Source organism: Aquimarina sp. MMG016 (assembly GCF_018100805.1).
Classification (GTDB): Bacteria; Bacteroidota; Bacteroidia; order Flavobacteriales; family Flavobacteriaceae; genus Aquimarina.
In genome coordinates this window covers 56,133-171,475 of sequence record NZ_JAGJEA010000003.1, presented here as the reverse complement: position 1 = coordinate 171,475, position 115,343 = coordinate 56,133, and the positions used below count along the sequence as shown (strand labels likewise).

Below are 115,343 nucleotides of genomic sequence, written 5' to 3'. Positions count from 1 at the left end.
TCGATTGGTCAACAGACGCAAATGGGACTCCATCTAGAAATACAGGGCCATCAAGTGCAACTCAGGGAACATATTATTTATATGTTGAAGCTTCAGGAAACGGTACAGGGTACCCTAATAAACAAGCGATAATAAACTCGCCATGTTTTGATTTAAGCGGAAAGACATCTGCTACGTTTTCTTTTTCATATCATATGTTTGGGGCATCTAGTATGGGTAGCATAGCGCTTGAAGCAAGCACAGATGAAGGAACATCCTGGACAAGTTTATGGAGTCAAACAGGTAATCAAGGAAATTCCTGGAATCCTATTAGTATTAACCTTTCCGCATATCTTGGAGGGGGTGTACAGCTTAGGTTTAATAGAATTACAGGTTCTACTTGGCAAGCCGATATTGCAATAGATGATATTGGGTTGACAACCAGTGGTACATCTAGAGTTTCCTCTATAGATAATAAATTAAATGATATTATTATATATCCTAATCCAATTCAGGGTCCTATTCTTAATGTTACTATGAAAAACAAAGAGAATTCTACCTATGAGATTACTAGTATTACAGGACAATTAGTAGGTAAAGGAAACGTTATAAATACAATAGATGTTTCTAATCTGAGATCTGGAATTTATTTTATACAAATAGCAACGGATCAACAGATTTATTCTAGACGTTTTGTAAAAAAATAAAATACAAAAATGAAATATTATAAATGCTTGCTCTTAATTAATGTCTTAAGTGTTACACTACTATGTTTAATCTCTTGTAGTAGTGATAACACTTCCCAATTACCACCAGTAAGTCCTCCTTCAATTGATGGATTTGATGGAGAGGTAGATTGGATAAAAACATTTGGAGGAAGTAATGAAGACAATGCCCTATCGGTAGTAGAAGCCGCCGATGGGGATTATATTATTGCCGGATATACTCAAAGTCTCGATGGAGATATAACTGATAAGACTGCCACAGATAGCGATTTTTGGGTACTTAAGCTTACAAAAGAAGGCGAAATAGTCTGGAGTAAAACCTATGGAGGTACTGGTGATGATAGAGCAGAAAAGATCATATTAACTTCAGATGGAGGCTATGCTTTGGTAGGATATAGTCGTAGTGCTGATGAAGATGTAAGTGTTAATGAGGGATTACAGGATTATTGGATTGTTAAACTTAATTCAGTCGGGGAAATACAGTGGGAAAAGAGTTTTGGTTTTCCTGGAATTGATCGTGCTTTTTCTGTAGTTCAAACTACTGATGAAGGTTTTTTTGTTACGGGCTTTTTGGATGTAACGGCCAGTAATGGGGAAGGAAATGATCCTATTGCTAAAAGTAACATCTCAAAACACGGAGTTGGAGAGTTTTGGGGTATTAAATTAGACGCCCTTGGAGAGATGGAGTGGAGACATTATTTTGGGGGTACCAATAATGACCGTAGTTATGATGTATTACAAACTGAAGATAAAGGATTCTTAATGATTGGCTCTTCAGAAAGCATTGACTTTGATATTACAGATAGTAAAGGAAGTTATGACTTCTGGGCAGTAAAAGTAAATGCAGAAGGCACCTTACTGTGGCAAAAATCTTTTGGAGGTTCTGAGATAGATGTAGGTTACGCCCTAGCTGCGACAGGCGATGGCAAATATATTATCATTGGAGATTCTAGAAGTGCAGATGGTAATGTTTCGGGAGCACGAGGAAATGCAGATCTTTGGATGATACAAATAGATGGTAATGGCAATTTGCTTTGGGAAAAATCTATAGGAGGAACTGCATTTGATACAGGACGAAGCATTTACAAAACACAAAGTGGAAATTTTGCGATTACTGGAAACTCGCGTAGTAGTGATGGAGATATAGCAATCAACATAGGACAAAGTGATCTTCTAAACGTAATTGTTAATAGTAATGGAGATATTCTTTGGAAATCTACATTAGGAGGAAGTGCAGCAGAATTTGGTGAAGGTTGTATGGAAACAACGGACAAAAAGATCATTGTGGTAGGGAATTCAGAAAGTAGTGATTTTAATATACCAACTAACAAAGGATCAAAAGATTTAATAATTGTAAAGTATAAATAACAAAAATGAAAAAAATCATATTAATTATAGCGGCTTTTTTAATAGTATTATCATGTAAAAATGATGATAATAATAATGGAGGAAGTGATAACATTGAAAAATTTGGAACGCTTACACTTGATTTTAGTAACACTATTGAAGATAAAACAATTGATTTAGAAAGAGGATCATATACTAATGGAAGCAATGAAACTTATGCTATAGCAGAACTAAAATATATCATTAGTAATATTGTTTTGATTACATCTACAGGAGAAGAGTTTAAATATCCTGTTGCGGATAGTTATTTTTTAATTAATGAAGCTGAAGAAAGTAGTAAAGAAATTTCTTTGACTGATATTCCTGAAGAAGAGTATACCAAGATTAGATTTGGTTTTGGGGTAGATCAATCAAAATATCCAATTGAGTCAGGAACGGCTAATTTTATTCCAACTGCAGAAGAAAACGGAATGTTATGGGCTTGGGCGGCAGGATATAAATTCCTTAAATTTGAAGGGACTTATAATACTATTGGTAGTACGACATCTAATGATTTTATACTTCATGTAGGTAGCCATGGGGCTAATTTAGATAATTATAAAGAAATGACAATAAATCTGCCAAGTGTTTTATCTATAAAGGAGATGACTACTCCTAATGTTAGTATAAATGCAGATATTGCAAAAATATTTGATAGTATAAATACGCATTCTTTAGAGGTAAAAAGTGATGTACAGGTAGATCCGGTTAATGCGCCGATCATTGCAGAGAATGTAAGTACAATGTTTAGTATTACCAATGTATCAAATTAGATAATATAATATTGAAATTTTTATCATACATAGTAATCTTCCTTTTCGGAACCGCTTGTAGTTCTGAAAAGGATGACTATGTCCCAGTAACTCTAGAAAATCCTAAATTAGAATTTACAGTTCCTGCTAATTTTCCCGAGCCTAGTTATAACGTTTCATTAAATCCCCCAACCGAAAAAGGTTTTGAACTGGGGAAAAAATTATTTTATGAAGGTCGTTTGGCTTCAGATGGAGTAGTGTCCTGTGGTTTTTGTCATATTCAGGATTTTGCTTTTACCCATCACACGCACATTGTGAGTCACGGTGTAGATGGAGCATTAGGAACCCGTAATGCTCAGCCTTTACATAATATGGCTTTTATGAAGGAATTTACCTGGGATGGAGCTGCTATTCATTTAGATCTGCAGCCTATTATACCCATTACTGCAGAAGTAGAAATGAATGAAAGTTTCAGCAGTATCATTAAAAAATTAGAAGAACGACCTGAATATGTAAAGCTGTTTTCTGAAGCGTTTGAGAATCAAAAAATCAATTCTGAAAATATCCTTAAAGCACTTTCTCAATTTATGATTATGATGGTTTCGGCAGATTCTAAGTATGATAAAATTGAGAGAAATGAAGGTTCTGTATTTACCGAGCAGGAAGCTGCAGGTTTTGAACTTTTTAAATCTAAATGTGCTTCGTGTCACGCAGGAACATTATTTACAGATCAGTCGTATCGTAATAATGGTTTGTCTGTTGATCCTCAATATAATGACTTAGGTAGAAAGCGAGTTACCGGATTGGATGAAGATTTACATAAATTCAAAGTTCCAAGTTTACGAAATATTGAACTTACATTTCCTTATATGCATGATGGTAGACTTAAAACTTTGAATGATGTTTTAGATCATTATAGTAATGGAATGGTAGATTCTCCAACATTGGATCCAGTTTTCAAAAACACGGATACTTCCTTAGGAATTTTGATGACTGATCTGGAAAAAGAACAAATCATAGCCTTCCTAAAGACCTTGACAGATGATAATTTTGTAGCAGATAGTCGCTTTTCAGAGTTTTAATCTAAAATTACCTCCAATCCCATTGTATTAAGTGCCAAGTGACTCCATCGGCTTCATAAATAAGTAAATCTTTAAAGCCGACAGCATAATGAGCTTGTAATGAACGTAAATTATCAGCCGCTACTTCTGTAATGAGTAATTGGTATTTATCTTTTAACTCATCTCGCATTTTATAATATAACCCTCTAAAAATTCCTTGTTTACGATAGTTTTTATCTACACATACTTGTCCCATTACAATATAGGAAATAGCTGGACCAAGTTGATTATCAATTTTTTTAAACATTGGTTTTAGAACTTCGATATCATTTTTAAATTCTTTTATCATACTTAAAGTATAACCAACTATATTATTTCCTGCTTTAGCAATAATATGAGGTTCCAGATCATTCATTTTTTTTAGAATGTCAAAATCGTGTTGTACAGTAACAAAACCTTCTTTTTCTTTTTCTTTTTTTGAAATTGCAGTAGGAAGATTATTTTTTTGAAGTTCAATAATTTGCCTTAACTCATTATCAGTTAAGGCAGTTGTGTATTTTATATTATTCTTTAACATACTCTAAAATATCTGAGGGTTGACAATCTAAAGCTTTGCAGATCGCTTCTAGAGTTGAAAAACGTATTGCTTTTGCTTTTCCGGATTTAAGTATAGAAAGATTGGCTGTTGTTATACCGATTTTTTCCGCTAGATCTTTACTTTTCATTTTTCGTTTAGCTAACATTACATCAAGATTTACTACAATTGGCATAATTATATAGTTAATTCGTTTTCAGTTTGAATTTCAACACCTCGTTTGAAGATAAATGCGATAATAAAGATAATTCCAGCCATAAAAAGGAATTCTGAGCTTCCCCAATCTAAATCAAAAATAACTCCTTTTTTTAAGAGCCAGTCACTATATCGTGTTGCAAAATGAGCTAATAAACCTGTACATAATGAAATGTAACTAACGCTAGAAATTAAATTAGCTATAACTATAGTAAATGGTTCGTCGAAATCAATCTTTTTGAAAATTTTGATAACTAAGTAAAATAGATAAGCTTTCATTGCTAATATTGAAACTATTAATGATAAAAGGATCATATAATACTTCATGGAAAAATCATAGAGGTTTGATAAATCCAAATCTAAGTATAGATTTTCTGCAGCATTTTGATCCACAAAAAGACTTATGGCGCTTGAAAAAAGTATGACCCCTAGCTTAATACATAAACCAATGAATATAATCCAGGATATTATTTTCATTAAACTTAAAACTTGTTTCGTTTTCATAATTATTATTGTTTTACGATAACAAATATACAAAAATTACTGTTTTTCAATAATTTTTTATCAAAAAAGAATATTTTATGCTATTTTTCAAATTCAATATTGCTAGTGCATTAGTACCATTTTATCGTATTTTAGCAGTATGGAAGGCCTCCCAAAAAAACTTCAAAAAAAACTTCTGGATAGAGAAGAAAGTAATGCATTACGAAAGCTTCCGAAACAAACTGATTTGGTAGATTTCTCATCAAATGATTATTTGGGTTTTGCCGTCGAAAAGAAGCTTTTTGATAAAGCACATCAGATATTGGTAGAAAAAGAAATACATCAAAACGGTGCTACTGGATCTAGATTATTATCAGGAAACCATCAATTGTATATTGAAACCGAAGCGATGTTGACGAAGTTTCATAATGCAGAGAGCGCATTGATTTTTAATTCAGGATATGATGCCAATATAGGTTTCTTTTCATCAGTTCCTCAGCGTGGGGATATCATATTTTACGATGAATTTATACATGCATCTATTCGAGATGGAATCCAGATGAGTAATGCAAAGTCGTATAAGTTTGCTCACAACGATATAGAAGAATTGAAAACTAAATTACTATCACTTCGATCGGAGTCGAAAAGTCAACAGGAAGTGTTCGTTGTTACTGAATCTGTTTTCTCTATGGATGGTGATTCTCCAGACCTAAAGACATTTGTTGATTTTTGTAATGAATATAAGTGTTATTTAATTGTGGATGAAGCTCATGCTACCGGAGTATTTGGAGATAAAGGAGTTGGTTTATTACAGGAATTAAGACTAGAAGATGAGGTTTTTGCACGGATTAATACTTTTGGTAAAGCTCTAGGATCCCATGGTGCGGTGATTTTTGGGTCAAAAGATTTAAAAAGTTACCTGGTTAATTTTGCAAGAAGCTTTATCTATACTACAGGATTACCGCCACATACTTTGGCGACAATACAATCGATGTATACTGAACTTAAAACCACATCCGAAATTGAAAAACTTCAGGGTAATATTCAATTTTTTAAGCAAAAGCTAAAAACAGTAAATCTAAAACCTCTCTTCATAGATAGCAATTCTGCAATCCACTGTTGTGTAATTCGCGGTAACGAAAATGTAAAATCAATAGCTGCCGAAATTAAGAACAAAGACTTTGATGTAAAGCCCATTCTCTCACCTACTGTTCCTTTAGGAAAAGAACGACTACGCTTTTGCTTACATAGTTATAATTCAGATGAAGAAATAGCAGAAGTTTTAGAGTTGTTAGCTACCTTTGTTTCGAAATAAAAAAGGAAGTCATGTCTAGCAAAGTCGAGACACAATCAAAAAAAATATTTATCACAGGAATAGGAACCGATGTTGGTAAAACTATAGCTTCTGCCATTGTCACTGAAGCATTACAAGCTGATTACTTTAAACCAGTTCAAGCTGGGGATTTAGAGTATTCTGATACCGATAAGGTAAAAGAATTAGTATCGAATTCTACATCAAAATTTCATAGCAATAGCTATGCATTACAAACGCCAATGAGTCCTCATGCGGCTGCCGATATTGATGAGGTTACTATTGATTTAAAAAATATAAAGTTACCCAAAACTAAGAATGATATAGTGATCGAAGGAGCAGGCGGATTACTTGTTCCATTAAATGATACTCAGACTATAGTTGATATTATTAGGCCTGAATATAAAGTGGTGGTAGTTTCCAGGCATTATCTAGGGAGTATTAATCATACTTTGATGACCTTGCAGATTTTACAAGAAAAAGGATTCAGCCCTTCTTTGATTTTTAGTGGAGAAGAACATAAAACTACAGAAGATATTATCGTAAAAATGTCAGGATGTAATGTGATCGGAAGAATTGATAATGAGCCCTATTTTGATAATATGGTAGTTAAGGAATATGCAGAATTATTTAAAGAGAAATTAGAGCAAATTTAGTTTGTCATTCTGGTGTAAGCTGGAATCTAAAAACTTCTCGTTTTAATGAGAATGATATAAATATGACTTTACAAGAGAGAGATAAAAAACACCTTTGGCATCCGTTAACTCAGCATAAAATTCATCCTGAAGCTTTGCCCATAGTTAAAGCAAAAGGCGCATTATTGTATGATGAAAACGGAAAGGAATATATTGACGGAATAGCATCTTGGTATACAGCAATGTATGGGCACTGTAATGATTTTGTTTTGCAAAGAGCACAGGAACAGATGCAGCAATTGGATCAGATAGTGTTTTCAGGGTTTACGCACAAACCGGCCATTGAATTATCAGAGAAGTTAATAGATATTTTACCGGACAATCAGCAAAAAATCTTTTTCTCTGATAATGGTTCTACGGCTAATGAGGTAGGAATTAAAATGGCACTGCAGTATCATTTTAATAAAGGCGAAAAAAGAAATACGATTATTGCTTTCGAAGATGGATTTCACGGAGATACCTTTGGTGCGATGTCAGCTTCGGGATTATCGGTATATAATGGCCCTTTTGAAGATTTCTTTATTGACGTGCAACGTATTCCAACTCCAAATAAAGAGAATTTTGAGTATGTAATGAAAGAGTTGTTCGAGATCATTACGACTTATGATGTTGCAGCTTTTATATATGAGCCTTTAGTGCAAGGTGCCAATGCTATGCATATGTTTGAAGCTGAATATTTGGATCAAATTCTCCAAGTATGCCAAGGGAATGATATTATTACTATTGCCGATGAGGTAATGACAGGTTTTGGAAAAACTGGAAAGAATTTTGCTTCTGAATATATAGAAACAAAACCTGATATTATTTCAATGTCTAAAGCCTTAACTGCAGGATTTGTTCCTATGGCTATCACCAGCTGTACGCAAGAAATTTATGATGCTTTCTTAGATGACTCTGTGGGCAAAGCTTTTTTTCATGCACACACCTATTCTGCAAATCCAATTGCCTGTGCCGTTGCTATTGCAGGAATAGAATTGTTACAATCCAAAGAGATTCAGGAAAATATTCAGAGAATCATAACATCACATCAAGGTTTTAATACTAAAATTAAAGATCACCCTAAAGTAAAAACTACTCGACAAAAAGGAATTATCTATGCTTTAGATCTTAATGTCGAAATGGATCGTTACGGTAAAAAAAGATACGAGATTTTTAATCATTTTATGCAAAAAGGTATTTTTCTAAGACCACTGGGCAATACTATCTATATCCTTGCTCCTTATGTGGTTACAGAAGACCAATTAAATCAAGTTTATGATTCTATTTTGGATTTATTAGATACTTTTTAAAGAGGTTAACTTGCTTTTGATTTCCTCTAGTTGTGTTTTAAACATTTCATGGTTATCAATATAAAAAGCAAGTTGTTTAAATGACTTTTTCATTCCATAAAGTCCTGTAAACGTGTTTTCTTGTTTTAGTGTAATTATAACATTATGGTTTTCCAGATTTCCAAGAGGAGATAGTTTTCTGGTTTCAGCATTAAGTTCTAGATCTTTTGAAGAAAGTTCAATAGATTCAATATTTTTAATAGGAATAGTGGCTTCACTCAGAATTCCGTATCGCAAATACAAGATATTATCTTCAATATAAATTGGTCTTTTGGTAAGTGATTTCAAAAAACCAAGAATCTGAATCCCCGAATACACACTCAATCCGGTAATAATCCAGGCTGCTATAGTGTTCCATTTAAGAAGTAAAATGTGTAATACATATGTTTCGATTCCAATAATTCCAATTAATCCAATCAATAACCCTACGGATCCGCTGTTTCTGTGATAGGTAAATTCATTTTTAGCTATAGTTCTCTTTTTCCAATATACAAATCCATAGTAAAAAACCGCTAATTCCATGGCGAGAAGAATAGCTATTTGTTTAGGTAAAATCTCATTACAAGTTTCTTTTAGAGCTGAAAAGAAATCTGGTTTCAGTTTAGTATGTTGTTTTAATCTTAATAAAGACTTTCTCACTTTATAAATCACAAAAGTAACTACTCCCAATTCCAAGATGGGAAACACCCAATTTTTAGCCCAATCAAGTATGGATTGGTGTTCCTTTGGTATGATATAAGATGCGATAACAATTCCTAAAACAAAGAAAGGAACTATTGTCGTTTTAGGAATGTTCTTTTTTCTGATCAATAATAAATATACTATTGGTATTGTAAAAAGTAGGTCAATTGTTATTGCAATCGATAAAGTATTGGGATTGGCAGAAAATAATTTTGATTTAGTAATCAAAACCATAGATACGATTAGTAGTACTGGTACCCCAAATACTAATATATTACTATTAGTTTTCGATAGTGTTTTCATTTTGCTCATATCCTAATAAATCTATTTGTTCATCAGTCTCTTTAATAATCACATACATTTCAGAATACGTCCATTCATCATTTTGTTTCGTTCCTACAACATAAACTTTGGCTTCGCCATCAGGACCCTTGATAGGTATAGAGATATTAGCATTACCAGTACTATTTTTCATAGAAATTTTTCCTTGCATAATGCCATTGGTCTCAATAGGCTCTCCAAGTATTTCGATTACATAATCATCTTGTTGGGCTTTTGCTAAAGCATCTTGATAAGGATCAGAACCAGAAATAAGACTAGTAACTCCAAATATTACAGATCCTAAAAAAACAAAGAACAAAATGATCAAGGTTAGACATCCTCCTACAGGAACTACCCACGGCCAGTTTCTACTAAACCAACTTTTTTGTTTTATCTGATGCTCCATAATATGATTGATTAAGGTTTACTAACTTATAAGTATAAAATACGTTTGTTAAGTTACATTTTTATAGGAATAAGATGATATAAAAATGTTAATTACTATTGAACTACATTGCGTAAACCAGTACATTTGCCAAAATTTATAGCATTGGTATCACCCATATCCATTACCGGCATTTCGTCAATATCTCCTTTAGGAATTACCGAAGAAGAAATATGGAAAGCTTATAAAAGCTTGGAGCATAATATTTCTTTTGAAGAGTTTGAGACAGAAAAGACACCTGTTGCAAATCTTTCTGCTCCTGGTAAGAAAATAATTGAAAAACTAAAATCAAGTAATGCTCATTATCAAAATTTAGATGATTCTGTATTATTTAGCATATATGCAGCTAGAAATGCGGTTAAAAGTGCTGGTTGGCAAGGAAATCATAATTTTGGGGTGAATATAGGTTCCTCTCGTGGAGCGACCAGTCTTTTTGAGAAGTATCATAAAGAATTTCTGGAAAACGGAAAATCTTCAACTCTAAGTTCGCCAACAACCACTTTAGGAAATATCTCTTCTTGGGTAGCTCATGATTTGCAGACGGAGGGTCCTGAAATTAGCCATTCAATTACTTGTTCTACTGCTTTGCATGCATTGCTCAATGGAGTTGCCTGGTTGCAGTCAGGTTTAGCGGATCGTTTTTTGGTTGGCGGAAGCGAAGCTCCTTTGACACCATTTACAATTGCTCAAATGAAAGCCCTAAAGATTTATGCTTCTGGAGAAGATTCAATATATCCTTGTCAAGCATTGAATTTGGAGAAAAATAGAAATTCAATGTTTCTTGGTGAAGGTGCTGGGGTTATTTGTCTCGAAAACGGAATAAAAGACAATGCTTTGGCTTTGGTAAAAGGAATAGGGTATGCTACAGAACCTTTAAAACATAATATATCAATATCTACTGACGCTGATTGTTTCCAAAAGTCTATGAAAATGGCTTTAGGAAATACAAAACCAGAAGATGTAGACGCCATAGTATTACATGCTCCTGGAACAATAAAAGGAGATTTGGCAGAATACAATGCAATAAAAGCGGTTTTTGAGGATCAGATGCCGGCATTGACTACAAACAAATGGAAGATAGGACATACCTTTGGAGCAAGTGGAATTCTTAGCTTGGAGCTTGCACTTCTGATGCTGAAATATCAAGAATTTATTTCAGTTCCTTTTGTTGAGCATAATGATATTCCTAAGAAATTGAACAAAATTATAGTGAATGCAGTAGGTTTTGGAGGCAATGCAGTTAGTGTCTTACTAGAAAGACCAATTCACAATTAACTTTATTTGTTATTAAAAACATAGAATTAGATGTTTCTTAGTTGTGTTATTTGACGGGAAACAATTATTTTTGAGAATTCACATTTCAACAATATGAGCGATATTAGACACGATTGGACAAAGCAAGAAATTCTTGATATCTATAATAAACCGATGATGGATTTGCTATATGAAGCAGCAACTATTCATCGTCAATATCATGACCCGAATACGGTTCAGGTTTCTACATTACTATCTATTAAAACAGGAGGATGTCCTGAGGATTGTGGATACTGTCCACAGGCAGCGAGATATCACACCGACATAGAAGGTAATGATCTGATGAGCGTGCAGCAAGTCAAGGCTCAGGCATTACGTGCCAAAGCTTCGGGAAGCTCTAGAGTTTGTATGGGTGCGGCTTGGCGTAATGTGAAAGACGGTGAAGAATTTGATAATGTGTTGGAAATGGTTAGAACCATTAACAAATTAGAAATGGAAGTTTGTTGTACTTTGGGAATGATTACAGAGAATCAAGCACAGCGATTAGCTGAAGCAGGATTATATGCATATAATCATAATTTAGATACATCAGAAGAATATTATAAAGAAGTAATTTCTACTCGTGGATATGAAGATCGTTTACAAACAATCGATAATGTTCGTAAAACAAATGTAACAGTTTGTAGTGGTGGAATTATTGGTATGGGAGAAGAAGCAGAAGACCGTGCCGGAATGTTAGTGGCATTGTCAACTCTAGATCCACAACCTGAATCTGTTCCTATTAATGCTTTGGTTGCTGTTGATGGAACACCTATGGAAGACCAAAAACCAGTAGAGATTTGGGAAATGATTAGAATGGTAGCTACAACTAGAATTGTTATGCCACAAACGCAAGTTCGATTATCAGCTGGAAGGACGGAAATGAGTAGAGAAGGACAAGCAATGTGTTTCTTTGCAGGAGCAAATTCAATTTTTGCTGGAGACAAACTGCTGACGACTCCTAACCCGGATGTGAATGAGGATATGAAAATGTTTGAAATGTTAGGGCTTAACCCTCAAAAACCATTTGTCAAAAAGGCACAGCCGGAAACAGTAGAGGCACAGGATTCTAAACACGTTCCATTGGGAGAAAAACCAAAATGGTCTCGCCCTGATCATACTATTGAAAGAAATGAATCTGCTAAACAAAAAGCTAAAGAAGCCGTTTTAAAAAAACAGTAATAAAACACCTGGCATTATCTTTGGGAAATAAATAGTTTTAAAATTAATGCAGAGTTTGTGGGATTGAATTTGGAGCAAATACCTAGGGTAGAAACAATTACAAAGGAAGAGTTTATAAAAAACTATTTTTCTAAGCAAAAACCTGTGGTCATAGAAAGGCTAATAGAGGATTGGCCTGCCTTTGATAAATGGAATCTTGATTATATCAATGAATTGGCAGGAGAAAAAGAGGTTCCTCTATTTGATGATCGACCTATAAACTCTGAATTTAAGTTTAATGAGCCTCATACTAGCATGAAAATGAGTGAGTATATAGACTTGCTCAAAACCAAGCCAACAAACTATCGTATTTTTCTATATAATTTACTTAAAGAAGTTCCTAGACTTCAAGGGGATTTTAAATACCCACAGATAGGATTGAAGTTTTTAAAAAAAATGCCTTTTTTATTTTTTGGTGGTGGCGGTTCCAAAGTGTTTATGCATTATGATATTGATCTTGCCAATATATTTCATTTTCATTTCCATGGAGAAAAACAATGTATCTTATTTCCACCTTCAGAGACTAAATATTTATATAAAGTTCCTCATGCATTAATTGCTCATCAGAATATTGATTTTGCTAATCCAGATCTGGAAAAATGGCCAGCTTTAAAAAAAGCAAAAGGGTATATTACTCATCTTAACCACGGAGAAACTTTATATATGCCAGAAGGATATTGGCACCATATGACATATTTGACTCCAGGGTTTTCTATGAGTATTCGATCAGTTCCAAAAAAATTCAGCAATTTTATCGAAGCTACCTATAATGTCTTTTTCATGCGCCATTTTGATAATTTAATGCGAAAAAGAAAAGGTCAAAAGTGGATGGAGTATAAAAACAAAAAGGCTATTAGTAGAACTAATAAAAAGAATAGTTTATAATTTTGTCTTGTTGCCTTTTGAATAACATGTAGGCCTATACTGCTACCTTCTTAATTTTCTTTTGAACAAATCAAATAAAAGATGATAAATGGAATTTGTAAATCTTATTTTATTGATTAGTGTTTCTCAAGGATTTGTTTTTGGCTTTGCAATCCTTTTTTCTCCTTTTTTTAAAAGTACTATTAACAAGTATTTAGGTTACTCTATACTAATTTTGACGGGATTGTTACTCAATGTATATTTAGACTACGTGGGAGTATTTGAAAAGTATACTAAAATCAAGGTTTTATATGATATTGAATGGATATTTTTATTTCCAGTTTTTTTCTTCCTTTATATTATAAAATCAATTAATCATGATTTAGGAGAAAGCAAAAAGTTACATTGGTTATACTTGCCCTTCCTGTTTTCTGTAGTTATTAATGTGATTTTTAATCTGGAGCAAGTTTATCAATGGTTTTCTTTCTCATGGGAGTATAAGGAGTTAGTGTATGAGTGGATTTTTGGTGTTCAGGAGTTTGCATATTATACATACAATTTTTTACTGACTATCTGGGCTTATATAATTCTGAAAAAAGGAAAATATAAATACTATCCCAATATTTTGTGGTTAAAAAGGTTGTGTATTTGGATATTTTTCTTAGCAACATCTTGGATTATAATAGATATTGTTGATATGATTTTTGATATTGGTTATGAAATCGGTATATCCATTATATGTATAAGTGCATCAGTATTTATTTTCTGGGTGGTGTATTATGGAATTTACACCTTAAAACTTACTAATGATCAGAAAAATAGTATCAGAAATGTTAAAAATGGTTCTTTACTCTTAGATGATAAAGAGCTTTCTGCTAAGAAACAATATAACGAACCAATAGATCAATACACCTCATTTTCCGAGGATAATAGATATTTTCAAAAATTAGAAGTTCTACTAAAAAAAGACTGTATCTATCGTGACCCACATTTGAGTCAAGAAACGATTGCTAAAATATTGAATATAAGCTCTGGTTATCTATCACAAATTGTAAATGATATTACAAAAAAAAATTTCACAGCTTATATCAATTCATACCGAATCAAAGATGTTAAGAGTATGATTCTTAATACAGAATATGATAAGTACAGCTTACTTGCGATTGGGTTAGAAGCTGGTTTCAAGTCTAAAACAACATTCTATACCTCATTTAAAAAAGAGACTGGCCTAACTCCAAGTCAGTTTAAAAGTAAACATAAATAAGTTCGGATTTCTTAACTCTTAATAAAACCGAACATCGTTTCCTTTTGCTCACCCTAGTTTTGATGCAACCATTTACTTTTTTATTGGTCAATGATAATAATTCTTAAAACAAACAAAGTTATGAGTTCACACGAGTATAATGAAACAGCGATAATTAAAAATCTGAAACGATATTTTTTATTCTTTTTGATAGGTTTTTTCATGGCCTGCCAATCAGACGATGATCAACCATCATTAGAACCTTCTATACATGGCTTTTGGTTAGCTGCTGATAAAGGGTATATAATAGAATTTACTGATGGTAAAAATGTGGTGTACAACATAAATAGTGTAGGGTGTTCCGTTTTGGATGATGATTTTAAGCCGGAAGATTTTTTAAACTTACAATTAGATTTAGTAAGCCCTAATGAATTAATAGGTAGTTCTGAATTAATGGCTGCAGATGTTAAGTTTGTTAGATTACCAAATCAGAATGAATTTTGCCTATCAGATCAAATTTCTACGACAGATGATCCAAAGGTTAATTTTGATCATTTTTGGAATATTTTTAATGATTATTATGTTTTTTTTGAAACTAGAAATGTGGATTGGTCACAATATAAGAACTTAAGAGATCAGGTCACAACAGAGAATTTTTACGATACACTGGAAGAGTTAGTTCTTCTTTTAGAGGATGGGCATGTAGGTATTAGTGATGAAGCTAACGGTATCGAAATTAGTTCAGAATTACCTAGTTTATTAGCACGATTAAATTCAGATCTAAGCGGAGATCTAATTATTGAATCCGGAGAGGATTATGACAAGCTTTATAATCAGCGAATACAAACTGTTGTGTCTAAGTACTTAGGAGGTAATTTCGAAATTGATGAAAGTGAAAATATAGCTTGGGGGTTGGTCAATAATGATATTGGATATGTAAATATTTTCGGTATGGCAGGATATGGTTCTAATTTTAAGGATGAGCTTACAGCATTAAATGCCGTATTAGATAGGGTGATGACCGATATTAAGATCTCTGAAGTATCTAAACTAATATTAGATATTAGATTTAATGGAGGGGGGTTGGATATGGTATCTGTTGATATTGCCTCTAGGTTTATGGATCAACAACGTATTGGATTTTCTAAAAAAGCTAGATTGGGAGATGGATTTACAGAAAGTACAACAATATCTGTAACTCCCAAAGGTGATTTTCAATTCACAGGCGATATTGTATTACTAACGAGTCCGATTACCGCTAGTGCTGCCGAGATTTTTACACTATGCCTTAAAGACCTGTCTTACGTAACAATAGTAGGAGAAAATACAAATGGTGCTTTTTCTGATATTCTTGAACATGTATTGCCAAATGGAGCATCAGTAGGATTATCAAATGAAGTATATAGTGATGCGCAGGGGGTGGTTTACGAAACAATAGGTGTTGGTCCCAATGAAGAAAACAGAATACCATTATTTTCTAATAGTGATTATATCGAAGAAAAAGATAGCGGAATTGAAAGAGCAATAGAATTATTGAGTAATAATAATTAAAGATTTAATTGTTCAAATAGGTCTTTAACTTTTTCAAAAACTAATTGGTTTTCCCACCCTCTGTAGAGGAGGTAATCAGTTAGTTTTTTTCGTTTTTTATAAGGATTAGTTTCAGTGATAGAAGCAAACTTTTTCTCTGCCAGTTCGTGAAAGGTTTGTAGATAATTTTGTTCAGATATTTCTTTTAATGCTGTTTTGATATTGTATTCGGAGATTTGTCTGTATTTAAGCTCTCTAACGATACGTTGCTTCCCCCATTTTTTTATCCTGAATTTTCCTCGGGCAAAACTCTTTGCAAAACGCTCTTCATTAATAAAATTATGTTCTAGAAGGTGTAAGATTATCTTTTCTTTAGCCTCTGGTATTAGTTTCATATAACTTAACTTATCCATAATGTCTTTATGACAACGTTCCTGGTATGCGCAATAGCGCTCCATTTTTTTGGTAGCTTCTGTGACTGTAATAGATTGCTGAAGTTTTGAATACATTGAGGTAAAGATACAAAGCCATTCGTGAATTTTGTAAAGCTTTTTTGGAATACGCTCCTCAAATTACAATCAATTATATTTGTTAGATATATGTTCTGAGGTAACATTTAAGTTTTGAAAGACATATACTACTATACATAATAAAGAATAACCTTTTTACAAATCCGGAGTAATCAAATAATGAATTTTAAGATCACATAAATATTTTATTAATGAAAAAGTACATTTTAATAATACTTTCAATTTTTTGTTTTAGTTTGATTAAAGCACAGGTAACACAAAACGTATCTAAAACAGTATTGGTAAAGAATGAAGAACTCTCTGAAGAGGATTTAAAAACCTGGTATCATAAAGATTATCAAGAAGATGCTATTCCGGGAATAAGTTTAGATAAGGCATATAAAGAGCTTTTGACTGATAAAAAAGGCAAAGAAATCATAGTAGCAGTAATAGACACAAAACTAGATATAGCTCATGAAGATCTTAAAGATAGGATATGGGTAAATAAAAAGGAAATCCCAGATAATGGTATAGATGATGATAAAAATGGATATGTAGACGATGTCAATGGTTGGGATTTTTTGGGTAACCCTGAAGGGGAGTATGTAAAATACCAAAACCTTGAATCTATGAGGGTAATCAGAAAATATGACTCTTTATTTAAGGATGTTTCTGAAAAAGATTTGTCTTCAGATAATGTTGATGAGTATAAGCTATATCGCAAGGCGAAAACTGCTTATAAAAAAAGTATAGAAAGGGAGGTTAATTTTGGAAAAAGAGTGAACAATTGGATGGTTAACCATCCAAAGGCAGTCAAAACTTTAAAATCTTTTTTTCCTAAAGAAGATTATAAAAAGTCACAATTAGATAGCTTATTAGTAATATATAAGAAAGATTCATTGATTAGTCGAGATATCGAACAGATGAAGTTTTTTTTAAAGTATAACCTTACTCAAAAGAAGATTAAGGAATATAAAAAAGACTCAGAAGAAAGTCTTGCTAAGATGTTGAATATGGATTTTCAAGAGCGCAAAATTATAGGAGACAATCCTGATGATATCTCTGATGCGTTTTATGGGTATCATCAAGTTTTTGGAGATGTTCCTTTTCCACATTCCACAGGTGTATCAGGTGTTTTGGCTGCAACTCGTGCAAATGGTTTGGGGATAAAAGGTATTTCTGATAATATAAAAATAATGCCGGTGGTTATGGTTGCTACCGGAGATGAGCATGATAAGGATGTGGCACTGGCAATACGATATGCCGTTAATAATGGGGCTAAAGTAATTAATATGAGCTGGGGAAAAAGCTTCTCGCTTCACGAAGATTGGGTTTTAGATGCGATACAATATGCTGCTGACAAAGATGTTCTTTTGGTAACTGCAGGAGGTAATAGTGGAGAGAATATTGATACTCATAAATATTATCCTAATGATCATCAAGGTGGAGTTGAAATAGTGAACAATTTTATTGTAGTTGGAGCGAGTGGTCATACGTTGGACAAAAATCTAAAAGCTTCTTTTTCTAATTATGGTAAAAACGATGTTGACATTTTTGCTCCCGGTAATGAAATGTATACAACTAATGTTGATAATAAGTATATTTTCTCTCGTGGAACTTCTATAGCTAGCCCTATAGTTTCTGGAGTAGCTGCTTTAATCAGATCATATTATCCTATGCTATCTGCAGCGCAAGTAAAAGAGATTATTCTTAAATCCGGAGCTTCTTTTAATGTTGAGGTGGAGATCAATTCTGAAGATGGAGAGTCGAAAAAATTAGTCCCATTTTCAGAGTTATCAAAATCAGGAAAAATTCTTAATGCATATAACGCTTTATTGCTAGCGGAAAAGCTGTCAAAAGGGAAATAATAAATTTAGCAAAACAAAAAACCCCGACTTAATAATTTAAGTCGGGGTTTTTATTTTTATGATTTTATCACTTCTCCGTCTTTATCGTGGAAGTGATATTCTAAATACGTGTAAGCGTCTCTAGGTTTGATCTTTACCCATCGTTTATGGTCAAAAAACCACTTAGATCGGGTAGATGGAAATCCTTTAGTTAAAAAAGCTGCAATAAAAGGATGCGCACTAAGCGTAATCTTTTTGTGATCTTTTTTAATTAATTTTTCTAAATCGACCTTAATTTTTTCTATTATAACTATTGGCGCCTCAATTTCACCGTTTACTCCGTTTGGATCAACCTCACGGGTTTTAATATTCATTTCAGGTCTTACACGCTGTCGCGTGATCTGAATTAAGCCAAATTTACTTGGCGGTAAAATTTTGTGTTTCGCTCTATCGTCTTTCATCTCATCACGTAAATGATTAAAAAGAGTTCTACGGTTATCAGCATTATTCATATCTATAAAATCGACTACGATAATACCTCCCATATCTCTAAGACGTAATTGACGAGCTACTTCTGTTGCACTGATTAGGTTAACTTCGAGTGCGGTGTCTTCTTGGTTTTTGGCTTTATTAGATCGGTTACCACTATTTACATCTATAACATGCATAGCTTCGGTGTGTTCTATAACTAGATAGGCACCCTTACTCATGGAAACCGTCTTTCCAAAACTGGTTTTAATTTGTCTTTCGATACCATGTTTTTCAAAAATAGGTACGTTAGACTTGTGTAGCTTTACAATTGATTCCTTCTTTGGAGCAATTTCTTGCAAATACTCTTTGATTTGATTGCATAGATCTTCATCATCTACTGCGATCGATGTAAAGGTGTCATTAAAAACATCTCTTAATATAGAGGATGCTCTATTCATTTCACCTAATACTTTTGATGGATGGTGCGCTTTGTATAATTTTTTACACATAGACTGCCAACGACCCAACAAGTTTTGCAAATCTTTATCCAGTTCTGCTACTTTTTTGCCTTCTGCTACAGTACGAACAATAATTCCAAAACCTTTTGGCTTAATACTTTTTACAAGTCTTTTAAGACGTTCTTTTTCTTCAGAAGATTCTATTTTTTGAGAAATAGAAACTCGATTAGAAAAAGGTACTAAGACAATATATCTGCCGGCAATAGAAAGCTCAGAGCTTATTCTAGGACCTTTGGTAGAAATAGGTTCTTTTACTATTTGTACTAATAGCGATTGATTTGATTTTAACACATCTGTAATAATACCGTGTTTATCAATATCTTTCTCAAAAGGAAAATCCTTTAGAGAATAATTTTTTAATTTACCTGTGCTTACACGTTTTATGAATTTCAATAAAGAAGATACTTGAGGGCCCAGATCATGATAATGCAAAAAAGCATCTTTTTCATACCCTACATTTACAAATGCAGCGTTTAGACCTGGTACAGCTTTACGAATTTTGGCGATAAAAATATCACCTACCGCAAAATTACTGTCATCTTCTTCTTTATGTAATTCAATTAGTTTTCCATCCTTTAATAAGGCAAAATCTGTAGAGGAACCAGATCTAATGATCAATTCTTTGTTCACTCTGATTAGATTTTTATCCCGATAACTATCGGAAAGGATTAAACAAATTTTTTCACAGGAATTTCTGACAATTCCGTTGAAATAAAGTCTATACAGTTTGGTAGCAATCGTATAGCAACTTTATCTCGATTTCAAAGAACTTTTTTAAACAAAAAAAGTAGTTAGAAAACTACTTTTTCTTGTGGCGATTAGCTCTTCTTCTTTTTTTACGCTTGTGCGTAGCTACCTTGTGTCTTTTACGTTTTTTACCACTTGGCATAGTGAAATGTTATTTTTATTGATTATTAATGTGAGTTGTTACTTAACTTCTACGTTAGTTTTTACACCTTCAACAAATATTTTTGCTGGCTTAAATGCTGGGATGTTATGTGCTGGAATCTTAATAGTAGTATTTTTTGAAATATTACGACCAGTTTTTTCAGCTCTTGTTTTAATAATAAAGCTTCCAAATCCTCTTAAGTAAACATTATCTCCACTTTCTAGAGAACTTTTTACCTCTTCCATAAATGTTTCTACAGTTGCCTGTACATCTCCTTTTTCTATTCCTAATTTTTCCGAAATTTTAGCTACAATATCTGCTTTCGTCATTATAATGTTAATTTAGGGGTTTTTAAATTTTCAAGGGGGCAAATATAATAATTTAAAATCCAAAATATCAATACTTAAGGTGAAATTATCATTTTTAAACGTTTAATTTTGGAAAACTTAAGATTTTGCTATGAAATTTTCTAAAAAACTCATAACGTGGTACTTACAAAATAAAAGAACAATGCCATGGAGAGAAACTACAGATCCATATCGTATTTGGCTTAGTGAAATTATTTTACAACAGACAAGAGTTGCGCAAGGATTACCTTATTATTTGTCTTTTACCGAGACTTTTCCTACCGTTTTTGATTTGGCTAATGCTGAAGAAGAAAAAGTACTTAAATTATGGCAGGGATTGGGTTACTATTCTCGAGCTAGAAATTTACATTTTACGGCAAAATATGTTGCTAATCAACTGAATGGAGTTTTTCCTTCTAATTATAAGGATCTATTAAAGTTAAAAGGTGTTGGAGATTATACAGCTAGTGCAATTGCTTCTATTTGTTATAATGAAGTTGTTCCGGTAGTAGATGGAAATGTATATAGGGTTTTATCTAGATACTTTGATATAGATATTCCTATTAATAGTACCCAGGGTATTAAGAAGTTTAAAGAATTGGCAGTTGAATTAGTAGATCATGATGAACCTGCAACGTATAATCAAGCTATTATGGAGTTTGGAGCGTTACAATGTAAACCCAAAAGTCCATACTGCGTTATTTGTCCATTAAATGATAGCTGCGAAGGATTAAAAAACGGAAAAGTAGATTCGTTACCTATAAAATTGAAGAAACTTAAAGTTAAGAAGCGATATTTTAATTATTTGGTTTTTTCTATTAATGAACAACAAACAATTATTCAGCAACGAACTGGTAAAGGGATTTGGCTGAATTTATATGAATTTCCTTTAATCGAAAGCGATCAGGAAATTAAGTTTAAAGATATTGAGTCTAACCCTATTTTACATAATCTTATAAAAGATGTGAATTACGAAATAACATTGCATCAAGAAGATTTTGTGGTTCATAAATTGTCGCACCAACATTTATATACAAGATTTTATATTATTAAAGTCGATGGAAAACTTAAAGCTGGAAATGGGCATCGAATTGTTAACTCCCAAAAAATTCATGAATATCCTGTTCCTATTCTGTTAGGTAATTTTATAGATTCATTTTTTAGCTGAAAAAATGCTGAAGAATAAAAACGTCAAATTCATTTTCAAAAATATGGATCGATAGCTGTCAAAGGAAGAATATTTATCGTTTTTTTTATTACATTTACTATAATGTAGTTAAGGTGATGATGAGTGAGAAATAAAGAGCACACAGATTCGTTATCTTTTATATATTGCTAACGTTTAAAAAATAAAAACTATAAATGTCAGGAACACTAAATAAAGTAATGCTTATAGGGCATACGGGAGATGAGGTAAAGATGCATTATTTTGAAGGAGGTAATTGCATTGGTAGATTTCCGTTAGCTACTAACGATTCTTATGTCAACAAGAGTACGGGAGAAAGAGTAAACACTACTGAGTGGCATAATATTGTGGTTAGAAATAAAGCAGCTGAGATCTGTGAAAAGTACCTTAATAAAGGAGATAAAATATATATCGAAGGTCGTCTTAAAACCAGAAAATGGCAAGATGATCAAGGTAAAGATAGATATAGTACAGAAATACAATGTACTGATTTTACTTTTTTGACTCCTAAGAACGAGAACCAACCATCTGGACCAGTTGTTCAGAATACGCCACAAGTGAATACCTCTGCGGCTGACCCGCAATCTGTTTCATCCGCATCACCAGATACAGAAGAAGACGATCTTCCGTTCTGATATGTTTAACTAAACCAGTATAATTTGGACCCTGATCCTGAACCCTTATTTATTTCGCTACTTGTATTTGATGTAATGCATACCATTAATTTGGTTTTGTTAATTATACTTTTGATTTTTTCTGCATTAATATCCGGGAGTGAAGTAGCTTTATTTTCTCTGGCTCCGACAGATCTTAAGGATGAAGAAAACGCTTCTAAGAATCTAAAAATTATTTCTAAACTACTTAATAATCCTAAGAAATTGCTAGCGACAATTCTTGTAGCAAACAATTTTATCAATATCGCAATTGTTTTGCTCTTTAGTAATATAGGAGAAAAGTATTTTGGCAGTTTAGATTATGAGTGGTTTGGTTGGCTCAATGTTAGATTTATGGTTGAGGTTGGTATTATCGCTTTTTTGATATTGCTATTTGGAGAGATTCTGCCAAAAATATATGCTAGCAGGAATAACGTAAAGTTTGCGAAGTTTATGGCTCGTCCTTTGAGAGTTTTAGATTGGATAATTACTCCAATTAGTTTACCGATGAGGAGAGTTACCACTAGTATTCATAGTCGATTAGGGAGGCAAAAATCAAATATCAGTGTAGATCAACTCTCGCAGGCATTAGAACTTACGTCTGATAAGGATACGACTATTGAAGAAAAGAAAATATTAGAGGGGATAGTTTCTTTTGGAAATACAGATACTAAGCAGGTGATGAGACCTCGTATAGATATTTTTGCACTTAACAACACTTCTTCTTATCAAGAGATTATTCACGAAATTGTAGAAAATGGATATTCCAGAATTCCAGTATATGAGGAAAGTATTGATAAAGTTGTTGGTATTTTATATGTAAAGGATCTTTTGCCACATGTTAATAAGGAAAAACTTGACTGGACAAGTTTATTAAGGGAACCATATTTTGTTCCTGAGAATAAAAAACTAGATGATTTATTAAATGATTTTAAAGATAAGAAGAATCATCTCGCTATTGTTGTAGATGAGTATGGTGGAACTAGTGGTTTGATTTCTCTTGAAGATATCATCGAAGAAATTGTTGGTGATATTAGTGATGAATTTGATGATGAAGATCTTATTTTTTCAAAATTGGATGATAAAAATTATGTATTCGAGGGCAGAACATCATTAAAGGATTTTTATAAAATAATTAAGCTGGAAGAGAACACAGTTTTTGAACATAAAAAAGGGGATGCAGAAACGATTGCAGGATTCCTACTAGAAATATCCGGAAGTTTTCCGAAACGAGGAGAGATAATAACCGTGGATAGATACTCGTTCAAAGTAGAGTCTCTGGATAACAAACGGATCAAACAAATTAAATTGACGATTAAAGATGAAGAATAGTATAACTATAGCTTTGTTGGTAGTTATTATAATAAACCTGTGCTCTTGTGGAGGAGAGATTTTGCCTAAGCCTAAAGCCATGCTGCGATTGTCATATCCTCCCTCAGAGTATGCAAAATTAGAATTGGATTGCCCATATACTTTTGAGAAAAATAATATATCAGACATTCAGGTACCTTTAAAAGGGAAAAAGTGTTGGTATAATATAGAGTATTCAAGTCTAAAAGCTACAATTTATATCTCCTATTATGCGATAAACAATAACCTCGAATCTTTGTTGAGAGATGCACAAAACCTTACTCAGGAACATGTGGTAAAGGCAGATGCGATACAACCCAAAGATTTTGTTTATCCTGAGAAAAGAATATTTGGAAGGATGTATGAGGTTTCTGGAAATGCAGCTTCACCATACCAGTTTTATTTGACCGATAGTACCAGGCATTTTGTATCTGGTTCTGTATATTTCAAAATAAAACCAAATTATGACTCTATACTACCTGCGGCAAATTATCTTCGTAATGATATAATGCATATTATGGAGACCATCCAATGGAAAGAGTAAATTCCAAAGCTTGTTAAATTTTAGTTTTCGTTAGGGGTTCCTACTGATATTTTTTTAACATTTGCAGCTGTAATTGTAACAGGATGCAAAACGACAAACTAAAATGGATTTACCTGGGGATACTGTCACTGGTCTGGGGGAGCTCATTTATACTTATTAAAAAATCACTACTTGGTATCACACCAATGCAGCTAGGAGCGTTAAGAACATTTTTTGCTGCGATATTTTTGTTTTTAATAGGTTTTAGAAGCATTAAAACCATTCAGGGTGCAGCATGGAAATGGGTGGCCATATCAGCTTTTTCAGGCACTTTTATTCCAGCTTTTTTGTTTGCTTTTGCAGAAACCGAGATTGATAGTGGAGTTACATCTATCCTAAATTCTATGACCCCTTTAATTACATTTGTTCTTGGAGTTTTGGTATTTTCTGTAAGCTTTAGCAAAAATCAACTTATTGGAGTTGTTGTGGGTTTGGTGGGTTGTTTGGCTTTAATATGGGAAGGATCCAATATCAATCCAGATCAGAATTATAGATATGCTTTTTTGGTAATTATCGCTACTTTTGGTTATGGGATCAATGTAAATATTATTAAACGTCATTTACAACACATTTCTCCATTGGCTATCGCTAATGGTAATTTTGTTGTTCTTTTTATTCCGGCATTGATTGTGCTTTATTTCACTGGCTTTTTTAAAGCTAAATTTCTAGTTAATGAGACTGTGCAAACAAGTATTGTATATATGGCAATATTGGCCGTAGTAGGAACGGGGATTGCTAAAATCATGTTTAATAAGCTTATTCAAATAAGCACACCGGTATTTGCAAGTTCTGTGACTTATATTATGCCAATTGTTGCATTACTTTGGGGTGTATTAGATGGCGAGAAATTTACATTTTATCAATTACTAGCATCTTTAATTATCATTTTTGGAGTGTATTTAGCAAATAGAAATAAATAAAGGCTCGTTCTTAATACAGAACGAGCCTTTATTTATTTCTATTTGCTATTAAGTATTACTTAAAATCTTCATCAGTTACACCTTCGTTGATTTTAATTTCTTTTATTGTAAAATCAATTTTTTGCGGACCTAAAGATTGAGAAATCGTATAAGGAAATTTAATTCCATTAACTTCTTTATAGTTGCTATAGAAGATGGTGACTGGGATTTTTTGTCCAGCCTGTTCTTGTATAGTTACTTCTTTTACTTTTAGCCCTGTTTCGGTATCAAAGAAAGCCGTTTTCTTTTCGCTTAATTTTATAGCATAAGCTTTTCCATTATCATAAGGTTGTGCACCTCCGTCTAGAGTAGCAGATGTATTTAAAAGCTCAGAAAAAGGGTGAGCATCCAGTTTAGCATCTTTTACTTGAGCTTCAGTATAATCTAGCTTTTGCCCTTGAGCCATTATATATCCTTGTGTTCCGTCAAAAACAACTTTTTGTGCAGTCATTGCTCCAAATTTAACCTCTACTAGAGATTGGTTTTTTGTCGTCATTTTTGTAATAAGCCCTAATGTGTTACCATTAAAAGGAGCCTCAGCAGTCATAAAGGTAGATTCCACCGTTTTAAGCTTATCTTTTCCTCCAATAGCTTTGAAATAATTGTCAAGTACTGATTGAGCGGTTACTCCTTCTGGTTTAGCAGCATTGTAATCTGGTTTTTCAGTTTTATTACCGTATTTATCAAAATAGAAAACAGGAACTTTTTTTCCATTAAAGTTTACTTTTTCTATATTTTTGATAACATCACTTCCCTTACCGGCTACAACAATACGAGCATTGCTAGAGCTAAAGTACTTTTTAGCTGCTTTTTGTACGTCTTCTACAGTAATAGAATTAATTCGCTCTAAATAAGTTTTATAAAAATCTTTAGGCAATCCTTCTGTTTCAATGTTTAGAGCATATCTTGCTATTGTCTCGGGTTTTTCTAATGCTAAAACGAAATTACCAACATATTTAGCTTTAGTATTTTTTAATTCTTCAGCAGAAACAGGCTCTTTTATAATTCGATCAACTTCTTTTAATATTTCTACTACAGAACTATCAGTTACTGCATTACGAACACTTGCTGTTGCTCTAAATCTGGATGGAGCATACTTATCATCATCTAATCTTGAATAAGAACCGTAAGTGTATCCCTTGTCTTCACGAAGATTAAGAAAAAGACGAGCTTCTCCTCCTCCTCCTAAAATCTGGTTGGCCACTAATGCAGAAAGATAATCAGCATCTTTCATTTTTAGATCAGCAAGATTCTGCACAGCAATTTCGGACTGCACAGCATTAGGCATGTCTACAAAGTTGATTTGGGTATATTGTGCATTTGCTGGTTTTGAAAAACCAAACGAAGGTGGTGTAGCTTTAGTCCAAGGTGTAAAGTTTTTTGTCACTAATTTTTCTACGTCATCAAACTTAACATCACCGATAACAATCATATATGCATTAGCAGGTACAAAGTAATCCGAATAGAATTTTTCTACATCTGTTAGGGCAACGTTATTTACGGTTTTTTCTGTTGTGAACTCTCCATATGGATGCTTTACTCCATATGCTAAAGCTCTTTGTACTCTTGCTGCAATAGATGGAACATCTTTTTCCTGAGTCTTTAGCCCTGTAATCAGCTTAGCTTTTTCTTTTTCAAATTCTTCCTGAGTAAAATTGGGGTTAATAGCAGCATCAGCCATTAGCTCCAATATCCTAGGAAAATATTTAGATAAAGAAGACGCAAAAGCACTTTGGGATCCAAAATTCATTCTTGCTCCTAAGAAGTCTACTTCTTCATTAAAATCATCTTTAGAAATAGATTTGGATCCATTACCTAATAAACTAGAAGTTAAGCTAGATACACCTGCTTTATCTCCTTCTGAAATAGGAGGATTGTCTATTCGTAACTGAATAGAAACTCTAGGGAGCTTGTGGTTTTCTACCACAAGTACTTTAAGTCCGTTGTCTAATTCAAAGCGTTTAGCTTCTTTTAAGTTGATTTCAGGAGAAGGACCAGGTTTTGGCATTTTGCTCCTATCTACTTGTGCTTGTAGGTTTATAGCTGTTAAAGCTAAAACCAATACTATAATTATTTTTTTCATTTTTTGTATTTCTTAGTTTGCAGCTTTTTCTCCTGGTAAATAGTCAATAACGACTCTTTGATTAGGATTTAAATGTTTATTTGCTACTTCCTTGATTTCTTCACGTGTTATTGATCGATAAATTTCGATTTCTTTATTAATCAATGCAGTATCTCCATATAACATATTATATGTAGCCAAAGAACCAGCAATACCTTCTACACTAGAGTTGGAGTTTACAAACTGATTTTCGAACTTATTTTGTAATTTCTGATAATCTTTTTCAGAGATTAATTCCTCTCTAACCTTTGCTACTTCTTCTTCCATTTCGGCAACCAAAACATCTAGACCAGTTGCGCCAACAGGAAGTGCAAATACTAAGTACATCCCATAATCTTCTTGAGGAATACTAAAAGCACCAACCTGTAAAGCTTGCTTTTGTTCATCAACCATTTTTTTGTAAAGCTTAGAGCTTTTTCCATCACTTAAATATGTAGATATCATCTCTAAAACATAAGCATCTCTCTCCTTAAAACCAGGAGTTCTATATGCGATTGCTGCGGCAGGAACTTGTATGTTAGCGTCGTAAGCTTTGGCGTTGATTTGTTTTGTGATTGGTTCTTCTTTTGGATAATTGCGAACAATATCTTTTCCCTTAGGAATAGGCCCAAAATATTCTTTAATCATTTTTTTGGTTTCATCAATATTGATATCTCCAGCAACGACTAAAACTGCATTATTTGGAACATAGTACTTTTTGTTGTAAGCGATCACATCCTCTAATGTTGCGGCATCAAGATCTTTCATATATCCAATGTTAGGATCTTTATAAGGATGTACTTTAAATAGATTTTCTCCCAAAACTGGTAATATTTGACCATAAGGTCTATTATCATAGCTTTGTCTTTTTTCCTCTTTTACAACTTCCTGTTGAGTATCAATACCTTTTTGATCTATAACAGGGTGCAACATACGTTCGGATTCCATCCATAGTCCTAGTTCTAAGTTATTAGATGGAAAAACTTCATAATAATAAGTTCTGTCTTGAGAAGTGTTGGCATTGTTTTTTCCTCCATTAGAAGAAACAATTTCGAACCATTTCCCTCTACCTATATTTTTAGTTCCCTCGAATAATAGATGTTCAAAAAAGTGAGCAAATCCGGTTCGTCCTTCTGTTCGATCTTTTCCTCCTACATGATACATAACAGAAGTGGTTACTACTGGAGCACCATTGTCTTGGTGTAGAATTACGTGAAGACCATTATCTAGGTCATACTCAGTAAATTCTACTTCTTGTGCACTGGCAGATGCAGTTATCATAAGCCCACAAGCGATTGCGTAAAATTTATTTTTCATTAGTAAAATTTTGTTTAACAAATATGTGTATAAAGTTCGTGTTTTGTTACAAAATTATATAAAGAAATCTTAAAAGATCTGTATGACATTGTAAAACAATAAATTAACAAGTCTTTAAGGTTAAAGAGCTCTTAATTTTCATACTTTTAAAAGAAACCAAAATATAATTTAGATATGAAAAAGTCTACAATACCCGTTAAGTATGGAGTTTTAATAGCAATAGGACTTATTGCATATTTCTTAATTCTTTCATTAATAGGAGTGCAAACTAACCCTGTTTTTAGCCTTGGCAATGGTGTTATTGTTGCTTTTGGGTTGTACTATGCCATGAAAAATTATAAACTTGAGAAAGGAGACTCTTTTGATTATCAAAAAGGATTTATGGCTGGTCTTTTTACCGGGTTTAATGCTACGCTTATTTTTACCATTTTCTTTGCTATATATGTAACGAATATCAATACTAATTTTCTTCCGGAAATGCTTGCCAATTGGAGCTCTCATTATCATGTAGGTGTTGGTATCGTTGTTTTTATAGCTGCGATTATGGGTTTTGCAACAACCTTCGTACTCACTTTAGCTTTTATGCAGTTATTTAAAGAAAGCTGGAATCCGAAAAAAAATCATAATTCACACCCTTTGGAGGTCTAAAATATTTGTCAGTTAATTAATTAGCAGTATATTTGCACCCGCCTATTGAAAAATAGGAGATGTTCTTTTTATAAAAAATAATTAATTAAACGTTACGCTATGTACGCAATTGTAGAGATAGCAGGGCAGCAATTTAAAGTTGCAAAAGACCAAAAAGTATTTGTACATCGTTTAGCAGGAGAAGAAGGAGACAAAGTTTCTTTTGATAAAGTTCTTCTTGCGGCAGATGGAGATAAAGTTACTTTAGGCGCCCCGGCTATAGATGGAGCTCAGGTAGGAGCAAAAATCACAAGACACCTAAAGGGTGATAAAGTTGTTGTTTTCAAGAAAAAGAGACGTAAAGGATACCGTGTTAAAAATGGTCACCGTCAATCTCTTACTGAAATCGTTATTGAAAGCATTGTAACTTCTGGAGCTAAGAAAAAAGCTGCTCCTAAAGCTGAAGCTAAAAAGGCAGAGCCAAAAGCTAAAGTTGAAAAAGAAGTAAAAGCAGAAACTAAAACTGCTCCTAAAAAAGAAGCTACTAAGCCAAAAGCTAGTGGTGAAGACTTAAGTACTAAAACAGTGGCTGAGTTAAAGGAGATGGCAAAAGCTAAAGGAATCACAGGAATTTCTTCTATGAAGAAAGCAGAGTTGATTGAAGCTTTACAAGGAAAATAAAAAGACGGCAGGTAACACTGTTTTTATTAACAATATAAAACCGAAAGAAAATGGCTCACAAAAAAGGAGTTGGTAGTTCGAAAAACGGTAGAGAATCAGAATCGAAACGCTTAGGTGTTAAGATATTTGGTGGACAAGCTGCCGTAGCTGGTAACATCATTGTTAGACAAAGAGGTACAGCTCATAAACCAGGAGAGAATGTATACGCTGGTAAAGATCACACCCTACACGCTAAAGTTGATGGTGTAGTAAAATTTACTAAAAAGAAAGACAATAAGTCTTATGTTTCAATAGTTCCTTTTGAAGCATAGTTTATAATCTTTCTATTGTAATATAAAATCCCTTCTCAGTCTCTGAGAAGGGATTCTTATTTTGTAAAACCTTATTGATGAAGGAAGCAAATATTTTCTTTGTTTAGGCTCTGAAGTTTAATTAGTTTATTAAAGGATAATAAAACTTCCGTTATTTTAGAGGAATCGCAAACCACTTTTTTGTTTTTGAAATAATCAGAGAACTCAGAATATTCCTCTTTAATTTTATCGGTTACATCTTCATTTTCATAAGCTTTTACCAGGCATTTAATTGCTTTTTCTTCGTCGAAATATACTCTGAACTCGGATATGCCCCAATCTTCATATGTATCCAATAACTCCCCATTCTTTTCATCACGTATAGGAGTGTCATTATCGATACTCTCTTCTCTATAATAGAAGAAAAGGTTGTCATTATGTAAATAATAACTATCACATGTAGAATAATGTCCTTGATCGAAAGAATGTATGATGAGTTTCAAATTTTGATTTTCGTAGTAAAAAGCTACACTTCCTTCAATGCTTAAGCCTTTACAAGTATATTCTTTTTGTTTTTCTTTCAGCTCTTCATTTTGAAGTAAAGCCTCAATTGTAACATATTTACTCTTGATACTTTTTAAAACATTTGTTTTATTCTGTCCATGACTACACGAAAAAGTAAGAAAGAATAGAATAAGAAGTGATTTTAGTAAACTTTTGATATTCATAACAAGTAAATATCTAAATTTACTGCTCAAGAACCAAAAACTAAATGAAACTATGAAACCTATTGCAATTAAAATCTTATGCTGTGCTTTTCTATTCTTGATAACCATAGAAGCTTCATCTCAGGATATCCCTAAATATGATTTTATAGAGATTATTGTTGTTCAAAAAGCTAATAATAGAGGAAAGGTAAAACGAATAAAGGTTGAGGAGCAGAAATCCTTAGAAGGTAAACAAATAACTATAAAACAAATTGAAGATCTAGAAGGCACTTCAGATCTTATGAATTATATGAATGCTGCCAATTGGGAGTTTGTAGATCGACAATCCATTGTTTCTGAAGAAAACGATCCGGTTTGGATGAGTTATATTTTTAGGAAAAAGAAGTAACCTTTTGAGAAAAAAGCAAAACCCTCACTTTTTGGTGAGGGTTTATTATATATTTCAGAAAAAGTCTGATTTCTAGTATCTATAATGTTCAGGCTTAAATGGTCCTTCTACAGTAACACCAATATACTCGGCTTGATCACTGCGTAGCTCAGTTAACTCTACTCCAATTTTGGCTAAGTGTAATTTTGCTACTTTTTCATCTAAATGTTTTGGTAGCATATATACATCATTATTGTATTTTTCACTGTTTTTCCAAAGTTCAATTTGAGCTAAGGTTTGGTTTGTAAATGAATTACTCATTACAAAACTTGGGTGACCGGTTGCACAACCTAAGTTTACTAAACGACCTTCAGCAAGAATGATGATATCATTTCCGTTTACGTTGTATTTATCAACTTGAGGTTTAATAGTGTCTTTGGTATGTCCGTGATTTTTGTTTAACCATGCCATATCGATTTCGTTATCAAAATGTCCAATATTACATACAATTGCTTTGTCTTTTAAAGCTTCAAAATGACGCCCTTGCACAATATCTTTATTCCCGGTTGTAGTAATAACGATATCGCTATTTCCAATAACAGTTTCTAGTTTCTTTACTTCAAAACCATCCATTGCAGCTTGTAACGCACAAATAGGATCGATTTCAGTTACAGTAACTATACTTCCCGCGCCTTTAAAAGAAGCAGCTGTACCTTTACCAACATCACCATAACCACAAACTGTTACACGTTTTCCTGCTAACATAATATCTGTCGCACGACGAATAGCATCTACTGCACTTTCTTTACATCCATATTTGTTATCAAATTTAGATTTAGTAACAGAATCGTTAACATTAATAGCAGGCATTGGTAAGGTTCCATTTTTTACACGTTCATATAAACGGTGAACACCAGTAGTGGTTTCCTCTGATAAACCTTTGATTCCGGAAGCTAACTCTGGATAACGATCTAAAACCATATTAGTAAGATCACCACCATCATCAAGAATCATATTTAAAGGCTTACGATCTTCTCCAAAGAATAAAGTTTGCTCAATACACCAATCAAATTCCTCTTCATTCATTCCTTTCCATGCATATACTGGTATTCCTGCATCAGCAATTGCTGCAGCAGCTTGATCCTGTGTAGAGAAAATATTACAAGAACTCCAGGTAACTTCTGCTCCAAGAGCCTGTAATGTTTCGATAAGTACAGCTGTTTGAATGGTCATATGAAGACAACCAGCAATACGAGCGCCTTTAAGAGGTTGTTCGTTTTTATATTCTTCACGAAGAGACATAAGTCCAGGCATTTCTGCTTCAGCTAATTCGATTTCTTTTCTTCCCCATGCTGCTAATGAAATGTCTTTTACTTTGTAAGGAACGTAAGGTACTGTTTTGGTACTCATAGTATTTATTTTATGTTTATGAAGTGCATTCTGGTAATTCGCACTAAATTGTTCTAAATTCGTTTTTCTAAAAATTAGAATGAAAACTCCTTTTTTCAGTGTGCAAAGGTACGTAATAACTTTAAGAATATAAATGCCTCTTTACAAAACAATAACAGTGGATGAAAGCACTAATGTGCTGATTTGGAAGATCGAAGAGTCGTACGAATCTCTTTGCGAAGGAATAGAATTAACAGAACATTGTCAGAATAGAGTAGATAATATGAAATCTGAAATGCATCGCAGAGGTTTTATGAGTGTACGTCATTTATTGGCTGGTTTTGGTTATACTGATCACGATCTATTTTATGATGATTTCGGGAAGCCACATCTTAAAGACGGTAAACAGATTTCTATAACACATTCTTATGAATTTGCCGGAGTTATTGTTAGTGACAAATTAGTTGGTATCGATATTGAAAAACAGCGCGAAAAAATCCATAGAATAGCTCATAAATTTGTTGAATCCGAAAGTGAGTTTGTAGAACAACATAATGAAGATAAAACGAGAGTTTTAACCGTTATTTGGGGGGCAAAAGAATCCTTATATAAATTATATGGTACTGCTGGATTAAGTTTTGAGCAAAATATTCATATCAAGCCTTTTGATTTAAAAATGCCATTTACATTAGGAAGTATACATTATAAGAATGATGAAATAAGCCATTATGATATTGCTTTTATGGAATTTGAAGGGTTTACGTGTGTGTATGCAATGCCTTATGTTTAATGCATCATAATGAAAATTAAGATTTATAGTTTATTATTACCTAATAAGACAATATGCAAATATCAGTAGAACTCACTTTAACACCTCTTCAAAATGATTTTGAAGAGCATATTATCAATTTTATCAAACGATTACGAGCATCAGAATTTACAATTTTAGAAAATCCCCTGAGCACTCAGGTTTATGGAGAATATGATAAAGTAATGCTTTTCTTAACTGAAGAAATCAAGAAAGCTTTTGGTGATATGGATCATGTTCTAGTATATATGAAAATGGTAAAAAGCAATAGAAGTGACTATGAACCAGGTTTTTGATTTTTTCTTTGGGCAATATTCAGAATACTCTAATCTTGATATTTCATTAGAAATTATCGCAGTTTTTTTTGGTATTGCAAGTGTGTTTTTTGCTTGGTTGAATAAAGTATGGGTTTATCCAACGGGGATTATTAGTACCGCCATATACGTATATCTTCTGCTAAAATGGTCATTGTTAGGTGATATGATGATTAATGGGTATTACTTCATCATGAGTATTTATGGTTGGTATATCTGGACTCGAAAAATAGATGAGACTCATGTAACACCAATTTCCAGGACAACTTCTGAAGAAAAGATTATCCAGGTAGTGATCTTTGTAAGCACATTGATTTTTGTGTATATAGTTTATATTTCTTTTGATAAATGGAATGATTGGACAGCATATGTGGATACATTAACAACTGCAATCTTTTTTGTTGGTATGTGGCTTATGGCTAGAAGAAAAATTGAAAATTGGATCTTTTGGATTATTGGAGATATTATTTCAGTTCCTTTGTATTTTTATAAAGGATTTACCTTTACCAGTTTTCAATATTTATTGTTTACGATTATGGCAATCTTTGGATATTTAGCATGGAAGAAAAGCTTAGACAAGAAAATAGCGATTGCATAAAAGTAGTGTTGTTTGGGCCAGAATCCACAGGCAAAACTACACTATGTAAACAATTAGCTGATTATTATAAAACTGAATGGGTGCCAGAATATATGCGAGAGTATCTTCAGGAAAAGTGGGATGAATCTAAAGAGGTCTGCACTTATGATGATCTGCTTCCCATCGCAGAAGGACAGATGAATTGGGAAAATGAATCGGCTAAGAAAGTTCAGAACATATTATTTTGTGACACCAATCTTTTAGAGCTCAAAGTATATGCTGAAGTTTATTATCAAGGTAAAGTTCCAGAAGTCTTAAACAAAATTTCATTAGAAAATGTTTATGATTTGTATCTTTTGACCTATATTGACACCCCCTGGACCCCCGACGATTTAAGAGATAAACCCAATGAGCGAGAGGAAATGTTTTTTCGGTTCAGAGCATCTTTGGAAAAATATGATCTTCCTTATATAGTATTGAAAGGAGATCAAAAAACAAGATTACAGAAAGCAATTATTAGTATTGACCAATTAATAAAAAAAGAAAAGTGAATATTAAGGATAAGGATATTAAGCTAATTAAATCTAAAGGATTAACGGTAGATAAAGTACTTTCACAAATAGAAACATTTAAGAATGAAATTCCGTTTGTAGCGTTAAGAAGTGCTGCAACTTTAGATAACGGAATTCTTAAATTCTCAGAACATTATCAATCTGAGTTGATTAAACTTTATAATTCAAGGTCATCAAACCTGGAAACTATAAAATTTGTACCTGCATCTGGTGCAGCAACTCGTATGTTTAAAGATCTTTTTAGATTTTTGGATAATTATGATTTTGAGAAGGAAAGTCTGAATTCATATACTAACCACGAAAAAGCTAATGCAATTCGTTTGTTCTTAATCGGGCTAGAAAAATTTCCTTTTTATGATACTGTAATGCAAAAAGTAAAAACAGTGTATCCTAAATTCGAATCCTTATCCGAAGGAAAACAGCTGTATATTTTTGTGGAAATGATGCTAAAGGAAAAAGGGTTGAATTATGGAGATTTCCCTAAAGGATTATTACCATTTCATAAGTATACAGAAAGTATAGCTACCTCTTTTGAGGAGCACCTGTATGAAGCTGCGGGATACAATACTAATGAAAAAGGAGATTCTAAATTACATTTCACCATTTCCAGAGAACATTTAAATGCGTTTAAAGGTGAATTTGAAAGAATAAAGAAAAAGGTAGAAGAAAAAACAAATACCAATTTTAATATTACCTACTCTTTTCAAAAGCCCGAAACAGATACCATTGCAGTTACCGAAGATAACGAACCTTTCAGAACAGAAGATGGGTCTCTATTATTTAGACCAGGAGGACACGGTGCTTTGATTGAAAACCTAGATGATCTGGATGGGGATATTGTTTATATCAAAAACATTGATAATGTGGTGGTGCGCAAATATCAGGATGAAGTCTCGGGGTATAAAAAAGTATTAGCAGGTAAGCTTATCGAAATACAGGATGAAGTATTTAGGATTCTAAATGCAATAGATCAAAAAAATCCCACCGAAGCTGAATTAAAAGACATTAAAAAGTTTTTGGTTCAACAATTAAATGTGACTTTACCCTTAGATTTTGATAAGTTTTCTGAAAAATATAAGCTTCAATTTTTAAGAGAATCATTAAATCGACCAATTCGTGTATGTGGAATGGTAATTAATGAAGGAGAGCCTGGCGGAGGGCCGTTCTGGATTAAACGAGATAATGGAAGATTGGTGTTACAAATTATTGAAGCCCCACAAATCAATAAAAAAGATCGTAGACAACAGGATATTTTAGGAAGTTCTACTCATTTTAACCCTGTGGATTTAGTTTGTGGTGTAAGAGATTATAAAGGAAATAAGTTTAACCTTTTAGAATTTGTTGATCCGGAATCAGGTTTTATTACTAAAAAAACTATGAACGGTAAAGTCTTGAAGGCATTAGAACTTCCAGGATTATGGAATGGTGCTATGGCTAACTGGATTAGTGTTTTTGTCGAGGTGCCGTTGACAACTTTTAATCCTGTAAAAACTGTGAATGACTTACTTAAATCAGCGCATCAGGTAAAACTTTTTTCGTGAATACCTCGGTAATTATAAAAGAACTTAAGTTCAAAGCTGTTCGAAGCTCAGGAGCGGGAGGACAACACGTAAATAAAGTGTCTTCTAAAGTAGAGTTGAGTTTTGATGTTAATACCTCTGAGGGATTGACCGATGATGAAAAGTTGTTACTTACCCAAAAATTATCTTCGAGATTGACTAAATCAGGTGTTTTAATATTACAATGTGGAGATAGTAGAAGCCAACATAGGAATAAAGAGTTGGTAATTAAAAGGTTATTCGATGTTTTGAAAGCCAATCTTCATATCCATAAAGTAAGAAAACCTTCTAAACCTTCAAAAGCAGCAGTTAAAAAGCGTTTGGAAAGTAAAAAAAGACAATCGCTTAAGAAAACTAACAGAAGAAGTCCACTATTATAGCTTTATCGTCCTCTAAAAGTGTGTAGAATTTCTACACTTAAGTGTAGATTCCCCGTTTTTTAATATTTAAATCTACACATGGCAAAAACTGTAATCTACTGATTATTAGTTAATTGGTGTTTTTAGATGTCAATCTACTCTTTTGGAATAATTATTCCTATACCTATTATGCAGATTAATATTCACAAGTAACCAAAATGAAAAAGTTACCAATGATAGTAGCAATTGTAGTAAGTATCTTTTCAGCTCAGGGAACACTAGCTCAGGATGAGTTAGTAGAAAATGATGGGTTTGAACTTAGGTCTTACGAATATGAGCAGCAGGAATATGCCGAAATCAGAGCATATGAATTGCCAATGAGTGTACAAAACTCTGCAATTAAGGATTTTGAAAACTTACGTACATATAAAGCTTATATCTCTAAGGATAATACCTATAAAATTGTACTTAAAGATAAAGATAACTACACTAAAGTTGTATTTGCAAGCGCTAATGGCGAATGGATTAAGCCAAACGACAAATCTTAAATCTAGGGGTAGAAAAGGATATCGTTTTGCAACCAAAGACGATATAAAGTTGTTTAGTGCTAAAAAGAGACTCAATCCCAAGAGTCTCTTTTTTATTTGCAATACATTATAAAATGGTATTAATGTTTAACTTTATAGCTTAGTATTAATTAACCCAATATGTCTAGAATACTTATAGTAGAGGATGATGTAGCGTTTTGCAAAATGCTTAAAACTTTTTTACAAAAAAAAGATTATGAGGTCGCTACTGCGTTTTCAGGAAACGAAGCTATTATACAGATGCAGGATCATACATTTGATATTGTATTGACGGATGTGAGGTTACCTGATAGAGACGGAATTACATTGTTAGAAGAAATTCAGGGAAAAACTCCTGATACTGCTGTTATAGTAATGACTGGTTATGCAGAGGTAAATATGGCTGTTAGTGCAATCAAACAAGGTGCATTTGATTACGTTTCTAAACCATTTAATCCTGATACTATTTTACAAACAATTGAAAAAGCTTTGAATAAAGCTGAATCTCCTGCTACTGAACTTCAAAAAAAGAAAGTGTCTAAACCTGTTGGGGTAATCCGGTCTAATCATAATTCTTTTGTTAAAGGAGTTAGCGACGCCTCAAAAAAATTAAACGAGTATGTAGCTTTAGTAGCTCCTACACGTATGTCAGTATTAGTAATTGGTGATAGTGGAACAGGAAAAGAATATGTGGCCAGCAGTATCCATAAAGCAAGTAAGAGATCGGATAAACCTTTTGTGGCAGTAGATTGCGGTGCTATACCAAAAGAAATTGCCTCTAGTGAGTTTTTTGGTCATATTAAGGGTTCTTTTACGGGAGCTGTAAATGATAAAGTAGGGCATTTTGAAGCAGCTAATGGAGGGACATTATTTTTAGATGAAATAGGTAATCTTAGTTATGAACTGCAAGTTCAATTGTTAAGAGCTCTTCAGGAAAGGAAAATTAAACCAGTTGGTAGTAATAAAGAAATAGAAGTAGATATCAGAGTAATTGTAGCGACCAATGAAGATCTTAGCCATGCTGTAAAAGAAGGAGAATTTAGGGAGGATTTATATCATAGATTAAATGAATTTTCGATCAAGGTTCCTCCGCTTAAGGATAGAATAGAAGATCTTATGCTTTTTGCAAATCACTTTCTTGAAGAAGCAAATGTAGAACTAGAAAAACATGTAGTAGGTTTCACGGATGAGGTGTTAGAATCTTTTAAGAAATATGATTGGCCTGGAAATCTTAGAGAGCTTAAAAACATAGTAAAACGTTCTGTTTTGCTTTCTCAAAAGGATTTGATTACATTAGATGTATTGCCCAAGGACATTGCTTATGCTACTCCAAGTGATAAACAAACATATGGATTGTTTAAAAATCAAAATGAACAAGAATTAATTTTAGATGCTTTGGAGAGAGCTAATGGTAATAAAGCAAAAGCGGCCAGAATGTTATCTATAGATCGAAAAACATTATATAATAAATTGAAGCAATACGATATCAGTCTTTAATTTTCTACCTTGAGTTTGCCCATTAGACTTTCAATTTTCTGTACACAGTCTTTTGCTATACTAATTATGGAAGTGTTGTTTAGTTTATATTGATCAGGGTGTTCTAATTGTGTTAATAAAGGTGTGACACCCTTGGCTTTGATTTGTTTAAACATTGGTAGCATTCTATGGGCAATCTTTTTAATCTGATCAATCTCTTCATTTTCTATTCTAATTTTTAAATCTTCCAGGTTTTTGATTGTACTTTCATAAAAAGTATCCAGAATTGCATAAAGAGAATCAGAATCTCCCTGAGCAAAAAGCATAAGGTCATTTAGTGAATACTCTTCATTAGAGTCCTCTTCGTTAATATTAATTTTTTGATATTCTATAGGAGTAATTTTAAGAACTTTTGCAATTAAATCAATCAACTCTTTTGGAGCATAAGGTTTACGTAAACTACCAGAGAACCCAGCATTTTTATAGTCTTCAGCGGTAGTGTTTGCCATTCCGGATAAGGCAATAATAGGGAGGTTTGTATATTTCCCTTGCTTTTTTATGGAATTGAGAAGTTCGAAACCATCCATTTTTGGCATTTGAATATCCGTCAATATAAGGTCGTAGATATTATTTTTTAATAAGTTAAGAGCATCTATTGCATTTTCGCAAATATCATAGGACAATCCTGCTAATGAAACTACTTCACTGGTAAGCCCTAATTGACTTAAGTCGTCATCAATAATAAGAACTTTATGATTAGAAAAGTGCTGCATTTCTATACTTTCACTTTCTGTATCTTCTACTACTAAAGAATTTGATAACTTAATAGGAATATAAATTGTAAAGTTACTGCCTTCGTCAATATTGCTTTCCAGAGTAACTTTACCATTCAAAAGTTTGATTATTTTTTTGGTAATGGCAAGACCAAGCCCAAACCCACCATACCTTTTTTCGGTTTCATCATCTCCTTGGGAAAACTCTTCAAAAATATACTGCTGCTGTTCTTCAGTAATTCCAATTCCGGTATCCTTTACAGAAATAACCAACTGTTTTTCTGCTAAACCATTCTCTATAATACTACTTGTTATGGTAATGGAACCTTCATCAGTAAATTTATATGCATTATTAACCAGATTAGTCAATATTTGTTTTATTCTAAAGGGGTCGCTTAGATATTGTTGTTTAAGGCAATCTTCGGTAATTATTCTAACATCAAGTTTTTTCTTATCATTTACCGGAATAATGCTAGAAACCGTATTTGCTATAAGTTTTTTTGGTGAAAAAGGAAGCTCTTCAATAACCATTCTTCCTGCTTCTAATTTTGATAAATCCAAGAGATCATTTACCAAATGAAGAATATAATCTGAAGATTTTTTTAAATGTCCTAAATAATGTTTTTGCCTGTTGCTTAAACCGGTTTTCTCTAATAAATCAGAATACCCAATTACCGTATTTAAGGGTGAACGAAGATCATGTGTTACTGTGTTTATAAGAGATTCTCTAGTTTTTAATAGGGACTCGGTATATGTTTTTTCTCTTTCTAAATCATTACGATATTTCTGGCTCTTCGACACATCTTTGGTAATAAGGTATAAGAAGATTATAGCAATAATCAAACTGATACCGGCTATGACCAAAATAAAGTTAGCAGTTCGATTAAGCACGTCGTTTGATTGTTCTAACCTTGAATAGTATTCAGTTCTTTCATTAAAATCAATTGCTGCCAGCAGGTCTCTTAATTGCTTAGAAATAATCTGATCATTTTTAAGCAATTTGTTTTCTTTATTAGAAATTTCCCTTTTGTAACGTTTATCTTTTTCTTCTAAATCCTCCAGGACTTGCTTAACGGTAGTGGCAACAGAATCAATGGTTTGATTGGTAAGTCTTTTAGCATTATCCTCAGCGGTCATATTCAGAATATTGATAACCCTTTTTTTGAATTCAGGTTTTAGCTTACCAAATCTTTTTTGATAATTTTTATCTCCAAAAGATTGATCAGCTTTCTTCAATTCATCGATAGCTTGAGCATAAATTCCTTTTTGTTTACGTTGACGATAAATCTGAATCAGCTCTTTTAAGTTTTTGTTTTTGCTGTCGATTAGTATTTTGATACTATCAATTTTTTTAGTTTGTAGAGTATCATTAGATATTTCACCAATCTCATTAATATTAATTAAAACACTATCAATTTTAGATTTATATATTTTGTATTTGCGTTCGTCAGAAGTTTGAATAATATTTCTTGTTAAACTTTCCGCCTCATATAAACTTGTTATTACTTCTCCTACTAACGAGAGTTTTTTGTCGTTTTCTGTTTCGATTTTTGTAATCTGAGTGTAGTTTTCTACTTGTTGCTTAATTACCCAAAAAGAAATCAAGGCAAGAAGAGTTGCAAGGAAATATCCAGCAATAATTTTAAACGTAACAGCTCTCTTTGTATTAATCATTGTAGTAATATAACTTCAAAAAGCTAGAAGCATTGTTTTTAAGCCAAATAAAGTTACAATAAATCAATTAAACATAGTATTTTTGCCAAGAAATCTCAAAGGGGTGCTTTTACAGTTTTGAGTTTTAAGTTCAAAGTGTTGGGTTTTATAACTCAAAAATTAAAACTTATAATTTGTAAAGGCTGAGATCATACCCGATGAACCTGGGCAGGTAATGCTGCCAAGGGACGGTCAAGTTTTTTATGTCTATTAGATGTTTTAGTCAGGGAAAACGATTATCAGTATTGGTAGTCAATACAAATTTTTAGTCAAATCATTTTTAACAGTTGAGTAATTGCCCCTTTTATTCGTAATGAGTTTTTACGAATGAAAAACGTATTATTTTATTTTGCAATTTTGTTACTGAGCGTTACGGTTTCAGCTCAAGAAAAACAGACAGATTCTATCTCGGATAAAGCTGAAAAGCTCGACGAGGTTTTAGTAAAATCCGGGCGAGTAGAAGCAGATTCGCCTATTACACATTCTAATCTATCTAAAGAGGAATTAGCAACTCGTAATCTGGGACAAGACATTCCTATTCTATTAAATTATTTGCCAGGTGTTGTAACAGCTAGTGATGCTGGAGCTGGAGTTGGATATACATATATCCGTGTAAGAGGTAGCGATGCATCAAGAGTAAATGTAACCCTTAATGGGATCCCATTTAATGACGCTGAGAGTCAAGGTACATTTTGGGTAAATTTACCTGATTTTGCTTCTTCTGTAGAAAACCTTCAACTTCAACGGGGAGTGGGCACGTCTACCAATGGTTCCGGAGCGTTTGGAGCAAGTTTGAATTTATTAACCGATGCAGTGTCTAAGACTGCTAGTGCTGAGATTGGAAATTCCTTTGGATCATTTGCGACGAGACGTCATAATCTTAAGTTCAGTACCGGATTATTGAATGATAATATAGAAATAGCAGGGCGTTTGTCGGCTATTGCTTCTGATGGTTATATAGATCGAGCATCTTCTGATCTAAAATCATACTTTTTACAAGGTTCTTATGTAGATAATAATACTTTAATTAAGGCAATGACCTTTGGAGGGCATAATATTACGTATCAATCTTGGTTTGGAATTGATGAAGACCTTTTAGCAACAGATCGAACTTTTAATCCGGCTGGTCAATATACTGATGAAGATGGAAATACTCGTTTTTATGATAATGAAGTGGATGATTATAAGCAGGATCACTATCAACTACATTGGAATCAAAAGTATAACAATCACTGGTCTACAAATGTAGGTCTTAATTATACTTATGGAAGGGGTTTCTTTGAGCAATATAAAGAAGATGAAGAATTTTCTGATTACGATTTTACACCAATTGTCATTGGAGGAGAAACTATCAATACTACAGACCTTATCAGACGAAGATGGTTAGATAATGATTTTTATGTAATAAACGCTACGGCAAATTATAAAAATAACAATCTGGATGTTGATTTTGGTGCTTTTTATAGCCTCTATGATGGAGATCATTTTGGGGAAGTGATTTGGGCCCAAAATGCAGGAGGATCAGAAATCAGGGATAATTATTATTTCGGAAATGGGACAAAAAATGAATTTACCGTTTTTGGGAAAACTACATATAGAGTTAATAGCAAATGGAGCGCATTTTTGGACTTACAAGGTCGGTTTGTAGGATATGAAACAACGGGTTTAACATCTGATCGCGTTCCATTAGAAGTAGATGAAAACTATGATTTCTTTAACCCAAAATTAGGAGCTACTTTTCAGATAAATACCTCTAATCAATTATATGCTTCGTATGCTCGTGCTAATAGAGAACCAAGAAGAAGTGATTTTGAAGTTGGAATCGATAAAGCAGAAACACTAAACGACATTGAATTAGGCTGGCGCTTTTCTAAAAAGACTACCACTGTTAATGCTAATCTATATTATATGTGGTATCAAAATCAACTAGTGTTAACAGGTGCATTAGATGATGTAGGAGCGCCCGTTAGAGCAAGTATTGATCAAAGTTATAGATTAGGATTAGAAATTGAGGCAGATATCGATCCGATGAATAAAATAACACTTAGACCTAATATTGCAATCAGTGTTAATAAAAATAAAGATTACATAACTTCTATAGATGGTGTAGAGGTAAATCTAGGGGATACCAACATCTCTTTTTCCCCTAGCCTAGTGGCAGGTAATGCCTTTATTTATAATCCCATAAAATCTTTACAGATTGGATTGCTTTCAAAGTTTGTAGGAGAACAGTACATGGGTAATTTGGACTTACAAGAATCAAAATTAGACAGTTTCTTTGTAAACGACCTTAATATTATCTATGAGATAAAAAATTTACCTGTATTTAAATCTATAGTTTTAACAGGACTTGTAAATAATATCTTTGATGTTGAGTATGTGCCAAATGGATATTTCGGGTCTTTTACATTTGATGATGCAACTAGTCCTACTGGAACCAGAACCGGTTATTTTACTGGTTTTTACCCTCAAGCGGGAATCAATTTCTTAGTTGGGGCAACATTGAAATTTTAATATAAAAAGATGTAGAAAAAATCTGATTTCTTAGTATAGTTTTATGGGTTTTACTACTTTTATAAAATAAACTTTAGGGGTGTATCTGCCTTAGGCGGATTCTGAGAAATACCCTTTGAACCTGATGCGGTTAGTACCGACGAAGGGAAAAGTTAATATCGCATAATTATATATGTGGTTTATCTTCCCTGTCTACCATCAGGTAGATTAAAATTGGTAATGACAACCTAAAGTTTATGGATTTAATCAAAAAAAGATGACCGTAAACGTTAACAATCAATCAAAATCTATTCTCAAAGATAGCACCGTCATAAAATTGTTAGAACAATTAGATATTGTTTCTAAAGGAATTGCTGTGGCTATAAATGATGAAGTTGTTTCTAAAGAAAGTTGGGATCATGTTCTGATACAAAATGATGATCAGATAACAATTATACAAGCTACTCAAGGAGGGTGATTAATGGACAACTATCAAGTTTGAATTAAATAGAATAAAAACTAAGGGCTTTCTGCTAAAAGCTATTGCCAAAACACATAATTATGAAGAAAAAAGATACTGCACCACAAGGAAATGTGATTTCTACAAAACCATTCCCTAATTCTAAAAAAATCTATGTACCAGGAAATATTCATCCACAAATTAATGTGGCAATGCGAGAGATAGCATTGGAGGATACAACTGACAGTTTTAGTGGAAAGAAAACACCTAATCAACCTGTAACAGTGTATGACACTAGTGGTCCGTATACAGATCCTTCTAAAGAAATTAATGTACATAATGGTATTGAGCCTATACGAGAACAATGGGTTTTAGACCGTGGTGATGTAGAAGAATTAGACAGTTTTTCTTCAGAATATTGTAATGAAAGATTAAACGATTCTAGTTTAGATCATTTACGCTTTAATCACTTACGCAAACCAAAGCGAGCTAAAGCAGGAAAGAATGTTTCGCAGATGTATTATGCAAAACAAGGAATCATTACTCCTGAGATGGAATATGTAGCTATTCGCGAAAATCAAAAGTTACAAGAGACAAAACGTTTGTCTACACAACATCCTGGGCAAGATTTTGGAGCCAGTATTCCTGATGTGATTACACCAGAGTTTGTAAGAGAAGAAGTTGCAAGAGGTAGAGCAGTAATTCCTTCTAATATTAATCATCCAGAGAGTGAGCCAATGATTTTGGGGCGTAACTTTTTGGTAAAAATCAATGCTAATATCGGTAATTCTGCGACTACCTCGAGTATTGAAGAAGAAGTAGAAAAAGCGGTTTGGGCATGTCGCTGGGGAGCTGATAATATTATGGATCTTTCTACGGGGAAAAATATTCATGAAACCCGAGAATGGATTATTCGTAACTCACCGGTTCCTATCGGAACAGTTCCTATCTATCAGGCTTTAGAAAAAGTAAATGGCAAAGCCGAAGATCTGACCTGGGAGATCTTTAAAGATACATTAATCGAGCAGGCAGAACAAGGAGTAGATTATTTTACAATCCATGCCGGAGTGCGCTTGGCATATGTGCCGATGACTGCCAAACGAATTACAGGAATCGTTTCTCGAGGAGGATCAATTATGGCAAAATGGTGTCTCGCACATCATAAAGAAAGTTTCTTATATACACATTTCGAAGAGATTTGTGAAATTATGAAAGCTTATGATGTAGCATTCTCTCTCGGGGATGGATTACGTCCAGGTTGTATTGCAGATGCTAATGACGAAGCTCAGTTTGCAGAGTTAGAAACTCTTGGAGAATTAACAAAAATTGCTTGGAAGCATGATGTGCAAACCTTTATAGAGGGGCCTGGTCACGTACCAATGCACATGATTAAAGCCAATATGGATAAGCAATTAGAAGCTTGTGGAGAAGCGCCTTTTTATACATTAGGACCTTTAACAACAGATATTGCACCGGGATATGATCATATTACTTCTGGAATTGGTGCTGCAATGATCGGTTGGTACGGAACTGCAATGTTATGTTATGTAACACCAAAAGAGCATTTAGGCTTACCAAATAAAGAGGATGTACGTACTGGAGTAATTACATATAAGTTAGCAGCACATGCAGCAGACTTGGCTAAAGGGCATCCGGGAGCACAGCATAGAGATGATGCATTAAGTAAAGCACGTTTTGAGTTCCGTTGGGAAGATCAGTTTAATCTGGCATTAGATCCTGAAAGAGCAAGAGAATATCACGATGAAACACTGCCGGCAGAAGGAGCTAAAATTGCTCATTTCTGTAGTATGTGTGGTCCAAAATTCTGTTCTATGAAGATTTCTCAAGAAGTAAGAGATTATGCTGCGAAGAAAGAAATAGATGGTCAAAAAGCATTAGAAGAGGGAATGCAGGAAAAAGCAGAAGAGTTTAAAGAAAAAGGAAGCGAAGTATATCTATAGCAACAGCTATCGACTACCGGGTATCAGAATCACCGAAACCCGATACCCGACAACTGATACCCGATACCAAAAAAAATGATTATAGTACTCACATCAGAGAAACCATTGCCAAACGAAGCACAGCAAATCAACAATTTGTTCGACGCTGGTTTGGAAATATTACACTTGCGTAAACCAAGTTTTACAATTGATGGATATCGTGCATTGTTAGATCAAATTGACACAAAGTATCATAATCGAATTATGACACATCAGTTTCCAGAGTTAACAATAGATTATAGATTACGTGGCATCCATTTACAAGAACAGGCCCGATTAGATCTAGAAGATGCACTTAATGTAACTGTGCAGGTATATAAAAACAAAGGATTTTCAGTAACGAGCTCTTTTCATTCTAAAGAGGATATAGTAGCATGTCAAGCTGATTTTGAATATGTCTTGTTAAGTCCTGTCTTTGGATCTATTTCAAAAAAAGGATATGAAGGTAAAGGTTTTGAAGTTCATGAGCTAGAAGCAAAAGTGATTGGAATGGGGGGAATTAATCAAGACACCTTACAAGCAACTTTTGATCTAGGATTCAAAGGTGTTGGAGTTTTAGGAGGAATATGGAATACAAATGATTCTTTAGAAAGTTTTAAAGCGATTTATAATAAACTAAAAACAATAAAATAGTTTAAGCTAACCCAAAAAAAGGTATAAATGAATCTATTTTGTCAGTCTGAACTTGTCGAAGATATATTGAAAATCAAATGTATAATAACTTCGACAAGCTCAGTTTGACACAGAACAGATAATTTTTCAGAAAGATATATGAAAAACCGTCCTTACATATTAACCATTGCGGGTTTTGATCCATCAGGAGGAGCAGGGCTTACGGCAGATATCAAAACCATTGAGGCGTTAAAAGGATATGGATTAGCAGTTTGTACCGCAAATACAGTTCAGAGTGATGTTGAATTAATAGCTTGTCATTGGATCGATGTTGAAGTAATTAAAAGTCAAATCGAAATTTTGTTTGATCGATTTAGTATAGATTTTGTAAAAATTGGTATTGCACAAAACTGGGAGGGACTAAACGAAATCATAGATTTTTTAGTAGAGAAGAATGCTAAAGTAAAAATCATTTTAGATCCTATACTAAAATCAAGTTCAGATTTTGATTTCCATAATATGTCTCTACGAGCGGAATCAAGAAGCAGATTTGATGAGATTTTAGATAAAATTTATCTATTAACTCCTAATTATGAAGAGATTCATAAGTTGTATAATGATAAAACTATAGAAGAAGCAATCGGATATATCTGTTCTAAAACGAATTTATTTCTAAAAGGAGGACATAGAAAAGAAGCTGTTGGAAAAGATGAATTATTCACTAAAAACGGAAAGTATTTTGTAATAAACCCTAAAAGTCAGAATATTTCAGAAAAACATGGGAGTGGTTGTGTGCTCTCCTCTGCAATTATAACATATTTAGCATTAGGATTCCCATTATTAAAAGCATGCTTTAGAGGGAAACGATATACAGAGAAAGTGTTGAGCTCAAATAAAAGCTTACTAGGATATCATAGAGTGTAGAAGTTATGAAGAAAGAAGTTAAAATTTTTAAATAGAATGGATAAATCAACATCATTTGAGAGTCTAATTGTTTGGCAAAAAGCACATCAATTTGTTCTGAAAGTTTATAAGTTAACAGAGAGCTTTCCTAAATCCGAAACCTATGGCTTATCCAATCAATTTAGAAGGGCTTCAGTATCTATTCCAGCCAATATTGCAGAAGGATATAAAAAGAAAGGAACTAAAGATAAGTTGAGGTTTTTTAATATAGCGCAAGGTTCATTGGAAGAATGTAGGTATTATTTGATTCTTACAAAAGATTTAAATTATTCAGAAGGTATTTCTGAAGAAATAGACTTGATAATTGAAGTAAGCAAATTGTTAAACGGGTATTGTAAAGCGATTCTTAACTCCTTAACTTCTAAAAGCTGATGACTGGACTACAATATATCTCACAAGGAAATACTCCAAAAGAACATCTTCATAATATAGAACAGGTCTGTAAAGCTGGAGGCCGTTGGATACAACTACGCCTCAAGGATGTTGATATGGCAACATACTTAAATACAGCTTTGAAGTGCAGAGAGATTTGTGATCGATACGAAGCGATTATGATTATAAATGACAATGTTGGAGTGGCAAAAGCAGCTCAGGCAGATGGTGTACATTTAGGGTTAGAGGATATGAATCCTATAGAAGCAAGAAAAATATTAGGAGAAAATTATATCATTGGCGGCACAGCAAATACCTTAGAAAATTGTATGCAACATATAAAGGATAAGGTAGATTATGTAGGTCTCGGTCCTTTTAGATATACAAAAACCAAAAAGAAACTAAGTCCAATACTTGGCCTGGAAGGATACAAAAAAATAATATCAGAATTCAGAATTCAGAATTCAGAATTACCTATTGTAGCAATTGGAGGAATTGAAACAAAGGATATTGAAGTACTAATGCGAACAGGGGTATCCGGAATTGCAGTTTCAGGAATGCTGACAGACCAGGAAGACTTAGAACAAAAAATAAAAAATATAAAAATGCTAATAGCTAATCAGCTAGACGCTAATAGTTAAAAAGATGGATAAACTAAAAATTGCTGACAAAGAATTTTCATCACGATTATTTACAGGAACAGGAAAATTCAGTTCTTCTCAATTAATGAGAGATGCTTTATTAGCTTCGGAGAGTGAATTGATTACCGTGGCACTTAAACGTGTAGATGTTAATAGTGAAAGTGATGATATATTAAATCATTTAGATCATCCAAGAATTAATTTATTGCCTAATACTTCTGGTGTCAGAGATGCTAAAGAAGCAATTTTTGCAGCTCAGTTGGCAAGAGAAGCATTAGAAACCAATTGGGTAAAACTAGAGATTCATCCGGATCCCAAATATCTATTACCTGACCCTATTGAAACCTTAAAAGCGGCAGAGAAATTGGTTCAACTTGGTTTCGTGGTGATGCCATATATCCATGCAGATCCTGTGTTATGCAAGCGCTTAGAAGAAGTAGGCGCTCAATGTGTAATGCCATTAGGAGCACCTATAGGAAGTAACAAAGGATTAAAAACATTAGAGTTTTTAGAAATTATCATAGATCAGAGCAATGTTCCAGTGATAGTGGATGCCGGTATCGGAAGCCCTTCACATGCAGCCCATGCTATGGAAATAGGTGCAGATGCAGTCTTGGTCAATACGGCTATTGCAGTATCTCAGCAACCTGTAACGATGGCTGAAGCTTTTAAAATGGCAGTAGAAGCGGGTAGAATGGCTTATAATGCGAAACTAGCTCCTGTAAAACAACACGCAGAAGCAAGTAGCCCACTAACGAGTTTTTTGGCTAAATAGTGAAAGGGTATTGGCTGTCAGGTATCAGGTGTCAGTCTCTTGTGTATAACTATATAATAATCAATTGGCTGATACTCGATGTCCGAAACTTGATATGAGAGATTTTAAAGAATTAAAGGTGTGGAAGAAAAGTCACGAACTTTGCTTGTCAATTTATGATATAACTAAACAGTTCCCTGAAGAAGAAAGATATGGTATTATATCACAAGTAAGGAGAGCTTCGGCTTCAGTGCCAACCAATATATCAGAAGGTTGTGGACGAGATTCGAATAAGGAGTTTGCGAGGTTTTTAAGAATTGTTGGGGGATCAGTTTCGGAAGTTGAATATCTGCTAATCTTATCAAAGGATTTGAATTATATTCAAGAAGAACAAAAAATGGCTTTAATAAATCAAGTAATTTCTATAAGAAAGATGTTGTATAATTTGATTAAAGCAATTATATAATGACTAATTCTAAATACCCGACACCTGAAACCAGATACCTGAAACCTAATAGCAGTTTTAAAACCATATTCGATCAATACGACTGGGATCAAACGCTTTCAGAAATTCTTTCCAAAACAGAAGAGGATGTAACAAGAGCATTGAATAACTCAAAACGAGATCTGGAAGATTTTAAGGCATTGATCTCCCCTGCTGCAAAGCCTTATTTGGAACAAATGGCACAAATGAGTAGCCATATTACTAAAAAACGTTTCGGTAATACCATTCAGATGTATACTCCGATGTATCTGAGTAATGAGTGCCAGAACATCTGTACTTATTGTGGATTTAGTATGACTAATAAAATTCCACGTAGGACATTAACAGATGAGGAAATCATACAAGAAGTAGAATTTCTAAAATCTAAGGGGTACGATCACATTCTTTTGGTTACCGGTGAAGCAAATAAAACTGTTGGAGTAGATTATATCAATACTGCGATAAAACTTATACAATCAAAGTTTGCTAATATTACTATTGAAGTACAACCGCTGGATCAATCAGATTATGAATTATTGATAGGGAATGGTTTATATGCCGTATTAGTATATCAGGAAACCTATCATAAATCAGCATATAAAAAACATCATCCCAAAGGTCGAAAGTCTAATTTTGAGTATAGATTAGAAACTCCGGATCGATTAGGTCGATCTGGAATTCATAAAATAGGGCTGGGAGCACTTTTCGGGTTAGAAGATTGGAGAGCGGATAGTTTTTTTACAGCATTACATTTACAATATTTGCAAAAGACGTATTGGAAAACAAAGTATTCAATATCATTCCCCAGATTGAGACCACATAGTGGAGGATTGGAGCCAAAAGTGGAAATGACGGATGCTGATTTAGTACAATTAATTTGCGCATTTAGATTATTGGATGAAGATGTTGAGTTATCCATGTCTACAAGAGAGAGTGAAGTGTTTAGGGAAAACATTGTCAATTTAGGAGTAACTTCCATTAGCGCAGAATCAAAAACCAACCCAGGCGGATATGTCGTAGAACCACAATCGTTAGAACAATTCGAAATCTCGGATGAAAGACGCACAGAAGAAGTGGTGGAGATGTTAAAATCAAAAGGATTAGAGGTAGTTTGGAAAGACTGGGCCAATAATTGGAAGTAAATTGTAATATCTTTATGGATTATGCTCAATAAAGAAGAAAAAATACAATATAACCGCCATATCATCCTTGATGAGATCGGGTTAGAAGGACAAGAAAAGCTTAAATCAGCTAAAGTATTGGTTATTGGAGCTGGAGGCTTAGGTTGCCCGGTGTTACAATATCTTGCCGCTGCAGGAGTAGGTACTATTGGAATTATTGATGATGATGTAGTAGATCAAACTAATCTCCAGAGACAAATATTGTATACGATTGATGATATTGGTAAATCTAAAGCCAAAACTGTAGCAGAAAGATTATCAAAACTGAATCCTTTTGTGTTTTTTAAAGTATATGATGAAAAATTAAATACTGATAATGCCCTAGATCTTTTTTCTGATTATGATATTATTATAGATGGTAGTGATAATTTCCCGACACGATATTTGGTAAATGATGCTTGTGTACTTGCGGATAAACCGTTGGTGTTTGGTTCTATTTTTAAATTTCAAGGTCAGGTTTCAGTATTAAACTATAAAAATGGCCCTACCTATAGGTGTCTTTTTCCTGATCCTCCGGCTCCAGATGCTGTGCCTAATTGTTCTGATATTGGAGTATTAGGGGTGTTGCCGGGAATTATAGGTAGTCTTCAGGCTAATGAAGTTATTAAAATAATTACAGGAATAGGAGAAGTGCTTAATGGTAAATTATTGTATTTTGATTCACTTACTTTACAACAACAAATCCTCAGTTTCAAAAAAAATGAGGACCTAGAGATCAATCAGTTAGAAGAGAATTATAATTTTTTCTGTGGAATTAATTTAAATGTGATTGAAGAAATTTCAGTTTCAGAATTAAAAGAAAATTCAGGTAATTATCAGATCTTAGATGTTAGAAATAAGACAGAATTTGATCAATTTAATATCGGAGGGATTCATATTCCATTAAATGAAGTTTCTGAACGTATTTCAGAGATTATTTCAGAAAAACCGATTGTTGTTTGCTGTCAATCAGGTATTCGAAGTAAAAAAGCCATTGAGATTATTTCAGGACTTAGAAATGATCTCGAGTTAATTAACCTGAAACAAGGATTGTCCTTATATTAATTTGAAATAAACAAACTACTCCCTTGTAACTGAACTCTATATGGTTTTAAACCATATGGTAAACCTGATAAGGACACGCCAGTATTTAGATCGTATTTATTTTCATCCTCGCAGTTACAGGTTGATACAGAACCACTGAAGGTCTGAGTTGAACAAGAATTAGGAAAATGATTAGGGTCACTTAGTTCAAAAGCTCTAAAACCACCACTAAGTGAATTGTGAAGAATTAACCCCTTTATCCCAACACCTCCGGTTTCTACAATTACAGTATTTCCTTGGAACTCTAATTGACTAAATTGAGGTAAATTAAGATTAGCTTCGAAATTTACTGATACATTAGGTAAAAAAGGATTATCGGCACGATCATCATCCTCACAAGATAATATCATAAACATTGAAAGTACTAAAAACAAGAACCTTTTTGTGTGCATAAAATGTTACTTTATTCGATTGCCAAATTACATAAAAATATGATCTGGTTTATTTTTTTATTATATTTGTTATGTTAAAGTCCCATCTTGGTGGGATTTTTTGTATTTATATAAACGATGAAGTTATGAGCAAAGTATCTTATTACACTGCAGAAGGGCTAAAAAATTTAAGAGAAGAGCTAAATCAGCTTAAAGATATAGAAAGACCAAAGGCATCACAAGCTATTGCAGAAGCCCGAGATAAGGGAGACCTTAGTGAAAATGCTGAGTATGACGCAGCAAAAGAAGCTCAAGGGCTATTAGAAATGAGAATTTCTAAGCTGGAAGAGACACTGGCTAATGCACGATTGATAGATGAATCTCAATTAGATACATCTAAGGTTTTGATACACTCTACTGTGAAGATTAAAAATCAGACTAATGGAGCACAGATGACATACAAGTTAGTAGCTCAGAGTGAGGCTGATCTTAAATCCGGAAAAATATCTGTAGATTCTCCTATCGGAAAAGGTCTTTTAGGTAAAAGTGTAGGTGAAATAGCTGAAATTCAGGTGCCTAATGGGATTATGAAATTTGATGTTGTAGAAATTACTAGAGAATAGAAGAATTTAACATAAATATAAAAAGCCTTTCTTTAATTTTGAAGAAAGGTTTTTTTGTTATTTTTAACATGATAGAATACCCCCTATTTGTAAACCAGCTAAACAATTAATCCATGCCCACCCTGTTCACTAAAATTGTAAACGGCGAGATACCATCTTATAAGGTTGCTGAAGATGATAAATTCTTTGCCTTTTTAGACATTAATCCTAATGCCAAAGGTCATACACTCTGTATTCCGAAAAAGGAAGAGGATAAAATTTTTGACCTTGATGAAGAAACGTATGTAGAATTAATGCGTTTTTCTCGTAAAGTCGCAAAAGCACTTGAAAAAACGATTCCATGCAAACGTGTGGGAATCGCAGTGGTAGGACTCGAAGTTCAACATGTACATGTGCATTTGATTCCACTTAATGATATGAAAGAAATGACCTTTCAACATAAAGTTTCAATGTCGCAGGAAGAATTTGAAACGTTGACAGCTGAAATACAATCTAATTTGTAATGCAAGATTCAGAATTTCGATTATCTCTTCAACTTCGGATCGATTGGAGTGAGATGGACACCTATCAGCACGTGAACAACGTAAATTTCATGAAATATATGCAAAGTGCACGTGTCCAGTTTTGGGAAGTTACAGGATTAGACAGGTTGTACAAAGAAACAAAAAAAGGTCCTATGTTAGTGTCCACTAAATGTGATTTTAAGCATCCATTGTTTTTCCCCGGGAATGTGCTGATAAAGACTAAAGTCGAATTCATAAAGAATTCCAGTTTTGGTCTATTTCATAGATTATATAATGATGAAGGAGTGCTTTGTGCAGAAGGACACGATGTTGCCGTTTGCTTTGATTTTAATATTGACAAAACTTTTTCCATTACTGAAGAGCTAAGAGAAATTATGTCAAAATACTAGCCCAAGCCTATGATTTCCGGATGTTTGAGGTATAAATATCCTCCGGTTATTATTAACAGGGTTAAAAGGATTAATGCATAAGACAATCCGGTAAATTGCATAGATCCTGATTTTGGAGTAATAGTTTTTCTATGATAGTCATATACCCTTTCTATGTCCGGAGTCCAAATACCCGGAAAAATTTTGGATTCACATTTTCCACAAACAATACTTTCTATAACATTGCTTTTGGTTCTCACCATTAACTTGGATTTACGTTTCTCTTGCTTAAAAGAAAGTAGCATGCCATCATTAGAGTAACATTCCGGGCAATTATTAGTAAGTGTAGTTTCTTTAAGAACTATGTATTCGGTTTTCACTTTATTTTTGATTTGGTGTTAATGTATAACGTTCATGAATAGATAATGTTATACAGTAGCTTGTGATTTCCGAAGTGTGATTTGAAAAGTTGTCCCTTTACCAATTTCAGATCTTAGCACTTTAATCTTGCCTAAGTGATACTCTTCTATGATTCTTCTTACAAGAGATAAACCAAGTCCCCAACCTCTTGTTTTAGAAGTGTATCCAGGTTCAAAAATTTTGGCAAATTTGCTTTTAGGAATACCCTTACCAGTATCTTTTACTCTAATAAACACTCGTTTAGAATCTTCGCTAAGGTCAATGCTTAAATCTCCTTTACCGCGCATAGCATCTATAGCATTTTTAACTAGATTTTCTATAGTCCAGCTAAATAGTTGAGAGTTTAAAGAAACCATAATAGGATGATCTGGTAGATCAAGTGAGAAATTAATCAGTTTAGAGCTTCGGGTTTGTAAATAAGTATATGCACTACGTGTTTCTTCTACAATGTCCACTTTTTCCAAGCTTGGAACAGAACCTATTTTTGAAAAACGTTCTGTAATCACCTTAAGTCTAGAGATATCTTTTTCGATCTCTGCAATATATTCGGGATTTACCTGTTCGGTTTTCAGAATTTCGTTCCAACCAATCAATGAAGAAAGTGGTGTTCCTATTTGATGAGCAGTTTCTTTAGCCATACCAGCCCATAATTTGTTTTGCTGGCTTATTTTTGAAGTAGTGAAAAAGAAATAAATCACCCCAATTAATAAAAATATAATTAAAGCAATAGCAATTGGGTAATATTTCAGTTTTTTTAAGATTCCCGAGTTACCGTAATTAATATATTGAACTGTTCCTTTTAAGTCCAGTACTATAGGCTCATTTTCTGAATTCATTTCCATCAAATATGCTTTTGCTTTTTCTTCATCTTCAATAATGCTTTGAGGAACATTTTTGAAATAATCTGAATCCAGATTACCTAAAGAATCTCTAATCATACTGTTTTTTGAATCCGTAATAATAAATGGGATGGTGTTATTTGTACCGCTTATGATTAATGATAATTCTAAATAATCATCCTCCTGTAAACTATTTAAAGCTTTATACGATTGAGCCCAGGTCTGCATTTTGATGTCCTCATCTTCTTTTAGCCTTTGTAAAAAAAGTGAAGTATTCCATAAAACTAAACCGGTTATGACCAAAACAGCAATAATGATAAAATAACTTGCTAGATTACGCTCATCGGATAAATTCATAAAGGAGTAGTGTTAACTTAATCTTAAAGTATAAACGTTTTTCTGCTGTTTTATTGCCCGTGAATTAGGAGGAGTAATTGTAAAACAGGAATAACTTTTAGACCCTAAACTTTAATTATCTTTGTGTTGAAGATATAAAAATATGATAACAATTGATCCGACACAAGTCGCAATCGGAAAATTACACGGAACACTTCTTGGTGCAATTGGTCCAAGGCCTATAGCTTTTGCAAGTACAATTGATGAAAATGAGAACCCAAACCTTTCTCCATTTAGCTTCTTTAACGTGTTTAGTGCTAATCCTCCTATCTTGATTTTTTCTCCGGCACGTAGGGTAAGAGATAATACAGTAAAGCATACTTTAGAAAATGCCAAAACTACTAAAGAAGTGGTTATAAATATTGTAAATTATGATATGGTACAGCAAATGTCTTTGTCAAGCACAGAATATCCTGAGGGAGTTAATGAGTTTGAAAAATCAGGGCTTACTATGGTAGCTTCAGAAAAAGTGAAGCCATATAGAGTAGGAGAATCTCCGGTACAATTGGAATGCAAAGTAAATGAAATCCTTCCTATGGGAGAACAAGGCGGTGCTGGTAATTTGATTATCTGTGAGGTACTTTTAATTCATGTAAAACAAGAGGTTCTTGGTGATGATGGAAGAATTGATCAATATAAAATAGACCAAGTAGCCCGTATGGGTGGTAATTGGTATTCTCGTGCTAATATGGGAATGTTCGAAGTGCCCAAACCCCTGAGTACAATAGGGATTGGAGTGGATTCATTGCCAGAAAGTATTAGAAATAGTAAGGTGTTAACAGGAAACGATTTGGGTAAGTTAGGTAATGTAGAGCAAATACCAACAGAAGTAGAAGCATCAACATTTGTTAATAACAATACTAATATTAAGGTTAAAATTCAGGATGCTAACCTGATAGAAATTCATAAATTTGCAAAGCAATATCTAGATCAGGATGATGTAGATACTGCTTGGAACATTTTATCAGCAAAAAAATAGATATTAAGATGGAAGTACAAGGTAAAGTAAAGATGGTCGGTGAGACACAAACCTTTGGAAGTAATGGTTTTAGAAAGCGTGAGATCGTAGTCACTACAGATGAACAATATCCACAACATATTATGGTAGAATTTATTCAGGATAAATGTGATCTTTTGAATAATTTCCAGGTAGGACAAGACGTAAAAATAAGTATTAATCTACGTGGTCGTGAATGGGTGAACCCACAAGGAGAGACTAAATATTTTAACTCTATCCAGGGATGGAGAATCGAAAGTTTACAAGCTGCTGCTCCTGCTGCAGGGATTCCTCCAACACCACCGGCAGAGGCTTTTGAACCAGCGACAGATTTCTCTGAAGAAGATCATGACGACTTACCATTCTAAATTGGTAGCACACACATAATTGTTTAAGAAGCAAAAAGTCCGATACCATAAGTGTCGGACTTTTCATATTGTGGGTTTTAGGTTAACCTTTTAATAAAACTCAAAAAAGCAATGATGAACAAAATTTATCTTAAAAGGTCCTAACAAATATTACGATTTTTTTGGTCAATTCAAACAACTAATTGATATTTAACGTTGTAGAAACCCTTGCTATTCAGTTTTGTATATTGTTAAAAAAACTTTAGAATTTCCACCAGTATCGTATGCCGATGTCCATGGATTATTGGCATTAGGAGGAGATTTATCTGTAGAAAGATTGTTGTTGGCGTATCGCAGTGGAATTTTTCCTTGGTACAATGAGGACCAACCAATTTTATGGTTTAGCCCGGATCCAAGAATGGTTTTGTTTCCCGAAGAACTGAAAGTGAGTAAAAGTATGCATCAGCTTTTGCGAAAAGCATATTTTGAAGTTACCTTTAATACAGATTTTAAAAGTGTCATACAAAACTGTGCATCAGTTGAGCGTCCTGATCAGGAAGGTACTTGGATTAATAATGATATGAAAGAGGCTTATATACAGCTTCACGAATTAGGACATGCTTTATCGGTTGAAGTGTGGAAGGACTCAGAATTGGTTGGTGGGTTGTATGGTATTTGGTTAGAGGATAAAAAAGTGTTTTGCGGGGAGAGTATGTTTGCAAAAGCCAGTAATGCTTCTAAGTACGGTTTTATCAAATTAGTAGAATGGTTGCAGGAAAAAGAAGTAAAGCTCATAGATTGTCAGGTGTATACGGATCATTTGGCAAGTTTGGGAGCCAAAGAGATTCCCAGAGAGGAGTTTATTAAGTTTTTAAAGTAGTATTATTAAAATTCAGCTATGATTGTTCATAATTTAGGGTTAGAGAATTCGGTTTTAAATCAATTTATAGCAGAACTTAGAGATGTAGAGGTACAAAAGGATGCTATGCGTTTTAGAAAAAATATCGAACGTATAGGAGAAGTGCTAGGGTATGAACTGAGTAAAACCTTAAATTTTGAAAATAGAATTGTACAAACCCCTCTAGGAACTAAACAGGTATCAGTGCCAATAAATAGTCTTGTTTTATGTTCAATTTTACGAGCAGGATTACCATTACATAATGGCTTGCTGAATTATTTTGATAAAGCAGAGAATGCTTTTATTTCAGCATATAGAGATCACCATAATGGTAATGATGATTTTGAGGTTGTGGTAAATTATTTAGCTTCACCCTCATTAGAGAATAAAACTTTGATATTAGCAGATCCAATGCTTGCTACCGGAAAAACTCTGGAAAACACTTTTGAAGCTATGAAAGGGCACGGAACTCCTGAACAAATTCATATCGTTTCGGTAATAGGATCAGAGGCAGGAGTGGCGTATGCTAGTAAGACTTTCCCAGAGAATACGCACTTATGGATTGCAGCTGTTGATGAGGGGTTAAATGATAAAAGTTATATCGTCCCCGGTCTAGGAGATGCTGGGGATTTATCTTTTGGGGTAAAAATATAAATGCAGATTGTTTTTATCCTTTATAGTCTTTGGATAACTTCTTAAGTACTTTCATTGCTTTTTTTTCATCTTTTATATGTACAAAAATATGATCGTGATAATAACCGGCAATCACATTACAACTAATATTATGTTTGGCTAATTCTGCAGAAAATATAGCCGTTAGGCCAACAGCATCTAGTGAAGAGTGAATCTTAAGAGTAATCCAGGATGCTATATATTGATATGGCAAGTTGAATTGATCAGCTTTTTGACGTTCTAGAATAATTGTTACTCCCTCTTTTTCTTTAAACTCACCAATGATCTGATCTCTGGGAATGGAATCTGTATTTGTCACGGTAGAAAATACATATTCACCGGCCTGCAATTCAGGAGACATGCTTGTAATTAGCTCTGTTAAATTGGTTTCTCCGGCCATTTTTAAACTTGATTGTATCTAAAACATTCTACAGTATGATCATTAACCATCCCAATGGCTTGCATAAAAGCATATATCACGGTTGAACCTACAAACTTAAAGCCACGTTTTTTTAGATCTTTACTGATCTTATCAGAAATTTCAGTGTTGGCAGGGCAATCTTTATGATGCTTCCAGCTATTTTTAATGGGTTTACCATCTACAAAACTCCAAATATAGGTATCAAAACTGCCAAACTCCTCCTGAATTTTCATAAAAAGCTGAGCATTAGTGATTGCAGAATTTACTTTTAGCTTATTACGGATGATTCCAGCATTTTGAAGTAACTCTTGTTTTTTAGCTTCAGAATAATTAGCAATACGCTTATAATCAAAATTATCAAAAGCAATTCTAAAATTATCACGTTTTCGAAGGATGGTAATCCAGCTCAATCCAGCCTGAAACGTCTCTAATACCAGAAATTCAAATAAAAGTTGTTCATCGTGCAAAGGAGTTCCCCACTCATTATCATGGTAGGCTTCATATAAAGGGTCTCCGATACACCAGCCACATTTGTGTTTTTGCATAAAGTTAGATTTGAGATATAAATATATTACTTTCGTCATAAAATATACTTTGTAAGTTTTAGAAATTATAAACGTCATATATCATAACATTTATGAATAGACTATGGAAACGAAAACGATGACTATAAAAGAATTAATAACACAAGGAATCTCAGATTCTTATACATATCAGGAGTATAGAAGTTTAGTAAATGATTTATTAACTGAAGATAAGTCTACAGGTCATGAGCAATCAGAAGCACTAACAAATTATAGTATGCTTAATGATCGAAGAATGAAAAGATTGGATAAAACCTTAAAAGTTAATGGAGCTGTTGCTGAAAAATTCGCAAATACAGAAACCAATGTAACTTGGCTCGTATTGACAGAAGGCTGGTGTGGTGATGCTGCCCATTCTATACCAGTTATGAATAAATTGGCCGAATTAAATGAAGGGATTGATTTAAAAATTGTTTTACGGGATGATCACGATGAATTGATGAATAACTTTTTAACGAATGGAGGAAAATCCATACCTAAACTAGTTGCGATAGATAAGGAAACCAAAGAAGTTTTAAATACTTGGGGACCTCGACCATCTACTGCTACACAAATGGTAAATGAGTATAAGGCACAGCATGGTAGTTTGGATCCTGAATTTAAAGAAGATTTACAAATCTGGTACAATAAAAACAAAGGTGTAAATATTGCAGAGGATTTATCAAATATCCTTTAGTTACTATAGTTAAAGTAGTAAGTCACTAGCCCTTGTTGCTCTTCAATAGAGGATCGCGAAAACAAGGCTTGTCTCGCGTATTTCATAGCATTATCAAATAGGCATTCATTTCGGGTCGTAGAATTTCTTTTGTCAATCTTTGTGTTGATGACATAGCCATTTTGATTCACCTTTATTTTTACTACTACTTTTCCACTACCATTACACGTATAAACAGGGTTAGGTATTTTACCCATTAACTCTCGCCCTTTTAGACTCCAGCTAGAAGAACTGTATTTACTATTAGTTTCCTCAGGTTCTGGTTTTGGCTTTTCTTCTTTAGCTTCTTCTATTGCAGGTTGTTCTTCTTCAGGTGTCTCGTCTGTTTGCTCTTCCTCTTCTGCTTCAGTTAAGGACTTAATACGTTCTTCAATCTCATCGTGATCTTCAAAATCTTCATTATAAGCATTATGGGTTCTTTTGGATGCAATTAACTCTCGATCTTCTTGAGGCTGTGGTTCTTCTTCCTCTTTTGTAAGTTCTTCAAGCAATTCCTCAGGAATCTCCATTAGTATTTCAGATTGCTCCTTTTGCTTAGCCATCATATTAATATTATAGAGACTTAATACAAAAATCCCCATCAACATCGATGTGATAATCAGAGCTTTATGTTTTTCTATAAATTCCATAGGTATCTATAACTAGTTTTGTTATGTAATATTTTATACCGCTTCGATTTTTGTCGGCAACTGATTTTCAAAATCTTCCACGGTAATTGCATCTTCAACTGAGAAGTCTCCTATTTTAGTTCTTCTTAGAGCACTTAAATGAGCTCCGCTATTCAATGCTTTTCCAAAATCGTGTGCTAACGATCGGATATAAGTTCCTTTACTACATGTTACTCTGAAATCTACTTCAGGAAGCTCTATTCTTGTGATTTCGAATTCATCAATTCGTATTTTCCGAGATTCGACTTTTACTTCAGAACCTTCTCGGGCATACTCATATAATCGTTTGCCGTCTTTTTTTAAAGCAGAAAAAACAGGCGGATATTGATCGATTTCTCCAATAAACTGAGTTGTAGCTTCTTTTATGGTTGATTCGGAAATATGATCTATCGAAAATGTTTGGTTAATTTCTGTCTCTAAGTCATAAGAAGGTGTTGTTCCACCTAATGTGATTGTTCCTGTATATTCTTTTTCTAGCCCTTGAAACTCCTGAATGCGTTTGGTATATTTACCTGTACAGATTACTAATAAACCGGATGCTAAAGGATCTAAAGTTCCGGCATGCCCAACTTTGATTTTTTTAATCCTAAAAGTTTTACGAATGAGCCAACGAAGTTTGTTTACAACCTGGAAAGAAGTCCATTGCAGTGGTTTGTCGATCAAAATAATTTGACCGTCTTTATAGTCTTGTTCGGTTAACATTTTTGCGGGGCTATTTAGTAAAACCAAAAATGATGGCTAATAAGCCAACAAGTATACAATATACGGCAAAATAAGTTAATTTGCTCTTTTTAACTAAGGAAATCATCCACGTACAAGCAAAAAGACCTGAAATAAATGCCGCAATAAAACCAATACCAATAGCAACACTGTTTTCTGAAGAAAAACTAAGCTCACCACTTAATAAGTCCTTAGCTATTTTACCGAAAATCAACGGAATAACCATCAAGAATGAAAATCGAGCGGCTTTAGTTTTGTCATTGCCTAATAATACAGAAGTGGAAATAGTCGCTCCACTTCGAGAAATTCCCGGTAACATGGCTATAGCCTGGGCAATACCAATTACAAACGCGTTGGAACTACTCACCGGTTTTAGAGTACCTTTAGCTTTATCGGCAAACCATAAAAGTGCAGCAGTAATAAGTAGCATAAAACCTACAAACATTACATTACCACCAAAAAGTTGCTCTAGTTGTTCTTCAAAAAATAAACCAACCAGTACAGCAGGAATCATAGAAATTATAATCTTTAGAGAAAATAGAGTCTCTTCATTTTTTTTGAATTTAAAGAGTCCTTTAATAATTCTGAAAATATCTTTTCTAAAAACAACAATAGTACTTAATGCTGTGGCAAAATGTAAAACTACGGTAAAAAGCAAAGACTCTTCTGGGACACTTTCATCACCAAGTATAGCTTTACCAAGTTCCAAATGTCCGCTGGAAGAAACAGGTAAGAATTCGGTAAGACCTTGAATAACTCCTAGAATGATTGCATCAATAATTTCCATGTAGAATGGTTTTTAAAATTCGATGCAAATATATAATTACCGTAAGATAAAATGTTTAATTACTGATCTTTCTTATTATCCGGATTAAGTAAAATAGCATATACTTCGATGCCAAAACCAATCAACACAACCATTGGAGCCAATCGAATCCTTCTAAAATTGTAGATATCCGGATTAAATACATTAGGATCATCACTTCCTCCGCCGGCCATAAGAATAAACCCTAAAGCAATCACTGCAATACCAATTGCCATTACTATGTAATTCTTTTTTCCAAAAACAAAATCTGGTTTATGAGGTGTATTGTTATTTTGTGGTTTGCTCATGAGTATCGTTTATAATTTCATTAAAAATGACGCTATCATCAATTATTAACTTAGAAACATGGCCCATATTGCCATCGGGGGTAAATATAGTCCATCTTTTAATAGGATACAAAGTAACAGTTTTATTCAGAATATCTGTTTTTAATTGCTCTATAGTTAAGCTAAGTTGTAAACCCCGATTGATATAATAGTAATGATCATCATTCTCTAATGTGATTACAATATCAAAACCAGATCCTTCCTGGATATTAATTACTCTGCCACTGATTTCCATTACATCGTCAGGTTCTACATTTCGAACAGGTCTGAATGTCTGAATTGCAACTGCCATAAATGCCAGAAAAAGAACAAAAACAATCAAAAACCATATTTTACCAATCTTACCCATACTTATAAGGTTGCTAGTTTAGCTTTTTTGTTACTGATAATTAATAAGATGGTTCCCATAAGAATAAATGGTATGCTAAGTATTTGTCCCATATTAAGTATCATACTGTTTTCAAATGCGACTTGATTTTCTTTAGAAAACTCAATTATAAATCTAGCTGTGAACATCAATATTAAGAATACTCCAAAGATAAAACCATTTTGACGAACAAAGAGTTTCTTTTTATAGAGATACGATAATAATCCAAAAACCACTAAAAAAGAAAATGCTTCGTATAGCTGTGTGGGATGTCTGGGTATCATATCATCTCTTACGAAAATAACCCCAAAATTTCCTTCGGTTGGTTTTCCATAGATTTCAGAATTCATAAAATTACCTAAACGGATAAAAGCACATGCTACCGGTATGCCGATACTTACTCTATCCATCAGCCAAAGAAAAGGGGTCTTAGTTTTTCTGATATATAGAAAAATAGTGGTTAGAATTCCTATTGCAGCACCATGACTAGCTAGTCCTGCAAATCCGGTAAAACGCCAGTTGCCGTCTGTGATTTGAAACGGTAATAAAATCTCTAGAGGATGTTTAGAGAAATATGCAAAATCATAAAAAAGACAATGCCCAACTCTAGCCCCAATAAGAGTTCCTATAAAAAGATAAGTCGAAAGTTTTTCCAGGTTTTCTACAGGGATATTTTCAGATGTATAGATTCGTTTTACAACTTCATAAGCCAGTAATAACCCTATAACAAAGAATAATCCATAGTATTTTATAGGAAAAGTTCCAAACAAAGTAAAAATCTCAGGGTCAATATCCCAGTGTATAGGTTCCATAAGTTTTTGACTTAGTAATATAATTCGTCTGTCCTGAGATTAAGGAAACGCTGTGTAGCAAAGAAAGTACTAACCCATGTAATTAATACACCAATTCCAAAAACCCCTAAGAATAAAATGACCAATAAGATTTCATCATCTAGTAGAGCCAATTCAGGAAATGTTTTGTTAAGGTAATATAACACAACAGCAACGCCAATCAAAGCCACGGCAGCACCTATCATTCCTAGACGAACACTTTTCCAAACAAAAGGTTTTCTGATAAAAGCTTTGGTAGCACCAACCATCTGCATGGTTTTAATGATAAATCGTTTAGAATATACAGATAGACGGATAGAACTGTTGATTAATAGGACAGCAATAAAAGTAAAAAGCCCACTAATCAATAATACCCAAAAACTAATACGTTTAATATTGTCATTAAGAAGTGAAATCAAGGGTTGATCGTAGATCACTTCATCCACAAAATTCTTTTTAATAAGGGAAGCATTAATTTCTTCAATCTTTGCCTGGTCCACAAAATCAGCTTTCAGGTATACATCAATCGAATTCTGAAGTGGGTTGTACCCTAGAAAATCCATAAAATTTTCACCAATGTCTTTACTGTGTTCTTCGGCAGCTTCATCTTTAGAAATGAATGTTGTTGATTTGGTATATTCTGCAAGAGCTAGGCTTTTCTCCAGCTGTTTGATTTCTACTTGTTTTGCAGTGTCTTTGAGATAAATCGTAAGCGCAATCTTCTCTTTAAAATGATCTGCAACCTTTTTAGTGTTTAATACTAAAAGACCTAATAAACCCAATAAAAAAAGTACTAGAGAAATACTAATGACTACGGAAAAATATGAAGAAATTAGTCGTCGTTTTTGATACTTTTCAAAAGATGAGCTCATAAATAATCAATTTGCTGGTAAAAATAATAAATTAATCTTGTTGCAAAACAGGATCTCAGGATTATGATGTTTTAATTAACTTTGATATATGAGTAACGTATAATAAGAATTAAAATTTTTGAAATCACGATAAAGATAAGGTTCCATAAAAAGAGTTTTTGAATTGTCTAAAACCTAAAAGCGAAGCGGTCTAAAATCTAATAATCTATATAAGTATGCATACAGTCATTGTTGGTATCGGAGGAGTTGGAGGGTATTTTGGAGGGAAAATTGCAGATTCAGGTCAAAAAGTAACGATGATCGCCAGAGGGAAACACCTGGAGGCTATCCAAAAGAATGGACTGCAGGTCAAAAGCATCAATGGAGATTTTATTACAACGCCATTTATGGTTACAGACACTATTGATGAGGTTGAGCAAGCTGATTTGATTTTGATTTGCACGAAATCCTGGCAAGTTGTGGAAGCTGCAAAAATGATTCGATCCATTTTAAAAGAAGATACGATAGTAATTCCGCTTCAAAACGGAGCCGATAATGCAGAAAAATTACTTTCGGTATTAGATTCGAAACATGTGGTTGGGGGATTGTGTAGAATCTATAGTAAAATTGAAGCTCCTGGAGTCATTTCACATTTCGGGTTTCCTCCGGAAGTTGTTTTTGGAGAATTAGATAAAACCAAAACCGAAAGATTGCAAAAGGTTAAAGAAGTATTTGACAAAACAGGATTTAATAACAGAATTTCAGATGATATTCTAGTGGATATCTGGAGCAAGTTTATGTTTATTGCTACGGTGAGTGGTTTAGGAGCTTTGACCAGAGCAACGATTGGCGAAATGTTTGGACATCCTGAATTAAACAAAACACTGAGACAAACCGCAACCGAAATTTATGAAATTGGAATTGCCAAAGGAGTTGCATTACCCGATGATATTGTAGATAAAATTATGTTTTTTATCGGCAAGCAACCTTATGATTCCACTGCTTCTACCCAAAGAGATATAATGGAACACAGACCATCAGAGTTAGATAATTTTAATGGTTTTATTGTCAAAGAAGGAAAAAACTTAAATATTTCAACTCCTACTAACGCTTTTATCTATGCCTGCCTCCAACCTATGGAAGCTAAAGCCAGAAAAAAATGATTCCTTCCTGGTGGAATGTAACCGAAGGCCGGGAGGTGTTATTTGTCTACCTCCAATGACAGTTTTATTTCTACTTTCCCTCAACCGATAGGGGCCAAAGTTCTGGAATAGACCTGCAAGGTTTTCAAAACCTTGCAGGTCTGATCAAAAAACCTTGAGGGTGTAACATAAAATCGTAAATTTGCGGTCTTAAATTCAGATCATGAGTTACGATTTTAATACTATTGAAGCCAAGTGGCAGAAATATTGGGCGGATAACGGAACGTTTAAAGCAGAGAATGGAAGTGATAAACCAAAATACTATGTACTGGATATGTTTCCATATCCATCTGGTGCAGGTTTGCATGTAGGGCATCCGTTAGGTTATATCGCTAGTGATATCTACGCACGATATAAACGTCATAAAGGATTCAATGTATTACATCCGCAGGGATACGACTCTTTTGGATTACCGGCAGAGCAATATGCAATCCAAACAGGTCAGCATCCTGCAATTACTACTAAAGAAAATATCGCTCGTTATCGTGAGCAATTGGATAAAATAGGCTTTTCATTTGATTGGAGTCGTGAAGTAAAAACCAGTGACCCTACCTTTTACAAATGGACACAATGGATCTTTACGGAGCTTTTTAATTCTTGGTATGATACTGATGCAGATAAAGCAAGATCTATTGATGAATTAGAAAAAATCTTTGCTAAAGATGGGAATTCTAAAGTCAATGCAGTTTGTGATGAAGATGTAACGATTTTTTCCGCTGAAGATTGGAATGGTTTTTCTTCTAAAGAAAAGCAAGAAGTATTACTAAAATATAGATTAACGTATTTAGCAGAAACCGAAGTAAACTGGTGTCCAGAATTGGGAACAGTTCTAGCTAATGATGAAATCGTAAACGGAGTCTCGGAACGTGGTGGATATCCTGTGATTCGTAAAAAGATGACACAGTGGAGTATGCGTATTTCTGCATATGCACAGCGGTTATTGGATGGATTGAATACTATCGATTGGCCTCAGCCCTTAAAAGATTCACAAACTAATTGGATTGGTCGTTCTGAAGGAGCACAGGTAGAATTCAGAATTCAGAATTCAGAATTCAGAATTGAGGTGTTTACTACTCGTCCTGATACTATTTTTGGGGTAAGTTTTATGACATTAGCTCCGGAGCACGAATTAGTTCAAAAAATCACTACTCCAGAACAAAAAGCTGAAGTAGAAGCATATATCGAAGCTACTGCAAAGCGAAGTGAGCGTGACCGCATGGCTGATGTAAAAACCATTAGTGGTGTGTTTACAGGTGCCTATGCAGAGCATCCGTTTACCAAAGAACCTGTGCCGATTTGGATTGGAGATTATGTATTGGCAGGTTATGGAACTGGTGCTGTGATGTCAGTACCTTGCGGAGATCAGCGTGATTATGATTTTGCAAAACATTTTAATATTCCTATCCCTAATATTTTTGAAGGGGTAGATATTTCTGAAGAAGCTTTTGCAGATAAAGACAATACGATTATAGCCAATTCAGACTTTTTGAATGGCTTGAAATACAAAAAAGCAGTGAAAACTGCTATTTATGAATTAGAAAAACTAGGGCAAGGAGAAGGTAAGATCAATTATAGATTGCGTGATGCGGTGTTTAGTCGTCAGCGTTATTGGGGAGAACCATTTCCAGTATATTATGTAGACGGGATGCCGCAGATGATTGATTTGAAGCATTTACCGATAGCATTACCGGAAGTAGAAAAGTATTTGCCAACCGAAACCGGTGAACCACCATTAGGTCGAGCGGATATTTGGGCATGGGACACCGAAAAGAACGAAGTAGTTGATAATAATCTAATAAATCACACTACTGTTTTTCCTTTGGAATTAAATACGATGCCGGGTTGGGCAGGAAGTTCATATTACTTTAACCGATATATGGATCCTCATAATGAAGATGAGGTGTTTTCGCAAGAAGCAATTAACTATTGGAAAGATGTAGATTTATATATTGGAGGAAGCGAACATGCAACAGGTCACTTGTTATACGCACGTTTTTGGCAAAAGTTCTTATTTGATAGAGATGTGGTACCTGTGGATGAATTTGCTAAAAAGTTGATCAACCAGGGAATGATTTTGGGAACGAGTGCTTTTGTTTATAGGCTTAGTTTTTCAGATCGTTCAGATAGTCTTGAAATTACTCATTCTGGTAAAAGGATTTCTGAAAAAGATAGATTTGAAATAAAGAATTTTATCCATAAATATGATAATAAAATATTGGTTTCTTATGGTTTAATCAAAAATGAAAAGTTATTTGACTTTGAAGGTGGTGGGCAAGCGAATTACTTTGCGCTCTTTCTTGAAGTACGAAAGGAAATAGTTTCCAGATTTCCTCAATTAAAAAATATTGTTGAAGCTATATCCATTACTAGTTCTAAAATAAACGTGGATATTTCTCTTTTGAAAGGGCTAACTAATGAGTTAGATGTTGATCTTTTTAGAAATGATGAAAAGTATAAAGAATATCAGGATGCTACATTTCTTTTAAAAGACAATAAATACGTAGTTAGCCGCGAGGTAGAAAAAATGTCCAAATCCAAATACAACGTAGTTAACCCAGATGGTGTCTGCGAACAATATGGAGCAGATAGCTTACGTTTATACGAAATGTTCCTTGGGCCATTGGAGCAAGCTAAACCTTGGAATACAGCAGGAATTACAGGAGTACATAATTTCTTAAAAAAATTATGGAAACTCTACCATTCCCCCTTAGAAGGGGGTCAGGGGGATGTCCTGAACGTTTCGGATACAGAACCTACTAAAGATAATCTTAAGACATTACATAAGACGATCAAAAAAGTTGAGGAAGATATCGAGAACTTCTCTTTTAATACTTCGGTAAGTACTTTTATGATTGCGGTTAATGAATTGACTGCTCAGAAATGTAATTCCAGGGCTGTTTTGGAGCCGCTATTAGTATTGATTTCACCTTATGCTCCGCATATTGCAGAAGAGTTGTGGTCAAAACTAGGACATAGTGAGTCTATCTCAACAGCATCATTTCCTGTTTTTGAACAAAAGCATTTGGTAGAAAGTGCTAAGATATATCCAATCTCTTTTAATGGTAAGACACGTTTTACGATGGAGTTGCCATTAGATTTAAGTAAAGAAGATATCGAAGCTGCGGTGATGGCACATGAAAAAACACAACAACAACTTGCCGGTCGAGAACCTAAAAAGGTAATTGTAGTGCCTGGTAAAATTGTCAATGTTGTTGGATAGCAAAAAAAGAGAAATTTTTTTGTCAGTCTGAGCTTGTCGAAGACTTTTTATTCAGGAATATTAAAGCCCTTCAACAAGCTCAGTGTGACACTAGACTTTTAATTGTCTTTTAGAAATAAAATATGATTGATGCCATAGAAATCCTTGGATTGGTAGCTGCTACACTAACTACAGCAGCTTTTTTGCCACAAGTATATAAAACCTGGAAGCTAAAATCTGCAGATAGTTTGTCACTATCTATGTTGTTAATTTTTGTTTCGGGAGTGCTTTGCTGGCTGATTTATGGCTTTTTGATTGATAGTTTACCAATAATTTTAGCTAACTTAGTTACTGCTATTTCAGGATTTCTACTACTGTATTTTAAATATCGATATAAAAATTGATATAAATTATTAAGGTCTTCTGTTTTTTAACAAATTAAATGAAAACCCGATAAAATTATTGATAAGATATTTTTAGTATGTGATTTATTGTTTTATTTCAGAAAAACTTCTATTTTCGACCAAAAATTAAGAATATGATAATTGGTGTTCCTAAGGAGATCAAGAATAACGAGAACAGAGTGGGTGTTACGCCTGCAGGAACAATGGAACTTGTTAGACATGGTCATACCGTTTTCATACAGCAGGATGCTGGACTTCAAAGCGGATTTAGTGATGATGAATATATCAATGCTGGAGCAAAGATTTTACCGACTATTGAGGAGGTATATCAAACTGCAGAAATGATCATTAAAGTAAAGGAACCCATAGAACCAGAATATAAATTGATTAAAAAGGATCAATTACTATTTACATATTTTCATTTTGCTTCTAGCGAAGTGTTAACCAAAGCTATGATTGATAGTGGTTCTGTTTGTATTTCTTACGAAACTGTAGAAGACCCTGATCGCAGCCTGCCGTTATTAACTCCAATGAGTGAAGTAGCTGGTAGAATGTCTATACAACAAGGCGCAAAATATTTGGAAAAACCTTTAAAAGGAAGAGGAATTCTTCTTGGGGGTGTTCCTGGAGTAGCTCCGGCTAAGGTTTTGATTCTTGGAGGAGGAGTTGTAGGAACTCAAGCTGCTAAAATGGCAGCAGGAATGGGTGCTGATGTTACGATTTTGGACATTAGTGCAAAAAGAATGAGATATCTTGATGATGTGATGCCTGCAAATGTGAATACTGAGTATTCTAATGAATATACGATTCGTAAGCATATTAAAACATCAGATCTTATTGTTGGTGGAGTATTGATTCCTGGGGCAAAAGCACCAAAATTGATCACTCGCGACATGTTAAAAGAGATGCGTCCAGGAACTGTATTGGTTGATGTTGCCGTAGATCAAGGAGGTTGTTTTGAAACAACAAAGCCTACTACTCACCAGGATCCTGTGTATATTATTGATGATGTAGTGCATTATTCTGTGGCAAATATGCCAGGTGCAGTGCCATATACGTCAACTTTGGCATTAACTAATGTCACTTTGCCATATGCAGTGCAATTGGCAAATAAAGGCTGGAAAACTGCTTGTGTAGAAAATAAACCGCTTAAAAAAGGATTAAATGTTATTGGTGGAGATGTAGTGTATCCTGCAATTTCAGAGGTATTTGACTTACCTTTAAAAGATGTAGAAGCATATATAAATTAAACTCGACTTATTGGCTAACTCAAGTTTATTTAACCAAGAACCTCGCTATTATGGCGAGGTTTTTGCTTTATAAGTAGTAGTTTAAAAACACTTTTTTTATATTTATTAAGTGTAAATAGTATAATTATGATTTCAGGTTATTTAGGATATTATATAATTGTTGGAGCAATTGCTCTAATAAGTGGTTTGGTGAGTTCGCGTTTGAAAAGTAAGTTTAATCATTACTCAAAATTACATTTGCGAAATGGATTAAGTGGTGCTGAAATTGCTGAGAAGATGCTTAGAGATAATGGTATTACAGATGTACAAGTGATTTCTACTCCTGGAATGCTAACAGATCATTACAACCCTATAAAAAAGACAGTAAACCTTAGTGAAGGTGTGTACAATCAGCGTAATGCATCTGCCGCAGCAGTAGCGGCACACGAAGTAGGACATGCAGTACAGCATGCGACTGCTTATGGCTGGTTAACAATGCGTTCCAAGTTAGTTCCGGTGGTTAGTATAGCTTCCAAAATGTCTATGTGGGTAATTATGGGAGGTATTGCTTTAATGGCTAGTATGCAAATGGGGCAAACTGTGGCAATGATAGGATTAGGATTATATGCGACAAGTACGTTATTTAGTTTTATTACATTACCTGTAGAATATGATTCTAGTAAAAGAGCATTGGTGTGGTTAGAAAATACTAATATGCTTACGCAGGAAGAACACTCTGGAGCTAAAGATGCTCTGAAATGGGCAGCTCGAACATATGTTGTTGCGGCTGTAGGCTCACTTGCGACTTTATTATATTTTGCCTTGCAAATCTTAGGTAGGAGGGATTAAATTTTCTAATAATAAGAGAATTGCCTAATGGGTATAAATGTCTATGAGGATTTTTATATCTTAATCTGTCGATCAATTTGTTGATCTAATGAAATAAAAGTTTCTGTTCTTGATACACCTTCAATAGCCTGAATTTCTTTATTCAAAACGTTCATCAAATGTTCGTTATCCTTACATAAGATTTTAATAAAAATGGACCAGTTACCCGTTGTGTAATGGCATTCGATTACTTCAGGGATTTCTTGAAGTTGTTTTACCGCTTTAGGGTTACTCACTGCTTTATCCAGAAATACTCCAACAAAAGCCATGGTTTTATATCCTAACACTTTTGGGTCAATAATAAATTTAGACCCAGCTATAAGGCCTGAAGCTTCCAGTTTACGTAAACGCTGATGAATAGCAGCACCCGATATCCCGACTTTTCTGGCAATTTCTAAAATAGGTCTACGAGCATCCTCCATAAGGTTGCGAAGAATCTCTTTGTCAATACCATCGATTTTTAAATTACTATTTTGATCTTTCAAAGTAGAGCTGAATTACAGTTTGAAACCAAAAATACAAGAAAAGGTTTGAAAATGATATAGTTTTTAGATTAAATAGGTTTTAATTTTTACCAGAATTACAAAATATAGTAATGATTAAATTATAATTTTTTAATAGTATTCATAAGTCGGTTCACCCTTTCGCTCCGTCAGGATTATAACCTAGATAGTCACATTCTATTTCTTTGAAGATAATACCGTATTCTTCTAATTCTTTTAAAATAGGCTTGTACACTTCTTCTTTAATAGGGATTTGTACACCTGTTGAAGTGATTTGTTTATTAAGAATACGTAAAGCAGCCATAGCTACGGGCAAACCTACAGTTCGGGCCATTGCTGTATAGGTTTGGTCTTCTCCAATGCTCACCATAGTAGCATCAATTTGTTTTCGTTTTCCATGTAATTCATAACCGAATTTATGATACATGACAATCATATCCTTATCTCCTTTGTCTAATGTCCACTTATCCATTAAAATTTTCTGGAGAGCTTTAGCAGGCGTAGCATTAGGGATATCTATCTTTTTATTTGGATTAAATAGGTCAAGTTCTAATAATTTATCCCACATAATATCATCCTGATCTATTTTTAGGTAGTGGCGAAGCTTTAACTCTACAGAATCGGTTGGAGAATATGCCAAAAACGAGTTCGTAAAATCACGATAGCTCATATTTTCAGAATTGGCGAGAATATAATCATCTGCTGTCATCCCTAGTTGTACAAAGGTATTCCAGGCTCTTGAGAATCCTACTCGTCTAATGGTTCCTCTGTATAAAGTAAGAATATCATCTAATCCGTAAATACTTTGGTATTTTAAAGAGTTTCGATTGGCGTATGCTTCAAAACGACCGTAACCTTCAACTTCTAGAAATTCTGTTCTTCTGAATAATTTGTGATATGGAATATATTTAAAAGCGCCTTCCTGTAAAAACTCTGCTGCTCCACCTTGTCCGGCGACTACTACATTTCTCGGATTCCAGGTAAATTTATAGTTCCAAAGATTGGTATCGCTTTCCGGAGCTACCAAACCACCTGTAAAGGATTCAAAAAGAATGATTTTACCACCTTGATTTCTAATGCGATCAATGACTTGCATAGCGCTCATATGATCAATTCCCGGGTCTACACCGATCTCATTCATAAAAATGAGCCCTTTCTCCCGCACCTTCTGATCCAGAGCTTCCATTGCTGCGCTTACATAAGAGGCGGTAACCATATTTTTACCAAATTTCAAACAATCTTTGGCGACCTCAATATGGTACCTTGCCGGAAGCATTGATACTACTATATCTGCTTCTTGGATTGCTTTTTCTCTGGAGATTTTATCAAAAACATCCAGTACTATTGCTTTGGTATTTGAGTGATTTCCAGCTAGATTTGTGGCGCTCTTAATGGAGATATCTCCAATAGTAATATGTAAATTCTCTGATTGAGATTTGTCCTGAAAATATTTAATTAAAACGGCTGTAGATTTGCCGGCGCCAATAACCAGAATCTTTCGCATAGATGTATTTATTTTGATAACTTTGATGCGAATGTAATAAATAAGACACGAAAAAAAAGCTCATTTTTGATGTATTAATTATGTATACAGAGTAAAAATATATAAATCATAATATTTTAAGAATTTTAAGACCAACATATTGTAATAAAGCAATGAATAGAACGATTTTGATTACAGGAGCCATTTTAGGATTAATTGCGGTACTTTTAGGAGCTTTTGGAGCGCATGGATTAGAAAAATTAGTAGATGCGGATAGCATAGATTCTTTTACTACGGGAGTGAGATATCAAATGTATCACGCAATCGTTTGCGTCGTTTTGGGCAATATGACCATTTTACCCTCTAAATCACAGAAGAGAATATTCTATCTTTTCTTGGGTGGAATCACCCTTTTTTCGGGGTCAATATACCTTTTGGTAATAGATGAGGTTTTAGGAATTTCTTTATCAAGTATTGGTTTTATTACACCTTTAGGAGGTTTTTTGTTAATTTTTGGGTGGATTCTCTTTATTATTTCCCTATTTAAGATTAAGTAGTTTTTTTGACGGTTGGTGTAATTATTATTTATAATTTTGTACGACATAATTAACACAACATATTTTTATGGAATCACTGTATCCAATTACGAAAACGTTTTCGTTAAAGCATTACGGGATAAAAAATGCTACAATGCGCTACCAATTATCGCCTAAAGAACTTCAGGAAGAAGTAGTGCAAAAAGGTCAAGGGAGAATTACAGAATCAGGAGCACTGGCAATTAATACTGGTGAATTTACTGGACGTTCCCCAATGGATCGTTTCATTGTCAAAGATCATATTACCGAAGACAAGATTTGGTGGGGTGATATTAATATTCCTTTTGATCCTGGTGCATTTGATGCATTATATGATAAAGTAACTGATTATCTTTCTGGAAAAGAAATATTTGTACGTGACAGTTATGCTTGTGCAGATACAGATTATCGATTGAATATACGAGTAATTAATGAGTATCCGTGGTCCAATATGTTTGCTTACAACATGTTTTTAAGGCCTACCGATGAGGAATTGAAAAATTTTGATCCGGAATGGACAGTAATTAATGCTCCTGGTTTTATGGCGGATGCTAAAATTGATGGTACTCGTCAACATAACTTTGCGATTCTAAATTTTTCTAAAAAAATTGCATTGATCGGAGGTACCGGATATACTGGAGAGATCAAAAAAGGAATATTTTCTGCTTTGAATTTCATATTGCCGGTAGAAAAAAACTGTTTACCAATGCATTGTTCTGCTAATGTAGGCGATAATGGAGATACTGCAATATTTTTTGGGCTCTCAGGAACCGGTAAAACTACTTTGTCTACAGATCCTAATCGCAAGTTAATTGGTGATGATGAACACGGTTGGACTAAAGAAAATACAATATTCAATTTTGAAGGAGGTTGCTATGCAAAGGTGATTGATTTGTCTTCAGAAAAAGAACCTGAAATATATGCTGCTATAAAAGAAGGAGCAATTCTAGAGAATGTGATCATTAACGATGAAGGTGTTGTGGATTATGCAGATACTTCTATCACTCAGAATACCAGAGTGAGTTATCCCATACATCATATTGAAAACATACAAGAACCTTCTATTGGTAAGAACCCAAAGAATATATTTTTCCTAACGGCAGATGCATTTGGAGTAATTCCTCCTATCTCAAAGCTAACGCCAAGTCAGGCGGCTTATCACTTTATATCAGGATACACTGCTAAGGTGGCAGGAACAGAAGCTGGTGTTGTAGAACCTACTCCATCTTTTTCGGCTTGTTTTGGAGCTCCTTTTATGCCTTTGCACCCTGCTAAATATGCTGAGATGTTGATTCAGAAAATGAATGAAGCCGGAGTAAATGTATGGTTGGTGAATACGGGTTGGACCGGTGGACCTTATGGTGTAGGAACCAGAATTAAGCTTAAATATACAAGGGCAATGATTCAGGCTGTGCTTAATGGTGATTTAGGATTGTATTCTTATGATGATTATCATATTCATTCTGTATTCGGAGTAGCGCAACCAAGAACCTGTCCGGGTGTTCCGGATAGCGTTTTAAGTCCAAGAGCTACATGGAATGATGATGAAGCATATTATAAAACAGCATTTAAGTTAACAAATGCATTTAGAGAGAATTTTAAAAAGTTCGAGTCGTATGCCAATGAGGAAATCCGAAGAGGAGGACCACAGCGTTATGCATTTTAGATATAGAATATAGATATAAAGAAAAGGCCTGAAAATCGAATTTTCAGGCCTTTTTTATGTTTTAAAAAGTATTACTAATTACTTCTTGTTTACTTCTTTAATATATTTCTGAAGTGCCATGGTCATAGAAGGAGTTTCAGGAGTTGGAGCCTGTATATCAACTACTAATCCGTGTTCTTCTGCAGCTCTTACCGTAGAGTTTCCAAATACAGCAATACGAGTTTCGTTTTGTTTAAAGTCAGGAAAATTCTCAAACAATGATTGAATTCCAGATGGACTAAAGAAAACTAATACATCATAGAATACATTTCTAAGGTTAGATAAATCACTAACTACAGTTTTGTAAAAAACTCCTTGCTTCCAATCTATTTTTAGACCATCTAGAGTCTCAGGAATCAAAGGCTTTAATTTATCCGATGATGGCAATAAGAACTTCTCATTCTTATACTTTTTAATCAAAGGGGATAATTCTTGAAAAGTTCGCTTTCCAACATAAATTTTTCGCTTTCGATAAACTACATATTTCTGCAAATAGTAAGCAACTGCTTCGCTCTGACAGAAGTATTTAAGTGTATCAGGAACTTTGTACCTCATTTCTTCAGCAATTCTGAAGAAATGATCAACAGAATTACGACTAGTAAGAATTATAGCAGTGTATTGTGACAAATCCACTTTTTGTAATCTTACTTCTTTAGCATCAACTCCTTCAACATGAATAAAAGGTATAAAGTCTATTTTTACCTTTTCTTTTTCCTCCAGATCAAAATAAGGTGAATTTTCTACTTTAGGCTCTGGTTGTGAGACCAAAATTGTTTTCACTTTCATAAATATTCTTTTTGTAAAGATCCTACCAATTACTTAATAAGCTTATACAGTATAAAATACGGTGTAATTTCAAGAGCGCAAAGATACAAAATAAAATAGAACAAGTGATTTAAAATAATGTTTTCATTTTTCTTATAGGTAGAAATTAATACAATAAGGTTTAGTATTAATAAAATTATTAGCAGTACAATTAGCACAATTTTTGAAGGTATTGCAGTATATATGAAGATTATACTAAAAGGTAATAAAATTAGACCCAAAAAATTGCGATATGATATTTTATAAAATAAATAATCATCAATAATTGTATCCATAGAAAAAATTGTCGCAATAATTTTTTCGACTAATAGCTTACAAATAACAATCATTCCATAAACCGTAGCTATTTTTAGATATAGAAAAGCATTAGTTGTAGTGTTGTGTAAATCAAAAGTTTTCCAGCAGATATAGATAAATAAGGATATAGATATAATCTGAAAAGCAATTAGAATAATATTAAATGGGGTAGATATTTTATTAGACTTTTGTTGTAAAAGTATATATTTATTATTGTTGAAAAGCATTATAAAATCTGCAAACCTTCCTTGATTCATTAGCTTTGCAGTGGCTAATAATGCAAGAGATGCTACTATTAAAATAGTTATCCAATTGGTTGTTATTATATCTCGGGTAATAAATTCCATATTTGATAAAGTTCGTAAAATTAAACTATAACTGTCTGTTTATAAAATAAAGTATATGAAATCTAAAATTACTTGTACTTTAATAGATGGACTTTACTGTAAAAACTAAAAAATAGCTACTGATTATTTAGTTATATTTGCCTGAAAACAGCCTAAATGGTGGACGCTTTAGTAATTATACCTACCTATAATGAAATTGAAAACATAGAACGTATTATCAGAAATGTGTTCTCTTTGCAGCGTGATTTTAATATTCTTATAGTAGATGATAATTCTCCTGATGGGACTTCTGATAAGGTAAAAGAATTACTATCTGAATATAAGGACAGTCTTTTTTTATTGGAAAGAAAAGGGAAATTAGGATTAGGTACAGCATATATTGCGGGGTTTAAATGGGCGTTGGAGCATTCTTATGAATATATTTTCGAAATGGATGCGGATTTCTCTCATAACCCTAATGATCTTATTAGATTGTATAATACCTGTTCAAAAGGAAATGCTGATGTAGCTATAGGTTCCAGATATGTTACCGGAGTGAATGTGGTGAATTGGCCAATGACTAGAGTATTACTGTCTTGGTTGGCTTCTAAATATGTTCGTTTTATTACAGGAATGAATATTCATGACACAACGGCTGGATTTATCTGTTATAAAAGAGAGGTTTTAGAGAAAATAAATCTGGATAAGATAAAATTTGTAGGATATGCTTTTCAAATAGAAATGAAATTCAAAGCATATCTTTTGAAATTTAATATAAAAGAGGTTCCGGTTGTCTTTACAGATCGAACCAGAGGGACTTCAAAAATGAGTAAAGGAATTATTTCTGAAGCCGTTTTTGGAGTGCTTACAATGAAAATAAAAAGTTTGTTTAATAGTTACGAAATATGATTATGGAGAGTGTGCTTATTAAAAATGCTAATATCGTCAATGAAGGAGAGATCTTTAATGGTGATGTTTATATAGAAAATGGTTTTTTTAAAGAGATTGCTCCGCAGATCAGTGCAAAATCTCCTGATGTACAAATTTTTGATGCTGAAGGTAAATATTTATTACCTGGAGTAATTGATGACCAGGTACATTTTAGAGAACCGGGTTTAACTCATAAGGCAAATATCGAAACAGAATCTAGAGCAGCTATCGCTGGAGGTATTACTTCTTTTATTGAAATGCCGAATACAGTTCCTCAGACCACAACGATAGAAAAACTAGAAGAGAAATTTGCCATTGCTGCAAAGACCAGTTCTGCCAATTATTCTTTTATGTTTGGTGGAACAAATGATAATTTAGAAGAAATCTTAAAAGTAGATTCTAAAAATGTGGCAGGACTTAAGCTGTTTTTAGGTTCTTCTACAGGAAATATGTTGGTTGATGATCCTGAAGTATTAGAAAAGATATTTTCGTCTACAGATCTTTTAATATCTGTACATTGCGAAGATGAACAAACAATTAGAAATAACACCGAAACGTATAAGAAACAATATGGAGATGATATTCCACTGAAGTATCATCCTATTATCAGGAGTGAAGAAGCTTGTTATTTATCCTCTTCAAGAGCTGTCGAATTGGCTAAGAAAACTGGTGCCAGACTACATGTTTTTCATCTGTCTACAGCAAAGGAGTTAGAATTGTTTACCAATAAAATTCCTTTGAAAGAAAAGAAAATTACGGCCGAGGTGTGTATACATCATCTTTGGTTTTCTGATAAGGATTATGATACCAAAGGAACCCATATTAAATGGAATCCGGCTGTGAAAACTGCAAATGATCGAGAAGCTTTGTTTCAGGGGCTTTTGGATGATAAATTGGACGTAATTGCCACAGATCATGCTCCACATACAGCCGAAGAAAAAGATAACGTATACACCAAAGCTCCTTCAGGAGGGCCATTGGTGCAGCATGCACTTCCTGCAATGTTAGAGTTTTATCATCAAGGTAAAATTTCAATAGAAAAAATCGTGGAGAAAATGTCCCATAACCCTGCGATTTTATTTCAGGTAGAAAAAAGAGGATATATTAAAGAAGGGTATTGTGCAGATGCCGTTTTGGTCGATTTAAATGCTCCCTGGACTGTTAATAAAGACAATATTGCCTATAAATGTGGTTGGTCTCCATTTGAAGGTACTACTTTTAAATCCAGAATTACGCACACTTTTGTAAATGGAGCGTTAGTATATAAAAACTTTAAGTTCTATGATGTAAAGAATGCGCAACGATTAACTTTCGATAGATGATTAAAAAGATAATATTTTTCTTTACCATTATAGTCTTTCTTTCTTGTCAGAGTGTTGATAAGGTTTCAAAACCTGATAATTTGATAAGTGAAGATAAAATGGTAGAAATGCTTACTGAAATAGCTTTTATTAAAGCATCTAAAAGTGCTTATCGAAAAGTTTTGGAACAGAAAAAAATCAACCCAGAAGCTTATATTCTTAAAAAACATGGGGTTGATAGTTTAGTTTTTGCAAATAGTAATGCTTGGTATACAAGTCAATTAAAAGATTATCAGCAGATTTTTGCTAGAGTAAAAAATAACCTTGAAAAAGAAAAGCTGAAATATGAGAAGCAGAGCAAGAAAGAGGATTCTATCAAAAAAATTGCAGATTCTATTAAAGGAGCAAAAGGAATAGAATTGGATGAAGATGAAATTAGTCTTGAAGATTTAAGTCATGAGGAATTAATGGAGTCTGAAATCATAGAAGCTAAGAAAAAAAGATTTAAATCTGCTTTAAAAAAGCAGTAGCTGTCTCCTGAATTGCTTTTTTTACAGGTGTAAAACTATAAGTTAACTCCTTTTTTATTTTATCATTTTTATACATTGTTGTCGAAAATGCACTTTTAATGGAAGACTTAAATATAGTACGTTTTGTTCTAAAGAAAGTTTTACTAAATAATTGTAAGTAAAATGCAATTTTCATCAAGAATGGTGAGGCTTTCTTTTTTGGAACAGGTTTGTTAAGTGCTTCTGCCATCATAGAAAAAGCAGTTTTAAAACTTAAGTTTTCTCCTACCAGAATATATCTTTCTTTATTATAATGACCCTCCATCAACTGATTCATGACATTGACTACATCGTTGATAGCTACATATCCGGTAGTTCCTGTTGTGTAATATTTCATTCCGGTATATATTTTTTTAAAAAGATATCCGCTACCAGTATTAAAAAAACCTGGTCCAATGATAACTCCCGGATTTACAATGACTGCATTAAGGCCTTCCTGGGTTCCTCTCCATACCTCCATTTCTGCCCCGTATTTGGTTATAGCATAGACAGAATTAGGAATCTCAGGGTTCCACTCAGCTTTTTCGTCCAAAGAAGATTTAGAAGGGTCATCTCCTAGAGCCGCAATAGAACTTACGTGACAAAGCTTTTCTACATCGTGTATTAAACAAAGATTGACAATATTAGCTGTCCCTTCAATATTGATCTTTCGCAATTTTTTATAATGAGAAGGATTAAAGGTTATCCGGGCGGCACAATGATATACGTGAGTAATGTTTTTAAAAGCTTCCGAAAGTAAAGGGACATCATTAATAGATGCCTTAAACCATTCGATAGAATCAAATAACGCAGCACCATCTTCAGAAAAATTAGAAGAGAAGACTTTTTTAGCTTGCTCTTTTTTCTTTTCCGTTCTGTATAAAGCTCTGACTTTTTTCTTTTCTTGTATTAGCTTCACTAATAGGTGTGTGCCCACTAAACCTGTTGCTCCTGTGACTAGTATCATGGTAAATTTTCTTCATGACTAAAGTAAACAATTAACTCGTATTAGTTTTTTGTTTTCTGTTTATACCAAAATAAACTTAGTAATATAATTCCTAGTCCTACTAACCCAAAAATTATATATGAAAAATTATTATCACTAAAATCAATAGCATTTGAGTTGCCTAATAAGTAAAACCCTCCCCAGTAAAAAGGATTTGTGCGATTCACCGCAGCATTATTTAGATATTGTAATTTTGCTTGTTGTAAGGCTTTTGATTTGTTCATCCCTTTCTTTAGGTTTGAGTAGAAATATTTCATAAGTTCAGGTGTAGTTTGATCAGAAACCGCCCAGCTTGTTAACAATAAGCTCTTTGTTCCAGCATATTGAAAAGCATTTCCTAGACTCATAATACCTTCTCCTTTAGCAATTTTACCTGTCCCTGTATTGCAGGCGCTAAGAACAGTTAATTCTGCTGGTATATCTATGGCAAATAATTCATGACTATATAAAAGATTATCTTCTAAAGTATCCTTGCTTTTAGTGAAAAAGAGTTTAGATTTCTCTGGGTGTTCATTATCAACTTCGCCATGAAGTGCAAGATGAAGGATATTGTATTTGCCAACGTTTTTCTTAAAATTTGCTTCGATGGCTTCTGACCCATAATAATATTGTCCCTTAACTATATTAGAGATAGCTTTAATTTCTTTTCGTGTCCCTGGCAGATCATCTACAGAACCTCTAAGTGTAGCCAAACTTATTGCTTTAGAATTTACAATATTGGAGCTATCAGTAAAGGAAAATGCTAGGCATTCTTCCTTTTTCTCGGATTTTTGGTCACTTTTAAAAGAATTGAATAGTAGGTTTGCTGAGTTTGCATAATTTATCGCATAGTCATTCAAAAAATATGATAGTTGTTTTGGATTATTAGAATCAACATTTTCAGTAAGTAGCAGATCAAAATTTAGATGCCAAAGTGGTCCATCAGGAACAATAATTAGGTTGTCTCCAATAATTTGATCTTTGATAGGAGTAATTAGTTCTTTGTACAATGCTGAAGCAAATTTCTTATAGTTAGCAGTATTTTTGTTTGTAATAGATTGTCTGAGTAGTTGAATGTTTTTATCTAATTTAGGTGTAACAAGCTTTTTTGCCGAAACATTTCTTTTAGAAATTATGACTACATAGGTGTTGACGTCAGCAGTAAAAAACTCTAATAGAGTTGACTCATTGTCAAGTTTTTTTTGGATTTCAGAGAGCGACATCAATTCATTTTTATGTTTTAACTGATAATATTGTGGATATTCAGTTTTTAATTTTTTTATCAAAGAATCTTGTTTAGTGTCAATAGCAAATAATTGATTTTCATATTCTTTGATCTTTAAACTATCAATTGAAGTCTTTGAATTATTATTTATGATTTGCGAAGTGTAGAAAGCTCGATTTGTTTTTAATTTTTTTTCTAGTACTAATAGTTCTTTTGGTATCCCTGAAAAGTTTTTAGAGAAATTATCATCTAATAACTCCTTAAGGATATTACTTTTACTTCTTTCAATATAGTAAAATACTTTTTCTAAGGATTCTTGCTTTTGCGTTTCTTGATGTTTTAACAGATGTGTTTTTATAGCATTGTAGTAGGTTTCTTTAGTCTGTTTGGCAAAACTTAATTTATCCTTATGATTTTTGTAGGATTGTCTTATATTATTGATAAGAATATCTGCTTCTTTAAATAAAGAAGCACTTCTTTCTAGTTCTTTTAGGATGTTGTTTTCTAGAAACTTTAGTTGGAATGTTTTGGCTTTTCCCTGCACTGTTTCTAATAACAATGAAGGATTGTAATTTTCACTAACATTAAAAGTGTTATCAAAATTTTTAATGTTCTGGTTCTTGTTATTTGTGGTCAGCGCCTTGTCAAAATATGCTATAGCATTTTCATACTTTTCTAGTTGATTATAAACTTTTGCAATTTTTATATAGTATGAGGTGGTAAGAAGGTGTTTTTTTCCGTATCTATTTTGCACCATATTCAACCCTTTTTTAAAATATAATAGTGCATTTTCGGGTTGTCCCATTTTAGCATAAAGATCAGCAATGTTATTATTATAGAATGCTATTTGTGGATGGTCCTGATTGACAAAGTTTTTAAGTATCCTTATAGCTTCTTCATAATAATTTAATGCTGTGTCATATTTTTTTTCACGAGCATATAAAATGCCTAAATTATTATAGGTTGTTGCAATGCTTTTATGGTTTTCTCCAAAAACGGTTTTATAAATTTTTAATGCTTTATCATAATATTTAAGAGCTTCTTTATTTTCTTCTTTAAAAGAATAAGAATTGCCAATATTATTATATGCTTTTCCAACATTAGGATGAGTTTCTCCATAAACCTCTAAACCAATAGCCAAGCCTTTTTTATGGTATATTATTGATTTGTCATATTCTCCATTCTCCTGATAAAGATTTCCCAGGTTGGTGTATAGATTGCTTATGCCTGTAGTATATTTATTTTCAATAAAGATGGATAATGCCTTTTTATAGAAATACTCTGAATTACTAAATTGATTAATTGTATTGTATGTTGCCCCCAGGTTGGTATATACAATCCCCATGTTGAAATGATTTTCACCAAAGTTTTTTGCTATTATTTCTGAATATTTTTTGAAATACTCTATAGATTTATCGAATTTTCCAAGACCATAAAAACAGTTTCCCATATTGCTGTAAATCCCACCTGTTTTTAAATGATCTTGTCCTAATGTTTCTAAAGTGATAACTAATGCCCTTTCAAAATTCTGTAAAGCTTCATAGTATTTGCTGGTTGTGAGATTGATAATTCCTAAATTGCTATAAGAGATTGCGAGGTCAGGATGATTTTTACTAAATAATTTTTGTCTTATCGTTAAAGCCTTTTTATAGTAAGACAAGGCGTCATCATAACGTGAGGAGTTTTCGTAATATATGCCAATATTGTCGTAAGCAAATGCTTCTTCCTGATTATCTTTTTTAAGATAAGCATTGCTTATATCTAAGGCCTTTTTCGCATTTTGCAAAGAATTTTTTGCATTGTTGTTACGCCAGTGATTCTCTGAAATTTTGTTATAACAACTAGCTACTCTATTCCATTTCTTTTCCTTTTCATAAAGTGCTAAAGCATTGTTGAAAGCTTTTATTGACTCAGGAAAATTTCGGTTTTTCATCAAAGAATCTGCCTTTTTATAAAATTGAGTGGCAAGGATAGTATCTTTTACAGATTGAGAATAGATATGGTTTTGAAATACAAAAAGAATAATGAAAAGGAGAATGCTTTTATAGGGAAGTTTAGAAACTATCATCAAGCTATACGATTACAAGGATTAAAATGAATAGTTGTTTATAATTAATAACAAAGAAACTAAAAATGTTACTTTAAGGTGAGATATTTATATTATTAATTAGGATTTCAAAAGTATTCATAGCGCTATATTGTTCATATTTTTATCTTTGTCGCTCTTAATAGAATACTGATAAAATGGCTAAAAACTTTATAGAAGAGCTACGTTGGAGAGGGATGTTACATGATGCAATGCCCGGAACAGAAGAATACCTGATGGAAGAGATGCGATCTGCTTATGTAGGCTTTGACCCTACTGCAGATTCATTACATATAGGTAACCTTGTTCCAATAATGTTATTAGCACATTATCAGAGGGCTGGGCATAAGCCTTTTGCTCTGGTAGGCGGGGCTACAGGTATGATTGGAGATCCATCAGGAAAATCAGCAGAGCGTAACCTTCTGGATGAAAAAACACTTCGTCATAACCAAGATGCCATAAAAGCTCAACTGTCCAGGTTTTTGGATTTTGAAAGTGATGTCGATAATGCTGCAGTTTTGGTCAATAATTATGATTGGATGAAAGATTTTTCATTCCTTGATTTTATTAGAGATGTAGGTAAGCATATCACTGTAAATTATATGATGGCCAAAGATTCTGTTAAGAATCGAATCTCTTCTGAATCTTCAGAGGGGATGTCATTTACAGAATTCACTTACCAATTAGTACAAGGTTATGATTTCTTACATCTATATAAAGAACATGATTGTACATTGCAGATGGGAGGTAGCGATCAGTGGGGTAATATCACTACTGGAACTGAGTTGATTAGACGTATTGGAGGCGGAAAAGGATATGCGCTAACCTGTCCGTTGATTACTAAATCAGATGGGTCTAAATTTGGAAAATCAGAAGGAGGTAATGTTTGGTTAGATGCTAAAAGAACTTCACCATATAAATTCTATCAATATTGGTTAAATACTAGCGATGAGGATGCAGAAAAATACATTAAGATTTTTACTTTTTTAACTAAAGAAGAAATAGAAGTTTTAATTACCGAACATAGAGAAGCTCCGCATCAAAGAGCCTTACAAAAGAAATTAGCTGAAACGGTAACCGTTATTGTGCATTCTCAAGAAGATTTGGATAATGCAATCAAAGCGTCTAATATCCTTTTCGGAAAATCTACATCAGAAGATTTAAAAGGACTGGATGAAGCTACGTTTCTAGATGTGTTTGAAGGTGTGCCACAGGCCGAGGTTTCAAAAGATTTAATAACTGATGGGTTAGATATTATTGGTGCACTAGCAGAGAAAACTGGTTTTCTAAAATCTAATGGAGAAGCTAGGAGAGCTCTTAAAGAAAACTCAATCGCAGTAAATAAGGAAAAGGTAAAAGACAGCTATTCTATATCAGATAGTGACCTGATCAATGATCAGTTTGTTTTGCTTCAACGAGGTAAGAAAAATTACTTTGTGATTAGAGTAGTGTAGATAGTTTGTTTGTTATTCCAGGATAGATCGGATCTTATTTTCAATAAAATACTTATTCAAGACTTTATGGTATCTAGCTTTGTAACGGGATTAGTGCTACTAGTTATTTGGAACATGATATACAGCTTTTTAAAATAATCTTACTAAAAAAACAAAGCCTACTGAGAAGTAATTCTAGTAGGCTTTGTCAACTAACCAATCAATTATTGAAAAAAACTTAGCATTATGTACTGCTAATCTGTATATACTATTTATTTCTTAGTCTTTATTTTTTGCCAATTTACATCTGCTTTGGCTTTTAATTGTTCAGCACCTTCTTCGTTCCATTTTTTCAAAGTATTTATTCCCCAAGAATTGTAAAATAAGTACAATTTACCATCCCTTATCTCAAATGTTTCCGGGTCAATACTTACTTTATCTGCATTAGCTCCAATGGCATAAGCGCAATATCCACCATATTGAGGAACATACTTTTCAGGATTACTCTTAAATTTATTTAGATTTTCCTGACTAGCAAATTTATATTTCACATTATCCTGTGTAGTAACAAATTTGCTATTTCCTTTTACAGTTTTATTATTAAAATACTCCGTTACATCATATCCTTCGGCTATAAAACCTTTCTTAGTATTATAATCTATCTCCTGAGCACTTAATCCAATTGTAAGGATTAAAAACAATACACTAAAGAACTTATTCATTATACTATTTATCTATTGTTATATATATTAGGTCGAAAGAATTCCTATTCCTTACAATTTTAACAATTCTTTAAATTTTAGTTGTTATAAAAGGAAATTTCCAGTTTCCGGATATGGAACCAAAGCACTAATCAACAAGCTAATACTATCTTTTGCGATTAGAGTAATGGACAGTAATGTAGATGTGACTATTATTGCTGTAGCTATATTGTTTTGTTGAATGTCTTTAAACTCATTAATTCCTTTGGTTAAAGCCGAAAAAAGAACAAAAACCGATAGATTAATAATTATTGCGAATACAAAACCAATAAAAAGGTATAATCCAGAATATTGAATAATTTCAGACAAAGTAATTTGATTTCCTTCTGACATTGATAGTCTAACCATATTGGTGATTGATGGAATGATTTCGCTAAGTATTATTCCTATAGAGAGGATAATTCCGGCTGTAAAGATTGAAAAGGCTAGATTATCTTCCCGAAGGGAAATATCTTTAAAGAATACTTTCTGAAGGATTTTAAAAGAAATAAATAATATCAAAACCGAAACCAGAATAGCAAGTGCTATTTCTACAAAAGCCAGAGTTAATAATTTAGTTTGCATAATTTTTAATTGTTAGTAAGTACAATATCCCAATAATTCATATTGTTGAAATTCTTTGGTAATGTACCGATGGTAAAATATTTGTTAGTGGTTTCCCAGATATAATATCGTTTCCCTCTATGAATCTTATAATTTCCTTTTGCCGGAATATGAAGTCCAAGAATTGAATGTCTGTAATATTCGCTATTAAGAATGGCGACATCGTATCCAAAATAATCCAAAATAGCATATATAATGACAGTTCTGGTATCACAATCCCCTTTAAGATCTCCCATAAAAGCGACAGGATTTTGTATCCCATAGGGAATATTGCCAATACAACAACTTGGACATTCTTCTAATACTTCTCTAATAGATGATTCTTCATATTTATCTGCAGAACCGCATGGAGCTCTAAAAACTAAAGCGTATGGAATGTCTTGAATAAAAGTCACAACCATCTCTGCAAACTCAAACTGATTTAATTGTTGAGAGGTTTTTATTTCCAATAGTTTATCAAGAATTAAATCTAGACGAGTTGCATCAGTAGTTGACAGGTATTGGTATAAACGGCCCCAATTTTGGAATCTATTCCTTTTGGTATAGTTAATGTACTCATTTTTAGAGGTAATATAATCCTCTTCTCTTACAGAGAAATTGGCTTTATATGGATTTCCATAGTTATCTTTCCAGCTTCTGTTTTGACTTAATAAAACAATAGAATCTCCTTTTTCAAATAGTTTTTCGCGATAAATCTCTTCAGGGATATCTGCGGTTTTTGGTTTTGGATCGGGTAATTCAACAGACAAAAGAAATCTAAACCCTATAATAACTCCTAAAAACACTAAACTATATACAAAATATCGATGAGGGAACTTTTTATGCTCTGTTTTTTGAATTTTCCCTAACCCCCATGAGAGAATGAGTAATAATAATGCAAAAGCATAAAATGAAGAAATAGGCAGAAAGGCTTGTACAACACCACTACCAACAATTGAAATAAAGACAATTGCCGGAAAAGTAAAACAACCGAAGCTTTTTTTTGAAGCCATATATGTTATAATGCCATTAAATTACACCCTCTAATATCACTGTGATCAAATCTACCCAAAATTTCAAAACTTCCATCCTCATATACTTTACCTAAATCCTGTGTGGCTATGAATGCACAAGAATTTATATTCGCCAAATCTATAATATTAATTCCGCCTGTCTTTTGTATACTTAAGCTAGATAAAGGATCTTCAGTGTCACGAACAGAAACTTTCATCCAGGGAGGACAATAAAATATACCATTACCTTTAGAATATGCTTGCGATAGTAATTCTGTCATACCATATTCACTGTGTATCTGCGAAACATCAAAGCCAGATTTAAGTATTTGATGTAATTCCTCTCGAATCATTTCTTTTCGTCTACCCTTCATTCCACCGGTTTCCATAACAATGGTATTATCGTTTAACTTCAGATCGTTTTGTTCTATTAAGTCTAATAAAGCAAATGAAACTCCAATGAGAAGGGTTTTTTTACCCAGCTTTGTTAGTTCTTGAAGCATATCGATTAGTTTTTCGACTTCATTGAGATAAAAACCACTATCCGGAGATTCGCTGTCTTTTATTAACCTGTCAACCATATATACCAAAGAAGAACCTTCTCTCTCCAGATAAGAAGGTAAAAGAGCTAATACCGTATATTGGGTTATATCTCCGTAAAAATGATAAAACCCTTTTTTAAAGCTTTCCTCATAAACAGTAAGATCTGTGACATAATGTTTACTAGTTGTAATTCCTGTTGTTCCACTACTGGTAAATATTTGTTTCACTAAGGAATTAGAGCTTAGGATTTTTTCTTGTTTAAAAAATTCAATAGGTAGATAAGGGATATCCCTACTTCTTTTTACCGAGGATTTAGTAACGCCAAGCAGATTACAAAACCGCTGATAAATAATATTGTGAATATATTGATGATTAAAAACCCGCAATGCTAAACGTTCAAAATCTGCATCATTTTGAATTGAAAAAATAGAATCCGATAGCATATATAGTACTCAGTGATTTGTGAAACAAAGGTATAAAAAAACACTCCGTTTACTGGAGTGTTTATATTGTATTGTTGGTGATATTTTTGATTAAGGTTACAGCTACTAACTCCTGACGACGAGTTTTAATGTGCTTTGGAAATCTCTCTGCTTCACCTTCATGATATATACTCCTGCTTTTAAAGAGGAAATATTAAGTTCTTTTCCTATAAGTACTTTATAAAGCACTTTTTCACCGAGCGCATTATAGATCGTGACAATCATAGAATGACCGGACTCGGTCGTAACGTACAGTTTATCTCCATTTGTAGGGTTAGGATATACTTGTAAGTTTTCTATATTAGATATAACTTTTCTAGCGTTTCTTTTAGGTGTATCAGATTGTGCTTGGACTCCTGAAGAAAAGGAGAAGCAAACAATGCCAATAAATATGAGGGTTAGGTAGATTTTCTTCATATACTTGATTATTTTGGGACGATAAATATACCTTAAAATTATAAACTATTATAAGAAAAGCACAATTTTTTCTGTTAAAGTACGTTCCCGATACTTTTTTATATTAAAAACTACTTGTGATATCTTATAGTTTTGTTATCTATTTTGAATTCTGAAAATAATACTGCATATTTGTCTCATTATGAAGTTATAAAAGAATTATGTACATCATTGTGCAAATAGTCACCCCCTCGATTTAGAAGCTAAAGATCCCTTTTTAGTCCTTCTACAATTTGTTTTTTTCTAATTCATAATTCTTTTCATATCATGGCTCAAAATAGACTCACTCTTAATCGTTTATTCTCTTATTTTAAAATTGCAGTTACAGGCAAGGAACAAGAATTTACTTCAGGTAGTATTCGCAGGGCAATTTTTATGCTCTCAGTTCCTATGGTACTGGAAATGATGATGGAATCTGTTTTCTTTCTGGTAGATGCTTATTTTGTTTCTAGTCTTGGAGCAAATGCAATTGCAACGGTAGGTTTAACAGAATCTGTATTGACTTTGGTATATGCTATAGCAATCGGACTCAGTATGGGGGTTACGGCTATTGTAGCTCGTAGAGTAGGAGAAAAAGATATTGATGGCGCTTCTAAAGCTGCCGTGCAATCTATCCTTTTAGGAGCAGCCGTAGCTGCAATAATTAGTGTAATTGGCATCCTTTTTCCTAAGGAAATACTTAGTCTAATGGGTGCAGAATCTGATCTTATTGAGGAAGGATATGGTTTTACTCAAGTTCTACTTGGTGGAAACGTAACTATTATGCTTTTGTTCTTGATCAACGCCGTTTTTAGAGGAGCAGGAGATGCTTCTGTGGCGATGAGAGTATTAATATTTTCTAATCTGCTTAATATTGTTTTAGACCCTATTTTTATTTTTGGTTTTGGTCCCGTTCCTGCATTCGGAGTGCAAGGAGCTGCAATAGCTACAACAATTGGCCGAGGTAGTGCGGTGATTTTTCAATTGCTAATTCTTTTCTATGGTTGGAGTAAAATCAAGGTAACTCTAAAAGATATTGTTTTTAGAGCAGAAATTATGTGGAATCTGATCAAAGTATCTCTTGGTGGAATTGGGCAGTTTATTATAGGTACTTCTAGCTGGGTATTTCTAATGCGTATTATGGCGGAGTTTGGAAGTGAAGTGCTTGCTGGGTATACCATTGCAATTAGAGTATTGATGTTTACATTGATGCCGTCTTGGGGGATGAGTAATGCCGCAGCAACTCTAGTTGGTCAAAACCTTGGAGCTTCGCAACCGGATCGAGCGGAGCAATCTGTTTGGAAAACCGGAAAGTATAATGCATATTTTATGTTGGCAGTATCCGTGTTTTATTTATTATTTGCAGAAGTTATCATCAAGATTTTTAGCAATGAAGCTCAAGTGATAGAATACGGAGCATTAAGTTTGCGGGTTATCGCTGCAGGTTATGTTTTCTATGCTTACGGGATGGTTGTGATACAGTCTTTTAACGGAGCCGGCGATACCAAAACACCAACAATCATCAATTTCTTTTGTTTCTGGGTGTTTCAATTACCATTTGCATATCTGGCGGCAATAGTTTTTGATTGGGGAGCTATGGGAGTATTTCTTGCCATAACTTTTGCAGAAATACTAATTGCAGTAGTTGGAATTATCTGGTTTAGAAAAGGAAGATGGAAAGAAGTTAAGGTTTAGGCTTTCTATAATGGATAACAATCTTAGTTTGTTGATCAGAGTCTTTCGAAGATTACTAAAATTTTCAATATAATATTCAGAAAGGTGTATTTAATATGAAAAGAAAAATTCTTGCGTTCTATATAGGTTTTACAACAATTAGTTTACCGCTAAGAAAAACTTAAAAATGTTATTTTTGAGTAAAAATGTATGAATATTTAACTTTTTAGGGTAACAAAAGATAGTTTTATTGCATTAAGATATGAATGACATTGAAGACCAACGTGTCTTAGAAGGTATAAGGACAGGTAACAGAGCTGTCATTAAAGAGTTTTACAAGGAAAATTTTAAATATATACGAAAGTATATTATTCAAAATTCGGGTAATCAGGAAGATGTAGAAGATGTTTTTCAGGATGCAATGATGATACTTTATGAAAAAATAGAATTTGAGCCTCTAGAATTAAAGGCTTCTTTACGTACTTATTTCTTTGGGATTTGTAAAAATCTTTGGAAAAAGAGATTGAGAAGAATGAAAAAAATCATTATTTCAGACGAGGTTTTTACTTCTGAGGAAATACAGGAAGATATCACTACTATACTGGATACTAATGATAGAGAATACTTGTATAGAAAATATTTTATTCAATTATCAGACACATGCCAGCAATTGTTGTCTTTGGTATTTAAAAATAAAACTACGCTAGAAATAGCATCATCTATGGGATATTCTGAGGGGTATACTCGAAAGAAAAAATTCGAATGCAAAAAAAACCTTATAGAACGTGTTGAAAAAGATCCAATGTATGATGAATTAAAAATTGATCATTCGAAAGAATAAAGTAGTATGAAAAGATCACAACAAATATTTGATACGATTGAGCAATATCTAGCCAATGCCTTATCAGAGGAAGATAAGAAAACCTTTGAAAATCAATTGTCTCAGGATGCTGAATTGCAATTAGAAGTAAAAAAACATCAAGAATTACAAAACGTTTTAAGCGATTCAAAACGCTTGGATTTTAAGAAAGAACTACGAAGTATTCAGGAAGAAATATATGAGGAAGAAAGAATCAAGCGTCGACATAGATTTAGTTATATGAAGATTGCTGCTACAATTTTGATACTTATAGGAATAGGTAGTATTTGGTTTGTAAATAATAAAACTAAAAATGAGTTTGTAGCATTATATGCTTCATATTATTCACCATATCCTGCAAGTAGCGAATATAGATCAGATACTTCAGTAGATCAAAAAGGTCTTATAAGGAAATATGCCTCTGGTGAGTATGCATCTGTGATTACTGATTTTGAGGCGTTAGATACTGCTTTAGTCACGGATGAGCTGAGGTTATATATAGGCAATAGCTATTTGCAAAATGATCAGGAAGAAAAGGCAATTGAGATTTTCAGGACAATAAATGAAGAAAGCAGTGTATATGAGGATTCCTTATGGTATACGGCACTTTCACATCTAAAAAAAGAAAATACAAATCATACAATTGTTTTTTTGGATAAAGTGATTGAATATAATGGTCGCTATAAACCCAAAGCCGTTGAGCTTAAAAATGAACTACTGGATCAATAAAAACTTTCTCCTTTTGTACAAGATAATTATTTGAGTGTACTGACTTGAATAAATGCCAGAAAAAGCCACAATACTGTATATTGTTGTTCCTGTATTGAATTGTAGTTAGGATTTGTGATGATCACCATTGCCTAAATGTAAGTTGCTACAAAGATATTGCCTCCTTCATTATGAGTTGTTTATATGGCTTTATACACACTACACCTTTGGTTATCCTATTTTAGAAGTTAGCGACACTATGTTTTGCCCTTGGGTAAACTGGGTTTTAACCTCGGTAGCGCTGAGGTTAAAGATAGGATGTATATACCCTTTTACCCTTAATCAATTTACCTTATGGGGTAAATTAATTAACCCCTAAGGGTAAATAGACCCTAGCTCTTAGGTACCCCCTATTTACCTCTATGGGTTAATTGGATTTGATTCTAGACTTGTATTTTTCCTATAATTACTGTAGTATCCAAATGGTAGATGATATAAAAAAGCCTTCTCAAATTGTTGCTTTGAGAAGACTTTTTATGTATAGATTGCTTCTTTTTGTTACTGATTGACTGCCTTATATGTTTCTATGATATACATATATCTTATAGACGAGTCCAACCAGATGTCCAAGTGTCACTCTCTTGTAATGCCCCAACATAGTTTGCAGCGTCAAAGAAAGATCCTAATATAGAAGGATCAAAGTTGTCTACTCCATCAATTGCCGCTGTATATTCATAAGTTCCTCTAAAACCATTGATTTGGAATCCACTCGGAATTGCAGTTCCTATATTGTTAAAAGGATTTCCCGAACCATCTAAAGTAAAGTTGTTGTATATAGCAAAGTCAGCTAAATCTACAGTTGCCACACCTCCGTGATCCAAGTCAAAAGAATTTGTGTTATCTATGATAGAGTTTCTAACAATTACTTCATTATTATTTAGGTTCACCAATGTTTGATCATCATCAATTTCGATTCCTCTTCCAGGAAATGCTTTAATAATTGTATTATACAGAGATACTTTAGTACCTGCTCTAAACTCGATTCCTTTATTTTCACCATCACCATCTTCTGCACCGATTAATGTGATATTAGATAAAGTTGGGTTAGAGAAAGGAGTAGCGCCAGGATTATCAGAAAAGTTATCAGCTTCAATACCTTTATCACCAGCTGCAGAAGTTTGTTGCGCGATCCAGAACTGACCATTTCCAACCCATCCGTCAGTCCAGTCAAAAGAATCGTCACCCGCACCAGTTACAACAGCGTATTTTAGATTTACGGTTCCACCAAAAAACTCAATACCATCATCATTACCGTTAAAAGCCTGTATGTACTCTATAGTAGTTCCGCTACCAACTCCGTATAAAGATAACCCATTGTATTCTGCATTATCATTGATTTTTCCACCGGTATATTCTAAACGCACATAACGTAATATTCCTGAGTTGTCTGCAGCGTCAGTTCCCCCATAAGTAAGATTCGCAACTTCTGTAGTTGCCGTAGTTCCCCTATTGATTGGAGCATTTCCTGCTATTAATAAACCACCCCAATCTCCAGCGTTAGGAGTAGACTTATTGGATGTAAAAACAATTGGTTGATTGGCAGTTCCTTCTGCCATAATCGTAGCTCCTTGCTCAATAGCTAAGTAAGAAAATACACCACCTACATCACCAGCAATAATTCTTGTTCCGGCTTCTATAGTTAAAGTTACTCCCGCAATAACAGATACACCACCTCTTAGTTCGTATACTTCATCAGAAGTTAAGGTAATGTCTTCTGTTATTTGTCCTTCAAGTATAACGCTCCCGGTATTATTTCCATTACCACCTTGGTTGATGATTACATCACCAATATTATCTTCTTGTATAGTACAGGCAGAAAATAATACTGCCATACCAAACACTATTCCCGTAAATAAATTTTTAGTTTTCATTTGTTGTATTATTTGTGTTCGTATTTTTTTAAAGTTTAAATGTTACCCCAAGACTAAAATTGATACCAACATTAAAGTCATAAGTGGTAAATTCCTGGTTTAAATTCTCCTGATCCTGATATCTTGTTATCGAAGGATTCAGTAAGTTTTTAGCTTTAAAGCTGATCTCCACATTTTCTCCTATTTCATCTTTGAAATTGAAGTTTAACGTTCCATATCCTTTTTCGAAAATATCTCCTCTTCCATTACTTCCTGCTGCATAAATTCGATCTCCAAAAATGTTGAAATCTATAGCAGAAGTAATTTTATGATTTTTCACTTCTTTAGTATATGCTACATCTGCGTTTATTAGATATGGAGAGGCTCCTTGTAACTGCCTTTCGTTATTAGTAGGAGCAATGTTCACTCCATTAATCTGAAGGTCTTCATCTATTTCCACTTTGGAATACATAAGGGTAGTATTCACTCCAAAATTAAGATCGTTCCAAACAGTTTCTTCTAGTTTAAAAAGATTACCTAGATTCTTTCTGTATTCTAATTCTAATCCGAATACAGTAGCATTAGATGTGTTACCAAAAGATATAAAGTTGGATGCAGATGCTAATCCAATTTTTTCAATGGGTTTATCTATATACTTACCAAATACTGTTGCACTTACTAATTCTCCAGATTGTTCTGGAAAATATTCCCATTTAATATCTACATTATAGTTGTCAGAGTTTTCAAGCTCGGGATTACCCACAGTTGCTTCGGTTACATCTTCATCTAAGAAAGGAGCAACCTCGGTAAACTTAGGTAAAGTAACCGTTTTACTTGCTGCAAATCTTAAGTTTGATTGTTCGTTTACTGCATATTTCAAACTAAGGCTTGGTAAAATGAATGTCTTTTCAAGAACACTATTTCTAAATGGGCTCGTTTCTAAATCTTGCTGAAGCCTAAAGAATATATTTTGCTCAAATATTTCAGTTCTTACTCCTCCGTTAACAATCAGTTTTTCACCTAAGGCATATTGTAAATTTGCATACCCTCCTAAGTTGGTAAAATCAGCTTCGTAGATACGGGTAGAATTCAAGTTTTCTAATACCACATACTCTCCCGCAAGAAAATTCTCTTCGTTTAATAACGCATCAGGATTATTGAAATCTACATTTAGGTTATTAAGGTTGTTTAGGTTGTAGTTTAGCTGGTTTGCTTCAAACTCTCTATCTTTTGTTCTAAAGAAAGTACCTAAAGTAACCTTGTTTTTGAAATTGTCATCCTCATCTTTTCCAAAATTGATATCAAAATCAATTTTTCCAGAATAATCGTTTTCATTTAATTCTTGATAAAAACGTTGATTATTAGCAAAATCAGGGCTGGTTGCATCACCAAGAATTAGATTTCCATTAGAAACTTCAGTAAAAATTAATTGACGTCTGTCCGGAATTAAACCTTGTGCTTTGTTATAAGCCAGACCCCAACCTATAGCATATTTGTTTTCATTAAACTTATGGTCTCCTGTTAATTGTTGAGTAAACAGATTGTTCTGTTCATAAGTACCTCTTCTTATTCTTATAAATACATCTGTATCTTCACTACTAAGGCCTCTTAGCTCTCTTAACTCATCTTGTGTGTCATTTACGTATAATGTAGTAGAAAGAACTTTGTTATTACTATTCCATCTGTATCCTAAACTATTTAATATAGTGGTGTTAGTTTTATATCTGTAACGATCTACATCTTCAAAGAAACCAATACCTACTATAGATTCACCTTGCGAGTTATAGGCTGCTTCTATACCATCCAAAGCAGTTTCGTGACCTTGGCTAAAAGATCCTGTAAAAAGGAAATCTAATTTATGAGGGCTTTCTTCTCCAAATGTAAACGTTTTTCCACCTGTAATACTAACTCCTCCATCTGGAGCATTAAATCTTTTCTTTGGGTTAAAAGAAGTATCAAAAGGATAATAGTCAATTTCCGTACTATTGTAATTATAGTTAGGGATATCTAAAAATATAGGCACTCTTCGAGAACCATCATCCAATCCCCATTTGTCATACTTACCTCCATTTAGTAAGAAGAAATCATTACTTACTGCATTGGTATTTACTCCAGATTTAAAGTCAACTTCTAAAAACCCTTTGCCAGGACGGTCCTTAGTGTCAATATTTACACTTGCTCCGGCAAAATCTCCATAGATGTTAGGAGAATATGTCTTGTAAATCCCTAAGTTCTCTACGATATCTGTTGGGAATATTCCTAAATCGATAAGTTTTAACTTAGGATTTAAAGAAGGTATAGGTAATCCATTTAAATATGCATTGTTATAACGATCCCCTAAACCACGCACATACAGTTTGTCGCTTTGTTTAGAGATTCCGGTAGCTTTGGTTAAACCCGTAGCAACATCACCAACTCCTTTTTTAGAAAGCTCCTGTGCGCCAATTTTTTGTTGAATCGTTACGGCATTCTTTTGTTCTAATAAAATAGCAGCTTCAGATTCTTTCTTGGTAGTGGTTTTGATAATTACCTCGTCTAATGCGGCAGCACTGGCTCCAATGGATGCATTAACTGTAATTGTTTCACCAGATTTGATAATAACCTCTTTGTCTAAGGTTTCGTACCCTACGAAACTAAATTCTAAGGTATATGTTCCTGGTTCTAGGTTGTTAATGGTGTATAATCCATCAAAATCAGTTGTTGTTCCTTTGGTAGTTCCTTTAACTAAGACATTAGCAAAAGGTAAAGGTTGATCCCCTGCTTCTTTATCAAGCAATGTTCCGGTTACTGATCCGGTTTCTTGTCCATATCCAATCCCCATAAAGAATATGGCAAGTAGCATTACAATTTTTCTCATTACATGTTTTAAAATTCAGGGCAAAGAACAAGAGTAAGTGTTAAATGTGTGTTATTCAAAAATTAAATAAGAATCATTTTAAGGTTAGAAAATTGTTATCAGAATTGAACAACAACAAGCTTCTTAAGTTGAAAATATAAAACGAATAAGAAGGGTAAGTAATTGAAATTGAGTAAATAAAATGGTTTTTACTGTGTTTATTTCTATGTTAAGAAAATGTTTTCACTCATTTTTATATAAAATAAATGTTATAGAATAAATAGATTTAGATCTCGAATTACACGTATGTTGAGATATTTTTCAAACAAAAAACGCTTCGAATTCTCGAAGCGTTTTTGACAGAATATTATTTGGTGAGTTTAATTTTTGTAATTTAAAACCACGTTATCTTTATTAGACCAGGTAGTAACAGAAGCAATTGCATTGTCTGCATAATTAACTTCTGATAATTTGTCGGCATTCCAGAAAAACCATTTCCCGGTTTTAACTCCGTTTGCATATTGTCCCATAGCGATCTTTTTACCATCTACATCATAGGACTTCCACACACCGTGCAATTTTCCTTCTTTATTATAGAAACCTTCCTGACGAATGTCTCCATTATCATAAAAGAAAGTTCCTTTTATTAAGTTTCCTTGTTTTTCAAAAGTAGGCTTTACATCCTGCGCCATCATAGTTGCAGAAAATACAATGGCTATGGTTAATAGTATCTTTTTCATGTTCTTTAAATATTTAATGTTTTTGAGGATGTCGACTTATAAGATAAAAGTACTATTTATTTTACGTTTAAGCAACATTTGCGTAACATTAAATTAACATTGATATTGTAAATATTTGATTTTTAGTTTTTTAAGCATTTATGAAATTATTGATTTTTGATGAAGGATTTATGTGTCTGATCATTTTCGTGCTGCTAATAAGTTGCTATTATATTTATATTTTTGATTACTTGTTAATTCGTATAATCGTGAAATAGTATTATTTTCTAAATGAATAGTAAGAAGAAACTTATTGAGGTGGCTACTGTTTTCTTTAGGTTAGGTTGTTTTGCCTTTGGAGGCCCGGCAGCCCATATCGCTATGATGGAAGAAGAGGTGGTTCATAAAAGAAAATGGATGGACCGGCAGTATTTTCTGGATCTTATTGGAGCTACAAACCTTATTCCGGGTCCTAATTCTACAGAAATGACTATGCACTGTGGTTATGAGCGTGCTGGAATTGCAGGATTATTTGTAGCCGGGACGTGTTTTATTTTTCCGGCAGTGGTTATTACTGGAATTTTAGCTTGGTTTTACACAACGTATGGACAATTACCAGAGGTTGCTCCCTTTATTTTCGGAATTAAACCTGCGGTATTGTCCATAATAGCGTCTGCTATCCTGAAGTTAGGTAAGAAAGCTCTAAAGAGTTGGGAAATTGGAGTCGTAGGAGGAGTGGTTCTGATCATCAGTATTTTAGGAATCAATGAGGTGGTAGCATTGTTAGGCGCAGGTATTTTAGGAACACTATATTTTTATTCTAAATCCAGGCTTATTTCTACTTCTAAATCCATTGCTCCTTTTTTTATTTTCAAAGTTTCAACGGTTACCCTTATAAAACTTTCTTCGCTAAAGATCTTTTGGACGTTTCTAAAAGTTGGTGCTATATTATATGGTAGTGGTTACGTCTTATTTGCCTATTTGGATGCAGAATTGGTAACTAAAGGATGGTTGACAAGATCAGAATTGATAGATGCTATTGCTGTCGGGCAATTTACACCAGGGCCTGTTTTATCTACTTCTACTTTTATTGGGTATCAATTAGGAGGCTTTTGGGGAGCTATTGCTGCCACTATTGGAATTTTTCTTCCTTCTTTTCTTTTTGTATTACTTCTGAATCCGTTAATTCCCAAAATGAGAAAATCCAAAGTATTGAGCTTTTTTCTGGATTCAGTTAATATTGCAGCAGTTGCCATAATGCTTTCGGTATTATACGCCATGAGTGTGGATACGTTAACTGATTGGAGAGCTGGACTTATTGCACTCATCAGTTGTATTATGATTTTTGTGGTAAAAAAAGTAAATGTGATGTGGATTGTGCTAGGAGGAGCAGTTTTGGGATATCTGTTTAACTTAATGTAAAAACATTTTTAACGATTGCTTAAAGTTTTGATAACATAAAAACTCGCCAAAAAAAATATTTTTGACGAGTCGTATAGACATAAAGTAATTTCAAAAAATCGTATTAGTTTTTGTCGACTTAGATTTTTGAAATACTGGGCTGACCAAATTTGGTCAGCCTTTTTTGCTTACGCATAAATAGTCAAAAAAAAGACCATTTTAAAATAATCATTAAAAAACATTAACTTAACATTAACTTAACATTCGTATTGGTTCTTTGCAGCGACAAAAATTAGTACGGATATGAAATTAAAGATTACCCTCACAGCGTTAATCCTTTTTACGCTTTGTTTTACACATGCACAAGAAACTACGGAGACCAAATTCGGAAAAGGAATCCTTAATATGGTTGCCAAAGACAGCTCCTGGAGCATGAAATTTGCCACAAGATTCCAGTTACTTGGCACATCAGAATGGGGTATTAATGATGGAGACTATAGTAGACCCGAAACTTCATTTTTAGTAAGAAGAGCACGTTTAAAGTTTGATGGTTTTGCGTATAGCCCAAAAATTAAGTATAAAATTGAACTTGGTTTAACTAATAGAGATATATCAGGAGCTTCAGAATTTACGAGCAACGCTCCAAGATATATTCTTGATGCTGTTATCAAATGGAATTTCTATAAAAACTTTACGCTTTGGGCAGGACAAACCAAGTTGCCAGGTAACGTAGAGCGTGTTGTTTCTTCAGCAAATTTACAATTGGTAGATCGTTCGAGATTAAACAGTAGATTTAATATTGATCGTGATATTGGACTTCAATTAAGACATCACTTTAAGCTTTCGGATAAATTTTTGGTAAGAGAAATAGTTGCTTTATCACAAGGTGAAGGAAGAAATATAACTTCTGGAAATTTAGGAGGTCACCAATATACAGGTAGAGTAGAATTGTTACCTTTCGGAAAGTTTAAAAGCAAGGGTGATTATAAAGGGGGAGACCTTAAAAGAGAACAAACTCCTAAGTTAATGCTTGCAGCAACCTATGATTTTAATGCTGATGCCGTTAAAGACAGAAGTAACCAGGGATCATATATGACAACAAGTAATGGTTTTTACGAAACGAATATCTCTACCATATTTGTGGATGCAGTATTTAAATATAAAGGTTTTTCTTTTATGGGAGAATTTGCTCGTAGAGATGCAGATGACGCTATTGCTGTAGAAGAAGATGGAACACCTACAGGAGATATTGTCCAGGTAGGAAATGCATTAAACCTTCAGGCAGGATACCTATTTAAGAATAATTGGGAAGTTGCCGGACGATATACTAATCTTAATTTTGATGCTATTGTTGGTAAAAGTTTAGAAGAACAATATACGTTAGGAGTTTCAAGATATGTGGCAGGACATAACCTAAAAGTCCAGTCAGATATAAGTTATACCACGCAAGCTGGAGACGCTAGTGGATTGATGTATAGGTTACAATTTGATATACATTTCTAATTAATAGACCGATACATAACAGTTTGGTAACATTGAACTGAGATTTGATTTTAATATTTGCACTTTAAAACAAAAAAATAATGGATACGAATACTATTTATTTATTAATGGTAGTTGCACTTGCTGTTTTAGCAATTGCAGATCTTGTGGTAGGAGTTAGTAACGATGCGGTTAACTTCTTAAATTCTGCTATTGGTTCTAAAGCTGTGTCTTTTAGAACGATTATGATTGTTGCCAGTATCGGTATTGCTGCTGGAGCGATTTTCTCTAGTGGATTGATGGAAGTAGCTCGAAAAGGGATATTCAATCCCGGTGAATTTTATTTTGATGAAATCATGATCATTTTTATGGCCGTGATGATTACAGATATATTGCTTCTCGACTTCTTTAATACGCTCGGGATGCCTACTTCTACAACAGTATCTATTGTATTTAACTTATTAGGAGCCGCAGTGTGTGTTGCATTAATTAAAATTGGTGCGGATCAGGGACAAACATTTGCTGATTTAGAGAACTATATCAATACTAAGACTGCAAAAAAGATTATCAGCGGTATTCTACTCTCTGTGGTCATTGCTTTTTCGGTAGGAGCCATTGTACAATTCATTACCCGTCTATTGTTATCTTATAATTTTGAAAAGAAAGCGAAGTGGGTTGGAGCTTTATTTGGAGGTATTGCTTTAACAGCACTGTTGTATTTCATTTTTATGAAAGGGATAAAGGGTACTGCATATGCCAAAGCAATCGTTGATGTAATGTATAGTGGAGGTCCAGAAGGGTTATTAGATTGGGCAAATAACCATTTCGGCGCGTCATATGAAACAGTAAAAGAATTGGCAAAGGATCAAAAAGATCTTTTTAAGATAGATGGAGAAGCGGGTACTATTAAGATGACGCTAAGAGGGTTTTTAGAAACCTATGTGTTACCAATTGTAGCAACTGGTTTTGTATTCTGGTCAGCTCTTTCATTTGTACTGATCAAATTCTTTAAAGTAAATATTTATAAGCTTATTATTATCGTAGGAACTTTTGGATTGGCCTTGGCCTTTTCTGGTAATGATTTGGTAAACTTTATTGGAGTACCGATTGCAGGTTGGCAATCTTATGAAGCTTGGATATCTTCTGGTGCACCTGCAGCAGAATTTGCGATGGATGGTTTAGCTAAAAAGAGTGAAACACCAGTGTTATTATTATTCGCAGCAGGAGCCATTATGGTACTTACATTATGGTTGTCTAAAAAGGCGAGATACGTAGCAGATACTGAGATTAATCTTTCTAGGGAAGGTGAGGCTAAAGAACGTTTTAAACCAAACTTCTTATCGAGAGGTGTTGTAAGAGGAACCGTTTTAGCATCACAAGGATTGGCTGCTATCACTCCAAAACCAGCGATGGAATTCATAGAAAAACGGTTTACGAAACCAGTAATAGAATTACCAAAAGATAAGACCTATGAAATGCCCGCATTTGATATGGTAAGAGCTGCGGTAAACCTTGTTGTTGCTGGAATTCTAATTTCTGTAGCTACTTCTATGGGATTACCACTTTCTACAACTTATGTAACTTTTATGGTAGCTATGGGTACCTCATTAGCGGATAGAGCCTGGGGAACAGAAAGTGCAGTATATCGTGTAGCGGGAGTTCTAAATGTGATCGGTGGATGGTTTATGACCGCGATCAGTGCATTTATTGCGGCAGGAACGGTAGCATTTTTAATCAATCTTGGTGGTCCTGCAATGATAGCGGTATTGTTACTAGTAGCGATATTACTTTTGGCTAGAAATACAATAAGCTATAGAAGAAAGGTAAAAGCAGATAAAGCAGAAGATAGCCTTAAGAGTTCTGAGAGTAGCTCTGTTCAAGGAGTAATCGAAGAAAGTGCAGATAATATCAAGTCTTTTGTAAGTAGAGGGAATAAGATTTATGGAAGTACTATTGATAGTCTTATAAAATACGACTTACCTGCCTTAAAGAAAAATAAGAAAGGAATTGCTAAATTAGATTCAGAAGTTGAAGACTTAAGAGATAATATCTTTTATTTCATCAAAAACCTTGATGAATCCAGCGTGGGAGCAAGTAATTTCTATATTAATATCTTAGGGTATCTACAGGATATGTCTCAGTCGATAGAATATATTTCTAAGGCAAGTCATAAACACGTAAACAATAACCATAAAAAACTTCGATTTAATCAGATCAAAGATCTTAAAGAAATTGAAGAACAATTAAATAATTTGTTCGGACAAATTAAGAAAGCTTTTAATGATAGAGATTTTGATCATATAGATGTTATCCTTAACGAAAAGCAAGAGTTGTTCAATAAAGTAAACGAGAAAATTGATAAGCAGGTAGCTAGAACCAGAACAGAAGAAAGTAGTCCTAAAAATACTACCTTATATTTTGGTTTGTTATTAGAAACAAAAGATTTGATAACAGCAACAATGAATTTGTTAACTACCTATAGAGATCATCAATAATTAGATCTTTTAGATAAGAAACTTAAGGCTGGATATTTTGTATTCAGCCTTTTTTGATTTTTAGAAGGTTAAGAGAATGTTACCGTTAGGGTGTTTTTATGTTAGTTTATTGTTACCAAGTTTGTAATCATATGGATACTTCATATTATGTGTTATATTTACCTTACTATTATGTAATTCTAAAATAGTATGAATAAAAAAGATATTACAATCCTACTGGTAGATGATGAGCCGGATATTTTGGAAATCGTTGGATATAATCTTACTGCGGAAGGGTATAGTGTTTTAACTGCAGAAAACGGTGTTGAGGCAGTTAAAATTGCAAAAAAGAAAAAACCACATTTGATCATTCTTGATGTAATGATGCCAGAAATGGATGGTATAGAAGCTTGTGAGCAAATCCGTAAAGTACCTGATTTACAACATACAATTATTACATTTTTAACGGCAAGAGGTGAGGACTATTCGCAAGTGGCTGGTTTTGATGCAGGAGCAGATGATTATATTACAAAACCAATTCGTCCCAAAGTTTTGGTCAGCAAAGTAAAAGCTTTGCTTCGAAGACTTAAAGAAGAAGATACATCAGATAATGTTGTAAAGATTGGTTCTTTAGTGATCAATCGAGATGAGTATAAGATTGTCAAGGATAAAAAAGAGATCGTTTTACCTAGAAAAGAGTTTGAATTATTATCTTTATTAGCCTCTAAACCAGGAAAGGTTTTTAAGCGAGAAGATATCCTTGATAAGGTATGGGGGAATGAGGTTATTGTAGGGGGGCGAACTATAGACGTTCATATCAGAAAGTTAAGAGAAAAAATTGGTGACAATAGTTTTAAGACCATAAAGGGAGTAGGTTACAAGTTTGTTATATAATGGCAGAAAATTTTAAAAGGTCGTATAGGTTTGCATACCTTTCATCCTTATACATTACCATAGTATTAACGCTCGCACTGAGCGTTTTTTTATACATAGAATCTCAGTTTAATACTCTATATGTAATAGGATTTACTCTGGCATGTTATGTAGTTTGTTTTATTATCATTCAATACAGGGTAGAGAAATTTATTTATCGCAGAGTACGAAAAATCTATGATGATATCGAAATGTTAGATGTAGATACAATAGAAGAAACCCCTGTTACTACAGATATGAGAACGTTGATCAAAGAAGTTGAAAAGTTTGCAAAGCAGAGAAAAACAGAAATCGAAACTTTAAAGATCAGAGAAGCATATCGAAAAGAATTTATGGGTAATGTTTCTCATGAATTAAAAACTCCTCTGTTTACAGTCCAGGGATATATACTTACACTCCTTGATGGAGCTATGAAAGATCCAGCAATTTTGGATAAATATCTGAATCGTGCTAACAAAGGAGTGGAACGCCTTATCTATATTGTTAATGATCTGGATATGATTACTAAGCTCGAAGTTGGTGATCTCAATCTTAACTATACTAATTTTGATATTATAGAACTGGTGCAAAGTGTTTTCGATCTGTTTGAAATGAAAGCGTCAAAAAAGAATATTGCCTTGACTTTTGATATGAATTATCAAGATCCTATAATAGTAAATGCAGACAAAGAAAGGATACAGCAAGTGCTTTCTAATCTTATCGTTAATTCTATTAAGTATGGAAAAGAGGATGGTACTACAGAGGTAAGTATAGAGAATTTAATTCACAATAAAGTTATTGTAAGGGTTACAGATAATGGAGAGGGTATTGCACAAGCACATATTCCTAGGTTGTTTGAACGCTTTTATCGGGTTGATAAGAGTGGCTCGCGCAAAGAAGGAGGTTCAGGTCTTGGGTTAGCCATTGTAAAACATATTATTGAAGCACATCACGAACGTATTTATGTAGAAAGTGACTATCGAATTGGGAGTGAGTTTTCATTTACTTTGGAAAAAGTGAAAGAGTTTCCTGTAGCAGGTGATGGTACTAAAACTGTTTAATCCTAGATAAGATTTAATATATATGATTTAATTTTGAAGAGATCTTAGATTCAATCATCATTATTTCTGAAATCAATAGGATTTTGTTAAGCAGATATTTCCTTAATTTTGCAATTATTTCAAAAGTAGAACACATTAAAAAGTACTTGTTGAAATTAACGAGTAGACGTAACAAAAAATGAATTTTACAGTCAAGTAAATATAGAAGAATAAAAACCTGTGGGAAGTAAGAATAAACTAAAGCGATTTAACGAAAACAAAACCTTTCATAACGTAGTGGAACCTACAAGAGATGAGGTATTGAATAACTCTTTGGGATATAAAGGAAAATGGAATGAGAAATTCTTCAAAAACCAAAACCCAATTGTATTAGAGTTAGGATGTGGTAAAGGTGAATATACGGTAGGGTTGGCAGAGAAGTATCCTAATAAAAATTTTATTGGTATTGATATCAAAGGAGCACGTTTCTGGCGCGGTGCAAAAACCGCTATTGAGAATAACATGACTAACGTAGGTTTTATTCGTACACAAATAGAGTTGGTGGATCATATTTTTGATGAAAATGAGGTAGATGAAATATGGATTACTTTTCCGGATCCGCAGATCAAGTATAAGCGTACAAAACATAGAATGACTAATCATGAATTCTTGCAACGTTATAAAAAGATCTTAAAACCTGACGGACTTATGCATCTTAAGACGGATAGTGAATTTATGCATGGATATACATTAGGACTATTGCATGGAGAAGGCCATGAGGTACTTTATGCCAATCATAATGTATATCACCAAGAAGGTTCTCCGGAAGTGGTAACTGCCATTCAAACTTTTTATGAAAAACAATATCTGGAAGAAAATAAACCCATAACTTACATCCAGTTTAAAATTACCTAATTGATAGTCGATTTGGAAACTGCTAAACTATTTTTAGTCACTTTTTTTGCTTCGTTAATAGGCGTAATCCCTCCCGGATTGGTTAATATGACCGTGGCCAGAACTTGTCTGGAAAGAGGTAAAAAAAATGGAATTTTAGTAGCAATTGGTGCTTCGATAGTAGTTTTTGCTCAGGCATTTATTGCCATTCTATTGGCAAAATATATATTTTTTAATCCTTTCGTAAAAAATATTCTTCTTCGCACCGGAGCCGTAATCTTTTTATTGATGGCAATTTATTTTTTTGTAAAAGCCAAACAAAGAAGAACTAAAATCAGAGTATATAGAAATACGGATACACGGAGCTTTTTTAAAGGTATGATGATGTCTGTTATTAATGTGTTGCCAATACCTTATTTCTGTGCGATAGCTGCAGGACTGAGTGTAAGTGGTAAAATGGAATATGACATTACCAGAATCATTATATTTAGTATTGCTGCCGGATCAGGTACTTTTGTAACCCTTTATTTTTATGTTTTTTCATTTCTGAAAATTGAAAAGAAAACAGCATCGATTACCAAATATTCTAACTACTTCATGGGAATATTGATGTTGATTTTGGTACTCATCACCCTAGCAAGAATTATTTATACCTGGGAATGAAAGAAAACGACAATACCCGATCAGAGTCTGGCACAAGCTTTTTTGAAAGAGTCTATGAGGTTGCAAAGCTTATTCCACACGGGAGAGTAACATCTTATGGAGCAATTGCTAAATATCTTGGGGCAGCTCGTAGTGCTCGCATGGTAGGTTGGGCAATGAATGCTTGTGGTGGCAGAGAGGACGTACCTGCACACCGTGTAGTAAACAGAAAAGGAATCTTGACAGGAAAACACCATTTTCAGGGCACCAATTTAATGCAACAATTGCTGGAAAGTGAAGGAATAGAAGTGTTGGATAATCAAATACAAAATCTGGATACACTTTTTTGGGATCCAATGAAGGAGTTATAAGGTCCAGATATGTAAATATTTCCTAATTTTTGAAAAATTTACAAATATTAGTAGTTAAATTGTTTAAAGAGATATTCCTATACCAGCAGAAAAAGTAGAAAAATCCACACTACCTATTTTAAGATGCTCATATCCTCCGGATACTTTAAAACGATCCATATGATAATTTAATAATACATTAACTTTATCTACTGAGCTCGAATTAATAAAAGCTTGATTAAAATTGGCTTCTAGACTCAAGGGTTTTGCAAAGAAAAGTTCAGCTCCGATTCCATATGTAAAACCGAACTCTTCTACTTCACCAGCAACATAGGTAGCACCTAATCCCCAGTACGCATTAAATCTTTCTGTACGTATACGATGATATTTAGCAAGTACAGTGAATAAAGCTAAAGAATTAGCTCCAAAAAAGGTCTTATCTTCCCATAATTGTAGATAATCTGCCTCTACCCCAACTCTTTTTAAAAAGCGAAAATCAGCATTAAGATGATTTCCATACAATTGATTGTTTTCTATGATAACCCGATTGGTTAATGTAGTTCTGAATATTTCAGTGTCATCACCCCATTCGTAAGAATAATTTCCTTTTTTAGAACTGTGATATGGATGTTTGGTAATAAAAGCATTGCTTGCACGTCTATCATATTCTGCAGGAGTTTCTATCAAACCATAATAAGTGGCATATAGTATTATTTCTCCAAAAACTACTGCTAGTTCAGTTAATAGATAATTATCATTATCAGAGGAATAACCGGAGTTCCTAGATTCTGACCTTGAGTTATTTCTACTATTATGACTACTGCTTTTACTTAGGCTTTTCTCAGCCTTTTGTAGTTTACCTTGACTAAAGCCCTGATATGATATAATAAGGAAGAGAGATAAAATAAAAGTTGTTCGTTTCATGAAGTGTGATTGATTATAAAATTTAGCATTGCTAATCCACATAAATCATACCGTTTTAATAAAATGACCTATTACGAATAGTAATACAACCATAAATCATTTCAATTTAGGGGCTTTATAATCTTAACTTTTCGACCTATCTTTGCAATTAGAATCAATCTAAATTGGTTGGTTTTTCAGAAAAAGAAATTGTACACATGAAATTAGAGAAGTCAGACATACTAAAAGCATTAGAAAGTGTTACCGTTGCAGGAGAAGGACAAAATATGGTAGAAAGCGGAGCAGTGAAAAATGTAATCACCTTTGGAGATGAAGTAGTGGTAGATTTAGTATTGTCAACACCAGCATTACATATACGCAAAAGAGCAGAAGTGGATGTTATGAAAGTAATCCACGAAAAAGTATATGAAAAAGCTAAAATAACTGTAAATATAAAAGTTGAGGCACCAACAGTAGCACAACCTCAAAAAAATGAAATCAAGGGAAAACCAATTCCTGGGATTACCAATATTATTGCGGTTGCTTCTGGTAAGGGAGGTGTAGGTAAATCTACTGTCACCTCTAATTTAGCAGTTACATTGGCCAAAATGGGTTTTAAAGTTGGTTTGCTGGATGCTGATATTTATGGGCCTTCTGCTCCTATTATGTTTGATGTAGAAAGAGAAAGACCACTTTCTGTTAAGGTTGGTGACAAGTCTAAAATGAAACCTATAGAAAACTATGGAGTTAAGATTTTATCTATAGGATTTTTTACACAACCTAATCAAGCAGTAGTTTGGAGAGGACCTATGGCGGCAAAAGCACTCAATCAAATGATATTTGACGCTGCTTGGGGAGAATTAGATTTCTTACTATTGGATTTACCACCAGGTACCGGTGATATTCATTTGTCGATTATGCAATCGTTACCAATAACCGGAGCTGTCGTGGTAAGTACACCACAAAACGTGGCATTAGCAGATGCTAGAAAAGGAGTTGCGATGTTTCAGCAAGATAGCATCAATGTTCCTGTTTTAGGAATTGTAGAGAATATGGCTTATTTTACTCCAGAGGAGCTTCCTAACAATAAATATTATATCTTTGGTAAAGAAGGAGCTAAACACCTTGCAGAAGATATAGATGTTCCATTTTTAGGAGAAATACCTTTGGTACAAAGTATTCGAGAAGCAGGAGATGTTGGTCGACCGGCGGCTTTGCAAACGGCAACTCCTATAGAAAAAGCATTTGAGGAATTAACCAAAAATGTGGTTCAGGAAGTGGTAAATAGAAATGACAATTTACCACCTACCGAGGCAATAAAAATTACAACAATGGCAGGATGTTCTGCTGTAAACAAATAGAAAATGACTTCTGAAGAATTAAAAATTAATGTAGAGAAAGCATTGGATGAAATTAGACCTTTCTTGGAGAGTGATGGAGGAAATATTTCTTTAGTTGCTATAGAAGATGATAAAAGAGTCAAGGTTCAGCTAGAAGGTGCTTGTGTAGGATGTAGCGTGAATCAAATGACATTGAAGTCAGGTGTAGAAATGACTATTAAAAAATATGCTCCTCAGATTGAAGAGGTATTAAATATAGAATAAGATTTTAGATCACTCATAACCATATACTCAAGAAGAACCATCTTCTTGAGTATATGATTTTTTTAAACCAAAGAAAGGGTGTAAAACAGGAATTTTTAGAATAATCCAGTGATAAATCATCCAACTTCCTCCAAAGGTACCAATAACCAATACAATAAATTTAGGAAGTAATCCCCAATCAAGATTCATGAGGTAATATCCGATTACTATGGTAATCGTTTGATGTAAAATATAAAACGGATAGACTGCTCTATTGCAATAGACCAGCACCTCATTTTTTGTGTTTAGAAACTTTGCTCCGTATCCAAAAATGACCAAAATCCATGACCAGAGATTAGTTACCTTAATCAATGCCTCAGAAAAATGTATGAGATAGCTATCTTTACCTTGTATCCAGATAAAAAGCTGAATAGAAAAAGCAATAACTCCGATAACCAAAGCTTTAGATTTTATACGATCGAGGCTTTTCCAGAATTCTTTTCCAGCGGCTATTAGGACAAAACCAAAGAAAAAGAACGTCAAAGAATTTATAAAATTAAACCAATCATCAATTAGGGCGTGTGTAATATCAAAGAAGGGTTCTATCAAAGATTCTATAAGATATAGAGGTATAATAAAAAGATATAATCCATTGGGTTTTTGAATCTGTCGCTGTATCCAACTAGTAAATTTTGGAGCGCTTCTTTTAATTTTTATGAAGAATGGAGAAAGAATAATAGAAAATATCAACAAGTAAGGTAAAAACCAAAGATGGTGCCAGCTAATGTTTCCTTCGGGATATACCCCAATAAAGGCTTCAGTTTTTATATAAGAGAAATAAGATCCTAAGAATTGATTATTGGTTAATCTCTCAAAATAAATCTGTGGCGGAACAATAAATAACATACCAAATAATAGAGGAATCAATAATCGTTTGATTCGTTCCTGATTAAACTGCCAAATATTTCGATAGGATAATGCATAAAAAGTTCCCATACCCGAGATGACAAAAAGAATTGGCAGACGCCATTGATTTAAAAAAAGCATTGGCCAACGAATCCAATCATAAACTACATTGTTCTTAATATGCCATCCCCAGGGAACAAAAAACATTCCTACATGATAGAAAATAAGTAATCCAAATACTATAACACGCAACCAATCTAAATCGTAACGACGAATCTTTTTGACCATAACTTTTGAAAAAAATGTTTCATCAAAAGTGAAATAATTCTCTTCTAATTGGATATACAATCTGGCCTTTTACGTCCTGAATTATAATTTTGGACACTTTCTACAATTATTCAGGTAGTTTTTGAAGTGTAACAAATGCTTTTGGAGACATTGCTACATGTTTTTTGAAAGCATTATAAAATGCTGATTTTGATTTAAATCCAACAGAATTCCCAATAGCTTCAATAGTTAGGTGACTATAATTAGGATCTGTTAAGCGTTGTTTAGACGCATCAATTCGATATTGATTAATAAAATCGTTAAAATTTAGTTGAGTATTTGTATTAATGACTTGTGAAATGTAATTCGAACTCGAATTCAAGGCTTCAGCTAAATTTTTTAACGAAGCTGATTTGGACATATAGAATTGTTCTTTTTCTACATAAGCTTTAATCATATCGATAGATATTCCATTAGAAGAGAGTCCTGAGGTTTCATATTTATCAGCTATCCAGGAGTTCTCAAAAAATCGAGATTCTGATAACAATGCAAAACTGGTAATTAAAACGATAGTAGTATGAAATATAAATATGTAATGGTCACCTGCATCATCCTCAAAATTCAGGAATACTAAAAAAATAAGAATGAAAGCACCTAATAAGCCCATTATGGTGTTTTTGGAAAAATCGTATTTACTGACTTTTGTGTTTTCAGAATTAGTTGTATTGTTTTTATAAATGATTTTTACGATAAGCTCTATGGATAGTATGATATAGATAATAAAACTACATAAGATGAGCCATCTGAACTCGTCTTTGATTAAAAGATAACTATAATCTAAATTTTCAGAGACCTGAATCCTTTTCATTTCTGGAAAATAAGCTCCTAAGTACGCATTAATCTTAACAGATGTAGGTTGAGCATAATATTTTATTTGAGAAAAGAAATACAACACAGATGGTAAAATATGAATCCAGTGTTTTCTCAATGTAATCGATTTTCGCTCTAGAAGAGTATAAACAAATAAATATATTGAGGGGGCAAGAAGTAATACTAGAGGCTCTGTTGAATCATTTAGGTGCGGAATATACTTCATTAACCCGGTATAGCATAGGAAAACATCTAATGCAATAATAGATTGTATTAATAATGACCAACCAAATATTCTAAAAGCATTACTTTTCTTTGAAGCCCGAAATAAAATAACTAAGCTTAACAATACTCCAATAAAAATACCCAGGCTTATAAAATAAGAAACAAAATTATGTCTTATCGGGATATTATCAATTATGTTTTGGATGTCTTCCATCTGGGGATAATCTATTCCGTAATAAAATCAGTAAGTCTCTGAGGACCTTCCAATGGAATTCTAATAATCTTTAATATTCCATCTTCTGTAGTCGAAATTTGCCATTTGATTAAAGTGATCTTACCATTTTGGATTTCCATTCCAGTAATGGATCTTGGGTGTACACAGCTTCCATCATTAAACAATGCTAATTCTCCCGCTTCAGGAAATCTGGGCCTATGTGTATGACCAATAATAGTAAGCTTATTTTTATGATTAGCAATCCATTTTTTAATTCTGCGCTCTACTCTAATCGTTTCCTTATAATTTTTTGCGGGACTAGTGGGATCTGCAATACCAACTACTTGTAGAGGCTTCCATAGTACGCGAACCAGGAATCTGTTAATCCTCCATCCTACGTAATTCATAAAATCAGCTTGATGTCCGTGGAGCAGAAAAATCTCCTGCTCACTATTCTGATGTTTTAATATAATGGCTTCCTGATACTCTATATTTGGAAAAAGAGGAACTTCAGTATCAGTTTTTTGATCAAAATAGGAGCTAAGATGTTTTTTTACATATTTTGGATCTCGATATACCATATCGTGATTTCCCCAAATCATTTCTAACCGATTTTCATTATAAAATTTCTGAAGTAGTTCATACACATTTTTATGTGCTCGAAAGATCATGTCGAACTTAAGATTCTCCCATAATTCATCTCCGTCTCCAAGCTCACAATAGGTAAATCCTTCTTTATAATAATGTTTTAACGCATGAAAATAAATGTTTCTATTGTTCGCAAAGTCATCAGCAAAGCTGTTATCTCCACGATGACAATCGCTGAATAATACAAACTTAGAATCATCATCAAACGGAATTACTTTGGCATTTTTATAAGCACGATCCAGACGGGATTGAGATGACATAGATGAAGTTTTTAGTAAATATACAGAACTATATGTTATTTTATATTTAAACTATTGATCATCAAAAACAAGGTTGATATTTGTCATAAAAATTGATATTGATTAAGGCTACCTTTAGTTAAGATTTATCCTAACTCTAATGCTATCTAAATATCTCCCTATTTTTATCATACTTGCTATCCTTTCAGAAATATTGGGGACAGTAGGAGGATTTGGCTCTTCAGTATATTTTGTTCCGATTGCTAATTTTTTTATGGATTTTCAGTCCGTTTTAGGAGTTACAGCTTTGTTCCATTTATCCAGCAATCTTACTAAAATTGCTTTTTTTAGGAAGGGATTGGACAAAAGACTAGTATTAACATTGGGGATTCCAGCAATACTTTTTGTATCTATAGGCGCCTATTTAAGTAAATATTTTAATCCAAAAATTCTCACTTATTTTTTAGGTTTTTTTTTAATAGGTCTAGGACTAATATTTTTGATTTTTAAAAACCTAAAGGTGAAGTCGAATACCAAAAACGCATTTTTAGGAGGGTCATTATCTGGTTTAAGTGCAGGATTGCTTGGTACTGGAGGAGCTATAAGAGGTATTACTATGTCGGCTTTCAAAATGAAGAAAGACACCTTTATTGCTACATCAGCGGTGATTGATTTTGGGGTAGATTTTAGCCGTACTTTTGTATATTATTACAATGGTTATATACATAAACATGATTTGTATCTTATTCCTATTTTGATAGTTGTTGGAATTATTGGGACCTGGATTGGAAAAAAGATTCTAGATCACGTTTCTCAAGAGCAGTTTAGAAAATTTGTTCTTTTTTTAATTGTAGGAATTGGAGTGGTAAGTGTAATTGTTAATTTATAAAGTGGGACTTATTAATTTGGGTAAATATTGCAAAGCATTAGGGTCTCTTTTTTCAAAATATTCTTTAGCATATTTCTGAAGCCATTGCTTGTCAATGAATTCAATAAAAACAGGTAATAAATGATTATGATATTGTTTCACTTCAATTATTCTACCATCAGGTAATCTATGAGGATAGGTTTTATATTCTTTATTATATTGTGGGTATCTTTCTTCTAAATACTTTTCAAAATGAAAAGAAGCACTAATATCCGGCCTCATTTCTTTTCCATCTAAAGCTTTACTAGGTAAAAT

General features: G+C 33.4%; 117 protein-coding genes and 1 riboswitch (2 of these 118 cut by a window edge). Of the genes, 74 read left to right on the top strand and 43 right to left on the bottom strand.

Annotated features, from left to right (window positions below; genetic code table 11):
- The 4 genes in view from J8M14_RS23365 to J8M14_RS07080 are tightly spaced (at most 11 nt apart) and all read left to right on the top strand, a layout consistent with a single transcriptional unit that may run on beyond the window.
- Window positions 1-686, top strand: the 3' end of a protein-coding gene (locus J8M14_RS23365; RefSeq protein WP_348772828.1) for a choice-of-anchor B family protein. Its footprint begins 2,017 nt before the window's first position; the window shows 686 of its 2,703 coding nt (coding positions 2,018-2,703); the start codon falls outside the window, past its left edge; its stop codon occupies window positions 684-686.
- 9 nt (window positions 687-695) lie between these two features.
- Entirely contained in the window at window positions 696-2,072 is a 1,377-nt protein-coding gene (locus tag J8M14_RS07090; RefSeq protein ID WP_211073901.1) for a hypothetical protein, read from the top strand.
- Window positions 2,073-2,077: 5 nt separating this feature from the next.
- Complete coding sequence (locus J8M14_RS07085) at window positions 2,078-2,863, top strand: MbnP family protein (protein ID WP_211073900.1); 786 nt, start codon at window positions 2,078-2,080, stop codon at window positions 2,861-2,863.
- A gap of 11 nt (window positions 2,864-2,874) precedes the next feature.
- Window positions 2,875-3,924 carry a cytochrome c peroxidase gene (locus J8M14_RS07080; RefSeq protein WP_247672575.1) on the top strand — a complete coding sequence of 350 codons (1,050 nt, stop codon included), beginning with the start codon at window positions 2,875-2,877 and terminating at the stop codon, window positions 3,922-3,924.
- A 7-nt stretch (window positions 3,925-3,931) separates the two neighbouring features.
- Here J8M14_RS07080 and J8M14_RS07075 read toward each other — a convergent pair whose 3' ends face one another.
- Genes J8M14_RS07075 through J8M14_RS07065 form a run of 3 tightly spaced genes read right to left on the bottom strand, consistent with a single transcriptional unit; the run spans window position 3,932 to window position 5,197 of the window.
- Window positions 3,932-4,480, bottom strand: coding sequence for a GNAT family N-acetyltransferase (locus tag J8M14_RS07075; protein WP_211073899.1), 549 nt, complete (start codon window positions 4,478-4,480; stop codon window positions 3,932-3,934).
- Complete coding sequence (locus tag J8M14_RS07070; protein WP_211073898.1) at window positions 4,467-4,673, bottom strand: helix-turn-helix transcriptional regulator; 207 nt, start codon at window positions 4,671-4,673, stop codon at window positions 4,467-4,469. The genes J8M14_RS07075 and J8M14_RS07070 overlap by 14 nt, the downstream gene beginning before the upstream one ends.
- A gap of 2 nt (window positions 4,674-4,675) precedes the next feature.
- Entirely contained in the window at window positions 4,676-5,197 is a 522-nt protein-coding gene (locus tag J8M14_RS07065; protein WP_211073897.1) for a DUF2975 domain-containing protein, read from the bottom strand.
- 139 nt (window positions 5,198-5,336) lie between these two features.
- Between J8M14_RS07065 and J8M14_RS07060 the strand changes: the two genes are divergently transcribed.
- The 3 genes from J8M14_RS07060 to bioA all read left to right on the top strand — a co-directional run bounded on the left by J8M14_RS07060 (window position 5,337) and on the right by bioA (window position 8,472).
- On the top strand, window positions 5,337-6,491 hold the full coding sequence (locus tag J8M14_RS07060; RefSeq protein WP_211073896.1) for a pyridoxal phosphate-dependent aminotransferase family protein: 1,155 nt from the start codon (window positions 5,337-5,339) through the stop codon (window positions 6,489-6,491).
- 11 nt (window positions 6,492-6,502) lie between these two features.
- Window positions 6,503-7,144, top strand: coding sequence for a dethiobiotin synthase (gene bioD / locus J8M14_RS07055; RefSeq protein WP_211073895.1), 642 nt, complete (start codon window positions 6,503-6,505; stop codon window positions 7,142-7,144).
- 62 nt (window positions 7,145-7,206) lie between these two features.
- A complete protein-coding gene (gene bioA, locus J8M14_RS07050) occupies window positions 7,207-8,472 on the top strand; it encodes an adenosylmethionine--8-amino-7-oxononanoate transaminase (RefSeq protein WP_211073894.1) in 1,266 nt (421 codons plus the stop codon).
- On the opposite strand, the gene J8M14_RS07045 is transcribed toward bioA, so the two are convergent.
- A complete protein-coding gene (locus J8M14_RS07045; protein WP_247672574.1) occupies window positions 8,458-9,495 on the bottom strand; it encodes a hypothetical protein in 1,038 nt (345 codons plus the stop codon). The genes bioA and J8M14_RS07045 overlap by 15 nt on opposite strands.
- The gene (locus J8M14_RS07040) at window positions 9,473-9,919 is read right to left on the bottom strand and encodes a cytochrome c oxidase assembly factor Coa1 family protein (protein WP_211073892.1); all 447 of its coding nucleotides are present in this window, start codon (window positions 9,917-9,919) and stop codon (window positions 9,473-9,475) included. The genes J8M14_RS07045 and J8M14_RS07040 overlap by 23 nt, the downstream gene beginning before the upstream one ends.
- Window positions 9,920-10,063: 144 nt before the next feature.
- Here J8M14_RS07040 and J8M14_RS07035 point away from each other — a divergent pair, with 144 nt between their 5' ends.
- The 5 genes from J8M14_RS07035 to J8M14_RS07015 all read left to right on the top strand — a co-directional run bounded on the left by J8M14_RS07035 (window position 10,064) and on the right by J8M14_RS07015 (window position 16,130).
- Entirely contained in the window at window positions 10,064-11,233 is a 1,170-nt protein-coding gene (locus J8M14_RS07035; protein WP_211074265.1) for a beta-ketoacyl synthase N-terminal-like domain-containing protein, read from the top strand.
- Between the two features lie 93 nt (window positions 11,234-11,326).
- On the top strand, window positions 11,327-12,433 hold the full coding sequence (bioB, locus tag J8M14_RS07030) for a biotin synthase BioB (RefSeq protein ID WP_211073891.1): 1,107 nt from the start codon (window positions 11,327-11,329) through the stop codon (window positions 12,431-12,433).
- 57 nt (window positions 12,434-12,490) lie between these two features.
- Window positions 12,491-13,357: a cupin-like domain-containing protein gene (locus J8M14_RS07025; protein ID WP_211073890.1), complete on the top strand. Its 867-nt coding sequence runs from the start codon at window positions 12,491-12,493 to the stop codon at window positions 13,355-13,357.
- Window positions 13,358-13,445: 88 nt separating this feature from the next.
- Window positions 13,446-14,600, top strand: a complete 1,155-nt coding sequence (locus J8M14_RS07020) for a helix-turn-helix domain-containing protein (RefSeq protein WP_211073889.1) — start codon at window positions 13,446-13,448, stop codon at window positions 14,598-14,600.
- Window positions 14,601-14,720: 120 nt separating this feature from the next.
- A complete protein-coding gene (locus J8M14_RS07015; RefSeq protein WP_211073888.1) occupies window positions 14,721-16,130 on the top strand; it encodes a S41 family peptidase in 1,410 nt (469 codons plus the stop codon).
- Here J8M14_RS07015 and J8M14_RS07010 read toward each other — a convergent pair.
- A complete protein-coding gene (locus tag J8M14_RS07010; RefSeq protein WP_211073887.1) occupies window positions 16,127-16,618 on the bottom strand; it encodes a regulatory protein RecX in 492 nt (163 codons plus the stop codon). The two genes, J8M14_RS07015 and J8M14_RS07010, sit on opposite strands and share 4 nt — an antisense overlap.
- Before the next feature lie 212 nt (window positions 16,619-16,830).
- On the opposite strand from J8M14_RS07010, the gene J8M14_RS07005 reads away from it, so the two are divergent.
- The gene (locus J8M14_RS07005) at window positions 16,831-18,486 is read left to right on the top strand and encodes a S8 family peptidase (RefSeq protein ID WP_211073886.1); all 1,656 of its coding nucleotides are present in this window, start codon (window positions 16,831-16,833) and stop codon (window positions 18,484-18,486) included.
- Window positions 18,487-18,542: 56 nt separating this feature from the next.
- On the opposite strand, the gene J8M14_RS07000 is transcribed toward J8M14_RS07005, so the two are convergent.
- Window positions 18,543-20,084, bottom strand: coding sequence for an Rne/Rng family ribonuclease (locus tag J8M14_RS07000; RefSeq protein WP_211073885.1), 1,542 nt, complete (start codon window positions 20,082-20,084; stop codon window positions 18,543-18,545).
- 297 nt (window positions 20,085-20,381) lie between these two features.
- Entirely contained in the window at window positions 20,382-20,672 is a 291-nt protein-coding gene (locus J8M14_RS06995; protein WP_025741241.1) for an HU family DNA-binding protein, read from the bottom strand.
- Window positions 20,673-20,802: 130 nt separating this feature from the next.
- Here J8M14_RS06995 and mutY point away from each other — a divergent pair, with 130 nt between their 5' ends.
- From mutY to J8M14_RS06970, 5 genes are all read left to right on the top strand, one after another.
- On the top strand, window positions 20,803-21,858 hold the full coding sequence (gene mutY, locus J8M14_RS06990) for an A/G-specific adenine glycosylase (RefSeq protein WP_211073884.1): 1,056 nt from the start codon (window positions 20,803-20,805) through the stop codon (window positions 21,856-21,858).
- 194 nt (window positions 21,859-22,052) lie between these two features.
- Window positions 22,053-22,511 (top strand): single-stranded DNA-binding protein, encoded by a 459-nt coding sequence (gene ssb, locus J8M14_RS06985; RefSeq protein ID WP_211073883.1) that lies wholly within the window; start codon window positions 22,053-22,055, stop codon window positions 22,509-22,511.
- A 24-nt stretch (window positions 22,512-22,535) separates the two neighbouring features.
- Entirely contained in the window at window positions 22,536-23,861 is a 1,326-nt protein-coding gene (locus tag J8M14_RS06980; RefSeq protein WP_247672573.1) for a gliding motility-associated protein GldE, read from the top strand.
- Window positions 23,851-24,423 (top strand): gliding motility lipoprotein GldD, encoded by a 573-nt coding sequence (gene gldD / locus J8M14_RS06975; protein ID WP_211073882.1) that lies wholly within the window; start codon window positions 23,851-23,853, stop codon window positions 24,421-24,423. Before J8M14_RS06980 ends, gldD begins: the two co-directional genes overlap by 11 nt.
- A gap of 83 nt (window positions 24,424-24,506) precedes the next feature.
- Window positions 24,507-25,382, top strand: a complete 876-nt coding sequence (locus J8M14_RS06970; RefSeq protein ID WP_211073881.1) for a DMT family transporter — start codon at window positions 24,507-24,509, stop codon at window positions 25,380-25,382.
- 55 nt (window positions 25,383-25,437) lie between these two features.
- Here the strand turns inward: J8M14_RS06970 and J8M14_RS06965 are convergent, their stop codons facing one another.
- Both J8M14_RS06965 and J8M14_RS06960 read right to left on the bottom strand, forming a co-directional pair.
- Window positions 25,438-27,504, bottom strand: coding sequence for a pitrilysin family protein (locus tag J8M14_RS06965; RefSeq protein WP_211073880.1), 2,067 nt, complete (start codon window positions 27,502-27,504; stop codon window positions 25,438-25,440).
- 12 nt (window positions 27,505-27,516) lie between these two features.
- Window positions 27,517-28,839, bottom strand: coding sequence for a pitrilysin family protein (locus J8M14_RS06960; protein WP_211073879.1), 1,323 nt, complete (start codon window positions 28,837-28,839; stop codon window positions 27,517-27,519).
- Window positions 28,840-29,013: 174 nt separating this feature from the next.
- Between J8M14_RS06960 and J8M14_RS06955 the strand changes: the two genes are divergently transcribed.
- The 3 genes from J8M14_RS06955 (at window position 29,014) to rpmA (ending at window position 30,458) form a co-directional block, all read left to right on the top strand.
- Window positions 29,014-29,487 (top strand): DUF4199 domain-containing protein, encoded by a 474-nt coding sequence (locus J8M14_RS06955; RefSeq protein ID WP_211073878.1) that lies wholly within the window; start codon window positions 29,014-29,016, stop codon window positions 29,485-29,487.
- Window positions 29,488-29,586: 99 nt separating this feature from the next.
- Window positions 29,587-30,147, top strand: a complete 561-nt coding sequence (gene rplU, locus J8M14_RS06950) for a 50S ribosomal protein L21 (protein ID WP_211073877.1) — start codon at window positions 29,587-29,589, stop codon at window positions 30,145-30,147.
- A gap of 50 nt (window positions 30,148-30,197) precedes the next feature.
- Window positions 30,198-30,458: a 50S ribosomal protein L27 gene (gene rpmA / locus J8M14_RS06945; RefSeq protein ID WP_211073876.1), complete on the top strand. Its 261-nt coding sequence runs from the start codon at window positions 30,198-30,200 to the stop codon at window positions 30,456-30,458.
- A gap of 71 nt (window positions 30,459-30,529) precedes the next feature.
- Here rpmA and J8M14_RS06940 read toward each other — a convergent pair whose 3' ends face one another.
- Window positions 30,530-31,165, bottom strand: coding sequence for a hypothetical protein (locus J8M14_RS06940; protein ID WP_211073875.1), 636 nt, complete (start codon window positions 31,163-31,165; stop codon window positions 30,530-30,532).
- A gap of 52 nt (window positions 31,166-31,217) precedes the next feature.
- Here J8M14_RS06940 and J8M14_RS06935 point away from each other — a divergent pair, with 52 nt between their 5' ends.
- Window positions 31,218-31,553 carry a hypothetical protein gene (locus tag J8M14_RS06935; RefSeq protein ID WP_211073874.1) on the top strand — a complete coding sequence of 112 codons (336 nt, stop codon included), beginning with the start codon at window positions 31,218-31,220 and terminating at the stop codon, window positions 31,551-31,553.
- A gap of 72 nt (window positions 31,554-31,625) precedes the next feature.
- Here J8M14_RS06935 and ahcY read toward each other — a convergent pair whose 3' ends face one another.
- A complete protein-coding gene (ahcY, locus tag J8M14_RS06930) occupies window positions 31,626-32,942 on the bottom strand; it encodes an adenosylhomocysteinase (protein WP_211073873.1) in 1,317 nt (438 codons plus the stop codon).
- 133 nt (window positions 32,943-33,075) lie between these two features.
- Between ahcY and J8M14_RS06925 the strand changes: the two genes are divergently transcribed.
- The 8 genes from J8M14_RS06925 (at window position 33,076) to J8M14_RS06890 (ending at window position 39,173) form a co-directional block, all read left to right on the top strand.
- Window positions 33,076-33,711, top strand: coding sequence for a 4'-phosphopantetheinyl transferase superfamily protein (locus J8M14_RS06925; protein ID WP_211073872.1), 636 nt, complete (start codon window positions 33,076-33,078; stop codon window positions 33,709-33,711).
- Window positions 33,712-33,764: 53 nt separating this feature from the next.
- Window positions 33,765-34,025 carry a hypothetical protein gene (locus J8M14_RS06920; protein ID WP_211073871.1) on the top strand — a complete coding sequence of 87 codons (261 nt, stop codon included), beginning with the start codon at window positions 33,765-33,767 and terminating at the stop codon, window positions 34,023-34,025.
- On the top strand, window positions 34,009-34,641 hold the full coding sequence (pnuC, locus tag J8M14_RS06915; RefSeq protein WP_211073870.1) for a nicotinamide riboside transporter PnuC: 633 nt from the start codon (window positions 34,009-34,011) through the stop codon (window positions 34,639-34,641). The genes J8M14_RS06920 and pnuC overlap by 17 nt, the downstream gene beginning before the upstream one ends.
- Window positions 34,602-35,171 carry an ATP-binding protein gene (locus tag J8M14_RS06910; protein ID WP_211073869.1) on the top strand — a complete coding sequence of 190 codons (570 nt, stop codon included), beginning with the start codon at window positions 34,602-34,604 and terminating at the stop codon, window positions 35,169-35,171. The genes pnuC and J8M14_RS06910 overlap by 40 nt, the downstream gene beginning before the upstream one ends.
- Window positions 35,168-36,733 carry a DUF4301 family protein gene (locus J8M14_RS06905; protein ID WP_211073868.1) on the top strand — a complete coding sequence of 522 codons (1,566 nt, stop codon included), beginning with the start codon at window positions 35,168-35,170 and terminating at the stop codon, window positions 36,731-36,733. The genes J8M14_RS06910 and J8M14_RS06905 overlap by 4 nt, the downstream gene beginning before the upstream one ends.
- On the top strand, window positions 36,730-37,131 hold the full coding sequence (arfB, locus tag J8M14_RS06900; RefSeq protein WP_211073867.1) for an alternative ribosome rescue aminoacyl-tRNA hydrolase ArfB: 402 nt from the start codon (window positions 36,730-36,732) through the stop codon (window positions 37,129-37,131). The genes J8M14_RS06905 and arfB overlap by 4 nt, the downstream gene beginning before the upstream one ends.
- A gap of 197 nt (window positions 37,132-37,328) precedes the next feature.
- Window positions 37,329-37,658: a hypothetical protein gene (locus J8M14_RS06895; protein ID WP_211073866.1), complete on the top strand. Its 330-nt coding sequence runs from the start codon at window positions 37,329-37,331 to the stop codon at window positions 37,656-37,658.
- A 159-nt stretch (window positions 37,659-37,817) separates the two neighbouring features.
- Window positions 37,818-39,173: a sigma-54 dependent transcriptional regulator gene (locus tag J8M14_RS06890; protein WP_211073865.1), complete on the top strand. Its 1,356-nt coding sequence runs from the start codon at window positions 37,818-37,820 to the stop codon at window positions 39,171-39,173.
- Here the strand turns inward: J8M14_RS06890 and J8M14_RS06885 are convergent.
- Window positions 39,170-41,599 (bottom strand): ATP-binding protein, encoded by a 2,430-nt coding sequence (locus J8M14_RS06885; protein WP_211073864.1) that lies wholly within the window; start codon window positions 41,597-41,599, stop codon window positions 39,170-39,172. The genes J8M14_RS06890 and J8M14_RS06885 overlap by 4 nt on opposite strands.
- A 366-nt stretch (window positions 41,600-41,965) precedes the next feature.
- On the opposite strand from J8M14_RS06885, the gene J8M14_RS06880 reads away from it, so the two are divergent.
- The 11 genes from J8M14_RS06880 to J8M14_RS06830 all read left to right on the top strand — a co-directional run bounded on the left by J8M14_RS06880 (window position 41,966) and on the right by J8M14_RS06830 (window position 52,642).
- On the top strand, window positions 41,966-44,152 hold the full coding sequence (locus J8M14_RS06880) for a TonB-dependent receptor (RefSeq protein ID WP_211073863.1): 2,187 nt from the start codon (window positions 41,966-41,968) through the stop codon (window positions 44,150-44,152).
- A 65-nt stretch (window positions 44,153-44,217) separates the two neighbouring features.
- Window positions 44,218-44,317, top strand: a riboswitch (TPP riboswitch).
- A gap of 91 nt (window positions 44,318-44,408) precedes the next feature.
- Window positions 44,409-44,609 (top strand): sulfur carrier protein ThiS, encoded by a 201-nt coding sequence (gene thiS, locus J8M14_RS06875; RefSeq protein ID WP_211073862.1) that lies wholly within the window; start codon window positions 44,409-44,411, stop codon window positions 44,607-44,609.
- Between the two features lie 83 nt (window positions 44,610-44,692).
- Entirely contained in the window at window positions 44,693-46,552 is a 1,860-nt protein-coding gene (thiC, locus tag J8M14_RS06870) for a phosphomethylpyrimidine synthase ThiC (RefSeq protein ID WP_211073861.1), read from the top strand.
- A gap of 75 nt (window positions 46,553-46,627) precedes the next feature.
- Complete coding sequence (locus tag J8M14_RS06865) at window positions 46,628-47,224, top strand: thiamine phosphate synthase (protein ID WP_211073860.1); 597 nt, start codon at window positions 46,628-46,630, stop codon at window positions 47,222-47,224.
- A 138-nt stretch (window positions 47,225-47,362) separates the two neighbouring features.
- A complete protein-coding gene (locus J8M14_RS06860) occupies window positions 47,363-48,127 on the top strand; it encodes a hydroxymethylpyrimidine/phosphomethylpyrimidine kinase (RefSeq protein ID WP_211073859.1) in 765 nt (254 codons plus the stop codon).
- 36 nt (window positions 48,128-48,163) lie between these two features.
- Window positions 48,164-48,538, top strand: a complete 375-nt coding sequence (locus J8M14_RS06855) for a four helix bundle protein (protein ID WP_211073858.1) — start codon at window positions 48,164-48,166, stop codon at window positions 48,536-48,538.
- Window positions 48,538-49,179 carry a thiamine phosphate synthase gene (locus tag J8M14_RS06850; protein WP_211073857.1) on the top strand — a complete coding sequence of 214 codons (642 nt, stop codon included), beginning with the start codon at window positions 48,538-48,540 and terminating at the stop codon, window positions 49,177-49,179. Before J8M14_RS06855 ends, J8M14_RS06850 begins: the two co-directional genes overlap by 1 nt.
- A gap of 4 nt (window positions 49,180-49,183) precedes the next feature.
- The gene (locus tag J8M14_RS06845; RefSeq protein WP_211073856.1) at window positions 49,184-49,954 is read left to right on the top strand and encodes a thiazole synthase; all 771 of its coding nucleotides are present in this window, start codon (window positions 49,184-49,186) and stop codon (window positions 49,952-49,954) included.
- Between the two features lie 94 nt (window positions 49,955-50,048).
- Window positions 50,049-50,399, top strand: coding sequence for a four helix bundle protein (locus J8M14_RS06840; protein WP_211073855.1), 351 nt, complete (start codon window positions 50,049-50,051; stop codon window positions 50,397-50,399).
- Window positions 50,399-51,559 (top strand): 2-iminoacetate synthase ThiH, encoded by a 1,161-nt coding sequence (gene thiH, locus J8M14_RS06835; protein WP_211073854.1) that lies wholly within the window; start codon window positions 50,399-50,401, stop codon window positions 51,557-51,559. Before J8M14_RS06840 ends, thiH begins: the two co-directional genes overlap by 1 nt.
- A gap of 21 nt (window positions 51,560-51,580) precedes the next feature.
- Entirely contained in the window at window positions 51,581-52,642 is a 1,062-nt protein-coding gene (locus tag J8M14_RS06830; protein WP_247672572.1) for a HesA/MoeB/ThiF family protein, read from the top strand.
- Here J8M14_RS06830 and J8M14_RS06825 read toward each other — a convergent pair.
- Window positions 52,639-53,073: a hypothetical protein gene (locus J8M14_RS06825; RefSeq protein ID WP_211073853.1), complete on the bottom strand. Its 435-nt coding sequence runs from the start codon at window positions 53,071-53,073 to the stop codon at window positions 52,639-52,641. The two genes, J8M14_RS06830 and J8M14_RS06825, sit on opposite strands and share 4 nt — an antisense overlap.
- A gap of 125 nt (window positions 53,074-53,198) precedes the next feature.
- Between J8M14_RS06825 and greA the strand changes: the two genes are divergently transcribed.
- The 3 genes from greA (at window position 53,199) to J8M14_RS06810 (ending at window position 54,588) form a co-directional block, all read left to right on the top strand.
- Window positions 53,199-53,675 carry a transcription elongation factor GreA gene (gene greA / locus J8M14_RS06820; RefSeq protein WP_211073852.1) on the top strand — a complete coding sequence of 159 codons (477 nt, stop codon included), beginning with the start codon at window positions 53,199-53,201 and terminating at the stop codon, window positions 53,673-53,675.
- Between the two features lie 113 nt (window positions 53,676-53,788).
- Complete coding sequence (locus tag J8M14_RS06815; protein WP_211073851.1) at window positions 53,789-54,178, top strand: HIT domain-containing protein; 390 nt, start codon at window positions 53,789-53,791, stop codon at window positions 54,176-54,178.
- Entirely contained in the window at window positions 54,178-54,588 is a 411-nt protein-coding gene (locus J8M14_RS06810; protein WP_211073850.1) for an acyl-CoA thioesterase, read from the top strand. Before J8M14_RS06815 ends, J8M14_RS06810 begins: the two co-directional genes overlap by 1 nt.
- Here J8M14_RS06810 and J8M14_RS06805 read toward each other — a convergent pair.
- Together J8M14_RS06805 and J8M14_RS06800 are read right to left on the bottom strand one after the other, a co-directional pair.
- The gene (locus tag J8M14_RS06805) at window positions 54,585-54,947 is read right to left on the bottom strand and encodes a hypothetical protein (protein WP_211073849.1); all 363 of its coding nucleotides are present in this window, start codon (window positions 54,945-54,947) and stop codon (window positions 54,585-54,587) included. The genes J8M14_RS06810 and J8M14_RS06805 overlap by 4 nt on opposite strands.
- A 48-nt stretch (window positions 54,948-54,995) precedes the next feature.
- Window positions 54,996-56,183 carry a HAMP domain-containing sensor histidine kinase gene (locus J8M14_RS06800; protein ID WP_211073848.1) on the bottom strand — a complete coding sequence of 396 codons (1,188 nt, stop codon included), beginning with the start codon at window positions 56,181-56,183 and terminating at the stop codon, window positions 54,996-54,998.
- Window positions 56,184-56,325: 142 nt separating this feature from the next.
- Between J8M14_RS06800 and J8M14_RS06795 the strand changes: the two genes are divergently transcribed.
- The 4 genes from J8M14_RS06795 to upp all read left to right on the top strand — a co-directional run bounded on the left by J8M14_RS06795 (window position 56,326) and on the right by upp (window position 59,118).
- Window positions 56,326-57,201, top strand: coding sequence for a flavin reductase family protein (locus J8M14_RS06795; RefSeq protein WP_211073847.1), 876 nt, complete (start codon window positions 56,326-56,328; stop codon window positions 57,199-57,201).
- 8 nt (window positions 57,202-57,209) lie between these two features.
- On the top strand, window positions 57,210-57,587 hold the full coding sequence (locus J8M14_RS06790; RefSeq protein ID WP_211073846.1) for a DUF3127 domain-containing protein: 378 nt from the start codon (window positions 57,210-57,212) through the stop codon (window positions 57,585-57,587).
- Window positions 57,588-57,807: 220 nt separating this feature from the next.
- On the top strand, window positions 57,808-58,446 hold the full coding sequence (aat, locus tag J8M14_RS06785) for a leucyl/phenylalanyl-tRNA--protein transferase (RefSeq protein WP_211073845.1): 639 nt from the start codon (window positions 57,808-57,810) through the stop codon (window positions 58,444-58,446).
- Window positions 58,447-58,464: 18 nt separating this feature from the next.
- Window positions 58,465-59,118, top strand: a complete 654-nt coding sequence (gene upp, locus J8M14_RS06780) for a uracil phosphoribosyltransferase (protein ID WP_211073844.1) — start codon at window positions 58,465-58,467, stop codon at window positions 59,116-59,118.
- A gap of 13 nt (window positions 59,119-59,131) precedes the next feature.
- Here the strand turns inward: upp and J8M14_RS06775 are convergent, their stop codons facing one another.
- Together J8M14_RS06775 and J8M14_RS06770 are read right to left on the bottom strand one after the other, a co-directional pair.
- Window positions 59,132-59,536: an ACT domain-containing protein gene (locus J8M14_RS06775; protein ID WP_211073843.1), complete on the bottom strand. Its 405-nt coding sequence runs from the start codon at window positions 59,534-59,536 to the stop codon at window positions 59,132-59,134.
- Between the two features lie 2 nt (window positions 59,537-59,538).
- Window positions 59,539-60,102 carry a DNA-3-methyladenine glycosylase I gene (locus J8M14_RS06770; protein ID WP_211073842.1) on the bottom strand — a complete coding sequence of 188 codons (564 nt, stop codon included), beginning with the start codon at window positions 60,100-60,102 and terminating at the stop codon, window positions 59,539-59,541.
- Window positions 60,103-60,205: 103 nt separating this feature from the next.
- Between J8M14_RS06770 and J8M14_RS06765 the strand changes: the two genes are divergently transcribed.
- Complete coding sequence (locus J8M14_RS06765; protein WP_211073841.1) at window positions 60,206-60,817, top strand: thioredoxin family protein; 612 nt, start codon at window positions 60,206-60,208, stop codon at window positions 60,815-60,817.
- Here J8M14_RS06765 and J8M14_RS06760 read toward each other — a convergent pair.
- The 7 genes from J8M14_RS06760 to J8M14_RS06730 are packed head-to-tail and all read right to left on the bottom strand — an operon-like array spanning window position 60,814 to window position 65,465.
- On the bottom strand, window positions 60,814-61,485 hold the full coding sequence (locus J8M14_RS06760) for a hypothetical protein (protein WP_211073840.1): 672 nt from the start codon (window positions 61,483-61,485) through the stop codon (window positions 60,814-60,816). The two genes, J8M14_RS06765 and J8M14_RS06760, sit on opposite strands and share 4 nt — an antisense overlap.
- Window positions 61,486-61,518: 33 nt before the next feature.
- The gene (gene truB / locus J8M14_RS06755) at window positions 61,519-62,226 is read right to left on the bottom strand and encodes a tRNA pseudouridine(55) synthase TruB (protein ID WP_211073839.1); all 708 of its coding nucleotides are present in this window, start codon (window positions 62,224-62,226) and stop codon (window positions 61,519-61,521) included.
- A 10-nt stretch (window positions 62,227-62,236) separates the two neighbouring features.
- Window positions 62,237-63,031 carry an undecaprenyl-diphosphate phosphatase gene (locus J8M14_RS06750; protein WP_211073838.1) on the bottom strand — a complete coding sequence of 265 codons (795 nt, stop codon included), beginning with the start codon at window positions 63,029-63,031 and terminating at the stop codon, window positions 62,237-62,239.
- A 59-nt stretch (window positions 63,032-63,090) separates the two neighbouring features.
- Window positions 63,091-63,357, bottom strand: coding sequence for a DUF3098 domain-containing protein (locus J8M14_RS06745; protein ID WP_211073837.1), 267 nt, complete (start codon window positions 63,355-63,357; stop codon window positions 63,091-63,093).
- The gene (locus J8M14_RS06740) at window positions 63,338-63,745 is read right to left on the bottom strand and encodes a hypothetical protein (protein ID WP_211073836.1); all 408 of its coding nucleotides are present in this window, start codon (window positions 63,743-63,745) and stop codon (window positions 63,338-63,340) included. Before J8M14_RS06740 ends, J8M14_RS06745 begins: the two co-directional genes overlap by 20 nt.
- 2 nt (window positions 63,746-63,747) lie before the next feature.
- Window positions 63,748-64,575 carry a prolipoprotein diacylglyceryl transferase gene (lgt, locus tag J8M14_RS06735; RefSeq protein ID WP_211073835.1) on the bottom strand — a complete coding sequence of 276 codons (828 nt, stop codon included), beginning with the start codon at window positions 64,573-64,575 and terminating at the stop codon, window positions 63,748-63,750.
- A gap of 11 nt (window positions 64,576-64,586) precedes the next feature.
- Complete coding sequence (locus tag J8M14_RS06730) at window positions 64,587-65,465, bottom strand: permease-like cell division protein FtsX (RefSeq protein WP_211073834.1); 879 nt, start codon at window positions 65,463-65,465, stop codon at window positions 64,587-64,589.
- A 215-nt stretch (window positions 65,466-65,680) separates the two neighbouring features.
- On the opposite strand from J8M14_RS06730, the gene J8M14_RS06725 reads away from it, so the two are divergent.
- From J8M14_RS06725 to J8M14_RS06705, 5 genes are all read left to right on the top strand, one after another.
- Window positions 65,681-66,607: a 2-dehydropantoate 2-reductase gene (locus J8M14_RS06725; RefSeq protein WP_211073833.1), complete on the top strand. Its 927-nt coding sequence runs from the start codon at window positions 65,681-65,683 to the stop codon at window positions 66,605-66,607.
- 202 nt (window positions 66,608-66,809) lie between these two features.
- Entirely contained in the window at window positions 66,810-69,866 is a 3,057-nt protein-coding gene (locus J8M14_RS06720) for a class I tRNA ligase family protein (protein WP_211073832.1), read from the top strand.
- A gap of 122 nt (window positions 69,867-69,988) precedes the next feature.
- A complete protein-coding gene (locus J8M14_RS06715; RefSeq protein ID WP_211073831.1) occupies window positions 69,989-70,249 on the top strand; it encodes a SemiSWEET transporter in 261 nt (86 codons plus the stop codon).
- A 134-nt stretch (window positions 70,250-70,383) separates the two neighbouring features.
- Entirely contained in the window at window positions 70,384-71,499 is a 1,116-nt protein-coding gene (gene ald, locus J8M14_RS06710; RefSeq protein ID WP_211073830.1) for an alanine dehydrogenase, read from the top strand.
- 126 nt (window positions 71,500-71,625) lie between these two features.
- On the top strand, window positions 71,626-72,327 hold the full coding sequence (locus J8M14_RS06705; protein ID WP_211073829.1) for a zinc metallopeptidase: 702 nt from the start codon (window positions 71,626-71,628) through the stop codon (window positions 72,325-72,327).
- A gap of 53 nt (window positions 72,328-72,380) precedes the next feature.
- Here the strand turns inward: J8M14_RS06705 and J8M14_RS06700 are convergent, their stop codons facing one another.
- The gene (locus tag J8M14_RS06700) at window positions 72,381-72,851 is read right to left on the bottom strand and encodes an Lrp/AsnC ligand binding domain-containing protein (RefSeq protein ID WP_211073828.1); all 471 of its coding nucleotides are present in this window, start codon (window positions 72,849-72,851) and stop codon (window positions 72,381-72,383) included.
- Window positions 72,852-73,002: 151 nt separating this feature from the next.
- Complete coding sequence (locus J8M14_RS06695; protein WP_211073827.1) at window positions 73,003-74,373, bottom strand: saccharopine dehydrogenase C-terminal domain-containing protein; 1,371 nt, start codon at window positions 74,371-74,373, stop codon at window positions 73,003-73,005.
- Window positions 74,374-74,525: 152 nt separating this feature from the next.
- On the opposite strand from J8M14_RS06695, the gene J8M14_RS06690 reads away from it, so the two are divergent.
- Together J8M14_RS06690 and pckA are read left to right on the top strand one after the other, a co-directional pair.
- Window positions 74,526-74,909 carry a DUF423 domain-containing protein gene (locus J8M14_RS06690; protein ID WP_211073826.1) on the top strand — a complete coding sequence of 128 codons (384 nt, stop codon included), beginning with the start codon at window positions 74,526-74,528 and terminating at the stop codon, window positions 74,907-74,909.
- Between the two features lie 67 nt (window positions 74,910-74,976).
- On the top strand, window positions 74,977-76,593 hold the full coding sequence (pckA, locus tag J8M14_RS06685) for a phosphoenolpyruvate carboxykinase (ATP) (RefSeq protein ID WP_211073825.1): 1,617 nt from the start codon (window positions 74,977-74,979) through the stop codon (window positions 76,591-76,593).
- A 78-nt stretch (window positions 76,594-76,671) separates the two neighbouring features.
- Here pckA and J8M14_RS06680 read toward each other — a convergent pair whose 3' ends face one another.
- Window positions 76,672-77,418 (bottom strand): uroporphyrinogen-III synthase, encoded by a 747-nt coding sequence (locus J8M14_RS06680; protein ID WP_211073824.1) that lies wholly within the window; start codon window positions 77,416-77,418, stop codon window positions 76,672-76,674.
- An 839-nt stretch (window positions 77,419-78,257) separates the two neighbouring features.
- On the opposite strand from J8M14_RS06680, the gene J8M14_RS06670 reads away from it, so the two are divergent.
- Genes J8M14_RS06670 through J8M14_RS06660 form a run of 3 tightly spaced genes read left to right on the top strand, consistent with a single transcriptional unit; the run spans window position 78,258 to window position 80,841 of the window.
- On the top strand, window positions 78,258-78,989 hold the full coding sequence (locus J8M14_RS06670) for a polyprenol monophosphomannose synthase (RefSeq protein ID WP_211073822.1): 732 nt from the start codon (window positions 78,258-78,260) through the stop codon (window positions 78,987-78,989).
- A 2-nt stretch (window positions 78,990-78,991) separates the two neighbouring features.
- Complete coding sequence (locus tag J8M14_RS06665; RefSeq protein ID WP_211073821.1) at window positions 78,992-80,332, top strand: dihydroorotase; 1,341 nt, start codon at window positions 78,992-78,994, stop codon at window positions 80,330-80,332.
- Window positions 80,329-80,841, top strand: a complete 513-nt coding sequence (locus J8M14_RS06660) for a DUF4296 domain-containing protein (RefSeq protein WP_211073820.1) — start codon at window positions 80,329-80,331, stop codon at window positions 80,839-80,841. Before J8M14_RS06665 ends, J8M14_RS06660 begins: the two co-directional genes overlap by 4 nt.
- Here J8M14_RS06660 and J8M14_RS06655 read toward each other — a convergent pair.
- Both J8M14_RS06655 and J8M14_RS06650 read right to left on the bottom strand, forming a co-directional pair.
- Window positions 80,816-81,826 carry an NAD-dependent epimerase/dehydratase family protein gene (locus tag J8M14_RS06655; RefSeq protein WP_211073819.1) on the bottom strand — a complete coding sequence of 337 codons (1,011 nt, stop codon included), beginning with the start codon at window positions 81,824-81,826 and terminating at the stop codon, window positions 80,816-80,818. The two genes, J8M14_RS06660 and J8M14_RS06655, sit on opposite strands and share 26 nt — an antisense overlap.
- A 41-nt stretch (window positions 81,827-81,867) precedes the next feature.
- The gene (locus J8M14_RS06650; protein WP_211073818.1) at window positions 81,868-85,002 is read right to left on the bottom strand and encodes a tetratricopeptide repeat protein; all 3,135 of its coding nucleotides are present in this window, start codon (window positions 85,000-85,002) and stop codon (window positions 81,868-81,870) included.
- A gap of 311 nt (window positions 85,003-85,313) precedes the next feature.
- Between J8M14_RS06650 and tyrS the strand changes: the two genes are divergently transcribed.
- Window positions 85,314-86,609, top strand: coding sequence for a tyrosine--tRNA ligase (gene tyrS / locus J8M14_RS06645; protein WP_211073817.1), 1,296 nt, complete (start codon window positions 85,314-85,316; stop codon window positions 86,607-86,609).
- A 251-nt stretch (window positions 86,610-86,860) separates the two neighbouring features.
- Here tyrS and J8M14_RS06640 read toward each other — a convergent pair whose 3' ends face one another.
- The 5 genes from J8M14_RS06640 to J8M14_RS06620 form a co-directional block, all read right to left on the bottom strand.
- The gene (locus J8M14_RS06640) at window positions 86,861-87,310 is read right to left on the bottom strand and encodes a YHS domain-containing (seleno)protein (protein WP_211073816.1); all 450 of its coding nucleotides are present in this window, start codon (window positions 87,308-87,310) and stop codon (window positions 86,861-86,863) included.
- An 84-nt stretch (window positions 87,311-87,394) separates the two neighbouring features.
- Window positions 87,395-87,913 (bottom strand): DUF350 domain-containing protein, encoded by a 519-nt coding sequence (locus J8M14_RS06635; protein WP_211073815.1) that lies wholly within the window; start codon window positions 87,911-87,913, stop codon window positions 87,395-87,397.
- 5 nt (window positions 87,914-87,918) lie between these two features.
- On the bottom strand, window positions 87,919-88,944 hold the full coding sequence (locus tag J8M14_RS06630) for a hypothetical protein (protein ID WP_211073814.1): 1,026 nt from the start codon (window positions 88,942-88,944) through the stop codon (window positions 87,919-87,921).
- A gap of 5 nt (window positions 88,945-88,949) precedes the next feature.
- Complete coding sequence (locus J8M14_RS06625; RefSeq protein WP_211073813.1) at window positions 88,950-89,930, bottom strand: acyl transferase; 981 nt, start codon at window positions 89,928-89,930, stop codon at window positions 88,950-88,952.
- A 105-nt stretch (window positions 89,931-90,035) separates the two neighbouring features.
- A complete protein-coding gene (locus J8M14_RS06620; protein ID WP_211073812.1) occupies window positions 90,036-90,386 on the bottom strand; it encodes a T9SS type A sorting domain-containing protein in 351 nt (116 codons plus the stop codon).
- A gap of 306 nt (window positions 90,387-90,692) precedes the next feature.
- Here J8M14_RS06620 and J8M14_RS06615 point away from each other — a divergent pair, with 306 nt between their 5' ends.
- The 3 genes from J8M14_RS06615 to J8M14_RS06605 all read left to right on the top strand — a co-directional run bounded on the left by J8M14_RS06615 (window position 90,693) and on the right by J8M14_RS06605 (window position 93,666).
- Window positions 90,693-92,099 carry an MATE family efflux transporter gene (locus J8M14_RS06615; protein WP_211073811.1) on the top strand — a complete coding sequence of 469 codons (1,407 nt, stop codon included), beginning with the start codon at window positions 90,693-90,695 and terminating at the stop codon, window positions 92,097-92,099.
- Window positions 92,100-92,340: 241 nt separating this feature from the next.
- Complete coding sequence (locus tag J8M14_RS06610; RefSeq protein WP_211073810.1) at window positions 92,341-92,919, top strand: sigma-70 family RNA polymerase sigma factor; 579 nt, start codon at window positions 92,341-92,343, stop codon at window positions 92,917-92,919.
- A 6-nt stretch (window positions 92,920-92,925) separates the two neighbouring features.
- Window positions 92,926-93,666 carry a hypothetical protein gene (locus J8M14_RS06605; RefSeq protein ID WP_211073809.1) on the top strand — a complete coding sequence of 247 codons (741 nt, stop codon included), beginning with the start codon at window positions 92,926-92,928 and terminating at the stop codon, window positions 93,664-93,666.
- 581 nt (window positions 93,667-94,247) lie between these two features.
- Here J8M14_RS06605 and J8M14_RS06600 read toward each other — a convergent pair.
- The 3 genes from J8M14_RS06600 to J8M14_RS06590 form a co-directional block, all read right to left on the bottom strand.
- Entirely contained in the window at window positions 94,248-95,576 is a 1,329-nt protein-coding gene (locus tag J8M14_RS06600) for a multidrug transporter (RefSeq protein ID WP_211073808.1), read from the bottom strand.
- Window positions 95,577-95,604: 28 nt separating this feature from the next.
- On the bottom strand, window positions 95,605-98,412 hold the full coding sequence (locus J8M14_RS06595; protein WP_211073807.1) for a TonB-dependent receptor: 2,808 nt from the start codon (window positions 98,410-98,412) through the stop codon (window positions 95,605-95,607).
- A 359-nt stretch (window positions 98,413-98,771) separates the two neighbouring features.
- A complete protein-coding gene (locus tag J8M14_RS06590; protein WP_211073806.1) occupies window positions 98,772-99,131 on the bottom strand; it encodes a nicotinic acid mononucleotide adenyltransferase in 360 nt (119 codons plus the stop codon).
- 270 nt (window positions 99,132-99,401) lie between these two features.
- On the opposite strand from J8M14_RS06590, the gene chrA reads away from it, so the two are divergent.
- The 8 genes from chrA to J8M14_RS06550 all read left to right on the top strand — a co-directional run bounded on the left by chrA (window position 99,402) and on the right by J8M14_RS06550 (window position 108,326).
- Window positions 99,402-100,532: a chromate efflux transporter gene (chrA, locus tag J8M14_RS06585; RefSeq protein ID WP_211073805.1), complete on the top strand. Its 1,131-nt coding sequence runs from the start codon at window positions 99,402-99,404 to the stop codon at window positions 100,530-100,532.
- Between the two features lie 282 nt (window positions 100,533-100,814).
- On the top strand, window positions 100,815-102,014 hold the full coding sequence (locus J8M14_RS06580) for a porin (RefSeq protein WP_211073804.1): 1,200 nt from the start codon (window positions 100,815-100,817) through the stop codon (window positions 102,012-102,014).
- Window positions 102,015-102,094: 80 nt separating this feature from the next.
- Complete coding sequence (locus J8M14_RS23020; RefSeq protein WP_247672571.1) at window positions 102,095-104,488, top strand: inorganic phosphate transporter; 2,394 nt, start codon at window positions 102,095-102,097, stop codon at window positions 104,486-104,488.
- A gap of 189 nt (window positions 104,489-104,677) precedes the next feature.
- A complete protein-coding gene (locus J8M14_RS06570; RefSeq protein ID WP_211073803.1) occupies window positions 104,678-105,361 on the top strand; it encodes a response regulator transcription factor in 684 nt (227 codons plus the stop codon).
- Window positions 105,361-106,440, top strand: coding sequence for an ATP-binding protein (locus J8M14_RS06565; protein ID WP_211073802.1), 1,080 nt, complete (start codon window positions 105,361-105,363; stop codon window positions 106,438-106,440). Before J8M14_RS06570 ends, J8M14_RS06565 begins: the two co-directional genes overlap by 1 nt.
- Before the next feature lie 219 nt (window positions 106,441-106,659).
- The gene (gene trmB, locus J8M14_RS06560; RefSeq protein ID WP_211073801.1) at window positions 106,660-107,334 is read left to right on the top strand and encodes a tRNA (guanosine(46)-N7)-methyltransferase TrmB; all 675 of its coding nucleotides are present in this window, start codon (window positions 106,660-106,662) and stop codon (window positions 107,332-107,334) included.
- The gene (locus J8M14_RS06555; protein WP_348772827.1) at window positions 107,335-107,976 is read left to right on the top strand and encodes a LysE family transporter; all 642 of its coding nucleotides are present in this window, start codon (window positions 107,335-107,337) and stop codon (window positions 107,974-107,976) included.
- Window positions 107,973-108,326: an MGMT family protein gene (locus J8M14_RS06550; RefSeq protein ID WP_211073800.1), complete on the top strand. Its 354-nt coding sequence runs from the start codon at window positions 107,973-107,975 to the stop codon at window positions 108,324-108,326. Before J8M14_RS06555 ends, J8M14_RS06550 begins: the two co-directional genes overlap by 4 nt.
- Window positions 108,327-108,389: 63 nt before the next feature.
- On the opposite strand, the gene J8M14_RS06545 is transcribed toward J8M14_RS06550, so the two are convergent.
- Window positions 108,390-109,229, bottom strand: a complete 840-nt coding sequence (locus J8M14_RS06545; RefSeq protein ID WP_211073799.1) for a hypothetical protein — start codon at window positions 109,227-109,229, stop codon at window positions 108,390-108,392.
- A gap of 197 nt (window positions 109,230-109,426) precedes the next feature.
- Between J8M14_RS06545 and J8M14_RS06540 the strand changes: the two genes are divergently transcribed.
- Window positions 109,427-110,569: an Mrp/NBP35 family ATP-binding protein gene (locus J8M14_RS06540; RefSeq protein ID WP_211073798.1), complete on the top strand. Its 1,143-nt coding sequence runs from the start codon at window positions 109,427-109,429 to the stop codon at window positions 110,567-110,569.
- Between the two features lie 3 nt (window positions 110,570-110,572).
- Window positions 110,573-110,812 (top strand): NifU family protein, encoded by a 240-nt coding sequence (locus tag J8M14_RS06535; protein WP_211073797.1) that lies wholly within the window; start codon window positions 110,573-110,575, stop codon window positions 110,810-110,812.
- A gap of 27 nt (window positions 110,813-110,839) precedes the next feature.
- On the opposite strand, the gene J8M14_RS06530 is transcribed toward J8M14_RS06535, so the two are convergent.
- The 3 genes from J8M14_RS06530 to J8M14_RS06520 all read right to left on the bottom strand — a co-directional run bounded on the left by J8M14_RS06530 (window position 110,840) and on the right by J8M14_RS06520 (window position 114,181).
- Entirely contained in the window at window positions 110,840-111,985 is a 1,146-nt protein-coding gene (locus J8M14_RS06530) for an acyltransferase family protein (RefSeq protein ID WP_211073796.1), read from the bottom strand.
- 106 nt (window positions 111,986-112,091) lie between these two features.
- Entirely contained in the window at window positions 112,092-113,273 is a 1,182-nt protein-coding gene (locus J8M14_RS06525; protein WP_211073795.1) for a helix-turn-helix domain-containing protein, read from the bottom strand.
- An 11-nt stretch (window positions 113,274-113,284) separates the two neighbouring features.
- Entirely contained in the window at window positions 113,285-114,181 is an 897-nt protein-coding gene (locus J8M14_RS06520) for a metallophosphoesterase (RefSeq protein WP_211073794.1), read from the bottom strand.
- 139 nt (window positions 114,182-114,320) lie between these two features.
- Between J8M14_RS06520 and J8M14_RS06515 the strand changes: the two genes are divergently transcribed.
- Window positions 114,321-115,049 (top strand): sulfite exporter TauE/SafE family protein, encoded by a 729-nt coding sequence (locus J8M14_RS06515; RefSeq protein ID WP_211073793.1) that lies wholly within the window; start codon window positions 114,321-114,323, stop codon window positions 115,047-115,049.
- Here J8M14_RS06515 and J8M14_RS06510 read toward each other — a convergent pair.
- Window positions 115,044-115,343, bottom strand: partial view of a Bro-N domain-containing protein gene (locus tag J8M14_RS06510; protein WP_211073792.1) — the 3' portion only. It continues 459 nt past the right edge of the window; the window shows 300 of its 759 coding nt (coding positions 460-759); the start codon falls outside the window, past its right edge; its stop codon occupies window positions 115,044-115,046. The genes J8M14_RS06515 and J8M14_RS06510 overlap by 6 nt on opposite strands.

Coding starts and splice junctions, on each gene's coding strand:
- tyrS (WP_211073817.1), top strand. CDS start 85,314: ATGGCTAAAAACTTTATAGAAGAGCTACGTTGGAGAGGGATGTTACAT.
- J8M14_RS06565 (WP_211073802.1), top strand. CDS start 105,361: ATGGCAGAAAATTTTAAAAGGTCGTATAGGTTTGCATACCTTTCATCC.
- J8M14_RS06970 (WP_211073881.1), top strand. CDS start 24,507: ATGCAAAACGACAAACTAAAATGGATTTACCTGGGGATACTGTCACTG.
- J8M14_RS06535 (WP_211073797.1), top strand. CDS start 110,573: ATGACTTCTGAAGAATTAAAAATTAATGTAGAGAAAGCATTGGATGAA.
- J8M14_RS06745 (WP_211073837.1), bottom strand. CDS start 63,357: ATGAGCAAACCACAAAATAACAATACACCTCATAAACCAGATTTTGTT.
- J8M14_RS06760 (WP_211073840.1), bottom strand. CDS start 61,485: ATGGAATTTATAGAAAAACATAAAGCTCTGATTATCACATCGATGTTG.
- pckA (WP_211073825.1), top strand. CDS start 74,977: ATGGAATCACTGTATCCAATTACGAAAACGTTTTCGTTAAAGCATTAC.
- J8M14_RS06730 (WP_211073834.1), bottom strand. CDS start 65,465: ATGAGCTCATCTTTTGAAAAGTATCAAAAACGACGACTAATTTCTTCA.
- J8M14_RS06595 (WP_211073807.1), bottom strand. CDS start 98,412: ATGAGAAAAATTGTAATGCTACTTGCCATATTCTTTATGGGGATTGGA.
- J8M14_RS23020 (WP_247672571.1), top strand. CDS start 102,095: ATGGATACGAATACTATTTATTTATTAATGGTAGTTGCACTTGCTGTT.
- J8M14_RS06605 (WP_211073809.1), top strand. CDS start 92,926: ATGAAAAGATCACAACAAATATTTGATACGATTGAGCAATATCTAGCC.
- J8M14_RS06965 (WP_211073880.1), bottom strand. CDS start 27,504: ATGAAAAAAATAATTATAGTATTGGTTTTAGCTTTAACAGCTATAAAC.
- J8M14_RS06615 (WP_211073811.1), top strand. CDS start 90,693: ATGGCTCAAAATAGACTCACTCTTAATCGTTTATTCTCTTATTTTAAA.
- bioA (WP_211073894.1), top strand. CDS start 7,207: ATGACTTTACAAGAGAGAGATAAAAAACACCTTTGGCATCCGTTAACT.
- J8M14_RS07060 (WP_211073896.1), top strand. CDS start 5,337: ATGGAAGGCCTCCCAAAAAAACTTCAAAAAAAACTTCTGGATAGAGAA.
- J8M14_RS06715 (WP_211073831.1), top strand. CDS start 69,989: ATGATTGATGCCATAGAAATCCTTGGATTGGTAGCTGCTACACTAACT.
- J8M14_RS06740 (WP_211073836.1), bottom strand. CDS start 63,745: ATGGGTAAGATTGGTAAAATATGGTTTTTGATTGTTTTTGTTCTTTTT.
- J8M14_RS06580 (WP_211073804.1), top strand. CDS start 100,815: ATGAAATTAAAGATTACCCTCACAGCGTTAATCCTTTTTACGCTTTGT.
- J8M14_RS06665 (WP_211073821.1), top strand. CDS start 78,992: ATGGAGAGTGTGCTTATTAAAAATGCTAATATCGTCAATGAAGGAGAG.
- gldD (WP_211073882.1), top strand. CDS start 23,851: ATGAAGAATAGTATAACTATAGCTTTGTTGGTAGTTATTATAATAAAC.
- J8M14_RS06890 (WP_211073865.1), top strand. CDS start 37,818: ATGTCTAGAATACTTATAGTAGAGGATGATGTAGCGTTTTGCAAAATG.
- J8M14_RS06800 (WP_211073848.1), bottom strand. CDS start 56,183: ATGAATTTATCCGATGAGCGTAATCTAGCAAGTTATTTTATCATTATT.
- bioB (WP_211073891.1), top strand. CDS start 11,327: ATGAGCGATATTAGACACGATTGGACAAAGCAAGAAATTCTTGATATC.
- J8M14_RS07085 (WP_211073900.1), top strand. CDS start 2,078: ATGAAAAAAATCATATTAATTATAGCGGCTTTTTTAATAGTATTATCA.
- rplU (WP_211073877.1), top strand. CDS start 29,587: ATGTACGCAATTGTAGAGATAGCAGGGCAGCAATTTAAAGTTGCAAAA.
- J8M14_RS06655 (WP_211073819.1), bottom strand. CDS start 81,826: ATGATACTAGTCACAGGAGCAACAGGTTTAGTGGGCACACACCTATTA.
- J8M14_RS06520 (WP_211073794.1), bottom strand. CDS start 114,181: ATGTCATCTCAATCCCGTCTGGATCGTGCTTATAAAAATGCCAAAGTA.
- J8M14_RS07090 (WP_211073901.1), top strand. CDS start 696: ATGAAATATTATAAATGCTTGCTCTTAATTAATGTCTTAAGTGTTACA.
- J8M14_RS06530 (WP_211073796.1), bottom strand. CDS start 111,985: ATGGTCAAAAAGATTCGTCGTTACGATTTAGATTGGTTGCGTGTTATA.
- mutY (WP_211073884.1), top strand. CDS start 20,803: ATGAAATTTTCTAAAAAACTCATAACGTGGTACTTACAAAATAAAAGA.
- upp (WP_211073844.1), top strand. CDS start 58,465: ATGATTGTTCATAATTTAGGGTTAGAGAATTCGGTTTTAAATCAATTT.
- J8M14_RS07045 (WP_247672574.1), bottom strand. CDS start 9,495: ATGAAAACACTATCGAAAACTAATAGTAATATATTAGTATTTGGGGTA.
- J8M14_RS06750 (WP_211073838.1), bottom strand. CDS start 63,031: ATGGAAATTATTGATGCAATCATTCTAGGAGTTATTCAAGGTCTTACC.
- J8M14_RS06725 (WP_211073833.1), top strand. CDS start 65,681: ATGCATACAGTCATTGTTGGTATCGGAGGAGTTGGAGGGTATTTTGGA.
- J8M14_RS06840 (WP_211073855.1), top strand. CDS start 50,049: ATGAGAGATTTTAAAGAATTAAAGGTGTGGAAGAAAAGTCACGAACTT.
- J8M14_RS06590 (WP_211073806.1), bottom strand. CDS start 99,131: ATGAAAAAGATACTATTAACCATAGCCATTGTATTTTCTGCAACTATG.
- J8M14_RS06910 (WP_211073869.1), top strand. CDS start 34,602: ATGGAAGAAAAGCTTAGACAAGAAAATAGCGATTGCATAAAAGTAGTG.
- ssb (WP_211073883.1), top strand. CDS start 22,053: ATGTCAGGAACACTAAATAAAGTAATGCTTATAGGGCATACGGGAGAT.
- J8M14_RS06995 (WP_025741241.1), bottom strand. CDS start 20,672: ATGACGAAAGCAGATATTGTAGCTAAAATTTCGGAAAAATTAGGAATA.
- J8M14_RS06695 (WP_211073827.1), bottom strand. CDS start 74,373: ATGCGAAAGATTCTGGTTATTGGCGCCGGCAAATCTACAGCCGTTTTA.
- thiS (WP_211073862.1), top strand. CDS start 44,409: ATGACCGTAAACGTTAACAATCAATCAAAATCTATTCTCAAAGATAGC.
- pnuC (WP_211073870.1), top strand. CDS start 34,009: ATGAACCAGGTTTTTGATTTTTTCTTTGGGCAATATTCAGAATACTCT.
- J8M14_RS07070 (WP_211073898.1), bottom strand. CDS start 4,673: ATGCCAATTGTAGTAAATCTTGATGTAATGTTAGCTAAACGAAAAATG.
- J8M14_RS06650 (WP_211073818.1), bottom strand. CDS start 85,002: ATGAAAAACCGAAATTTTCCTGAGTCAATAAAAGCTTTCAACAATGCT.
- J8M14_RS06830 (WP_247672572.1), top strand. CDS start 51,581: ATGCTCAATAAAGAAGAAAAAATACAATATAACCGCCATATCATCCTT.
- J8M14_RS06925 (WP_211073872.1), top strand. CDS start 33,076: ATGCCTCTTTACAAAACAATAACAGTGGATGAAAGCACTAATGTGCTG.
- J8M14_RS06540 (WP_211073798.1), top strand. CDS start 109,427: ATGAAATTAGAGAAGTCAGACATACTAAAAGCATTAGAAAGTGTTACC.
- J8M14_RS06765 (WP_211073841.1), top strand. CDS start 60,206: ATGGAAACGAAAACGATGACTATAAAAGAATTAATAACACAAGGAATC.
- J8M14_RS06670 (WP_211073822.1), top strand. CDS start 78,258: ATGGTGGACGCTTTAGTAATTATACCTACCTATAATGAAATTGAAAAC.
- J8M14_RS06955 (WP_211073878.1), top strand. CDS start 29,014: ATGAAAAAGTCTACAATACCCGTTAAGTATGGAGTTTTAATAGCAATA.
- J8M14_RS06775 (WP_211073843.1), bottom strand. CDS start 59,536: ATGGCCGGAGAAACCAATTTAACAGAGCTAATTACAAGCATGTCTCCT.
- J8M14_RS06895 (WP_211073866.1), top strand. CDS start 37,329: ATGAAAAAGTTACCAATGATAGTAGCAATTGTAGTAAGTATCTTTTCA.
- J8M14_RS06640 (WP_211073816.1), bottom strand. CDS start 87,310: ATGAATAAGTTCTTTAGTGTATTGTTTTTAATCCTTACAATTGGATTA.
- J8M14_RS06880 (WP_211073863.1), top strand. CDS start 41,966: ATGAAAAACGTATTATTTTATTTTGCAATTTTGTTACTGAGCGTTACG.
- J8M14_RS06850 (WP_211073857.1), top strand. CDS start 48,538: ATGACTGGACTACAATATATCTCACAAGGAAATACTCCAAAAGAACAT.
- J8M14_RS06570 (WP_211073803.1), top strand. CDS start 104,678: ATGAATAAAAAAGATATTACAATCCTACTGGTAGATGATGAGCCGGAT.
- truB (WP_211073839.1), bottom strand. CDS start 62,226: ATGTTAACCGAACAAGACTATAAAGACGGTCAAATTATTTTGATCGAC.
- bioD (WP_211073895.1), top strand. CDS start 6,503: ATGTCTAGCAAAGTCGAGACACAATCAAAAAAAATATTTATCACAGGA.
- J8M14_RS06960 (WP_211073879.1), bottom strand. CDS start 28,839: ATGAAAAATAAATTTTACGCAATCGCTTGTGGGCTTATGATAACTGCA.
- J8M14_RS06770 (WP_211073842.1), bottom strand. CDS start 60,102: ATGCAAAAACACAAATGTGGCTGGTGTATCGGAGACCCTTTATATGAA.
- J8M14_RS07040 (WP_211073892.1), bottom strand. CDS start 9,919: ATGGAGCATCAGATAAAACAAAAAAGTTGGTTTAGTAGAAACTGGCCG.
- J8M14_RS06845 (WP_211073856.1), top strand. CDS start 49,184: ATGGATAAACTAAAAATTGCTGACAAAGAATTTTCATCACGATTATTT.
- greA (WP_211073852.1), top strand. CDS start 53,199: ATGAGCAAAGTATCTTATTACACTGCAGAAGGGCTAAAAAATTTAAGA.
- lgt (WP_211073835.1), bottom strand. CDS start 64,575: ATGGAACCTATACACTGGGATATTGACCCTGAGATTTTTACTTTGTTT.
- J8M14_RS06680 (WP_211073824.1), bottom strand. CDS start 77,418: ATGAAAGTGAAAACAATTTTGGTCTCACAACCAGAGCCTAAAGTAGAA.
- chrA (WP_211073805.1), top strand. CDS start 99,402: ATGAATAGTAAGAAGAAACTTATTGAGGTGGCTACTGTTTTCTTTAGG.
- J8M14_RS06610 (WP_211073810.1), top strand. CDS start 92,341: ATGAATGACATTGAAGACCAACGTGTCTTAGAAGGTATAAGGACAGGT.
- J8M14_RS06550 (WP_211073800.1), top strand. CDS start 107,973: ATGAAAGAAAACGACAATACCCGATCAGAGTCTGGCACAAGCTTTTTT.
- J8M14_RS06515 (WP_211073793.1), top strand. CDS start 114,321: ATGCTATCTAAATATCTCCCTATTTTTATCATACTTGCTATCCTTTCA.
- J8M14_RS07020 (WP_211073889.1), top strand. CDS start 13,446: ATGGAATTTGTAAATCTTATTTTATTGATTAGTGTTTCTCAAGGATTT.
- J8M14_RS06690 (WP_211073826.1), top strand. CDS start 74,526: ATGAATAGAACGATTTTGATTACAGGAGCCATTTTAGGATTAATTGCG.
- J8M14_RS06815 (WP_211073851.1), top strand. CDS start 53,789: ATGCCCACCCTGTTCACTAAAATTGTAAACGGCGAGATACCATCTTAT.
- J8M14_RS06630 (WP_211073814.1), bottom strand. CDS start 88,944: ATGGCTTCAAAAAAAAGCTTCGGTTGTTTTACTTTTCCGGCAATTGTC.
- J8M14_RS06790 (WP_211073846.1), top strand. CDS start 57,210: ATGGAAGTACAAGGTAAAGTAAAGATGGTCGGTGAGACACAAACCTTT.
- J8M14_RS07075 (WP_211073899.1), bottom strand. CDS start 4,480: ATGTTAAAGAATAATATAAAATACACAACTGCCTTAACTGATAATGAG.
- thiC (WP_211073861.1), top strand. CDS start 44,693: ATGAAGAAAAAAGATACTGCACCACAAGGAAATGTGATTTCTACAAAA.
- J8M14_RS06810 (WP_211073850.1), top strand. CDS start 54,178: ATGCAAGATTCAGAATTTCGATTATCTCTTCAACTTCGGATCGATTGG.
- J8M14_RS06635 (WP_211073815.1), bottom strand. CDS start 87,913: ATGCAAACTAAATTATTAACTCTGGCTTTTGTAGAAATAGCACTTGCT.
- ald (WP_211073830.1), top strand. CDS start 70,384: ATGATAATTGGTGTTCCTAAGGAGATCAAGAATAACGAGAACAGAGTG.
- J8M14_RS06885 (WP_211073864.1), bottom strand. CDS start 41,599: ATGATTAATACAAAGAGAGCTGTTACGTTTAAAATTATTGCTGGATAT.
- J8M14_RS06795 (WP_211073847.1), top strand. CDS start 56,326: ATGATAACAATTGATCCGACACAAGTCGCAATCGGAAAATTACACGGA.
- J8M14_RS06825 (WP_211073853.1), bottom strand. CDS start 53,073: ATGCACACAAAAAGGTTCTTGTTTTTAGTACTTTCAATGTTTATGATA.
- J8M14_RS06705 (WP_211073829.1), top strand. CDS start 71,626: ATGATTTCAGGTTATTTAGGATATTATATAATTGTTGGAGCAATTGCT.
- J8M14_RS06860 (WP_211073859.1), top strand. CDS start 47,363: ATGAAAAACCGTCCTTACATATTAACCATTGCGGGTTTTGATCCATCA.
- J8M14_RS06620 (WP_211073812.1), bottom strand. CDS start 90,386: ATGAAGAAAATCTACCTAACCCTCATATTTATTGGCATTGTTTGCTTC.
- J8M14_RS06660 (WP_211073820.1), top strand. CDS start 80,329: ATGATTAAAAAGATAATATTTTTCTTTACCATTATAGTCTTTCTTTCT.
- J8M14_RS06525 (WP_211073795.1), bottom strand. CDS start 113,273: ATGGAAGACATCCAAAACATAATTGATAATATCCCGATAAGACATAAT.
- J8M14_RS06600 (WP_211073808.1), bottom strand. CDS start 95,576: ATGAAAACTAAAAATTTATTTACGGGAATAGTGTTTGGTATGGCAGTA.
- J8M14_RS06625 (WP_211073813.1), bottom strand. CDS start 89,930: ATGCTATCGGATTCTATTTTTTCAATTCAAAATGATGCAGATTTTGAA.
- J8M14_RS06935 (WP_211073874.1), top strand. CDS start 31,218: ATGAAACCTATTGCAATTAAAATCTTATGCTGTGCTTTTCTATTCTTG.
- J8M14_RS06720 (WP_211073832.1), top strand. CDS start 66,810: ATGAGTTACGATTTTAATACTATTGAAGCCAAGTGGCAGAAATATTGG.
- J8M14_RS06920 (WP_211073871.1), top strand. CDS start 33,765: ATGCAAATATCAGTAGAACTCACTTTAACACCTCTTCAAAATGATTTT.
- J8M14_RS07015 (WP_211073888.1), top strand. CDS start 14,721: ATGAGTTCACACGAGTATAATGAAACAGCGATAATTAAAAATCTGAAA.
- J8M14_RS06545 (WP_211073799.1), bottom strand. CDS start 109,229: ATGAAACGAACAACTTTTATTTTATCTCTCTTCCTTATTATATCATAT.
- ahcY (WP_211073873.1), bottom strand. CDS start 32,942: ATGAGTACCAAAACAGTACCTTACGTTCCTTACAAAGTAAAAGACATT.
- rpmA (WP_211073876.1), top strand. CDS start 30,198: ATGGCTCACAAAAAAGGAGTTGGTAGTTCGAAAAACGGTAGAGAATCA.
- J8M14_RS06855 (WP_211073858.1), top strand. CDS start 48,164: ATGGATAAATCAACATCATTTGAGAGTCTAATTGTTTGGCAAAAAGCA.
- J8M14_RS06865 (WP_211073860.1), top strand. CDS start 46,628: ATGATTATAGTACTCACATCAGAGAAACCATTGCCAAACGAAGCACAG.
- J8M14_RS07010 (WP_211073887.1), bottom strand. CDS start 16,618: ATGTATTCAAAACTTCAGCAATCTATTACAGTCACAGAAGCTACCAAA.
- thiH (WP_211073854.1), top strand. CDS start 50,399: ATGACTAATTCTAAATACCCGACACCTGAAACCAGATACCTGAAACCT.
- J8M14_RS07005 (WP_211073886.1), top strand. CDS start 16,831: ATGAAAAAGTACATTTTAATAATACTTTCAATTTTTTGTTTTAGTTTG.
- J8M14_RS06940 (WP_211073875.1), bottom strand. CDS start 31,165: ATGAATATCAAAAGTTTACTAAAATCACTTCTTATTCTATTCTTTCTT.
- J8M14_RS07065 (WP_211073897.1), bottom strand. CDS start 5,197: ATGAAAACGAAACAAGTTTTAAGTTTAATGAAAATAATATCCTGGATT.